We start from the raw sequence: 112,000 nt of genomic DNA, 5'->3' as shown, positions 1-112,000 counted from the left end.
ATCGGCCAGGGCGATTTCGTCCTGCACATACAGCGCCTTGTGCAGAGCGCTGTCGGAGCCGCCGCTCAGACCGGCATTTTCCAGAAACTCTTCGCGACGCTCGGCACCCAGCGTCAGGCTGTGGCTGTCGCCCAGGGCAAACGCCAGGTTGCCGTCCCACACCCGGTCTTCCAGGCGCTGCGGGCGAGTGGGCGCGATGTTGTTGCTGCGCTTGTTGTTCACCTCGAACTCCGCCTCGCTGTAGCGCAGCTCGCTACGCAGTAGCGACCAGTCGGCCTGCCAGGTCAGCGCATCCTGGCGCCGCTGCAGATCGTAGGTATCCAGGTAGTAGGGACGAGCCGGCAGCCGGGTATTCTGCTCGTGACGCCGACGGGTTTCCTCGCTGCGCAGCATGTCCAGCTGCAGGCGCTGGCCTTCGCTGGGGGTAAAGCCCAGGCGCAGGTTGCCGCTCTGTCGGTCCTGCCCCTCGATATCGCTGGTCGCCTTGTTTTCCGGACGCGGCGTGGGCGCACGACGTCGATCTTCCACGCCCAGCGCCAGATCGAACCACTCGCCCAGCGGGCCACTGGCGCTGGCCGACATCTGATGGCCGTCGCCGGCCGGCCCCTCGCCCAGCTCACCTCGCACGCTGGCGCCGCCATGCCACTGCTGGCCACCCTTGCGCGTGATGATATTGATCACCCCACCCACTGCCTCGGAACCGTAGAGCGCTGACATCGGCCCGCGCACCACCTCGATACGCTCGATCTGCTCCATGGCGACCCAGCCGTACTGGTAGTCGGAATGACCAATGGTGTCGTCGGTGGAGGAAATACGCCGGCCATCGATCAGCACCAGGGTGTGCCGGTCTTCCGCACCACGGATGCTCAGGGTCTTGCGCCCGCCCACCTGGCGCCCGTTGAGGCTCAACCCAGGCACGCCACGCAGGGCTTCCAGCAGGTTGCCGGCACCACGCGCCTTGATCTGCTCGGCGGTGATCACACTCACCGAGGCCGGGGCATCGGCCAGGCTGTGCTCGCTGCGCGAAGCCGTGACGACCAGGGGATTGAGTTCAGTAACGGGGGCGGCCTGGGCCATGGACGCCATCAGACAAGCAAGGGTTAACGCCGGCTTACGCATATCCAACCTCGGGAGAACTGATTCGCGGCTGGCTTGGGCAACAGACCCTGGCTGGCTGGGGGAAAGCACCTGGATGCGGTTATCGCTTCAGGATCAATAACGGATGGCGAGATTAAATATAATTATTCTCATTTGCAATGCATTCGAATGCGACGCCCTGTCACAGGTTGAATTCGCCGCACAGGCCACTACGCTGAAAAGACCCTTGCCTGGAGTGCCCCGCATGTCCGACCATCGCACCTACAAGAAGATCGAGCTGGTTGGCAGCTCAAAGCTCAGCATCGAGGACGCCATCGGCAATGCCCTCGCCGAGTGTGCCAAGAGCGTGCGGCACATGGACTGGTTCGAGGTGGTGGAAACCCGCGGTCATATCGTTGACGGCAAGGTTGGCCATTATCAGGTTGCCCTCAAGGTCGGCTTCCGACTGGCCGACAGCTGATTACCTACCCAAGGAGCACCCCGATGCGCGCACTGATCATTGCCAGCAGCCTGTGCCTGCTCGCTGGCCAGGCCCTCGCCGCCGGCAAGGACTGCGAAGAACTCAAGGCGGAAATCGCCGCCAAGCTGGATGCCAAGGGCGTCACCGGCTACAGCCTGGAAATCGTTGCACAGGGCACGGTGATCGGCGCGCAGGTGGTCGGCCGCTGCGAAATGGGCAGCAAGGAAATCCTCTACGTCCGCCAGCCCTTCTAACCGACCAGGCTTGCGCGCACGCGGCGCCCCGGCTCAGAAGTTCCCGCAGCGCAGCACGCGGGCCTTCGCCAGCACCCGGCCCTCGGCATCGCGTAGCTGGCCGGCTACGCGATAGCCGCCATGCTGCCAGGCCTGCACCTGGTAGCGCTGGTCGGCGGCAAAGTCGGCATAGCGCAACTGCAATTCACAGGTTCGCCACTGTGGCTCACGCAGCTCGCCGCCACCGTGCTGCTCGAACTGAAAGCGCAGCAGCAGGCTGTGCGCTCCCGGAGACAGTTGGAAAAAGCGTCCATCCGCCACCCGCTGGCCGTCCAGGCGTTGCGCCATCAGCACTTCGCCAGGACGTGCCGCTACGCTGACCCAGGCCATGCCGGGCAGCGCCGGCGGCAGCGGGGCGGCACAGGCCTGCAGCAGCAGGGCGGGTACAACCAGCCGGGCAAGACGCCGCATGCGTATCAGCTCCCTTAGCGCCCCAGGTCTTCCAGCAGGTACTGGTCCTTGAGACGTACATAATTGTTGGCGCTGTAGCGGAAAAAGCCACGCTCCTGCTCGGTCAGCGCACGGGCCTGGCGTACCGGGTTACCCAGGTACAAAAAGCCACTGACCAGGCGCTTGCCTGGCGGCACCAGGCTGCCGGCGGCGATGATCACCTCGTCCTCGACCTGCGCACCGTCCATGATGATCGCGCCCATGCCCACCAGCACCCGGTCGCCCAGGGTGCAGCCGTGCAGGGTGACATTGTGGCCGACCGTGACGTCCTCGCCGACCTGCAGCGGCCAGCCCTGCGGATTGAATGGCCCAGCGTGGGTGATGTGCAGCACGCTGCCATCCTGCACGCTGCTGCGCGCGCCAATGCGGATTGGCTGCATGTCGCCACGAATCACCGCCTGTGGCCAGACCGAGCAGTCATCGCCCAATACCACGTCGCCCAGCACCACCGCGCTGGGGTCGACGAACACCCGCTCGCCCAGCTGCGGGGTCATGTCCTGAAATGTTCTGATGGCCACGATAGTGATCTCCAAAGTCAGTCGACCCAGGGTTTGTAATAAGATGCTGGCATTCCCAGGGCCGGTTGTCGCCGCCTGTCGGCAACTCCCGGTGATTCCGGCGTCCCTGCGCCGATACGATTCAAGGTGCCATCGTGACTGCGACCAACCCGCTGCTGCAAGACTTCGACCTGCCGCCCTATTCCCAGATCAAGCCCGAGCACGTCGAGCCGGCCATCGAGCAGATCCTCGCCGACAACCGTGCGGCCATCACCCGCCTGCTGCAAACCCAGCAGGCCCAGCCGAGCTGGGACGGCCTGGTGCTGGCGCTGGACGAGCTGCATGCGCGCCTGGGCCGCGCCTGGAGCCCGGTCAGCCACCTCAATGCCGTGTGCAACAGTGCCGAGCTGCGCGCCGCCTACGAGGCCTGCCTGCCCAAGCTGTCCGAGTACTGGACCGAGCTGGGCCAGAACCAGGCGCTCTGCCAAGCCTACAAGGCACTGGCGGGCAGCCCCGCGGCAGCCGGCTTCGAGGTGGCGCAGAAGACCATCCTCGAACATACGCTGCGCGACTTCCGCCTGTCCGGCATCGACCTGCCGCCGGCCGAGCAGCAGCGCTACGGCGAGATCCAGATGAAGCTCTCCGAGCTGACCAGCCGCTTCTCCAACCAGCTGCTCGACGCTACCCAGGCCTGGACCAAGGCGATCGCTGACGAGGCACAACTGGCCGGCCTGCCGGACTCGGCCAAGGCGCAGATGGCCCAGGCGGCCAAGGCCAAGGGCCTGGACGGCTGGCTGATCAGCCTGGAATTCCCCAGTTACTACGCGGTGATGACCTACGCCGACGACCGTGCTCTGCGCGAAGAGGTCTACACCGCCTACTGCACCCGCGCCTCCGACCAGGGGCCGAATGCCGGCCAGTTCGACAACGGCCCGCTGATGGAGCAGATTCTCGACCTGCGCCAGGAGCTGGCGCGCCTGCTCGGCTTCGCCCACTACGGCGAGCTGTCCCTGGCCAGCAAGATGGCCGACTCCACCGAGCAGGTGCTGCACTTCCTGCGTGACCTGGCGGTGCGCAGCAAGCCCTTCGCCCAGCGCGACCTCGATGAGCTGCGCGCCTTCGCCGCCGAACAGGGCTGCGCGGACCTTGCCAGCTGGGACACCGGCTACTACGCCGAGAAGTTGCGCCAGAGCCGCTACAGCCTTTCCCAGGAGCAGGTGCGCGCCTGGTTCCCGATCGACAAGGTACTCTCCGGCCTGTTCGCCATCGTGCAGCAGCTCTATGGCATCGAGATCCATGAACTTAAGGATTTCGACACCTGGCACCCGGATGTACGGCTGTTCGAGATCCGCGAGAACGGTGCGCACGTCGGACGCTTCTTCTTCGACCTCTACGCCCGCGCCAACAAGCGCGGCGGCGCCTGGATGGATGGCGCGCGCGACAAGCGCCGCTCGGCGCAGGGTGAACTGATCAGCCCGGTGGCCAACCTGGTGTGCAACTTCACCCCCGCAGTGCAAGGCCAGCCGGCGCTGCTGACCCACGACGAGGTCACCACGCTGTTCCATGAGTTCGGCCACGGCCTGCACCACCTGCTGACCCGTATCGAACATGCCGGCGTGTCCGGCATCAACGGCGTGGCCTGGGATGCCGTCGAGTTGCCCAGTCAGTTCATGGAAAACTGGTGCTGGGAGCCCGAGGGCCTGGCGCTGATCTCCGGCCACTTCGAAACGGGCGAGCCGCTGCCCAAGGACCTGCTGGACAAGATGCTGGCGGCGAAGAACTTCCAGTCCGGGCTGATGATGGTGCGCCAGCTGGAGTTCTCGCTGTTCGACTTCGAGTTGCATGCCACGCACGGCGATGGCCGCAGCGTACTGCAGGTGCTGGAGAGCGTACGTGATCAGGTAGCGGTGATGCGCCCGCCGGCCTTCAACCGCTTCGCCAACAGCTTCGCGCACATCTTCGCCGGCGGTTACGCGGCGGGTTACTACAGCTACAAATGGGCCGAGGTACTGTCGGCCGACGCCTTCTCGCTGTTCGAGGAACAGGGCGTGCTCAACCCCGAGACCGGCCGCGCCTTCCGTGAGGCGATCCTGGCGCGTGGCGGCTCCCGGGAATCCATGCAGCTGTTCGTCGACTTCCGCGGCCGCGAGCCGAGCATCGACGCGTTGCTGCGCCACAGTGGGCTGGAGGAGCAAGCCGCATGAACGAGGCGCAGATCAAGAAACAGTTCATCGCCGGGGCGGTATGCCCGGCCTGTAGCGCCATGGACACCATCAAGATGTGGACGCTGGACGACACACCGCACCGTGAATGCGTGGCCTGTGGCTTCAGCGACACCCTGGATGCCCAGGGCAATTCGGTACCCAACGAGCTGCCCACCCGGGTCAGTCGTCCGGCACCCAGCAAACCCTTGAGCCAGGGGCAGACCCTGCAGTTCTTCCCCAATCCCAAGCTGAACAAGCCTGGCTGATCGCTCAGGCGGCAGCCAGCTGCATATCCAGCCCCAGCTGCTGGAGCAAACAGGGCCACTGCCGCCAGACCGACTCCACCTGTGCCGTGCCCGGCTCACTGGCGGCGCTGAAGGCACCAGCCAACACGCCTGGCAAGACTTCGTCGAGCAAGGCATCCAGCTGGTTGGCGAAGGACTCGCCGATCAACTGGTGGGCCAGCAGGTTGGCGCGGGTGGTATCGAGGGTCAGCAACGGCTCAGCAAAGCAGGCGATGTAACGGTCATTCAGCTCTTCGACCAGCCGATGGGCCAGGTAGGCTTCGTCGAGCAGTTCGGCGAGCAACGACTGGCCTTGCATCAAGGCGGGCGGGCGCACAAAGAACTGGCTGGCCGCACACAACAGCGGCGCCAGCGCGGCGCGGCGCCCCGTCCGCCGGGCCATCTCGGCGACGCTGTCGAGCAGCTCGGGTACTGCGCGTACGTAACCTTCGACAAAGCCCTGCAGGGCCTGAACGGTGCCGCCCGTGCAGCGCAGGCTGCGGTGCAGGCCGGGCAAGGCCTGCAGGTGAGCGGCCAACAGGCCATCCCGCTGCTCCAGCAGCAGGGCCTGTTCAATCAGCGAACGCAAGGCAGCGGTATTCATCATGTCTCCCAACCATAGGCAGTCGCCCTAAACCTTAGCCGGTTTTTCCTGCCGACAAAGACAGCTTTGTCATAATTGCCCGCTATCCTGGCGTGCGCTGGCTATAACCTGCTCGCGCCATCAGGCCAGTGACAGCAGGCCACAGGCACAAAGCCCGGTCGGCTGGTAAAGTGCCGCTTTCCCTGTTCATTACGCAGCCAGACCATGACCCGCACCCATAAGATCGCCCTCGTGATTGCCGCCACGCTGACCCTGCTGGTCGGTTTGGCCCTGTTTCAGGCCGCCCGCCAGGCCGCCAGTCACCCTGACAAGGGCGCACTGAATGCGGCGGGGATCATCCTGCTGCCGCAAAGTCGCGCCTGGCCGAACCTGCCGCTGCTCGACCAGCACGGCGAAGTGCTACCGGTCAGCCGCCTGCAGGGCAAATGGACCCTGGTGTTCTTTGGCTACACCTTCTGCCCGGATATCTGCCCGACCACCCTGGCCGAGTTGCGCCAGCTGCTCGGCAGCCTGCCCGCCGAGCAGCGCCAGCAGGTTCAGGTGCTGATGGTCAGCGTCGATCCGCAGCGTGATACCCCCCAGCAGCTGCGCGACTACCTGGCCTATTTCGATCCCGACTATATCGGCCTGACCGGCCAGCTCGACGATATCCAGCAACTGGCCAACGCCTTGAGCATCCCCTTCATTCCCGGCGACAGCAGCCAGGAAAACTACACCGTGGACCACAGCGGCAACCTGGCCTTGCTCGGCCCGGACGGCCGCCAGCAGGGCTTCATCCGGGCGCCGCTAAACCTCGCCCAGCTGCAGCAGCAACTGCCCAAATTGCTGCAGCGCCAGCCCTGAAGTTTGCAATTTATTGCACAGAAGTCCCCCTGAGCAGGCCACCCCCACGAACCAGGCGCCCCGTTATGCGGGGCGCACGAGCGCAACAACCTCTCGCATTGTTTGACATTTTTTACATCACTGGCAGACTGGCCACAGGGCAGTGTCATGGCCAGAGGGGCTGGCACGCCCGTTACAGGCACGGCATCGCTACCCTGCGGTCGGCCTGCACAAGCAACGGCAGCTACCCGCTGCCCCAAGGTGATGTATGTCCAATAACAAGATCGCAAACAGCTCCACCAGCGCCCGCAAGCCGGTGGTGCTGATGTCCATGGGCGCTCAGGAGCGCAAAGGCCACGCCTACCAGGTGATGACCCACAAATACATCATGCCGCTGGTGGAAATCGCCGGCTGCATCCCCCTGCTGACGCCGACCTGTTGCGGCAGCGATGACATCGAGCAGTACCTGGACATGGTCGACGGCGTCTACCTGACCGGTGCCGGCTCAAACATCGACCCCAGCCTGTATGGGCAAGACAACCTAACCCCGGAAAAGCCGCAAGACCGCGACCGCGACCTGTTCGACCTGCCGCTGATCCATGCGGCCCTGCGCCGTGGCCTGCCGCTGTTCGCCATCTGCCGTGGCATGCAGGAGCTCAATGTGGCGCTCGGCGGCGATATCCACCAGAAGCTCTACAGCGTGCCGGGCTGCAACGATCATCGGGAAAACCCGGAAGACCCGGTGGCCGTGCAATACGCTGCCAGCCACGCCATCCACTGCGTGCCGGGGAGCTGGCTGGCCGAACTGCTGGGCGAGGAGGAGATTGCCGTCAACTCCCTGCATGGCCAGGGCATCCGTACCCTGGGGCGCGGCGTCGCGCCGCTGGCCCATGCCCCGGACGGCGTGATCGAGGCCATTCACCTGCCGGAGCAGGCGCAGTTCACCCTGGGCGTGCAATGGCACCCGGAATGGCAGGCTGCCAGCAACCCGCAATCCGTGGCCATCTTCCAGGCGTTTGGCCAGGCCTGCCGGCAGTTCAGCGCGCAGCGCTAACAGGGCGTTGAAAAGCTACCGGCGTTTTGCAACGGCCGGTAACGCTCAGCCCTCGAACCACTGGTGACCGCTGCGCTCGAGCAGGCTGTCGGCCTGCTCCGGGCCGTTGCGACCAGCCGGATAGGGACGCGGGCTCTGGTAGTACTGCTGCCAGCCATCCAGGATCGGATCGACCCAGGCCCAGGCCGCTTCAACCTCGTCACGGCGCATGAACAGCGTCGAGTCACCTTCGATGACGTCCAGCAGCAGGCGCTCATAGGCATCCCAGCGACGCTTCTGCGGAAATACCTGGGCCAGGTTGAGATCCAGCTCCATGGCCGTCAGGCGCATGCCCTTGCCGGGGCTCTTGCCCATCAGCTGCAGGCTGATGCGCTCCTCCGGTTGCAGGCGGATGACCAGGCAGTTGGCCTGGTCATTGTCGAACAGGCGCTGCGGCACCGGCTTGAACTGGATGACGATCTGCGAGCACTTTCTGGCCATGCGCTTGCCGGTGCGCAAGTAGAAGGGCACGCCCGCCCAGCGCCAGTTGTCGATCTCCGCGCGCAGCGCGACGAACGTCTCGGTGTCGCTGTCGTTGTCCACCTGCTTCTCGAAGTAATAGGCCGGCACGTCCTGGCCGGCGATCTGCCCGGCGACATACTGGCCACGCACCGTACGATCCTGCACATCCAGACCGCTGATCGGCCGTAATGCCTGGAGGATACGTACCTTCTCGTTGCGCACCGATTCCGCGTCAAAGCGCATCGGCGCTTCCATGGCCACCAGGCACAGCAACTGCAGCAAATGATTCTGCAGCATGTCGCGCATGGCTCCGGCGCGGTCGTAATAGGCACCACGATTTTCCACACCGAGGGTTTCGTTGACGCTGATCTGCACGTGCTCGATGTGCCCGCTGCGCCACACCGGCTCGAACAGCGCATTGGCAAAACGCAGCGCCATCAGGTTCTGCACGGTTTCCTTGCCCAGGTAATGGTCGATACGAAATACCTGTGCTTCGCTGAACACCCGGCCGATGGTCGCGTTGATGGCCTGAGCCGAAGCCAGCGAATGGCCGATGGGTTTTTCCAGCACGATGCGGCTCCGCGCGTCGGCCAGCCCGGCCGTGGCCAGGTACTCGGCGATCGCCGCAAACAGCGCCGGGGCGGTAGCCAGGTAGAAGATGCGCAGACGTCCCGCCGGGTTGCCGAGTAGACGCGCCAGGCGGCCGTACTCGGCACTTTGCGCGGCATCCATGGCCAGGTAGTCGAGACGCTCGGCAAAGCCTTGCCAGCTGTCACTGGTGAAATCGGCCCGCGCCACCTGCGCCCGGCAATGCCGTTCGGCCAGTGCCTGGTACTGGCTACGCTGCAGCGGGCTGCGCGCCACCGCGATGATGCGCATGTCGGCGGCCAGACGGCCATCACGATGCAGGTGGTACAGCGCCGGCAGCAACTTGTGCAGGGCCAGGTCACCACTACCGCCAAATACCAGCATGTCGCAGGAAAGGGTCAAGGCCGATCTCCACAAGAAATTACGCAATCACGACATAAAAGGTGGCCAGCGCACACCCTGGGAGCAGCGGCCGGTGCGCTGGCAGCTGCTATGTAGTATAACTACATGAACACTACATTCCTGCCCCTCCTTTAGCCGAGCCGCCGCCTGTGAACCTGTTGCAACACATCGCCCAATCCCGCCATCTGCTGCGCAAGTCGGAGCTCAAGGTGGCCGATCATGTGCTGGCCGATCCGGCCGCGGTGATGCACAGCTCCATGGCCGACCTGGCCGGCGCGGTGGGCATCAGCGAGCCGACCATCGTACGCTTCTGCCGGGCCATCGGCTGCAGCGGTTTCCAGGACCTCAAGCTCAAGCTGGCCCAGAGCCTGGCTGCCGGGGCCAGTTTTGGCCAGTTCGCGATCAGCGAAGAAGATTCGGTGGCCGACTTCAGCCTGAAGATCTTCGACACCACCCTGCACACCCTGATGGAGGTCCGCGAGCGCCTGGACAGCGCCGCACTGAGCCGGGCCATCAATGCCGTGGCGGCGGCCAAGCGGGTGGAGTTCTACGGCTTCGGCGCGTCCGGGGCAGTGGCTGCCGATGCGCAGCACAAGTTCTTCCGCCTGCTGCTCAGCGCCGCCGCCTATTCCGACCCGCACATGCAGGCGATGTCCGCGGTCACCCTGCAACCGGGCGACGTCGCCATCTGCATCTCCCAGTCGGGGCGCTCCAAGGACCTGCTGATCACCGCCAATCTGGTACGCGATTCCGGCGCCACACTGATCACCCTGTGTCCAGGGCAAACCCCGCTGGCTGACCTGGCCGACATCAACCTGGCCATCGACGTGCAGGAAGACACCGAGATCTACACACCGCTGACCTCGCGGATTGCCCATCTGGTGGTGATCGACGTGCTGGCCATGGGCGTCGCCATGGCGCGCGGCCCGGACCTGGTCAACCACCTCAAGAGCGTCAAGCGCAGCCTGCGCAGCCTGCGCCTGTCACCCAAGGCGCACAAGCACAACGAGGATTGAAACAACCCGCTTCACGGCAAATTCATCAGCGCGTTGCCAAACTGTCATGGCCAATGCGACAGGCTACAGGCTCCTGCCACGCGCTATGGAGCCGCATGATGAACGATCCGCAGGCAAACCCGCCGCTCGACAGCAAGACCCGCCGCAAACTGGAAGACCAGCGCCGCATGGCTTTTCGCAGAGCCATCGAGGAACGTTCGGAAAGTCGCCGACTGGCCGCCGAGTACAGCCTCGACGCGGAGCAGCTGGCCAGCCACTACCTGGACAACAGCCGTCGCCGCGCCTGAGTCAGGCGCCCGGGACGAAATGCTTTTGTGCAGTGCCGCGGGCAATCAGGCGTGACAGGTAGTCGAGCTTCTGCGGATCGCGGTCGACGAAGCGAAAGACCAGCACCAACCACTCGCTGTCCGGCTTGGCCTCCATGGCTGCGATCGAATGCAGGTAGCCATTGAGGCGAGCCACTTCGCCGCCCTCGCCCTGCTCCAGATCGAGCACGGCGCTTTCCAGCACCTGCGGCAACAGCTCGGCACGACGCACCACCAGCTGTGCATCCTTGAGGCTGAGCGCCTTGATCACACAGCCCATGCTGCCATTGGCCAGGCGCAGCTGGCCCTGGCCACGTCCGCCAGGCGCCTGCGCAGCGGCGCGTGGCGCGGCTGCTGGGCGACTCGCCGGCGCCGGCGCAGGCGCTGCTGCTGGCGCCGACTTGACCACCTCGGCCTTGCCGCCGGTCAGTGCATTCAATGAGTCATTGGCAAAGGCACCGGCGCTGTTGATGCGCTGTGGCGTCGGCGCACTGAGCTGGGCGAGCTTGCCGGTACGGCTCAACGCCTTCTTGACCTTGGTCACCAACTGGTCGTTGGAAAAGGGCTTGCCGATATAGTCAGAGACCCCAGCCTGGATGGCCTGCACCACGTTTTCCTTGTCGCCGCGGCTGGTCACCATGATGAAGGGCGTGCCCTTGTGAGCCTCCTCGCCACGGCACCAGCTAAGCAGCTCGAGGCCGGACATCTCCGGCATTTCCCAGTCACAAAGGATCAAGTCGACCGCCTGGCGATTGAGCAGCTGCTGGGCCTTGCGCCCGTTCACCGCCTCCTCCAGCTGGATGCCAGGGAAGTGATCACGCAGACCTTTCTTCACCAGGTCGCGGATAAAGGTGGCATCGTCTACCACCAGCACACTGACTTTGCTCATCGATCACTCCTTGCAGAATGCCTCTAAGCATAGCCGGCCCACGCCCCGCTTGGGCAAATTGTCGTGCGCCCAGTCTGCCGGGCGCACCGATTACTCAGCCGCGTCGCTGCCGCGGCGTGCCAGGCCGCTGTGCCGCACATCGGTGCCGCGTACCAGGTAGATCACCAGCTCGGCGATATTGCGCGCATGGTCGCCGATACGCTCCAGCGAACGCAGCGCCCAGATCACACTGAGCACACGGGAGATCGAGCGCGGGTCTTCCATCATGTAGGTGACCAGCTCACGCAGCGCACTCTTGTACTCGCGGTCGATCTGCTTGTCGTATTGCGCCACCGACAGGGCCAGGTCGGCATCGAAGCGGGCAAAGGCATCCAGTGCCTCACGAACCATCTTGCGCACCTGGTCACCGATATGCCGCACTTCGACATAGCCTTTGGGGGCCTCGCCTTCCTCGCACAACTGGATGGCGCGCTTGGCGATCTTGGTGGCTTCATCACCGATGCGCTCGATATCGATCACCGACTTGGAGATGCTGATGATCAGCCGCAGGTCGGAGGCGGCCGGCTGGCGACGGGCCAGAATGCGCACGCATTCCTCGTCAATCGACGATTCCATCTGGTTAATCTGCTGGTCGATTTCGCGCACCTGCTGGGCCAGGCCGGAGTCAGCCTCGATCAGCGAGGTCACCGCGTCATTCACCTGTTTTTCCACCAGCCCGCCCATGGCCAGCAGGTGGCTGCGTACCTCTTCCAGCTCGGCGTTGAACTGGGCGGAGATGTGTTGCGTGAGGTTGTCTTTGTTGATCATGTAAAAGCTCCGAAAAACCGCTGAAGGCTGAAGGCTGGACGAAAAGGCCGCTCGTTCAGCCTTCAGCCTCCAGCACTGTCAATCGTCTTTTCCGCTGTTTAGCCGTAACGACCGGTAATGTAGTCCTCGGTCTGCTTCTTCGCCGGGTTGGTGAACAACGTGTCGGTGTCGCCAAATTCGATCAGTTTGCCCATGTACATGAAGGCGGTGTAGTCGGAAACCCGCGCGGCCTGCTGCATGTTGTGGGTAACGATGACGATGGTGTACTTGCTCTTCAGCTCGTAGATCAGCTCTTCCACCTTGAGGGTGGAGATCGGGTCCAGCGCCGAGCAGGGTTCGTCGAGCAGCAACACTTCCGGCTGCACCGCCACGGTACGCGCGATCACCAGACGCTGCTGCTGGCCACCGGACAGGCCGAGGGCCGAGTCATGCAGGCGGTCCTTCACTTCGTCCCACAGCGCCGCGCTCTTCAGTGCCCACTCCACCGCCTCGTCGAGCACGCGCTTCTGCTTGATGCCCTGGATACGCAGGCCATAGACCACGTTCTCGTAGATGCTCTTGGGGAACGGATTGGGCTTCTGGAACACCATGCCCACGCGGCGGCGCAGCTCGGCGACGTCCTCGCCCTTGCGGTAGATATCCCGACCATCGATGTTGATCGCACCTTCCACGCGGCAACCATCGACCAGGTCGTTCATGCGGTTGAAGGTACGCAGCAGGGTCGACTTGCCGCAGCCGGACGGGCCGATGAAAGCGGTCACCCGCTGCTTGGGAATATTCAGCTGGACATCGAACAGCGCCTGCTTGTCGCCGTAGTACAGGTTAAGGCCCGGCACTTCGATCGCCGTGGTCTCGTCCGCCAGGCTCAGGCCCTGCTTGCTGCGACCGAGGGCCGCCATGTCGATGCCGTGGGTATGGGTGTCATGTTGCATAAAATTCTCCGTGATCCGCTGGAGGCTTCAGGCCAGAGGCTGGACAAAATCGTCCAGCATGCAGCCTCAAGCGCTTTTATCGGGTGTTAATGATCCAGCGCCTTGTATTTCTCGCGCAGGTGATTGCGGATATACACCGCAGCAAAGTTGAGCAGGGCGATCACCAGCACCAGCAGCAGTGCGGTGGCGTAGACCAGTGGCCGCGCCGCTTCGACATTGGGACTCTGGAAGCCGACATCATAGATATGGAAGCCCAGGTGCATGATCTTCTGGTCAAGGTGCAGGTACGGGTAGTTGCCATTCAGCGGTAGATTGGGCGCCAGCTTGACCACACCCACCAGCATCAGCGGCGCCACTTCGCCGGCGGCTCGCGCCACGGCGAGGATCAGACCGGTCATCATCGCCGGGCTGGCCATGGGGATCACCACCTTCCACAGTGTCTCGGCCTTGGTCGCGCCGAGGGCCAGCGAGCCTTCGCGCACCGCACGCGGAATACGCGCCAGACCTTCCTCGGTGGCCACGATGACCACCGGCAGGGTGAGGATGGCCAGGGTCAGCGAAGCCCACATCAGGCCCGGCGTACCAAAGGTCGGTGCTGGGGCCGACTCGGGGAAGAACAGCTGGTCGATGGAGCCGCCCAGCACGTAGACGAAGAAGCCCAGGCCGAATACGCCGTAGACGATCGACGGCACGCCGGCCAGGTTGTTCACCGCGATGCGGATCACCCGGGTCAACGGCCCCTGCTTGGCGTATTCGCGCAGGTAGACCGCGGCGATCACGCCGAACGGGGTAACGATCACCGCCATGATCATCACCATCAGCACGGTACCGAAAATGGCCGGGAAGATACCGCCCTCGGTGTTGGCCTCGCGCGGCTCGTCACTGACGAACTCCCACAGCTTGAGGCCATAGAAGCCCAGCTTGTCCAGCGGTCCCATGGCATTGGGTCGGTAGGCACGCACCACCTTGCCCAGCTCAATGCGGGTTTCCCGGCCATCACTGACCCGCACCACCATGCTGTCACGGTTGAACTGCTGGTACAGCTCGACGATCTGCCCTTCCAGCACCTTGTACTCGGCGTCCAGTTCGGCACGCCGGGCATCCAGTGCGGCCTGGGCGGCGGCATCCAGCTGACCCTGCAGCTCCAGCTTGCGGGCTTCCAGGCGCAGGCGCTCCAGGCCGTGGTTGATCCGCCCGACTTCCTTCTTCTCCAGGCGCGCCAGCTGTCCGTGTAGCTGTTCGACCCGCGCGATACGCTGCTGCAACACCGGCCAGGCATCGGCGCCCTCGGCCACCAGGCGACCCTGCTCCTCGACACGCAACAGGTAGCCGTACAGGTTGCCCCACTCGCGACGCTCGACCACCATCATGTCTTCCGGGGTGCGCGGGTTACTCAACCATTCGCCGACGATCCAACTGAAGTCGGCACCGAGTAGTTCACGGTTACCTACCTTGAACAGCTCGCGGGTCATGAATTCGCCACCCTCGGCGGCCACCGGCAGGCCTGCCGCGGCCAGCCGTGCACGCGGCACTTCTTCGACCTGTACCACTTCGCCAGCCAGTACCCGGGGCGCTTCGCCCGGCACCTGGTAGTCAGCCTCCAGCACATCGGCCGGCCAAAAATGGCCCAGGCCACGGGTGGCGATCACCGCCAGCAGGCCGAGGGTCATGATGATGGCAATCGCCACGGCGCCGCCGCTCATCCACACGCCCGGCGCGCCGCTCTTGTACCAGGATTTCAGGTTGTTCTGTTTCACGGACATATACCTTCCAAAACCTTAGAGCGACGAATACTTGGTGCGCAGGCGCTGGCGGATCAGCTCGGCCAGGGTGTTCATCACGAAGGTGAACAGCAGCAGCACCAGCGCCGCGAGGAACAGCACCCGGTAGTGGGTTCCACCGACCTCCGACTCGGGCATTTCCACCGCCACGTTGGCCGCCAGGGTGCGCATGCCCTCGAAGATGTTGATATCCATGATCGGCGTATTGCCGGTAGCCATCAGCACGATCATGGTTTCGCCCACCGCGCGCCCCATACCGATCATCAGCGCGGAGAAAATGCCCGGGCTGGCGGTGAGGATCACCACGCGGGTCAGGGTCTGCCAGGGCGTGGCGCCCAGGGCCAGGGAGCCGAAGGTCAGGCTTTTCGGCACACTGAACACTGCGTCCTCGGCGATCGAATAGATGTTCGGAATCACCGCGAAGCCCATGGCCAGGCCAACCACCAGGGCGTTGCGCTGATCGAAGGGAATGCCTAGGTCATTGGTCAGCCACTGGCGCATGTTGCCGTCGAACAGCAGGTTTTCCAGGTGCCCGCTCAGGCCCAGCGACAACCAGCCCACCAGCAGGATGACCGGGATCAACAGGGCGGCTTCCCAACCCTCCGGCACACGATGGCGCAAGCTGGCCGGCAGCTTGGTCCAGGCAAAGCCGAACAGCAGGATGCCGATCGGCGTCAACAGCAGCAGGCTGAAGATGCCCGGCAGGTGGTTCTCCAAAAACGGCGCGAGGAACAGGCCAGCGAAGAAACCGAGGATCACCGTGGGCAGCGCCTCCATCAGCTCGATCACCGGCTTGACCTTGGTACGCATGCGCGGCGCCATGAAGTAGGCGGTATAGATGGCTGCGGCAATCGCCAGTGGCGCCGCCAGGAGCATGGCGTAGAAAGCCGCCTTGAGGGTGCCGAACGCCAGCGGCGAGAGGCTCAGCTTGGGCTCGAAGTCGGTATTCGCCGAGGTGGACTGCCAGACATAATCAGGCTCCTGGTAGCTTTCGTACCAGACCTTGCCCCACAGCGCGCTCCACGACACTTCCGGATGCGGGTTGTCGATGAGGAAACTCTGCAAGCCGCCGGCATGCTCCAGCAGGACCCGGCTGGCGCGCGGCGACAGCGCAGCCAGCGTGGCACTGTCGGCTACCGACTGCTTGAGCAGGGTGCGCTGTGCGGTACTGTGGAAGATACCCAGCGTGCCTGCGGCATCCACCGCAATAAAGCCCTTGCGGCGCTCTTCCGGGAGAATCTGCAGCACCGGCGCGTTGTCCAGTTGGAAGCTGCGCACCTTCTGGAAGCTCGGGCTACCTTCATTACCACGCACCATGAACCACTGCTGGATGCCACCCTTGGCATCACCAAACAGGATGGAAATGCCACCCAACAGGCTGGTGGCCGTGGTGATGCGGTTGTCGGCATCCTTGAGCAGCTCATAGCGACCGTTCAGGTTGGCCTTGCGCAGATCGAAGACATCCACCATGGCCCGCCCGTTGCGGGCGTACAGCCACAGCTGACGCGGATCCAGCAACAGCCCGTGGACTTCCTCGGATACCGCCGGCAACTCGATACGCTGCTGCTCCAGGCTGACTTCGCCGGTGAACAGGTTCTCTTCGCGGGAGGAACTCAGCACGTGCAATTCGCGCCCGGTGGCGCCGGCCAGCAGCAGGGTGCCACTGTTCAGGTTGATCGCCAGGTGCTCGATCGGCCGGCCTTGCGGGTCCAGGCTGATCGGCGTGTCACCGAAGGGGTATTCGATGATCGGCGCAATGGTTCGCACATTGTCCGGGTAGCTGACCTTGTAGTTGTGCTGCAGTACCAGCACCTGACCATTGTCCAGGCCGAGCGCCACGCGGCGGCTACCCGGCTGGTCCTCGGCCAGCGTACGAATGGCCACACCCTGCGGCAACGGCAGGTCAAGGGCCTGCAGCGCTTCGCCGGTCTTCACCTGGAAAAACTGCACCCGACCATCCGCGGCCAGACGCATGGCCACCTGGTTTTGCTCCTCCATGGCCAGCAACAGTGGCTTGTCTGCCTCCGCCAGCCAGGCCGGCTGCTGCGCATCGCGCGCCTGCAACTCGGCGCCCTGGAACAGCGGCAACACCACATGCGCCAGGTAGAAGAAGATCAGGGTGATGGCGGCCAACACCGCCAGGCCACCGATGGACACGTACCAGCGTGCCAGGCGGTCCTTGAGCGCACGCAGGCGGCGCTTGCGCTGCAGCGCCGGCGTATTGAAGTCCAGTCCCAGGGGGTTGCCCGGGCTGGGCAGGCGATCTTTTGCCAGGTCATTCATGCGGAAGGTCTCTGCGCTACCTACAGATGCAGCGCACACGGCTGCTCAGGATTGCCAATCTAGCGAGCTTGTATGACAGAAACGTGACAGCTCGCTGACACAACAAAGCCCACCCGCAAGCGGATGGGCTTTGTCGCCAATCGGAAGGGCTGCCCGACAAAAGTCGGGCCAGCCCGACGCGGCCTCCGTGCCGCCTGCGCCCTTACAGGCCCAGTTCTTTCAGGGTTTTCTCAGCCACTTTGGAAGGCAGCGGAATGTAACCGTCCTTCATCACCACTTCCTGGCCCTGCTTGGACAGCATCAGCTTGATGAACTCGGCATCCAGCGGGCTCAGCGGCTTGTTCGGCGCCTTGTTGACATACACATAGAAGAAACGCGACAGCGGGAACTTGCCGGCCAGAGCATTTTGCTCGTTGGCCTCAAAGGCCTCGCCACCTTTCTTGGACAGCGGCACGGCACGCACGCTGGAGGTCCGGTAACCGATGCCCGAGTAGCCGATGGCATTCAGGGTGCTGGAAATCGACTGCACCACCGAGGCCGAACCCGGCTGCTCGTTGACGTTGGCCTTGAAGTCACCCTTGCACAGGGCTTCTTCCTTGAAGTAACCGTAGGTGCCGGATACCGAGTTACGGCCGAACAGCTGCAACGGCTTGGCCGCCCACTCACCGGTCAGGCCAACATCGCCCCAGGTCGTGATGTCCTTCTCGCCACCGCACAGGCGGGTGCTGGAGAAGATCGCATCGACCTGCTCGATCGACAGGCTCTGGATCGGGTTGTCCTTGTGCACGAACACCGCCAGGGCATCGATAGCCACCGGCACGGCGGTCGGCTTGTAGCCATACTTCTCTTCGAAGGCCTGGATCTCGCTATCTTTCATCGGGCGGCTCATCGGCCCCATGTTGGCAGTGCCTTCGGTCATCGCGGGCGGCGCAGTGGAGGAACCGGCGGCCTGGATCTGGATATTGACGTTGGGGTAGTTCTTCTTGAACTCTTCAGCCCACAGGGTCATCAGGTTGGCCAGCGAGTCGGAACCGACGCTGGACAGGTTGCCGGACACACCAGAGACCTTGCTGTAGCTCGGCAGGGCCGGATCGACAGCAGCTACCGCACTTACGGCGCTAACGCCAGCGGCGACAAAGGTCATGGCCGCCATCAAACGCTTGAGTTTCATGCCTTACTCCTGGAACGGATCGGGGTTGGTTGGTTCGTTGGCCAGTATCGGCAGCCGGTGTGAACACTCTATGAAGCGATTATGACAATTGCGTGACGCGCTCAGCCCGTACACGCCCACTGACGAGGAACGCCAGCATGCGTCAATTGCTGCTGATCACCTGCTGCACCCTGTTACTCACTGGCTGCCTGGGCATGCCGGCGGGCATGCAGCCGGTGCAGCCCTTCGAGCTGCCACGCTACCTCGGCCAGTGGTACGAAGTGGCGCGGCTCGACCACTCGTTCGAGCGCGGCCTGAGCCGGGTCAGTGCCGACTACAGCCTGCAGGCCAACGGCCAGGTGCAGGTGGTCAACCGCGGCTATGACGCGGCCAGCGGCCGCTGGCGCGAGGCCGTGGGTAAGGCGTACTTCGTCGCAAGCAGCGACCAGGGTTACCTCAAGGTTTCGTTCTTCGGGCCCTTCTACGGCAGCTACGTGATCTTCGAGTTGGACCAGCAGGACTACCGATACGCCTTCGTCGCCGGGCCAAACCGCGACTACCTGTGGCTGCTGGCACGCACCCCGCAGGTATCCCCAGCCCTGCGCGAGCGTTTTGTCGCGGTGGCCCGCGCGCACGGCTTCGCCACCGAACAGCTGATCTGGGTCGAACAACCCTGAAGCGCACGCACGGTCGCCGTGCGACCCACGGGTCGCGTATACTCGCCACGCGCCGCCGGCAGGCGGTGGTAGCGCCCATAACAACAACGCGCCGTGAGCATGCCGTACTGATGAACGACTTCGAACAGGAAGACCCCACACCCCAGGGTGACCTGGCCCTGCAACTGACCGCCCTGCCCCGTGAAAGCAATGGTTTCGGTGATATCTACGGCGGCTGGCTGGTTTCGCAAATGGACCTCGCCGGCACCGCCATGGCCAGTCGCATTGCCGGCGGCCGGGTGGCTACCGTGGCCATCGACCGCATGGCCTTCCTGGTACCGGTAGCGGTGGGCGCCCAGCTGTCGTTCTATACCCAGACCCTGGAGATCGGCCGCAGCTCGATCAAGATGCGCGTCGAAGTGTGGAGCGATGAACTGCACTCCAGCGAATGGCGCAAGGTCACCGAGGCCATGCTGGTATTCGTCGCCATCGACAGCAGCGGCCGTACCCGCCCGCTGCCGCCACGGCGCTGAAATGACTCGCCTGCAGGCCTGGCGCTTCGGCGACCTGCCCGGCTGGCGCCTGCAGCATGCCGGCGCCGAACTGGACATCCTCGCCCAGGGTGCGCAAATCCTCCGCTACCAGCGTGCTGGCGAGCCACCACTGCTGTGGTGCAGCCCGCAGGCCAGCTACCAGGCCGGGCAGAGTGTGCGCGGTGGTGTGCCGGTGTGCTGGCCCTGGTTCGGCGACCTGGGCCGCAACCCGCCAGACGTACAGGCCATGGTCGAAGGCAGTGCGCCCTTTCACGGCCTGGCGCGTAGCCGTGACTGGCAACTGCTCGACAGCGCTTGCGATGAGCGCGGCGTTAGCCTGAGCTTGCAGCTGAGCGGGCCGTTGCCGGGCTGGGCGCATACCGCCAGCCTGAGCCTGCACCTGCAGCTCGACGACGCCCTGACCCTGCGCCTGCACAACCACAACCATGGCGCACAGCCACTGGCCATCAGCCAGGCCCTGCACAGCTACTTTGCGGTCAGCGACATCCAGCAGGTACAGGTCAGCGGCCTGCACGACTGCCACTACCTGGAAACCCTCGACGACTGGCAACTGCGCCAGCAGCAGGGTGCGCTGCGCTTCAGCGGGGAAACCGACCGTATCTACCTGGGCCTGCCGGACTGCCTGTACCTCGACGACCCGCTCTGGCAGCGCCGCCTGTGCCTGGAAAGCCAGGGCTCACGCTCGGCGATCCTCTGGAACCCCTGGCAGGACAAGGCCCAGCGACTCAGCCAGTTCCCCGCGCAGGCCTGGCAGCAGATGCTCTGCATCGAAACCGCGAATGTCTGGGACGACTGCCTGCACCTCGCCCCCGGCGCGCAACACAGCCTGCAGCTGCGCCTGAGCAGCCAAGCGCTGCCCGCCCGCTGAGTCAATGGGCGATTGCCCGACCAGCCTGGCGTTGGGCACACTGCAGGAATAGCGCCCAGCCGCCCCCTGCCCGCCCGGGAGTCTCCGCGTGACCGACCAGACCAGCACCGAACACCACCTGGCCATTGCCCTGCTGCAATCGTTGGCCCAGGCCGACAGCGACGACTGCCTGCCCGCCCTGCAACAGCTGATGGCCTGGCTGCGTCCCAACCGCAGCCGCTTCAGCACGGCCCAGCGCATGGACAGCCTGATCGCCGTGCTGCCCGCGCAGGCCGCGCTGATCGCCCCATTTGCCGAACGCCTGCACGCCTGGCTGTGCCGCCTGCAGTTGTATCCGGCGCTGGTCGAGTTGGGCCTGTTCTCCCGGCGCGGCTTTGCCCGCGAGTGCATCGAACGCTGTTACGAGCGCCTCAATCCTGCCCCCCTCAACCTGCAGGATGCCCGCGACGTGCTACGCCTGTTGCTGCCCAGAGCCAGCGATCTGGACTGGCTGGAAGCTCTCGGCGGCAGCCGCTGGGCTGCGCTGTTCCAGGCACTGTGCCGCGCCCTCAGCCCGGAGTCGCTGGCCAGCCTGCGCCGCCATGCGCGTGCCGAATGCCTGTACGCCCTGGAAATGCTGGCCATCTGGGTGGCTGCCGAGGAGCTGGACCGCGACCTCATGCGCCTGGAGCCCAGCCTGGTAGAGCGCGACTCGGCATTCGTCGCCCTGCAGCGGGAAATCGCCCAGTGCATAGCCCAGCAGATGCAGGCATTGCACGAGCCCAGCCCGCCACCCTGCGACCTGGCACATATCGAGGTATTGCTGACCCAGTGCGCCGAGCAAATCCAGCGCCTGCGCCGACGCATGGTCAGCCGCGGCAGCAGCATTGCCCTGACACACCTGCTCGAGCGCCTGGAGCAGACCCTGGCGCGCCTGCAGCAGTTGCTCGACATCCTCTTCGCCGAACACCGCGAGCAGGCCGCCGGACAGGCCGCGCAACTGTTCCTCGAACTGGTCCAGGCTGGCCATGAACGGCGCGGCATTCGCGCGCTGTGGCGGCGCAATACACGCCTGCTGGCACGCAGCATCACGGAAAACACCAGTGATCATGGCGAGCACTACATCACCCGCGACCGCAGCGGCTACCTGGCCCTGCTGCGCTCGGCCGGCGGCGCCGGGATCATCATTGCCCTGCTCGCCCTGATCAAGATCCAGATCGGCAACCTGGGCCTGACACCGCTGAGCAGCGCCGTGCTGGTCAGCCTCAACTACGGGCTGGGTTTTGTCCTGGTGCACCTGCTGCACTTCACCATTGCCACCAAGCAGCCGGCGATGACCGCCGCGCGCCTGGCCCAGGACATCGAGCGTGGCGAGCGCGGCAAGGCCAACCAGAAACGCCTGGCCATGATGCTGGTGGACCTGACGCGCTCGCAGCTGGCCGCCGTACTGGGCAACGTGCTGGTGGCGGTCAGCCTGGCCTTTGCCCTGGCCTGGCTGTATGCCCTGTGGCAGGGCCAGGCCCTGCTGTCCAGCGCACAGGTCGCCTACCAGCTCAAGGCCGTGGCGCCCATCGACGGCCTGGCCCTGTGGTATGCCGCGATTGCCGGGGTCTGGCTGTTCTGTTCCGGACTGCTGGCGGGCTATTTCGACAACCGCGCGGCCTGCCTGGACCTGCGCGCCCGCCTGCTGCAGCATCCCCTGCTGAAGCGCCTGCTACCTTCCGCGACGCTGCGCGGCCGGCTTGCCGACTACCTGCATGACAACTACGGCGCGCTGATGGGCAATTTCCTGTTTGGCGTGATGCTTGGCATGACCGGCTATATAGGTCATAGCACGGGGCTACCGCTGGATATTCGCCACGTGGCGTTTTCCTCGGCGAACATCGGCTATAGCGCCGCCAGCGGTTCACTCAGCGTGGCGCTGTGCGCGCAGGCGCTGGGCATGGTCCTGCTGATCGGCCTGGTCAACCTGCTGGTGAGCTTCACCCTGGCCTTGCGCGTAGCGCTCAAGGCGCGCCAGGTACAGGTCGGCAGCCTGGGTACGCTGCTCACCAGCTTCATCCAGCAGGTCCGCAGCGCCCCGCGCCTGTTGCTGCTGCCACCACCTCCGCTGCCCGCTACCGACCAGGAAACGGACTCAGCGCCGCATTAGCCACAGCGCGCCGGCGGCTCCTCGCCGCGGGCATCCAGCGGCTCCTCGCAACCCTGCCCCGCATCCGGGCGCGGGCCGAGGAAGACCGGGCCAAGGTAGGCCAGCGCCAGGCCGAAGGCCGCCAGCCAGGCCAGGCCGCTGAGCAGCTGCAGCGCCGCCAGCGGCATTCCCGGCCAACCGGCCAGGGCACGCAGCAGCGCAGAAAGCACCAGCAGGCCGGCAGCCAGCGGCACCCAGGGACGTTCATCGAGGGCATGACCACTGTGCGTGCGCCCGGCAATGCACAGCACGGCAAGGATCGACAACCCTATGCCGCCAATGGTCAGCAGGTGCCGACCGCTGCTCGCTGGCAGCGCTATGCCCAGTCCGTGCAGACCCAGCAGCAGGTAACCCAGCGCCATCAGCCAGTACACCGTGTACAGCAGCAACGCCCAGCGCGTGAACAGCGCCCGCCCGACATGCCAGTCATTGAGCAGGTTGCACAGGCTGGCGGCCGTCGCCAGCGCCAGCCAGCCACTGACCGCGCTGTGCGGCAGGTAGAACTCGACCAGGCTGTACAGGGCGATGCAGAACAGCGCCAGGTTGCGACGTGGCGGCAGGCTGCGATAGACGCGCCGCTCGCCATCCTCGGCCAGTGGCAGGGCTTCCAGCGCATCGTTGACGATGCGCATGGAGATCCGGCTCATGGCCACCACCACCAGCGCCATCAGTGCGCCGATGGCCGCATACAGCCAGCGCATCGGGTACAGCCCGCGCAACAGGTCGCTGTAGAAACCCACACCGAGCAAGGCCATGGCCAGCAGGCCGAAGAAGAAGGGCCACTGGCGCCGCGGCGCATCGCCGAGCAGGCGGCGCGTCAGCAGGCCGAGCAGGAGCAGGCCGAAACCGGCATTGCTCAAAGCGCTGGGCCACACGCCCAGCCAGCCGCTGGCCCAGAAGCACAGACGACCGAGCAGCCAGAGCAGGCCCAGGGCCACGAACAGCCGGCGCGGCACCGGCGCACTGCGGGTGAACTCCGGCACCGCGGTAAGCACAAAACCGGCCACCGCCGCCATGGCAAAGCCGAACAGCAGTTCGTGGGCATGCCAGACCAGCGCGCCACCCGGCACCGCCGGCAGCCAGCCCCAGCCGGCGAGAAACGCCAGCCACGGCAGCAGCGCCAGCAGCGCGCAGAGCAGGCTGAGCAGGAAGAATGGGCGGAACGCGCAGAGCAGCAACGGCGGCGCCAGCAAACGCGAGCTCAGCATCGGCCAGCCCTCGGCAGTCCCGGCGAGCTGGGCAGCGCCTGCACCTGCAGACCGCCGGCCAGGCCGTCGGCCGGCGGCCGGGCAGGGTGCTCCGGCAGGCCGAAGCTGGCGCGTACCGCCGGCTGCTGGAGCAGCTCGGCGGTGTGCTGGTAGACCCAGGCATCGTCACGCTGCAGGGCCGGCAAGGCCAGCTGGTAGCGGGCGACGATACGCCCCGGCTCGGCGGCCATCAGCAGGATGCTGTCGCACAGGCGCACCGCTTCCATAAGGTCGTGGGTAATCATCAGTACCGCCATGCCGCGCTCGGCCTGTTCGTTGAGCAGCAACTGGTACAGCTCCGCCTTGAGGCCGATGTCCAGCGCCGAGAAGGGTTCGTCGAGCAGCAACAGCTGCGGTTGCAGGAGCAGCGCGCGGGCCAGCGCCACGCGGCTCTGCATGCCGCCGGACAGCTGGCGCGGAAACTTGTCCATGTCACTGGCCGCCAGGCCCAGGCGCAGGGCCAAGGCACGCGCCCGCTGCTGCCGCTCGCGGCGCGCGACACCAGCGGCCTTGAGGCCCAGGGCAATGTTGTCCAGGGTGCTCTGCCAGGGTAGCAGGCGCGGCTGCTGGAACATGCTGGCCTGGCTGCTGAAGTCGTTGTCGATCACCCCGTCCTGCACGTCCAGCAGGCCGTTGCACAGGTGCAGCAGGGTGGTCTTGCCGCACCCCGAGGGGCCGACCAGCGCGCACAGCTCACCGGCCGCCAGTTCAAAGTGGATGTCATCGAGCACCCGGGTACGCACGAATTCGTGGCCCAAGCCGCGCACCCGCAGGCGCGCCGCAGACGAAGGGTTATTCATGCGCCACTCTCCCGCCAGCGTTCCACTTCGCGCTTGAGCGGTTCGAGGAACAGGTACTCCAGGCCCAGCAGCAACACCACCACGGCACAGATCCAGGCCATGCTGGCGGCGCTGTCGAGGTGTGCACGGCTCACCGCCAGGGCGGCGCCCACGCCATCCTGGGTGGCCAGCAGCTCGGCCATCACGACAATCTTCCAGGACATGCCCAGTGCGGCGATCCACGCCGGGAACAGATAGGAAAACACGTGCGGCAGGTACAGATCGAACAGCTTGAGGCGCGCCGGCAGGCGCATGGCCAGGGCCATCTCGCGCAGCTGGTTGTCCAGCGTGCGGGTGCCCTGCAGCGCACCGACGAACACCACCGGAAACGCCGCGACGAACACGGTGAACACCGGCGTACCGTCGCTGGCACCGAACCACAGCATGGCCAGCACCAGCCAGGCGATCGGCGGCATGCCCATCAGCACGGTGACCAGCGGCCGCGACATCATCGAAGCGGTCATCGACACCCCGGCCGCCAGGCCCAGCAGGCTGCCGGCCAGCAGCGCCAGGGCCAGGCCACTGAGGGCGCGGCGCCCGGTGACCAGCAGCTCCTGCCAGAGACTGCCGTCCTCGGCGAAACGACCCAGTGCGGCAAAGGCCTCCAGCGGCTGCGCCAGCACCAGCGAACCATAGTGCTCGCTGGCCAGCTGCCAGGCGGCCAGCAACAACAACAGGCTGCACAACGCGCCCCAGCCACTCCACAGGTAGGCCGGCAGTTCGCCGAGCACGCTGCGCAACAGCCTCATGGCTGGGCGTCTCCATCCAGGTAGAAGGCCGCATCCGGCAGGCGTCCGCCGATCAGCGCCGGGTTGCGCTGCAGCAGTTGCTCGAGGAGAAACTCCACCTCCTCACGGGCCTCGCGGGCCGGCACCGCCTGCATCTGGCTGACCGCCATGGCATCGGCCACCGCCTCGGCACTGAGCGCCGGCACGCGCGCGGCCACCAGTTCGCCACAGGCCTGGGCGTTGACCTGGCACCAGTTCAGCGACTCGGCATAGGCGCTGGCGATGCGCGCGGCCAGCTGCGGGTTGTCACGCTGCGCGCCGACCAAGGCGATGCCGGCCTGGGCGATGCGTGGCTGACGGGCAAAGCTCAATCCCCAGGCCTGCTGGATATCCAGGCTGCGATAGAGTTCCGGGGCGATCAGCCCGAGGGGAAACGAGCCGCTCTTGCGCAGCGCCATGGATACCGCCGGCTCGGCCAGCAGGGCATGGTCGACCCGGCGCATCAGCAGCAGCTGCATGGCGTCCAGCGGATTGGCCACGTAGCGCAGGCGCACGTCCTCGCGCAGGTTGAGCCCGGCACGCTCGGCAAGCAGGCCGAACAGCACGTCGGGCATGTCGCCACGGAACGGCATGGCCACTTCGCGGCCCTTGAAGTCTTCGATACGGGTCAGCCCCGGCTCACGCGAGACCATCCACAACAGGCCCCAGGTCGACACGTTGAGCAAGCGCAGCGACGCCCCGCGGTTGTACAGGTTGGCCGCCACGTTGACCGGCATGGCCAGCACATAGGCCTGCCCGTCCAGTGCCATCAGGCGCAGCTGATCAGGGTCGCGCCAGCTGACGAACTCGACCTGCTCGGCCAGGTCGGCCAGCGCACCGGAGTCGACCATATGCACCAGCGGATTGGACACCGCCGAGTAGGGGCCGGCCAGCACCAGGCGCGGCAGCTTGTCGGCAGCCGGCAGCAGGCTGGAAAACAGCGCCAGAATCAATCCGGCGAGAAGCGCGTGTCGCGGCATGAGGGAAGCTCCCATGGACAAGGACCACGTCGCCTCGCGCAGGCCAGGCGGCGTTTGTGTACATGGTAACGCTTCTCAAATTCGCTGCAGCGACTCAAATCAAGATCGGCGTTTTTTGTCGACCCACTCAGGCGCTCTGGTAGCGTTCCAGCCAGTGCGCATAGGGCGCCGGCAATACCCAGGTGGGCCGTTCGATACCCAGTGCGCGGGCCGCCTGCAACGGCCAGTGGGGATTGGCCAGCAGGGCGCGGCCGATCATCACCAGGTCCATCTGCCCGCTGGCGATCACCCGTTCAGCGTCATGCGGATTGTCGAGCATCCAGGAAGAGGCCACCGGCATGTCGGCCTCGCGCCGTACCCGTTCGGCTAGCGGGGCAAGGAAAGCCGGCGCCCAGGGAATGTCCGCCTGCGGGGTGGAGAAGCCGATGCTTACGCTGAGCAGATCCAGCCCGCCCTGACGCAGCGCCTTGGCCAGCGCGATGGATTCGTTGAGGGTGCGCTCATCATCACCGTCATATTCGATCACCCCGAAGCGGGCCGTCAGCGGCAGGTGCTGCGGCCAGACCTCACGCACCGCCGCGAGGGTTTCCAGGAGAAAGCGGCTGCGCTTCTCCAGGCTGCCACCGTACTGATCGGTACGCTGGTTGGCATGCCGCGAGAAGAAGCTCTGTGCCAGGTAGCCATGCGCAAAATGCAGCTCCAGCCACTCGAAACCCGCCGCCAGGGCACGCTGCGCGGCTGCCACGAAATCTGCCTGGACGCGGGCGATATCTTCCAGCTGCATGGCCTGTGGCTGGCGCGACAGATGACCACCAAACGCCAGCGGCGAAGGCGACAGGGTCGGCCAGCCGCGCGGATCATCTTCAGCGATATGGTCATCGCCTTCCCATGGGCGGTTGGCGCTGGCCTTGCGTCCGGCATGGGCGATCTGGATGCCCGCCACGGCACCACCCGCCTTGATGGCTCGAGCCACACCGGCCAGGGCCTGCGCCTGCTGGTCGTTCCACAGGCCGAGACAGGCCGGACTGATACGCCCCTCCGCCGCCACCGCCGTAGCCTCGACCACTACCAGGCCGGCCCCTCCGCGGGCCAGACCGGCGTAATGATGCAGGTGCCAGTCATTAGCCAGGCCTTCGCTGGCCGAGTACTGGCACATGGGGGCCACGGCAATACGGTTACGCAGGGTGAGACTTTTTACCTGCAACGGGCTGAACAGGGCAGACATGCGGATTCCTCGCGGGCAAGCACAGAGCAGGTTCGCCACCACACCGGGCAGCGAACGACGAGGCGGCATGTTAGCCAGCCGGGCCTGCGAGGGTAATTCGAATGCCGTGATGGCAACTATCGATGCCGTGCATACCGCCCCGGGCTGCCTGCACAGCCAGGCCCGGGGCGGTCGGGCACTCAGAAGCTGCCGCTGAAGGCCAGCGTCGCGCCACGCCCGGGAGCCGCCAGCTCCTGGCCGCTGACACCGTCGGTGAGGTGCTCGTGGTACTGCTTGTTGGCCAGGTTGCTCAGGCGCAGGTCGAGGTTGGCGGTCTTCAGCACGCCCAGCGCGCCGAAGCCGTAGCCCAGGCTGGCGTCGGCCGTGACGAAGCCGTCAGTCTTGTTCTCCGTGCCATTGCTGAAGCGCGTGGCGACGCGGTTCTGCGCCGCCACCGCACGCAATCCGGCGTGCCAGTACAGGCCCTGCTCGGCAGGCTGGCCGATGCCCAGGCGCAACTCGCTGGCCGGCATCTGGTAGAGCGGCTCGTCATCCTGCTGGTTGTTGCCGCGCAGCCAGGTAAAGCCGGCATCCACGGTGAAGGCGCCCAGCGGCAGCTGCAGGCCGCCCTCCAGGCCGTAGATCACCACCTGGTCGAGGTTCTCGGTGCGCTTGACCGGCCCCTGCGGGGTAACCTGCCCGGTCACCCGGCCGGCGATGTAATCGTCGATGCGCGTATGGAACGCCGCCAGCTGGTAGCTCAGCCCGGCGTCACGGCCCTTCAGGCCCAGCTCGAAGCTGCTGGAACGCTCGGCCTCCAGCTGCGGGTTGCCGACATGGTAGTAGCCATCACCGCGCGCCGAGTCCTCGAAGCGTTCACGCATGTCCGGGGTGCGGTAGGCCTGGCCGAGGTTGGCATACAGGTTGAGCGTGGCGCTCAGCGGCTGCACCACGCCCAGCGACCAGGACAGGTTGTGGTCGGTGTTGTCCAGCCCGCTGGTCTGCGTGCCGCCCTTGACCCTGGCATCGCCGCGGTTGCGGTCATAGCGCAGGCCGGCGGTGAACTGGCTCTGCCCCAGGCTGAACTCATCCTGCAGGAACAGCCCGCTGGAGCGCAGCTCGCCGTCCTCGAAGGGGTTGTTGAGAATCCGCACGCCACTCGGCAGCGGCGACATGAAGCGCTGCGGGTCACCGGTCATCTTCCAGGTTTCCGCGCCCAGGGTCAGCCGGTGGTTGTCGCCCAGCGGGGTCGTCCAGGCACTGCGCAGGCCATGGGTAATGAAGCTGACGTCGTTCTCCACGTAGTTGCGCTGCAGACGGCTGGAATAGGCACGAATCTGCCGGAACACTTCCTGGCGGTACACCTCGCTGGACAGGGTTCCCTCGCCCAGCGGCGCATCCAGGCCCAGGCTGTACAGTTCGCGCTCCTGGCGGGGCGAGTGGATGGTGGCGATGCCCACCGTCGGCGGCATCGCCACCGGACGGGTGGAGCCGGGATACCAGACATCCTCGTCGACATGCCGCTGCAGGTTGAGCCGCGCCACATAGTCCTCGGCGATTTTCTGCTGATACTTGAGCAGCAGGCTGTCCGACTGGTAACCGGTGTTCTTTTCCCGATCCTGCGGGCTTTTGTAGTCGCCGACGTCACGCCCGGCCAGGCCCAGCAACACGGCATGCTCGCTGCTGCTGTCATGCACGGTCAGTGCGCCGCTGAAGCCCTTGTCGACACTGCTGGCCGCCACGCCGAAGCGCCCGCCCTGTTCACGCTGCGCGGAGAACTCGGCTTGCGGGGTCAGCAGGTTGACCACCCCGCCCATCGCACCGCTGCCATACAGCACCGAACCCGGCCCCTTGACCACCTCCATGCGCTCGAGCAGGCCGAGATCGAGGAAGGAGGCCAGCGCCCCCTGCGGCTGTGCCGAGTTGACGCGAATGCCGTCGACCATCACCACCACGCTTTCCTTCTTCAGGCCGCGCAGCACCGGGTTTTGCCCCCAGGCGCCATCGCTCTGCACCGCCAGGCCCGGCTGGCCACGTAGCAGGCTGCCGGCCGGCGCGCTGCTGCCAGGTGCCGGCTGCAGTACTTCGATGGCCTGCGGCGTGTCGAAACTGTCGCTGGCATAGCCGCGTGCGGTCACTACGGTGCTGTCGAGGCTCAGCGTATTGGCCTGCGCCGCCAGGCTGGCGGCACTCAGGCAGGCAAGGGCAAGCGGGTGGAGAAGAAAGCGCATGAGACACCTGAGGACGTGCGATGTGTGAACTGATACTAATCTAAATAACAATCTTTATCATTTGATTAGAATCAAGATTCACCGCCGCACAGCACAGAGCCCGCACTGGGCGGGCTCTGTGGGACAACTCAGGGGTCGGCTGGGCTCAGAAAGCCGGAACCACGGCGCCCTGGTACTTCTCCTGAATGAAGCTACGCACTGCCTCGCTGTGCAGGTGTTCGACCAGCTTGTGCATGGCCGCACTGTGCTGGTTGTCGGCACGCGCCACCAGGATGTTCACGTAGGGCGAGTCGCTGCCTTCGATCAGCAGCGCGTCCTGGGTCGGCTTGAGGCCGGCTTCCAGCGCGTAGTTGGTGTTGATCAGCGCCAGGTCGACCTGGTTGAGCACGCGCGGCAGGGTCGCCGCTTCCAGCTCACGCACCTTGAGGCGCTTGGGGTTGTCGAGAATGTCACGCGCCGACGCGGTGATGCCGGCTTCCGGCTTGAGGCTGAGCACCCCGGCCTTGGCCAGCAGCAGCAGCGCGCGGCCACCGTTGGTGGCGTCGTTGGGGATCACCACGCTGGCGCCCTCGGGCAGCGCATCGAGGCTCTTCAGGCGCGCCGAGTAAACACCGAACGGCTCGATGTGCACGCCGGCCACGCTGACCAGTTCGGTGCCCTTGGTCTTGTTGAACTCATCCAGATACGGCTGGTGCTGGAAGAAGTTGGCATCCAGACGCTTCTCCGCCACCTGGATGTTCGGCTGCACATAGTCGGTGAACACCTTGACCTGCAGCTCGATGCCTTCGGCAGCCAGCTTGGGCTTGATGAACTCGAGGATTTCCGCGTGCGGCACCGGCGTGGCGGCCACTTGCAGGGTTTCTGCCTGCACCGCGAAGGTGGCAACGGCGGCAAGGCTGAGCAGCAGTTTTTTCATGACAAGGCTTCCTTTTGGGACAGTCGGTAAAAGGGCGGGTAGCCCCGGATCATTTGCGCGAGTAGTGCTGCACCAGGCGATCACCCAGGCTCTGCAGCAGCTGCACGAGGAGCAGCATGAGCACCACGGTAACCAGCATCACGTCGGTCTGGAAACGCTGGTAGCCGAAACGGATGGCCAGGTCGCCGAGGCCGCCCGCCCCCACCACGCCGGCCATCGCCGTGTAGGACACCAGGGTGATGGCGGTAACCGTGATGGCCGCGATGATGCCCGGACGCGCCTCCGGGAGTAGCGCGCGGAAGATGATCTGCCGGGTGCTGGCGCCCATCGCCTGGGTGGCCTCGATGATGCCGCGATCGACTTCGCGCAGCGCGGTTTCCACCAGCCGTGCGAAGAACGGCGTGGCACCGGCCACCAGCGGCGGAATGGCCCCGGCCACGCCCAGCGAGGTGCCGGTCAGCAGCAGGGTCAGCGGAATCATCACGATCAGCAGGATGATGAATGGCAGCGAGCGCAGCACGTTGACCAACAGCGAGAGCAGCGCATACAGGCCGCGGTTATCGAACAGCTGACGCGGCCCGCAGAGGAACAGCAGCACGCCCAGCGGCAGGCCGAGCAGCACGGTGAACAGCAGCGAACCGCCGAGCATGAGCAGGGTGTCCAGACTGGCCAGACCAATCTCGTACCAGTCGATATGGCTGAAGAAGGCGTCCATCAGCGCAGCACCTCCAGATGCACGTCGGCGGCCTGGAAGCAGGCCAGCGCGGCGTCGATGTCGCCGCCGGTCAGGGCCAGGGTCAACTGGCCGTAGGGCACGTCTTTGATGCGGTCGATGCGCCCGGCCAGGATGCTGTAATCGACGCCGCTGCGGCGCGCCACCTGACCAAGCAGCGGTGCGTAGGTCGCCTCGCCCTGGAAGGTCAGACGCAGGATGCGTCCCGGCACATGGGCGAAGTCGGCGTGCTGCGCGTCGGCGTCCACCGCCTCATCTTCCTGGACGAAGCGCTGCGTGGTGGGATGCTGCGGGTGCAGGAATACCTGGGCCACCGCGCCCTGCTCGACGATGCGCCCGGCGTCCATGACCGCCACGCGGTCACAGACCCGGCGGATCACGTCCATCTCGTGGGTGATCAGCACGATGGTCAGGCCCAGCTCGCGGTTGAGCTCGGCCAGCAGCTGCAGGACCTGCCCGGTAGTCTGCGGATCGAGCGCACTGGTCGCCTCGTCGCACAGCAGGATCTTCGGTGCCGTCGCCAGGGCGCGGGCAATGCCGACCCGCTGCTTCTGCCCGCCGGACAGCTGTGCCGGATACTTGTGCGCCTGCTCGGCCAGGCCGACGCGCTGCAGCAGCTCATCGACACGCTGGGCGATGGCCCGGCGCGACAATTCGCCGGCCAGCTGCAATGGCATGCCGACGTTTTCCGCCACGGTCTTCGAGGACAGCAGGTTGAAGTGCTGGAAGATCATGCCCAGGCGCTGGCGGAAACGCCGCAGGCCCTGGCTGTCCAGTGCGGTGACGTCCTCGCCATCGATGACGATGCGCCCGCCACTGGGCTGCTCCAGGCGATTGAGCAGGCGCAGCAGGGTGCTCTTGCCGGCGCCGGAGTGGCCAATCAGGCCGAACACCTCGCCCCGGCCAATGTGCAGGTCGCAGGGGTGCAGCGCGGGAATGTCTCGGCCATTGACCTGGTAGGCCTTGTGCACCTGGTGCAGTTCGATCACGGATAAACCTTTTGGGCTTGCAGGCAGACACAGCGCGGATGGCGACGTGACAGCCGGATAGACGGATGCAGGCGGGGAAGTCTACCCGCAGCGGCATAGGTCGCAAAAATCTTTATAGACCTATGCTTATAGCCTTTTGTCGGAAAACTGTCTGCCCGATCAACCCTGTCGACAGTGATCCAGCAGCAGCTGCGGGGCCTGCTCGGGCACCAGCAACTGCCGGGGCTGCAGCTCATAGTGGCTGTCCAGCCTCTTCACCCGCGCCGCCAGCAGGGCCGCCACCCAGGCGTAGTCACGCACCTGGCGCACCTGGATCTGCAAGCGGCAGTCGAACTGCACCAGATCGGCGGCCACGCCATCGAGCAGCTCACGCAGCGCCTGGTTGTCCTGCTGATCCAGCATGGGCAGGGCAATCTGGTTAAGCGGCTTGCTCAGGTCAATATGTTGCGGTTCACGACGCGCCGCTTCGGCCGCAGCCGCTGCGGCTGCACGGGCCTGTTCGGCAGCCAGTGCCTGCGCCTGTGCGGCGCGGGCCTGCTCGGCCTGGCGCAAGGCCTGTAGACGCTGCGCCTCGGCCTGTTGCGCGGCCAGCGCCTGGGCTTGCGCACGCGCCTCGGCAGCTGCTCGGGCAGCGCCGATATCGCGCTCCAGGGCAGCATCCTCATCGGCGTTGGGCAGGTGACGACGCGCCTGCTGCAAGGCTTGCCCGGCAGCCGCCAGATCCCCCGAGGCCAGGTGGCGGCGGCCCTGCGCCAGATAGGCGGCGGCCAGCAGGCGGCGCGCACCCTGCAAGCGGGTATCCCCGGGAATGCGCTGCTGCAGGCCCTGCAGCTGACGCTCGGCATCGGCCAGGCGACCGGCCCCCAGCTGCTGCTCCAGCACACGCAGGGCCTGCACGTTTTCATCCACCGGCGGCAGGTTGTCCGCCTGCAACGACGGGCAGATCAGCAAAGACACAAGCAGCAGGCGGGACAGGTTCATGACAGGCAGACCGGGCAGCGCAGTGGGGGAAATGATCACGCGCCCGGCGGACCGTTCGTCAAAAGCTGACTCATGGGGTCGCACCCGCATGGCGCGGCAAATTCTACACTGCGCGCCGACGCAGCAGAAAGCTGAGCAAAAACAGTGCTGCGGCACAGACCACAATCGATGGGCCGGCCGGGGTGTCCTGGAACCACGACAGACTGAGCCCGCCACACACCGCGAGCAGGCCGAGCAGGCTGGCGCCCAGCGCCATCTGTTCCGGGGTGCGCGCATGGCGCTGCGCGGCGGCGGCCGGAATGATCAGCAGCGAGGTGATCAGCAGCACCCCGACGATCTTCATGGCCACCGCGATAACCAGGGCAATCAGCAGCATCAGCGCCAGACGAATGGCCGCCACCGGCAGCCCTTCGACCCGCGCCAGCTCCTCATGCACGGTAATCGCCAGCAGCGGTCGCCACAGCGGCACGAGTATCAGCAGCACCAGCGCACTGCCCGCGACTATCCAGTACAGGTCCTCGCGGCTCACCGCCAACAGGTCACCGAACAGGTAGCTCATCAGGTCGATACGCACTTCGGGCATGAAACTCAGGGTCACCAGGCCCAGCGACAGGGTGCTGTGCGCGAGGATGCCCAGCAGCGTGTCGGAAGCCAGTGGCTGGCGCTGCTGCAGGGTCACCAACAACAGCGCCAACAGCAGGCAACCGACGGTGACCGCCAGGGTCGGGCTGATATCCAGCAGCAGGCCGATGGCCACGCCAAACAGCGCCGCGTGCGACAGGGTGTCACCAAAATAGGCCATGCGCCGCCAGACCACGAAGGAGCCCAGCGGGCCAGCCACCAGCGCCAGCGCCAGGCCGGCGAGCAGGGCATGCAGGAGAAAGTCGGGCATGGTCATCAGTGCTTGCAGTGGGGGCCGTGAACATGGGGGGTGAGCACCACGCCGCCATGCAGGTCGTGCTGGTGGTCATGGTGATGCTGGTAGACCGCCAGGCTGCGCGCATCCTGGCCAAACAGCGCGTGAAAGGCCGGGTCGGCGCCAACCTGCTCGGGATGCCCGGAGCAGCAGACATGCCGGTTCAGGCAGATCACCTGGTCAGTGGCACTCATCACCAGATGCAGGTCATGCGAGACCATCAATACGCCGCAGCCGTAGCGTTCGCGCAGGCGGCCGATCAGCCGGTACAGCTCGGCCTGGCCTGCCACATCGACGCCCTGCACCGGCTCGTCGAGCACCAGCAGCTGCGGCTTGCGCAGCAGTGCGCGGGCCAGCAGCACGCGCTGCAGCTCCCCGCCGGAGATGGCCTGCAGCGGGCTGTTGAGTACCTGCTCGGCACCTACCTCGGCCAGCGCCGCCTCGGCCTCGGCACGACCGACCCCGGCCACCAGGCGCAGGAAGCGCAGCACGCTGAGCGGCAGGGTCGCCTCCACCGAGAGTTTTTGCGGCATATAGCCAATACGCAGGCGCGACTGGCGCCAGACGCTGCCCTGGCTGGGCCGCAACAGCCCCAGCACGACGCGCACCAGGGTGGTCTTGCCGGCACCGTTGGGGCCGATCAGGGTGACGATCTCCCCGGCCTGCAGATCCAGGTTGACGCCCTCCAGCACCGCCTGGCCGGCAAACTGCACGGTGACATCATGCAAACGAATCAGGCTGTCGGACATGGCGACTCCTGACAGGCCCGACAACGCCCCAGCACCTCGACGGTCTGCCCCTCCACGGCAAAGCCCAGGGCCGCCGCACTGCTGACGATCGCCTGGCTGATCGCGGGTTGCTGCAGCTCGATGGCGGCATGGCACTGCCGGCAAATGAGGAACTGCCCCTGATGCACATGCCCGGGATGGCTGCAGCCGACAAAGGCATTCAGCGAAGCAATGCGGTGCACCAGGCCGTGTTCCAGCAGAAAGTCCAGCGCCCGGTAGACGGTCGGCGGTGCAGCACGCCGGCCGTCCACTTCACTGAGCACGCCGAGGATGTCATAGGCGCCCAACGGCCGGTGGCTTTGCCAGACCAGCTCCAGCACACGCTTGCGCAGGGTAGTCAGGCGCACCCCCTGCTGCAGGCAGAGCTGCTCGGCCTGCTCAAGCGCGTGGCTGACACAATGGCTATGGTCATGCGGCTGGCAAGCCAGCTCGGGATGGGCAGAAGCAGTCATGGGCGATGGGGGCGACGGCAATGGCGAAGAGACGTTATTCTATTACGCTTTACAGCCCAGGTGTTGCCATCGTGCGTTGCTTCCTTGCCCTTGCCGCCCTCCTTTTCGCCAGCAGCCAGGCACTGGCTGACGTGCGCGTACTGACCAGCATCAAGCCACTGCAGCTGATTGCCGCCGCCGTACAGGACGGCCTCGGGCAGCCCGAGGTGCTGCTGCCGCCGGGCGCCTCGCCGCACCACTTTGCCCTGCGCCCCTCGGACATGCGCAAGCTGCAGCAGGCCGAGCTGTTCTACTGGATCGGCCCGGACCTGGAAGGCTTCCTCGCCAAGCCGCTGGCCAGTCGCACGGCCACGACACTGGCCGTACAACAGCTCGATGGCCTGCAGCTGCGCCACTTTGGCGAGCCTGCCCGTCCCGCTGACCATGACCATGACCATGACCATGACCATGACCATGACCATGACCATGACCAGCATGAGTCTGCCCACGACGAACATGATCACCAGCATCAGCCCGGCACCCTGGACGCCCACCTCTGGCTGTTGCCGGCCAATGCCCAGCGCATCGCCCAGCGCATGGCCAGCGACCTAGCCGCGCTGGACCCGCAACAGGCCGCACGCTACCAGGCGAATGCCGACGCCTTCGCGCAACGCCTGAGCACACTCGACCAGCACCTGCAGGCACGCCTGGCGCCGCTGCAGGGCAAGCCGTTCTTCGTCTTCCACCAGGCGTTCGACTACTTCGAACAGGCCTATGGCCTGCAACATCGCGGGGTATTCAACCTGCTCGGCGAAGTGCAGCCCGGCGCCCGGCATGTCGCACTGATCCGCCAGCAACTGCAGAGCACCGGCCCCAGCTGCCTGTTCAGCGAACCGCCGCTGCGCCCGCGCCTGCTACAAACCCTCGGCGACGGCCTGCCGGTACGCATGGCCGAACTGGACGCCCTGGGCTATGCGCTGGCCGCCGATGCCGAGGGCTATCCGCGCCTGCTGGAAAACCTCGCCGACAACCTGGCCGGCTGCCTGGAGCAACTGTAAGCCGACGCCGCCAGCAGCACGCACCGGCTAACCCGCCGCCGGCACCCGTCCCGCATAGTCCGCGACCAGCCCCAGGAGAATCGCCAGTCCGGCCCAGTGGTTGTGCAGAAACGCCTGAAAACAGGCCTGCGGTTCGCGCGAGCGGGTCTGCCAGAACTCCCAGGCAAAACACAACGCCGCCACCAGCAAGCCGCCATGAAAAGCCAGGCCGAGCTTGAACTGTGCCCCGGCCAGCAACAGGCAGAACAGCGCCAACCCCTGCAGGGTAAGGATGATCGCGCGGTCGGCATCGCCGAACAGGATGGCCGTGGACTTCACGCCAATCTGCAGGTCGTCCTCGCGGTCGGTCATCGCATAGTAGGTGTCGTAGGCCACCGTCCACAGCAGGTTGGCGAAGTACAACAGCCAGGCCGCCAGCGGCACCTCGCCGGTTTCGGCCATGAACGCCATGGGAATGCCCCAGGAATAGGCCGCCCCCAGCACCACCTGCGGGTAGTAGGTATGGCGTTTCATGAAGGGGTAGCAGGCCGCCAGGGCCAGCGCGCCAAACGACAGGTAGAGGGTCGCCAGGTTGGTGCACAGCACCAGCAGCAGGCTGAGCAGCAACAGCCCGGCGAACAGGCCCAGCGCCTCGCGCTCGCTGACCCGCCCACGCACCAGCGGGCGCTGGTGAGTACGCGTGACATGCCCGTCGAAGTGCCGGTCGGCATAGTCGTTGATCACGCAACCCGCCGAGCGCATCAATACCACGCCGCTGACGAAAATCAGCAGATTGCCCCAGCTGGGCACACCCTCGGCCGCCACCCACAGCGCCCAGAGGGTCGGCCAGAGCAGCAGGTAGATGCCAATCGGGCGATCCAGGCGCATCAACTGGATAAAGTCGAAAGCCCGCGGGTGCAGGCGATTGAGCGATTGCAGCAGCTTCAGATACATGCGCGTTCTCCGGGCGAGGCGGCGATTATAGGCCGGCATCCTGCCAGAAGCGCGGCAGGAACACCTCGGCCACCAGCACCTGCAAGGCTCCGCGGCTGAAGCAGGAGCGCCGCGCCCACAGCCCATCGGCCTGCATGGCCGGCGGCAACCAGGCCGACGGATAGCGACAGGCTTCGATGGCACCGCGCTGGAAGGCCTGATCGCTGAACAGCAACTCGCCCAGCGAGCGACAGCCCAGTTGGGCCAGGTCGAGCCCTTCGCCCTGGCTGTGCGCGGCCACACTGCGGGCAAACACCCAGGCCTGGCCCGCCCCACGCAGGTACACCTCACGCACCCAGCCGCGTGCCGCAGGTGGCAAGCCCAACGCCCGGCACTCATCGGCGCGCAGGCTCTGCCAACCTTCCTGGAGCGGCTGCACGCTGAACTGACCGCCCGCCAATGCGCTCAACCGACGGGTCAGCGAATCACAGGAAAACAGCCAGTCGCGCCAGCTGGCCGGCAGCTCGGCAGGCATGTGCGCCACACTCAGCCAGGCCGGCGTGGCAATCGGCGTATCGGACACGGCAACTCATTCCGCAGCTAAAAGCGCGGCAAGCTTACCATCGCGCCCGCCCCCCTGTGCGTGCCGGCTATTGCCGGCAGGCGACACACGCAGTACAAACGACAGCACCTCCCCCCGATGAGACTGCCCGGCATGAAACAATGGCAATGCATAGTGTGTGGCCTGATCTACGACGAACGCCTGGGCTGGCCGGATGACGGCATCGCCCCGGGTACCCGCTGGGAAGATGTCCCGGCAGACTGGCTGTGCCCCGACTGCGGCGTGAGCAAGGATGACTTTGAGATGGTCCTGCTGTCATGACGGCAACAGGGCCCGCGCATGCCCCGCTGGTGATTGTCGGCAGCGGCCTGGCGGGCTACCAGCTGGCCCGCGAATGGCGCAAGCTGGACAGCCAGACACCCTTGCTGATCATCAGCCAGGATGACGCCCGCGCCTACGCCAAGCCCATGCTGTCCACCGGACTGGCCAAGGACAAAAGCGCCGAACAACTGGTGCAGGCCGAGGCCGGCGCGATGGCCGAGCAACTCAAGGCACAAATTCGCAGCCATACACAGGTCACGGCCATCGACCCGGCCCAGCGCCAGTTGTGGCTGGGCAACGAGTGCCTGACCTACCGTGACCTGGTGCTGGCCTGTGGCGCCGAGGCACTCCGGCCCGACCTGCCGGGCGATGCCGCCGATTGCCTGTTCACGGTCAACGACCTGCAGGACTACGCACGCTTTCGCCAGGCCCTGCACGGCAAGCAGCGGGTGCTGATCCTCGGCGCCGGACTGATCGGCTGCGAATTTGCCAACGACCTGCTGCTCGGCGGCTACCAGCCCTGCCTGGTGGCGCCCGCCCCGCAGGTCATGCCCGGCCTGCTGCCCGCGCCCAGCGCCAGCTGCGTGCAGGAGGCCCTGGCGGCAGCCGGCGCCGAGTTCCACCTAGGACGTCAACTGGTACGCCTGGAGCACGCCCGCAGCGGCCTGTGCGCCAGCCTGGATGATGGCCGGCAACTGCATGCCGACCTGCTCCTCGCAGCCATCGGCCTGCGCCCACGTACCCGACTGGCCAGCCAGGCAGGCCTGGCCGTGGGCCGCGGCATTCAGGTCGACCGCCTGCTGCATAGTTCGCAGCCACATATCTACGCCCTCGGCGACTGTGCCGAGGTGGCCGGCCACAGCCTGCTCTACGTCATGCCACTGATGGCCGCGGCACGCGCCCTGGCGCGCACCCTGGCCGGCGAGCCGACACAGGTCAGCTACGGAGCCATGCCGATCACCGTGAAGACACCGGCGTGCCCCCTGCTGGTCGCCCCGCCGTCCGGCGAACAGCCCGGCCAATGGCAGTTCACCGGCCAGGCGCCTGACCTGCGCGGCGAATACCGCAGCCGTGATGGGCGCCTGCTCGGCTATGCACTGTGCGGCAGCGCGGTGCAGGACAAACTGGCGCTGAATCGAGAACTACCCGCGCTTTTGGCGTGAACAGCGTGGCTTATGGCCAATATGCCCGGCTAAGCTGCCGACAAACTGTCTGACAAGACTGGCGCAGCCTAGGCCAGCATGCCATTCTCCCGTCGGTCTACCGCCGCGCAGAGCGGTTGCCGCGGGATCGGGGTCAGCCCCGGTCAGCACGGACACAACAACAACAAACCGTCAAAGAGGCATTTATGCGTAAACCCGAACTTGCCGCCGCTATCGCGGAAAAAGCCGACCTCACCAAGGACCAGGCCAATCGCGTACTCAACGCCCTGCTCGAAGAAATCAGCAACGCCCTGAACCGCAAGGACAGCGTGACCCTGGTTGGCTTCGGCACTTTCGTTCAGCGCCATCGCGGCGCACGCACCGGGAAAAACCCGCAAACCGGCCAGCCGGTTACCATCAAGGCCAGTAATACCGTCGCCTTCAAGCCGGGCAAGGCCCTCAAGGACGCGGTCAACTGAGTCCTGCGGGGACAAGGATGTCCCCAGAGCCTGACCGGCGTCACAGGGTGGCGCCGGCAACCGGCAAAGCAGCTGTAGTCTGCGGCGAAAAACACTACAATGCGCGGCCATTTGTATCCAACCGCCGAGGCCTCGCGCATGAAATTCCGTTTTCTCCTGTGGATGATGGGCCGCCTGATGGCCAAAGCCAGCCGCAGCAATCCCGACTTCCAGAAGCAACTCGACGGCAAGGAACTGGTCTTCCAGCTGCACACCCTGGACGGCAAGGTCGCCCGTCACTTCATCGTCAGCCAGCAGCGCATCACCAGCAAGTCCGGTCGTGTCGAGGCGCCCGCCTTTGCCCTGGGTTTCAAGGACAGTGCCTACGGCTTCGCCACCATGACCGCCAAGAACAAGCAACTGGCCTTCATGCAGGGCATCCAGAACAAGGACATCCAGATCCAGGGCAACCCGGCCCTGGTCATGTGGTTCCAGGGCCTGACCAAGTACCTCGCCCCGAAAAAGTCCAAGCCGGCCAGCAAGGCCGCCTGAGCCTTGCGGCACAAGGATGCCTGTCATGCGCCTGATCAGCCTTTTCGCCCTGCTGTTGTGCAGCCTGGCCAGCCAGGCCGCCACGCCCCTGCAGGACAGCCTGGAGCTGATCGGCATCCAGCAGTTGTGCCTGCAAACTGGCGCACTGGCCCAGCAGGGCATGCCCGCTGAACAGCAAGCAGGCCTGGCCAAGGCCTTTGACGGCGAGCGGTTGTGCCATGACCTGCAGCAGCGCCTCGCCAAGCGGCTGAGTCGCGAGCAACAGGAGCAGGCTCAGGTGCTGCTGGGTGGCGAGCTGGCGCGCTTTTTCAGCGAAGCCGAACGCAGCGCGGCCAGCGATCCGCAACTGGCCGCCTACCGCCAGCGCCTGGCCGAGCAACCGCCGCTCGGCGCGCGGGTCGAACTGATCCAGCAACTCGATGCAACAGCGCACACCAGCGCGCTGGCCAGCCTGCTGCGCTATGAAATCGGCAAGAGCCAGGCCTGGCTGACCGTGCACAGCCGTGGCGAAAGCATCGACGAGCAACAACTGGCCAGCGCCACCGTCGAACAACAGCAACGCCTGCAACAGGCCAGCCAACAGGCGGTGCAGGGCTTCATGCTGTATGCCTACCGGCGCATGCCCAGCGAGCAGCTACAGAGCTATCTGGACCTGTATCGCCAACCGCCGCTGCAAGCGCTGCTGCAGGCCAGCCAGGAAGAGCTGCTGCAGCTGTTTCGCGAGCGACGCAGCGAACTGCTGCACTGAACTGCCCGCCCGGGTGCCCAGGCGCCGCTCAGTGCCCCTGGAACTGAGCGGCCAGCTCACGCAGCGCGGCCTCGGCTTCCAACACCTTGTCCAACGCTTCTTCGGCCTTGTCGCGACTGATCTGCAGGCGCGCCAGCAGGCTGTCGGGAATCTCCTGACTGGGGCCGCTGCCGATCTGCCGCTGGCGCAGCAGGCGCAGGGTCAGGCACAGCAGGTTGGCATACACCGCCAGCGGGCCGTCGTAGTCCGGGTCTTCCTGGAAGCGCAGGGCAACCGCCAGCTCCTCCGGCATATCCCAGAAACGCATCAGCCAGCTGCCGATCTGCTCACGGGTAATCCCCAGCAGGTGCTGCTCGATATGGCTGTGTCCAAGGTGCGGATTGACCTCCTGGTGCCGGCAGATCAGCGAAAAATGCGGCGGGAAGATGTGCGCCAGCACCAGGTAGCCGAAGTTGTGCAGCAGCCCCGCCAGGTAGGCCAGGCCCGCCTCAGGCCGCTCGGCCCGGGGCATGGCGCGGGTCAGCCCCTCGATGACCGCGGCGGTATAGATCGCCTGCTGCCAGTAGGGTGTACTGTGCTGGGCACGGTCGCGGGGCAGGCTGAGGGTCTTGCCCAAGGCCAGGCCCAGCGCCAGGTTGATCACCAGATCGAAGCCCAGCACCCGGACAATGGCATCTTCCACGGAGCGGATCTTGCCCGGCGCCGCGTAGTAGGGTGACGCCGCCCAGCTGACTACCTGCGCAGCCAGTGCCGGATCGGTTTCCACCACACCGGTAATGTCATCCACCGTGGCATTCGGGTCGACACGCAGCTTGATGATCTTCTGCGCGGTTTCCGGTAGCGGGGGGATCTCGATGGTTTCCTCCAGCCGCTGCTGGATGCGCCGCGCGGTGAAGGTGTGTACCGCCAGGGTGATCTCCGCGCGGTCATCCTCGGGACGCCGCAGGTTCGGCTGGATCGCCGCCAGCGGCTCTGCGAAGTGCGCCGCGCTGGCCTTGCCCAGCAGGCTGCGGAAATCGCTGCTGGCAATCCCCAGGAGCACCTGCGGATCGCCCGAATCCAGCCAGAGCATGGGCTGCTGGAGAATGCGTTCATCGTACAGACAGGGCGAGCTGGTCAGCGGCGGCAGCGCCGGCAGGGTATGCAGCTGATGCTTGCCGAGCATGCGTTCCAGGCGTTCCGGCTTGACCGCCTGCAACTGCCGGCCGGTGAGCTCGGCCAGGCGCTTGAGGTCCAGCAACTGGTCCTGGCTGAACAGCACCAGCAAGGCCCCCACCGCATCATCCAGCAAGACCGCCTGCAGGCGGCTCACCGCCGGCAGCACGCACGTGCTGTCGGCCAGCTGGAAAGGTACGCCCAGTTTGCCGAGCAACTGTTCAATGAGCAGCGGCGCACGCGGGGTAGGGTGTTCTGCGGGTTCGGTCATCGCCCAAAGTCCTGCCAGGTGGAAATGCCTGCAGTATAACCAGCACGGCGCAGGCTGCTATGCACGGCTGCGCATCCGTTCACACCTGGCCATATTGCTGACCATGCCGCAGCCAACGCTCAAGCAGCGGCGCGACATGCTGCGGCCAGCGCTGCAACAGCTCCTGCGCGGCGTCACGCACCGCCGGCAACAGGTCGGCATCGCGCATCAGGTCGGCCACCTTGAACTGCAGCAGGCCGGTCTGCCGGGTACCGAGCATTTCGCCGGGACCGCGCAGTTCGAGGTCTTTCTCGGCGATGATGAAGCCGTCGCACGTCTCGCGCATGATCGCCAGACGTTCGCGGCCGAGCTGCGACAGCGGCGCATGGTAGAGCAGTACGCAGTGGCTGGCGGCACTCCCTCGACCAACCCGTCCGCGCAGCTGATGTAGCTGAGCCAGGCCCAGGCGCTCGGGGTTCTCGATGATCATCAGGCTGGCGTTGGGCACGTCGACGCCGACCTCGATCACCGTGGTGGCCACCAGCAGCTGCAGCTCGCCGCGCTTGAACTGGTCCATCACCGCGGCCTTCTCGGCCGGCTTCATGCGCCCGTGGATCAGCCCGACGCGCAGCTCGCCGAGCGCCGCGGAGAGCTCCTCGTAGCTGGTCTCGGCGGCCTGGCAGGTGAGTTCCTCGGATTCCTCGATCAGCGTGCACACCCAGTAGGCCTGGCGGCCCTCGCGGCAGGCGGCGCGCACCCGTTCGATCACCTCGGCACGCCGGCTATCGGCGATCACCAGGGTATTGACCGGCGTGCGTCCCGGCGGCAGCTCGTCGAGAATCGACGTATCCAGGTCGGCGTAGGCGCTCATCGCCAGGGTTCGCGGGATCGGCGTGGCCGTCATGATCAGCTGGTGCGGGCACAGCCGACCGTCGACACCCTTCTGGCGCAGGGCCAGGCGCTGCTGCACGCCGAAGCGGTGCTGCTCGTCGATGATCACCAGGGCCAGGCGGGCGAAGCGCACTTCCTCCTGAAACAACGCATGGGTGCCCACCACCATCGGGCAACCGGCGGCAATCTGTTCCAGCGCGGCCGCACGGGCCTTGCCCTTGAGCTTGCCGGCCAGCCAGGCCACCTCGATGCCGAGTGGCTGCAGCCACTGCGTGAAGTTGCGAAAGTGCTGCTCGGCGAGGATTTCCGTAGGTGCCATCAAAGCCACCTGGTAACCGGCTTCCAGTGCCTGCAAGGCGGCCAGGGCCGCCACCACGGTCTTTCCCGCGCCCACATCGCCCTGCACCAGACGCAGCATCGGCTCGCTCTGGCTGAGGTCATAGGCGATTTCCGCCGCCACACGGCGCTGCGCCCCGGTAGGCGTAAAGCCGAGGTTGCCGAGAAACTGCTGCGGCAGGCGCTGCGCCTTGGCCAGGGCCGGCGCCTGCTGGGCACGCACCTGCTGGCGCAGGCGTTGCAGGGACAGCTGATGGGTGAGCAGCTCCTCGAAGGCCAGACGCTGCTGCGCCCAGTGCTGCCCCTCGGCCAGCTCCGCCAGGTCGGCATCCGGCGGCGGCCGGTGCAGATAGCGCAAGGCCTCGGCCAGTGGCCCGAGTCGATACTGTTCAGCCAGCTGCGCCGGCAGCCAGTCCGGCAGGCTGTGCGGGCCCAGGCGTGCCAGGGCCTGCTGGCTGAGCTGGCGCAGGCGCTGCTGGGTCAGCCCCTCGGTCGTCGGATAGATGGGCGTCAGGCTCTGCTCTACCGGAGCCGGCTCATCGCCGCTCTGCGCACGGTATTCCGGGTGGTAGATTTCCAGGCCGGTGGCGCCGGGACGCACCTCGCCATAGCAGCGCAGCGCAGTCCCGCGCTTGAGGGCATCCTTCTGCGCCTGGCTGAAATGGAAGAAACGCAGGCTGAGCGTACCGCTGCCATCCTGCAGGCGTACCAGCAGGCTGCGCCGCCGCCCCATGACCACGTCGGCACCCGCCACCACGCCTTCGACGACCGCATCCTGCCCCGGCCGCAACGCACCGATCGGGGTAATGCGCGTACGATCCTGATAGCGCAACGGCAGGTGGAACAGCACGTCCTGCAGGGTTTCCAGGCCGACCTTGGCGAGCTTTTCCGCCAGTGCCGCACCCACCCCCTTGAGCGCCGTAACGCTGACCTGGGCCAGCTCGCTCACGGCTTGGCGACAGCCTGCGGTGGACGCCCCACCGAGCACAGACGAATCGAATCAGCCAGTACTTCAATGGCGTTGGGCCGCGGGAAGCTGGCACGCCAGGCAATCGCCACGGTGCGGAACGGCACCGGCGGGGTCAGCGGGCGAATATCGATGACGCCCGGCGCATAGTGGTGGCTATCCACGGCGGACAGCGGCAGCACGGAAATACCCAGGCCGGACGCCACCATGTGGCGGATGGTTTCCAGCGAACTCGACTCGATGGTGGTGTGGCGCTGCTCATCGGCCTTGCGTGTGGTCGGGCACGCCTCAAGGACCTGATCACGGAAGCAGTGTCCCTCGCCGAGCAACAGCAGACTCTTGTCATTGAGCAGGCCGGCATCGATCGACTGCAGCTCGCTCCACGGATGGCCAGCCGGCATCAGCACATAGAACGGCTCGTCATACAACGGCTTGGTCAGCACATCCGCCTCGTGGAACGGCAGGGCAATGATGATCGCATCGAGCTCCCCGGTGCGCAGCTTGTCACGCAGCACATGGGTGAAATTCTCCTCGATATACAGCGGCATATCAGGCGCCACTTTGTGCAGCTGCGGGATCAGGTGCGGGAACAGGTAGGGCCCCACGGTGTAGATAGCCCCCACCTTGAGCGGCGCGGCCAGCTGGTTCTTACCCGCCTGGGCCAGCTCGCGGATGCCCTGGGCCTGTTCGAGCACCTTCTGTGCCTGGGCGACGATGCCTTCACCAACGGGCGTCAGGCGCACCGCGCTTTTGCTGCGCTCGAAGATCAGCACGCCGAGCTCGTCCTCCAGCTTCTTCACCCCCACCGACAGGGTCGGCTGGCTGACATGGCAGCGCTCGGCGGCACGACCAAAATGCTGTTCCTGGGCGAGGGTAACGATGTAGCGCAGTTCTGTGAGGGTCATAGTCTGTGTCCATTGAGATGCGGCCAAGCATAGCCGCTGTCTTCAAGGGAACCAACCAGTACGCCGCGCTAAACTCAGCGGCGCCGATCCAGGGAAAACACGAAGGGCGCGACGATCTCCAGGCGGCCATCCTTGAGCATATCCTGCGGCGGCTTGGGTAGCGGCTGGGCACGGCGAATCATCTGCAAGGTCGCACGATCCAGCGAGGCATTGCCGGAGCGGCCCACCAGTTCGAAGTCCAGCACGCGCCCCTGCGCATCGACCACGAAGCGCAGCTTGTTGACGCCCTCGATGCCCCGGCGCCGGGCATCTTCCGGGTAACGCTTGTAGCGTCCCAGGTGACTAAGCAAGCGCGCCTGCCAATTGATCTGCGCGCGGCTCGGCGCTCCGCCGGCAGCCTGCTGCGAACGACTCGGGACAGCTGCCGGCTCACCCTGGCTAGGCACGCTGCTAACGGTTTCACTAACCTGCCGACTGGGCGGCTGCACGGGCTTGGGCTCGGGCGGGCGTGGCTTGGCCTTGGGCGGACGCGGCTTGGGTTTTGGCTTGGGCGGGGCCAGCGCCAACTTCGGCTTGGGGGCCTCGACCAGGCGCGGCTGCGGTTCTGGCACCACTTCGGGCTCGACCTGCGGCTCCGGCTCAGGCGGCGGTGCCGCTTGCGCTGGCGCAGGTGCTGGCGCAACCTCCGGCAAGGGCGCCAGCTCCACCAGCATGGCCGGTGGTGCCAGCAGCGCGGGCATGGCCTGCGGCTTCCAGTACAACGACCAGAGCAACAGCCCGAGGTGCAGTGCCAGCACCAGCAAGAGCGCCAGCCCCCAGCGCGCCAGTGAACTCACGCGCATGGTCATTGCGCGCCAACCGTTTCCAGGCCGACCAATCCAACCTTGAGGTAACCCGCGGCACGCAGACCATCCATGACCTGCATCAGCTCGGCGTATTCAACGCTCTTGTCACCGCGCACGAAGATGGTCTTGTCCTTGTCGCGGCCACTGGCCTGGTCCAACGCCTGGCCCAGCGCAGCCAGCTGTATGGCTTCGTCACCCAGAAAGAGACTGCCGTCTTCCTTGATGCTCAGGTAGATCGGTTTGTCAGGACGCGGCGTAGGCTGCGCACTGGAGGCCGGCAGGTCGATCTTCACGTCTACCGTGGCCAGGGGCGCGGCCACCATGAAGATGATCAACAGCACCAGCATCACATCGATGAAGGGCGTGACGTTGATCTCGTGGTTTTCCTGCAGCTCGTCGCCGCCTTCGTTGAGGTGCATGCCCATCGGCGCTCAACCTACCTTGACCATCTTGCGCTCGGCCTGGGCCGGGCTGGCTTGCGGGTCGAGATCACGACTGACCAGCAGCAACACCTGGGCCGAGGCATCCGCCACCTGCGCCTTGTAGCCGGCAATGGAACGGGCAAATACGTTGTAGATGACCACCGCAGGAATCGCTGCCACCAGACCCAGGGCCGTGGCCAGCAGGGCCTCGGCAATGCCGGGAGCGACCACTGCGAGGTTGGTGGTTTGCGATTTGGCGATGCCGATGAAGCTGTTCATGATGCCCCATACCGTGCCGAACAGCCCGACGAACGGCGCCGTCGAACCAATGGTGGCCAGTACGCCGGTGCCCTGACTCATCTTGCGACCACTGGCTGCCACCAGGCGCTCGAGGCGGAAGCTGACACGCTCCTTGATGGCTTCGCGATCCAGGCTGTTGGCCGAAAGCTGCAGCTCTTCGCGGGCGTCATCGATCAACAAGCTGCTAAAGCTGTGCTGGGCACGCGCCTGCTCGGCAGCCTGCAGCAGGGTCCGCGCGCCCTTGAGCTGGCGCAACTCGCGGTGCAGACGGCGCTTGGCCAGCAGCAGCTCGATACCTTTGCCGATCCAGATGGTCCAGGTGATGATCGAGGCGATGATCAGCCCGATCATTACCCCCTTCACCACCACATCGGCCTGGTTGTACATGCCCATGGGCGACAGGTCGTGGACTACCGGTTGCCCGGCCAACGCAGCCTCTTCGGCGGCCAGGGCTGCCTGCTCACGGGCCTCGAGCTCGGCACGCCCTTCGGCGGTGAGATTCTGCTCGGCATAGAAGGCTTCGCGAGCCGCCAGGCGCTGGCTCTCATCGGCCTCCGCCGGCAACGCCTGCAGGCGCTCGCGCAGCGCTTGCAGCTGCGCATCGACGGGTGCTGCTACAACGCCGTCGCCCGGCGTCGGCGCCGCGCTAGTAGCTGCCGGGACGGCTTCCTGCAGGACGGGCGCACCCGGCAACGGCGTGGCCAGTGGTTCGGCCTGCAACACGCCGCCCAGGCTCAGCCCCAGCAGCAGGGTAACCCGCGCAGCCAGGCGCAGCAGGGCATTGGGCGTGACACGAAGGGAAGAGCAAGACATAGCACCGAACCTAAAGAGTAGGGTAAACCGCATGCGAGCCCGCAGCTCGACACAAATTGCCGGCATTATTGCAAACAATTCTTGTTTGATAAAGCTGCCATGTAACATTGTTGCACAGCCCCGGGGTAAGCCGGACAATCCGCCGAAGTGCACGCCATACTGCGGCATCCCACCTCAGGAGCCCCCGCCATGCAGCATCCCAGCCTGCTGATCGCCGGTTGCGGCGATGTCGGCAACCGCCTCGCCAGCCAGCTGCACGCCTGCCAGTGGATAGTCCACGGCCTGCGCCGCGATGTCTCGCGACTATCTGTCGCAGCCCTGCCAGTGCCAGGCGACCTTGCCCAGCACGACTGTCCCGCCGCCTGGCCGGAACAGCTCGATTACCTGGTGTTCTGCGCCGCGCCAAGTCGCGGCGACGAGGCCGGCTATCGGGCTACCTATGTGGATGGCCTGCAACAGGTGCTCGCCTGGCTGGCCAGCCGCGGCCAACGGCCACGCCGCCTGCTGTTCGTATCCAGCACCGGGGTGTACGGGCAAAGCGACGGTGAGTGGGTCGACGAGCAGAGTCCGGCGCTCGCCGACAGCTTCAGCGGGCAAATCCTCCGCGAAGCCGAACAGCTGGCCTGGCGCAGCGGCTTGCCGGCCACCTGCGTACGCCTTGCCGGCATCTATGGGCCGGGACGCCACTGGCTGCTCAATCAGGTTCGCCAGGGCTATCGTGCGCCTAGCCAGCCGGCGCTGTATGGCAATCGCATCCATGCCGACGACGCGGCCGGCCTGCTGGCTTTCCTGCTGCAGGCGGACTGGCGCGGGCTGCCTTTGGCGGACTGCTACCTCGGCGTCGACGACCAGCCGGCGCCGCTACACGAGGTCGTCGACTGGCTACGCGCGCAGCTGCAGGTCAGCACGCAGCTACCCGCCGGCCTGATGCGCCGTGCCGGCAACAAACGCTGCAGCAATCAGCGCTTGCGCGCGCTCGGCTGGCAGCCGCGCTACCCCAGCTATCGCGAGGGCTATACCGCCCTCCTGCAAGACGCCTGACTCAGTCGCGCTGCAAGCGCCAAACCTCGGCGCCCGGCTGGTAGCTGGGCATTTCATCGGCGGCCGACTGGTTGATCGCCTGGAAGATCCGCAATTGCTCGCCTTCGCGGCGAAACAACCAGGTTTGCCCCTGCGCCCCCTGCTGCAGCCACAGGCTATCGTGTTCACCGGCCATGGCCGCGCAGTCACCCGCCAGGCACAAGGCATAGCGTTCGGCACCCGGCAGGCCCTCGACGCGGCCATCGGCATGGAACAGCACTAGCCCTCGCTCACCCAGCCCCTGGGTAATGAGCCAGCTACCCCCCAGGTAGGCACGGTACAGCGCAGCCTCGAAATGGCTGCCCAGCGGGCTTTCATCAACGCTGGCCGCGTATCGACGGAAGCGCTGCGCTGGCCACGACGGCCCCTCGCCCTGCAGCAACTCAGCCCCTGAACGACGCAGCTGCTCATGCTCATCGAGGCCAAAGTCGACCTGCCAGCCCCCCTCGGCCAGCGCCTGCAGGCACCCTTCGCCCTGTTCGAAGCCATTGCTGAAGCGGGCCAGGCCACGCGCTGCCTGCACGCGCCACTCCAGATTGGGGCCATAGGCCAGCAGCGCCTCGCGCAGCGAATCGTCGGCCACCGCGGCATCAATCGCCGCCTGGTTGATCCAGATACCGTCCACGCTGCGTCCACTGCAGCCAGCCAGCAGCAGGCTGCTCAGCGCCAGCCCAGCCAAGGCCAGGCGCAGCGGCTCAGGAAAGAACCAGGATGCCATCCATTTCCACCTGTGCACCACGCGGCAGGGCAGCCACGCCAATCGCCGCACGGGCCGGGTAGGGCTGCTGGAAGTAGCGCCCCATGATTTCATTGACCTTGGCAAAGTGCGCCAGGTCAGTGAGGAAGATGTTCAGCTTGACCACATCTTGGAAGCCGCCACCAGCGGCCTCGATCACCGCCTTGAGGTTCTCGAAGACCTGCACGGTCTGTGCCTCGAAATCATCGGAGACCAGATTCATGGTCTGCGGGTCGAGAGGGATCTGCCCGGACAGGTAGACGGTGTTGCCGGCCTTGATGGCTTGCGAATAGGTACCAATGGCGGCGGGGGCCTTGTCGCTGCTGATGACGGTCTTGCTCATGGGTCGCTCCTTGGAAAGACGCAGCTTCACGCGGTGCGCTGCAAGCTGCAAGTAAAAGCGGGGGACAGGCTACAGGCCGGCTCAAGAAGCCGGCTTGGCCTTTGACCTGCGCCGTTAGGTTGGCGGCGTTACGCCTTGGCCCGGGTAATACGAATCACCCCCTTGAGGGCGCGCAGTTTCTTGATGACCCGCGCCAAATGCACGCGGTCATGCACACTGATGATCAACTGGACCACGCTGGTCCGCCCATCGCGCTCGTCCATGCCGATCTTCTCGATATTGCCGTCGGCCATTGCCACGGTGCCGGCTAGCATGGCGATCAACCCACGCTGGTGCTCCAGCTCGACACGCAGCTCGACATTGAACTCGCCCTGCACATCCTTGGCCCAGGTCAACGGCAGGCACTTCTCCGGGTTATGGCGGATATCGCTGATGTTGCGACAACTATCCAGGTGCACCACCATGCCCTTGCCGGCGGACAGGTGACCGATGATCGGATCACCCGGGATCGGCGTGCAGCACTTGGCATAGCTGAGCACCAGCCCCTCGGTACCGCGAATGGCCAGCGGGCCCTCGCTGGTCGGCAGCTCGCCCCCTTCGCCGGACTCGGTCAGCAGGCGCCGCGCCACCACATAGGCCATGCGATTACCCAGGCCGATATCTTCCAGCAGGTCGTCCAGGCTGGCGAAACGATACTCGCCCAGCACCTGCTCGATACGCTCGGCCGGCACACGCTCCAGTTGGCTGTCGAAGCTGGCCAGTACCTTGTTGAGCAGGCGCTCGCCCAGACTCACCGACTCGGAGCGGCGCTGCTGCTTGAGGGCGTGGCGAATATGCGTACGTGCCTTGCCACTGACCACGAAATTCAACCAGGCCGGATTCGGGCGGGTCCCCGGCGCCGTGACGATCTCGACCGTACAGCCGCTCTGCAACGGCTGCGACAGCGGCGCGAGGCGGCGGTTGATACGGCAGGCGATACAGCTGTTGCCGACGTCGGTGTGCACCGCGTAGGCAAAATCGACCGCCGTGGAGCCTTTCGGCAACTCCATGATGCGGCCCTTGGGCGTGAACACGTAGACCTCGTCCGGGAACAGGTCGATCTTCACGCTCTCGATGAATTCCAGCGAGTTGCCGGCACGCTGCTGCAGCTCGAGAATGCCCTTCACCCACTGCCGGGCGCGCGCATGGTTGCCACGCGGCGCATCCTCTTCACTGGACTTGTACAGCCAATGGGCGGCGATACCGTGCTTGGCCAGCTCTTCCATCTCATGGGTACGGATCTGGATCTCGATAGGTACACCATGCATGCCGAACAGCGTGGTATGCAGCGACTGGTAGCCATTGGCCTTGGGAATCGCGATGTAGTCCTTGAAACGCCCCGGCAAGGGCTTGTAGAGGTTGTGCACCGCACCCAGCACGCGATAGCAGGTATCCACCTTGTCGACCACGATGCGGAAGGCATAGACATCCATGATCTCGTTGAATGCCTTACGCTTGCCACGCATCTTCTGGTAGATGCTGTACAGGTGTTTCTCGCGACCACTCACCTCGCCCTGCAGGCCTTCACGCTCCAGGCAATGGCGAATCGATTCCTCGATCTTGGCGACAATTTCCTTGCGATTGCCGCGCGCGCGCTTGACCGCCTGGCGGATGTGCGCCGAGCGCATCGGGTACATGGCCTTGAAACCCAGGTCCTCGAACTCGGCATACATGCTGTGCATGCCCAAGCGATTGGCGATGGGCGCGTAGATCTCCAGGGTTTCCTTGGCGATACGCCGGCTCTTGTCATGCGGCATGGCATCCAGGGTGCGCATGTTGTGCAGACGGTCGGCCAGCTTGACCAGGATTACCCGGATATCGCGGGCCATGGCCATGGCCATTTTCTGGAAGTTTTCAGCCTGCGCCTCGGCCTTGCTCTGGAAGTCCATCTGGGTCAGCTTGCTGACCCCGTCGACCAGCTCGGCGACGGTTTCGCCAAACTGTGCCTGCAAGGCTTCCTTGGGCACGCCGGTGTCTTCGATGACATCGTGCAGCATGGCGGCCATCAGGCTCTGATGATCCATGTGCATGTCGGCGAGAATGCTGGCAACCGCCAGCGGATGAGTCACGTAGGCTTCGCCACTGCGGCGGCGCTGCCCATCATGTGCTTGTTCGGCGTAGAAATAAGCGCGACGGACCAGATTGACCTGATCCGTGCCCAGATAGCTGGAAAGTCGTGTGGCGAGACCGTCTATGCCGGACATGGGGCTACCCCCGACCAGCCAGGTCGTCCTCGCGGCACATGACCTTCAGCCGGCATGAATCAGAGTGCCTCGCTGGACTCGTCCTCGAAGCTGACGAACAGCGGTTCTTCTTCGATCAGCTCTTCCTGGGCAACATACTCGGCATCTACCAGGCCACCGGCAATTTCGCGCAGCGCGACCACGGTGGGCTTGTCGTTTTCCCAGGCTACTTTCGGCTCTTTGCCGCCGGTTGCCAGCTGGCGGGCACGCTTGGTGGCCAGCATCACCAACTCGAAGCGGTTGTCGACATTGTCCAGGCAATCTTCAACGGTAACGCGGGCCATGGTGTTCCTCTGCATCTAAAACGGGGACGCCCGGGTGGGCGATCGGACTGAATAGTCTAAAGCAGCTTTGCGCCACAGGCTACAGGCGGCCGTGGCGAGCCTTCCGCTTCAGGCCAGCAGCTCGCCGAGCAGGCCGGCATGCCGCTGCTGTTGCGGCTGCTGGAGCAACTGATTGGCGCGCAGGATGGCCTTGAGATCATCCAGGGCATGAGCAAAGTCGTCGTTGATCACCAGGTAATCGTACTCGACATAGTGAGCCATCTCGCTGACCGCATCGCGCATGCGCCGCTCAATGATCTCGCCGCTGTCCTGGCCACGATGGGTCAGGCGATGGCGCAAGGCCTCCTGGGTCGGCGGCAGGATAAAGATCGACTTGGCCTGCGGCATCAGACGACGCACCTGTTCCGCGCCCTGCCAGTCAATTTCCAGAATCAGATCGAAGCCTTCGGCGAGGGTCTGCTCGACCCATACCTGGGAGGTTCCGTAGAGGTTGTCGAATACCTGGGCATGTTCGAGGAACTCGTTGCGCTCGAGCATCGCCGTGAAAGCTTCGCGGCTGACGAAGTGATAGTTGACCCCATCGACCTCGCCGGGGCGCATGGCCCGCGTGGTGTGCGATACCGACACGCGCAGGTTGGCCTGGCTGTCGAGCAGCGCCTTGACCAGACTGGTCTTGCCGGCGCCGGACGGTGCGGAAACGATGTACAGGGTGCCTGTGCTGGCCATGCAAATACTCCGGAATCAGTCTGGGCGGTGCGCAGCCACCGCTTATTCGATGTTCTGAACCTGCTCGCGCATCTGTTCGATCAGCACCTTGAGGTTGACCGCGCATTGCGTGGAGCGCGGGTCGAACGCCTTGGAACCCAGGGTATTGGCTTCGCGGTTGAGCTCCTGCATGAGGAAATCCAGACGCCGACCGGCGGCGCCACCCGCCTTGAGCACCCGCCGCACTTCGCCGATGTGCGTGATCAGACGATCCAGCTCCTCGGCCACATCGCTCTTCTGCGCCAGCAACACCAGTTCCTGTTCGAGGCGCTGCGCATCCAGCTCGACCTGCAGCTCGGCGCAGCGATCAAGAATCTTCTGCCGCTGGTTGGCGAGCATGTGCGGCACCTGCTCGCGCAGGGCGGCGACCTCATCCTGCATGGCATCCAGGCGCTCGCCAAGCAGCCGCGCCAGCTCGCCACCTTCGCGCTGCCGGCCTTCGCGCAGCTGCTGCAAAGCCTCCTGGAACAACGCCAGCGCCGCGGCATTGAGCGCCTGCGGATCAGCCACATCGGCAACCAGCACGCCAGGCCAGGCCAGCACATCCAGGGGGTTGAGCGGCGCCGGTTGGGCAATCAGTGCAGCCACCTGGCGCGCCGCTGCCAGCAACTGACGGGTGCGCGCTTCATCCACTTGCAGACGTTGCCCGGCGCCTTCCTCGACAAAACGCAGGGTGCACTCCACCTTACCCCGTGACAGCCCCTGGCGCAGGGCTTCGCGCACCGCGCCCTCCAGCTCGCGGAAGCTCTCCGGCAGGCGCAGATGCGGCTCCAGATAGCGATGATTGACCGAACGCAGCTCCCAGCACAGGGTGCCAAAGGGGCCGGCCTGCTCGCAGCGGGCGAAGGCGGTCATGCTGTGCACCATGGGGCAAACCTCGGCAGGCAATCAATGAACGGGCGATTGTAGCGCACCCGTCGCATGCCGCCCAATCGGACATGCCGCGCCGCCCGCCAGGCCCTATAATGACCGGCAGTTAATCCCCCAAGACAAGGTATTCCCATGAAGCGTCCCAGTGGCCGCGCCGCCGATCAGCTGCGCCCGATCCGTATCACCCGTGGCTACACCAAGCACGCCGAGGGCTCAGTGCTGGTGGAGTTTGGCGACACCCAGGTGATCTGCACGGTCAGCGTGGAAAGCGGTGTACCGCGCTTCCTCAAGGGCAAAGGTCAAGGCTGGCTGACCGCCGAGTACGGCATGCTGCCGCGCGCCACCGGCGAGCGCACCCAGCGCGAAGCCAGCCGCGGCAAGCAGGGCGGCCGCACCCTGGAAATCCAGCGCCTGATCGGCCGTTCGCTACGCGCCGCACTGGATATGAGCAAACTGGGCGAGAACACTCTGTACGTCGACTGCGACGTGATTCAGGCCGATGGCGGCACCCGCACCGCGTCGATCACCGGCGCCATGGTTGCCCTGGTGGACGCGCTGGCCGTGATGAAGAAGCGCGGCGCGCTCAAGGGCGAACCGCTCAAGCAGATGATCGCTGCCGTTTCCGTGGGCATGTACCAGGGCGAGGCCGTGCTCGACCTCGACTACCCGGAAGACTCTGCCGCAGAAACCGACCTCAATGTGGTAATGACCAGCCAGGGAGGCTTCATCGAGGTGCAAGGCACTGCCGAAGGCGAGCCCTTCCAGCCCGAGCAGCTCAATGCCATGCTGCTGCTCGCCCGCCAGGGCCTGCAGCAGCTATTCGAGGCCCAGCAGGCTGCCCTGCATAACGACTGAGCCACCCCCAACGGAGAAGCCGCCATGCAAGACCTGCAAACACCGCCCAGCGCCGAAGCCCGGCAATGGGCCATGCTGTGTCACTTCGCGGCCTTCTTCGGCCTGGTCTTCCCCTTCGGCAATCTGCTCGGCCCGCTGGTGGTCTGGCAGATCAAGCGCGACCTCGACCCCTTCGTCGACGCGCAGGGCAAGGAAGCGGTGAACTTCCAGATCAGCGTAACCCTGGCCGGCCTGGCCTGCGTGCCGCTGATGCTGATCCTCATCGGTTTCCCCTTGCTGGCGCTGGTTACCGTCGGCGCCCTGGTGCTGACGATCATCGCCGGCATCAAGGCCAATGAAGGCCAGGCCTACCGCTATCCGTTCTGCTGGCGGCCGATTCTCTGATCACAGCCAGCCGAGCTCGGCCAGGGATTGCGGCTCACCCTCACCCACCACGAAGTGATCGAGCACGCGCACCTCGATCAGCCCCAAGGCCTCCTTGAGGCGCTCGGTCAGCAGGCGATCAGCCTGGCTGGGCTCGGCCACTCCGGACGGATGGTTATGCACCAGGATCAGCGCTGCGGCATTGTGTGCCAGTGCGCGTTTGACGACCTGCCGCGGGTAAACGCTGGCACCGTCGATGCTGCCCTGGAACAGCGCCTCGAAAGCCAGCACACGGTGGCGGGTATCCAGAAACAGGCAGCCAAACACTTCATGTGGCTCGTGGCGCAGCTGCGCTTTCAGGTAATCCCGCACCGCCTGCGGGCTTTCCAGCGCCGAGTCACGACGCAGACGCTCGGCCAGGTGGCGGCGGGCCATCTCCAGCACCGCCTGCAGTTGCGCGAACTTCGCCGGGCCCAGACCCAGGTGCGCGGAAAAGGCCGGCAAGTCGGCCTCGAGCAACGCGCGCAGGCTGCCAAAGTCGGCCAGCAGACGCCGCGCCAGCTCCACCGCGCTACAACCGGCCACCCCGGTGCGCAGGAAAATCGCCAGCAATTCGGCATCGGTAAGCGCCGCCGGGCCGCGTTGCAGCAAACGCTCACGCGGCCGTTCGGCGGCCGGCCAGTCGCGGATACTCATGAGTTGACTCCCTGTCCAGTGTCCCGCCAGTCCGTGGCGGCCCGCCGGCGCTGCTCCGCGCCAGGCCCTGTGCTATCGTAGCGCAGATTTTTTGCAGGGCCAGCGACCGGGGAGGTACGCCGGCCCTGCAGCTTCCCGCAGATTCAGACAAGGCAGGCCTATGCAGCGGCTGTTCCGGAAACGCATCGTCCTTGGCGTGGGCGGCGGCATTGCCGCCTACAAGAGCGCCGAACTAGTTCGGCGCCTGCGCGATCAGGGCGCGGAAGTCCGCGTGGTAATGACCCGCGCCGGCTGTGAATTCATTACCCCGCTGACCCTGCAGGCGCTGTCCGGGCATCCGGTCGGCCTGGATCTGCTCGACCCGGCGGCAGAAGCCGCCATGGGGCATATCGAACTGGCCCGCTGGGCCGATCTGGTCCTGATCGCCCCAGCCACCGCCGACCTCATGGCGCGCCTCGCCCAGGGCGTGGCCAACGACCTGCTGACTACCCTGGTGCTGGCCACCGATGCGCCGGTAGCCCTGGCCCCGGCGATGAATCAGGCCATGTGGCGCGACCCCGCCACCCAGGCCAACGCCCAACTGCTGGAGCAGCGCGGTATGCGCCTGTTCGGACCAGGGGTAGGTAGCCAGGCCTGCGGCGACACAGGCGCCGGGCGCATGCTGGAAGCCGAAGAGCTCGCCCAGCGCGCCGCCGACTGCTTCCAGGCGGGCCTGCTGGACGGCGTGCGCGTGCTGATCACCGCCGGCCCGACCCGCGAAGCGATCGACCCGGTGCGCTACATCACCAACCACAGCTCCGGCAAGATGGGCTTTGCCCTCGCCGAGGCTGCCGCCGAAGCCGGCGCACAAGTCACCCTGGTCTGCGGCCCGGTCCACCTGCCCACACCGCAGCGGGTGCAGCGCATCGACGTCAGCAGCGCCCGCGACATGCTGGCGGCCTGTGAAGCGGCCATGCCCTGCGAGCTGCTCATCGCCGCGGCGGCCGTGGCCGACTACCGACCGCAAGTGGTGGCTTCGCACAAATTGAAGAAAGACCCCACCCGCGAGGACGGGCTGCTGTTGCAACTGGTGCGCAACCCGGACATCCTCGCCACCCTGGCGGGCCGCAGCGACAGGCCGTTCAGCGTCGGCTTCGCCGCAGAAACCGAGAACCTGCTGGACTACGCCTCACGCAAGCTGCGCGACAAGAACCTCGACCTGATCGTCGCCAATGACGTCGCCAACCCGAACATCGGCTTCAACAGCGAAGACAACGCCATCACCGTGATTGATCGCCAGTTGCAGCCCACCGCTTTCGCACAGACCAGCAAGGGCAAGATCGCCCGCCAGCTGATTGCCTTCATCGCCGACCGACTCCAGCGAGCCTGACATGCACAGCCTGCAAGCCAAGATTCTCGACCCCCGCCTGGGTAGCCAGTTTCCCCTGCCCAGCTACGCCACACCGGGCTCGGCCGGGCTCGACCTGCGCGCCATGCTGCAAGAAGATCTGACCTTGCAACCTGGGGAAACCGTGCTGATTCCTACCGGCCTGGCCATCCACATTGCCGATCCCGGCCTGGCGGCGCTGATCCTGCCGCGCTCCGGACTGGGTCATAAGCATGGCATCGTGCTGGGCAATCTGGTCGGTCTGATCGACTCCGACTACCAGGGTGAACTGATGGTGTCCTGCTGGAACCGCGGTCAAGCCGCCTTCACCCTGGCTGTCGGCGAACGCCTGGCCCAGCTGGTGCTGGTGCCCGTGGTACAGGCACATTTCGAACTGGTCGAACAGTTCGACGACAGCCAGCGCGGTGCCGGTGGCTTTGGCCACTCGGGCAGCCATTGAACTCGCTCCATTTCCATCTCGCCGCGTAACAAGGAGAGCCGCAGTGAAAGGCCTGATTGGCAAAAAGAAAAAAGATAGCCAGGAAACCCCTGTCGGCCTTCCCGAGCAGCCCGCCCAGGAGCAACGCCCGCCCCTGCAGGCCCTGCTGCCCGGCCTCGCCGTGGCAGCCTGCGGCTTGCTGCTCGGCCTGGCCCTGCTCTGGCTGGTCAACCTCAACAGCTCTGCCGAACAGCACCAGCAACAGCTGGCCCAACTGCACGCCGAGCAGCTGACGCAGAGTATCGACGCTGGTCTGCGCCAACTGCAGGCCGATACCCAGGCCGCCGCCAGCAATCCGCAATGGCTTGAAGCCCTGCTCGCTGGCGATACGCCACGCATCCAGGCCCTGCAGGCGCAGTACCAGCACTGGGCACAGGTGGTCAGCGTTACCGTCAACCTGCCCGGACAGGCCGAGCTGAATGCCCAGGCAGCGGCTCCCATCAGCTTTGCCGCGCTGGACCTGATTCGTCGCGCGGAAAGCGGGCAGAACCCCTCCCCGGAAGCCTTCCGCGTCGGCGAGCGCTGGCTGGTCTACAGCGCCACCAGCATTCGCGGCAAGAGCGGCCTGGTGCAGGGCTCACTGCTTCTGGTAGTCGACCTACAGCGCCTACTCGACCTGTGGCCACGCCTGGACGGCCAGGTCGGCCAGCTGCAGCTGCTCCAGCAATTCAGCAACACCCCCGAACAACTGCTCGCCAGCCAAGGACAGGACAGCGGCCAGCCTGCGCTGCTGCTGACCACCAGCAACCCGCACTGGCGCCTGCGCTTTAGCCCGGCACGCTATGCGCAGGCCGGCGGCAACCCATTGCCCATGCTGGGCCTGGCCCTGCTGCTGGGCCTGGCAGGTGCCTTCGCCGGGCTGCTGCTGCTGCAACGCAGCTGGAACAAGCGCCTGCAGGAAGACAGCGCGCAGCTCAGCCAGCTGCTCCAGGAAGTTGCCGCCGGGAAAAGCCCCAAGGGCTTCTCGCTCAGCCTTGCCGAACTCGACAGCCTGGCCCGCCAGCTGGTGCGCCTGCCGCGCCGCAGCGAGGCACCCAGCGTCGCCGTCAAGCCGGCAAGCAGTGCATCCGCACCCGGCCCACTGGAGAAAAGCATCCTCGACGAAGAACTGGTCAACCCCTTGTTCCAGGACACCGACATCCTCGACATCGACATCCTCGATGAAGACCAGGATCTGCTCGGCCTCGACCAGCCATCCGCCAGCTCTCGCCCGGCGAGCAGCCTGCCAGCCAAGCTGCCCGCCAGCATCTTCCGCGCCTACGACATCCGCGGCGTGGTCGGCAGCAGCCTGACCCGTGAGAATGCCTACTGGATCGGCCGCGCCATCGGCTCGGAAAGCCTGGCCTGTGGCGAGCCCGGCGTAGTGGTCGGCCGTGACGGCCGGCTGTCCGGTCCAGAGCTGGTACAAGGACTGATCCAGGGGTTGATCGACTGCGGCTGCCAGGTCATCGATATCGGCATGGTGCCCACCCCGGTGCTCTACTACGCCGCCAACGTATTGCAGGCCCGTTCCGGCGTCATGCTCACCGGCAGCCATAACCCACCGGACTACAACGGCTTCAAGATCGTCATCGCCGGCGAGACGCTGGCCAACGAGCGCATCACCGCCCTGCATCAGCGCCTGCAAAATAACGACCTGGCCAGCGGCGTGGGCAGTGTCGAGGCGGTGGAAATCCTCGATCGCTACTTCCGCGAAATCCGCGACGACATCGCCATGGCCAAACCCATGCGCGTGGTGGTCGACTGTGGCAATGGCGTAGCCGGGGTGATTGCCCCGCAACTGCTCGAGGCGCTCGGCTGCAGCGTGATTCCGCTGTACTGTGAGGTCGATGGCAACTTCCCCAACCATCACCCGGACCCCGGCAAGCCGGAGAACCTCAAGGATCTGATCGCCCGGGTCAAGGCCGAAGAAGCCGACCTCGGCCTGGCTTTCGACGGCGACGGTGATCGCGTCGGCGTAGTGACCAATACCGGCACCATCGTCTACCCGGATCGTCTGCTCATGCTGTTCGCCAAGGATGTGGTCACACGCAATCCGGGTGCCGACGTGATCTTCGATGTCAAGTGCACCCGCCGCCTGACCGCCCTGATCAGCGGCTACGGCGGCCGGCCGGTGATGTGGAAGACCGGCCACTCGCTGATCAAGAAGAAAATGAAGGAAACCGGCGCCCTGCTGGCCGGCGAGATGAGCGGGCATATCTTCTTCAAGGAGCGCTGGTACGGCTTCGACGATGGCATCTACAGCGCCGCGCGCCTGCTGGAAATCCTCAGCCAGGAGCGACGCAGTGCCGAGCAAGTGTTCAGCGCCTTCCCCAACGACCTGTGCACCCCGGAGCTGAACATCGAGGTCACCGACGACAACAAGTTCCGCCTGATCGAACGCCTGCAGCGCGACGGCAGCTGGGGCGAGGGCAGCCTGACCACCCTCGACGGCGTGCGCGTCGACTACGCCAAGGGCTGGGGCCTGGTACGCGCCTCCAACACCACGCCGGTGCTGGTGCTGCGCTTCGAAGCCGAGACGGCCGAAGAGCTCTCGCGCATTCAGGAGCTGTTCCGCGCCCAGCTGTACAGCATTGCCCCGGACCTGCAACTACCGTTCTGAACCACCTGCCGGGGCCATCCGCCCCGGTGCCTTACCGCTTAACCGGAGTTATCCATGACCCTCAGCCGCGCCGCTGCCACCGAAGTTGCCCAGGTTCTCTCCGAGGCACTGCCCTATATCCGCCGTTTTGTCGGCAAGACCCTGGTCATCAAGTACGGCGGCAACGCCATGGAAAGCGAAGAGCTGAAGACCGGCTTCGCCCGTGACATCGTGCTGATGAAGGCAGTGGGTATCAACCCGGTGGTGGTGCACGGTGGCGGCCCGCAGATTGGCGATCTGCTCAAGCGTCTGGCCATTGAAAGTCACTTCATCGACGGCATGCGCGTGACCGATGCACAAACCATGGACGTGGTGGAAATGGTTCTGGGCGGCCAGGTCAACAAGAGTATCGTCAACCTGATCAACAGCCATGGCGGCAAGGCGATTGGCCTGACCGGCAAGGATGCCCAGCTGATCCGCGCCAAGAAGCTCAAGGTCAGCCGGCAAACTCCGGAAATGACCCAGCCGGAAATCATCGATATCGGCCATGTCGGCGAAGTCATCGGCGTCAACGTCGAACTGATCAACATGCTGGTCTCCGGCGACTTCATCCCGGTCATCGCGCCCATCGGGGTCGGCGAGCAGGGCGAGTCCTACAACATCAACGCCGACCTGGTGGCCGGCAAGGTGGCCGAGGCACTCAAGGCGGAAAAACTGATGCTGCTGACCAATATCGCCGGCCTGCTCGACAAGCAGGGTCAGGTGCTCACCGGGCTGAGCACCGAACAGGTGGATGCGCTGATTGCCGACGGCACCATCTATGGCGGCATGCTGCCGAAAATCCGCTGCGCGCTGGAGGCCGTGCAGGCCGGCGTGACCAGCTCGCACATCATCGACGGCCGCGTACCGCATGCCGTGCTACTGGAAATCTTCACCGACAGCGGTGTCGGCACCCTGATCAGCAACCAGCGCGCCTGAGCGCGCGCCGGGTTCAGCGCGACCAGAGCTCGACCAGACGAGCCTTGTCGCGCAGGAACTCGGCGTCTACCTGGCGGCGATTGTCGCTGAAGCGCTGGATGTCGCTGCGCACACGACGCTGTTCTGCCTTGAGGTTGTCGATCTGCGCCAGCAAGTGCTCCGGCACAGCACGGCCCGCCCGCTCATGATCAGCGGCCTGGCTCTGCAGGTTGGCCTGCTGGGTGCGCAGCGACTGCAAGTTGGCGCGCGCCACGCTGATCACCCCATCCAGTTCCTGCAGCTTGCGCGCACGCGCGCGCTCGATGTCCTCCGGCGTACCGTACAGCCGCAATAACTGGGCGTCGCTCTTGGCGCGGTTCTTTTCCTCCAGCAGGCGCTGGCGCTCCTCCAGCGGCGGTGCCGCTGGCACCACGCGGGTTACCCGACCCTGCTCGTTGAGCACTTCGTAGCCACGGTGAATGTGTTCAGGCGGCACGCCCTGACGATCGATGACCACCACCCCCTTGTCGTTGACGTAGCGATACAGCTCGGTCGCCATCGCCAACGAAGGTAACCAGGCCGCCAGGCACAACAGAGGCATCACGCGCAGCTTCGACATAGGCATTCCCTGTCGGGACAGGCCGCACCCGGCTGTCCCTTGTTGTTATTCAGATTCCAAATTGCCCGCGATAGGCCTCCACCGCCGGCAGGTGACGCTTCAGTTCAGCATCCCCGGCCAGATATTCCAATACCTGATCAAGGGCGACAATGCTCACCACGGGAATCTGGAAATCGCGTTCCACTTCCTGGATGGCCGACAGCTCACCCTGGCCGCGCTCCTGACGGTTCAGGGCGATCAGTACGCCGGCCGCCTGGGCGGCTTGCCCATGGATGATCTGCATCACTTCGCGGATCGCCGTACCCGCGGTAATCACATCATCAACGATCAGCACCCGGCCAGCCAGCGGCGCGCCAACCAGCGTACCGCCCTCACCATGATCCTTGGCCTCCTTGCGGTTGAAACACCAGGGCAGGTCCTGGCCATGCTGTTCGGCCAGCGCCACCGCGGTAGCGGCCGCCAGGGGAATACCCTTATAGGCCGGACCAAACAGCACGTCGAAGGGAATCCCGCTGTCGACCAGCGCCGCCGCATAGAAACGCCCCAGGCGGGCCAGCGCCAGCCCCGAGTTGAACAACCCGGCATTGAAGAAGTAGGGACTGGTGCGTCCGGACTTGAGGGTGAACTCGCCAAAGCGCAGAACCCCGCGCTCAATGGCAAACTGAATGAATTCGCGCTGGTAGGCCTGCATGGATAATCCTGTCGAAAACGGCTCCGGGCCACGGATTTGGCCAAGAAGCGCTGAGCTCGGGTATCATACACAGACGAGTTTTTAGGGGCCATTTATGCGGATCATCAGTGTGAACGTGAATGGTATTCAGGCTGCCGCCGAACGAGGTCTCCTCAGCTGGCTGCAAGCCCAGAATGCCGACGTGATCTGCCTGCAGGACACCCGGGCCAGCCTGGACGAGATGGATGACCAGGCCTTCCAGCTGGATGGTTATTACCTGTATGCCAGCGCGGCCGAAGTAGCCGAGCAGGGCGGCGTGGCACTGTACTCGCGCCTGCAGCCCAAGGCGGTGATCAGCGGCCTGGGCTTCGAGCTGGCCGATCGCTATGGACGCTACCTGCAGGCCGACTTCGACAAGGTGAGTATCGCCAGCCTGCTGCTGCCTTCCGGGCAGCGCGGCGACGAGGACCTGAACCAGAAGTTCAAGTTCATCGACGACTTTACCCACTACCTGAACAAGCAGCGCCGCAAACGCCGTGAATACATCTATTGCGGTTCGCTGTATGCGGCACAGAACAAGCTGGACGTGAAGAACTGGCGCGACTGCCAGCAACTGCCGGGCTTTCTCGCCCCCGAGCGCGCCTGGCTCGATGAAGTGTTCGGCAACCTCGGCTATGTCGATGCCCTGCGTGAAGTCAGCCGCGAAGGCGAGCAGTACAGCTGGTGGCCGGATAGCGAGCAGGCCCAGACGCTGAACCTCGGCTGGCGTTTCGACTACCAGATTCTCACGCCCGGCATGCGCCGTTCGGTACGCAGCGCACGCCTGCCACGCCAGCCGCGCTTCTCCCAGCATGCGCCGTTGATCATTGACTACGACTGGACCCTGAGCCTCTGAGCCGTCCGTCGCCAGACGCCCGCAACATGCGTTGCGCCTTGCTTTGCCAGGGCTGCTCTGATATAAAGCAGCGCTCTTTTCGAGGGGCCCTGCGCACGACCTGTCGTGACAAGCAGGTAAGACCCTGATGAAACGGGCGTTAGCGCCTATGAGTGAAAGTTCAAGCGGCCAACCCATGCCGGGTTGGGCATGTGGTTTAGAGGGCTGAGGTATGTCGAGAGTCTGTCAAGTGACCGGTAAGGGTCCGGCCGTTGGGAACAACATTTCCCACGCAAACAACAAAACCCGTCGTCGTTTTCTGCCGAACCTGCAGCACCATCGCTTCTGGGTCGAGTCGGAAAAGCGTTTCGTGCGTCTGCGCGTTTCGGCCAAGGGCATGCGTGTCATCGACAAGCGTGGTATCGACGTAGTGCTGGCTGAGCTGCGCGCTCGCGGCGAAAAGGTTTAAGGAGACTGTCATGCGTGATCTGATCCGTCTGGTGTCCAGCGCCGGTACCGGCCACTTCTACACCACCGACAAAAACAAGCGCACCACGCCCGACAAGATCGAAATCAAGAAGTACGATCCGGTCGTTCGTAAGCACGTGATCTACAAGGAAGCCAAGATCAAGTAATTGATCCGGCCGCCTGTGAAAGAACCCGCCCTGTGGCGGGTTTTTTCGTTTTGCCCGCGTGCTGCGTCCTGCTCGCTGTCACAAGCCTGCAATAATTCCGTTATCTAATGCCCTGCATCTGAACCGCAAACGGACAAGGCTTAACCATGGCAGGCAAGACCATTCTCATCGTTGACGACGAAGCGCCCATCCGCGAGATGATCGCCGTGGCCCTGGAAATGGCCGGCTATGACTGTCTCGAAGCAGAGAATACCCAGCAGGCGCACGCCTGTATCGTCGACCGCAAACCAGACCTGATCCTCCTCGACTGGATGCTCCCCGGCACCAGTGGCATCGAGCTGGCACGCCGCCTCAAGCGCGACGAACTGACCGGCGACATCCCCATCATCATGCTCACCGCCAAGGGCGAGGAAGACAACAAGATCCAGGGCCTGGAAGTCGGTGCCGACGACTACATCACCAAGCCGTTCTCGCCACGCGAACTGGTTGCCCGCCTCAAGGCCGTGCTGCGCCGCGCCGGCCCCGCGGACAGCGAAGCGCCCATCGAAGTCGGCGGCCTGCTGCTCGACCCGGTCAGCCATCGTGTCACCATCGATGGCCAACCGGCCGAGATGGGGCCCACCGAATACCGCCTGCTGCAGTTCTTCATGACCCATCAGGAGCGCGCCTACACCCGCAGCCAGCTGCTTGACCAGGTCTGGGGGGGCAACGTGTATGTCGAGGAGCGTACCGTCGACGTACATATCCGCCGCCTACGCAAGGCACTGGGCGAGGCTTACGAAAACCTCGTGCAAACCGTGCGCGGCACCGGCTATCGTTTCTCCACCAAGGGTTGAACGGCTGTCTGGCCCAGGCCTGCCCGTGTTGAGCGCCTGCAGAAGGGACGCATTGTGTTGAACCATAACTGGCGCGGCGCCCTGATACGCCGCCTGCTGCTGTTGCTGGCTGGCTGCCTGCTGCTGGGCCTGATCAGCGGCGAATACGCCTGGGCACTGGCATTCGGCCTGGCCGGCTACCTGGGCTGGCATCTCAGCCAGCTGCTACGCCTGCACAAGTGGCTGCGCGAGCGCCAGGAGGACGAGCCTCCGCCCGACGGCTACGGCCTGTGGGGTGAGGTCTTCGACAGCATCTACCACCTGCAGCGCCGTGACCTGCGCGTTCGTGGGCGCCTACAGGCGGTGATCGACCGTGTTCAGGAATCCACTGCAGCGCTCAAGGATGCGGTGATCATGCTCGACAGCCAGGGCAACCTGGAATGGTGGAACCGCGCCGCCGAGACCCTGCTGGGCCTGAAGAGCCCGCAGGACAGCGGCCAGGCGATCAGCAACCTGGTGCGTCATCCACGCTTCAAGGAGTATTTCGAGCAGGGTAACTTCCACGACAACCTGGAGCTGCCCTCACCGATCAATGACCGTCTGCGCCTGCAGTTCCACATCACCCGCTATGGCAACCGCGAACACCTGATGCTGGTGCGCGATGTCACCCGCCTTCACCAGCTGGAACAGATGCGCAAGGACTTCGTCGCCAATGTCTCCCATGAGCTGCGCACACCGCTGACGGTGATCACCGGCTACCTGGAAACCCTGTTGGACAATGTCGAGCAGATCAATCCGCGCTGGCTACGCCCCATGCAGCAGATGCAGCAACAGGCCGGACGCATGCAGAACCTGCTCAACGACCTACTCCTGTTGGCCAAGCTCGAAGCTACCGACTACCCCTCGGACAGCCAGCCGGTGGCGGTCGACCTGCTGTTGCTGTCGATCACGAGCGACGCCCAGGCACTGTCCGGGGCACGCCGGCATCGTCTGCAGCTACAGGCCGACCCGCACCTCAAGCTCAAGGGCAGCGAAGCGGAGCTGCGCAGTGCCTTCTCCAACCTGATCTTCAATGCGGTCAAGTACAGCCCGGATGAAAGCGAGATCAGCATTCGCTGGTGGAGCGACGAGCAGGGCGCGCATCTCGCCGTGCAGGACAGCGGCATCGGTATCGAGGCCAAGCACCTGCCACGCCTCACCGAACGCTTTTACCGGGTCGATTCCAGCCGGGCCAGCCACACCGGCGGTACCGGCTTGGGGCTGGCCATCGTCAAGCATGTGCTGCTGCGCCATCGTGGCCGCCTGGACATCAGCAGCACGCCGGGCAAGGGCAGCACCTTCACCTGCCACTTCCCGGCCAGCCAGGCGGTGCGCCGCCACTGATCACTCAGTGGCGGGGACGCCGCCGCCATTGCAGCCACACCAGCAGCCCCAGCAAGGCCAGTCCTGGCAGCCACATCCACTCCTTGGCCCAGCGGTCAGTCGGTGCGCGAACCGCCAGGATCTGCTGGTCGAATTCCAGCCCAAGCTGCGCGGCCAGGCTGCCGAAGGCAACATTGTCGACCAGTAGCCGGCCATCCTCCTCGATCAACTGCAGACCCAGCGCCTGCAGGCGCTCCTCGCCTGACGCCCCCTCCGGCACCGGCAAGAGCAGGGTAAAGCGGCGTGGATCGCCTACTTCGTTTTCACCCAGCACCTGCAGACGCAACTGACTATCCGCTGCCACGTCACCCAGCGCCTGGACCAGCGCCGTGGGCGCGATGTCCTGGTAGGGATCATGCAGGCGATCCATCCAGAACCCAGGACGGAACAGGGTAAAGGCGACCACAAGCAACAGCAGGCTCTCATACCAGCGACTACGCACGATGAAGTAACCCTGGGTGGCCGCAGCAAAGATCAGCATGGCCAGGGTAGCCACCAGGAAGATCAGCACGCCATGCCAGAAGTCCACATCAATCAGCAGCAGGTCGGTATTGAAGATGAACAGGAAAGGCAACGCCGCCGTACGCAGGCTGTAGTAGAAAGCCACCAGGCCAGTCTTGATCGGGTCGCCCTTGGATACCGCCGCCGCCGCAAACGACGCCAGGCCCACCGGTGGGGTGACGTCGGCCATGATGCCGAAGTAGAAGACAAACAGATGCACGGCAATCAGCGGCACGATCAGACCATTCTGCTGCCCCAGGCCGACAATGACCGGCACCAGCAGACTGGATACCACGATGTAGTTGGCGGTGGTCGGTAGCCCCATACCAAGGATCAGACTGAACAGCGCGGTGAGCAGCAGCATCAGCAGCAGATTGCCCATCGACAGCAACTCCACCACATCGGCCAGCACCAGGCCAACCCCGGTCTGCGAGACCGCCCCGACGATGATGCCCGCCGCCGCCGTGGCAATACCGATGCCGATCATGTTGCGCGCCCCGGCGATCAGCCCCTCGCGCAAGTCGACCAGTCCGTCGCACCAGCCACCATGGGTAGCCCCGCCATCCCCGCGCAGCCAGCTAAGCAACGGACGCTGGGTCAGCAGGATGATGATCAGCATCACACTGCCCCAGAACGCCGAGAGACCGGGTGACAAGCGCTCAACCATCAGACACCAGACCAGCACCACCACCGGCAACAGGAAATGCAGGCCGGACAACAGCACCGCACGCGTCTCCGGCAGGCGCTCCAGCGGTGCCTCCGGGTCATCCAGCTGCAGGGGCGGATGACTCGCCGCCACTTTCAGTAAAGCCAGGTAGGTCAACGCCAGCAGGCTGCCAATCCCCCAGCTAGCCGCCTCGCCGAGCGCCGGCTTGAGCCAGCCCAACCCGTAGTAGACGAGCAGTGAGAGGCCGCTGAGCAGCGCCGCACCAAACGCCACGCCAGCCAGACGACGCAACCAGGTTTGCTGCGGAGCACTGCGCGGCAAGGCCTGCAGGCCCAGCTTGAGCGCTTCCAGATGGACGATATAGATCAACGCAATGTAGGAAATCAGCGCCGGCAAGAACGCATGCTTGACCACCTCAACATAGGGAATGCCGACATATTCGACCATCAGGAACGCCGCCGCGCCCATCACCGGCGGCATGATCTGCCCGTTGACCGAAGATGCCACCTCGACAGCTCCGGCCTTCTCGGCGGAAAAGCCGGTGCGTTTCATCATAGGAATGGTGAAGGTGCCGGTGGTCACGGTGTTGGCGATCGACGAACCGGAAATCAGCCCGGTCAATCCGGAGGCCACCACCGCGGCCTTGGCCGGGCCACCGCGCAAATGACCAAGCAGGCTGAAGGCCAGCTGGATGAAATAGTTGCCGGCACCCGCTCGCTCCAGCAACGCACCAAACAGGACGAAGAGAAATACGAAGCTGGTGGAAACCCCCAGGGCAATCCCAAAGACCCCTTCGGTGGTGATCCACTGATGGTTGGCCAATGCTGTCAGGCTCACCCCGCGATGCGCGAGAATGCCCGGCATGTAGGGTCCCAGCAGGCTGTAGAGCAGAAACAGCGCGGCAATGACCGTCAGCGCTGGGCCCAGGGCCCGGCGGGTAGCCTCAAGTAGCAACGGCAGGCCCAGACAGGCTACCCAGAGATCCAGGTCGGTGAGATTACCCGGACGCTGCGCCAGCTCGGCATAGGCGATGAACAGGTAGGCAGCCGTCGCGCAGGCCAGCAGCCCCAACGCGATATCCGCCAGCGGCACACGATCACGCGGCGAGCGCTTGAATGCCGGGAACACCAAAAAGGCCAGCAACAAGGCAAAGGCCAGGTGAATGGCGCGGGTTTCCGTATCGTTGAACACGGCAAAGCCCAGGCTGAAGGGCAACGGTGAGGCGATCCACAACTGGAACAGCGACCAGAGCAACGCCAGCAGGGCAATCAGGCGTCCCATGCTACCTTGCGGCAAGCGGGCACCGACATCCTGGGCAATCAGCTCTTCGGTGGAAAGATGTTTGTCTTGCATGTAAGGGCAACCTCTAGAAGCCGCCAGCGCGGCAACGGAAAAACCCGCGAAGCCTCAGCTTGCGGGTTTTTCCAGAGCGGGGTGACGGCAGCGCAAAACCGCTGCCGCCTGGCGATCACAGCCAGCCGCGTTCGCGGTAGTAGCGCGCAGCACCTTCGTGCAGCGGCGCCGACAGGCCTACCTTGATCATGTCCTCGGCCTTCAGCTCGGCAAAGGCCGGGTGCAGACGCTTGAAGCGCTCAAGGTTGTCGAAGACCGACTTGACCAGTTGGTAGACCACTTCCGCATCGGTCTTCGCGCTGGTGGACAGCACGGCCTTGCCACCGATCGAAGCGGTCGGCTGACCGTTACCCTTGTACAGGCCACCAGCGATTTCCGCCTTGCTGAAGTAGGGGGCCTTGGCCAGGAGCTGCTCGACGGCTTCGCCGGTAATCGGCACCAGTACCGCATCCACCGTGGTGGTAGCCTCCTGGATTGCGCCGTTGGGATGGCCGACAAAATAGGTCATGGCATCGATATTGTTGTCACCCAGTGCGCTGGCCTGCTCGGCCGGCTTGAGCTCAGCGGCCAGGGCAAAGACGGACTTGTCCCAGCCCTTTTCACGCATGATTTCTTCCAGGGTGTCACGTTGCCCGGAGCCCGGATTGCCGATATTCACGCGCTTACCCTTGAGGTCATCCAGGCCATGGATATGCGCATCACGCCGGGCCAACACGGTGAAGACCTCGCTCTGCAGCGAAAAGACTGCGCGAATGTCTTCCATCGCACCTTCGGCGGCAAACGGCGCCAACCCCTGCATGGCCTTGTACTGATGGTCCGACTGCATGATGCCGAAATTGAATTCACCACTGCGGATGCCATTCACGTTGGCCACGCCACCGCCGCTGGCCGGTGCGTTGCAGCGCAAGCCGTGCTCGCTGTTGCCGCGATTGAGGAAGCGGCAGATCGATTGGCCGGCAACGTAATACACGCCGGTTTGCCCACCGGTGCCGATGGTGACGAATTTTTCATTGGCCTGTACCGCGCCGCCCAGGGTGGTTGCCGCCAGGGCTGCGGACAGTACCCATGCCAGGGGAGTGCCTTTCATGGGGATTGCTCCTTTTGTTCTGCGGATAGAGTTGTACCGGGCCTTGTGGGCCTGGCGGGCCAGAGTAAAACAGCCACAGCACCTGACTGGCAAGTCTGTAACGGGCAGGCTCCGGCAACCATAGTCCAGTTTCGCCGCATCAACCACGCCGTGATCAAGGCGGCGGATGACTTGCAAATCTGGGCGAGCAACGCCACTGTTCTGACTGGTCGACCACACAGCCATCGTCATGGATCCTGCACCCAGCCCACTCATCCCACTCGCCCTGCTGTTGTTGTACAGCCTGCTGCTACTGGCCTTGCAGGGCTGCTGCAACCTGTCGCGCTACTGCCTGCAGTACTACCCGGAACAACCCGAGAACAGCCAGGGCCGCCTGGCCACACTGCTGGCCCAGCGCGAGCGTTACCTGTGGGCCGGACGTCTCGGCAATGCCGCGCTGAGCATCGCCCTGGGTTGGCTGTTGGGTAGCCGCCTGTCCACCACCCTCGGCAGCTACCTGGCCAGCCAGGGTCCGGCTGCCAGCAGCTGGCAGGGCGTACTCGTGGGCCTGCTGCTGGCAGGCCTGCTCTACCTGTACGCACTCGGCGTACTGTACTGGCCGCGCCACTGGGCGCGCCGCCAGGCCACACACCTGTTGCCACGCCTGGGCTGGCTGCTGCAAGGCTGTTACCTGTTGAGCTGGCCCCTGTTGCGCCTGGCCGAGCACAGCGCCACAGCCCTGCAACAACTGGCCGGCATCGTCCCGGGTTACCGCACAGCACGGGCGCAGACCGAAGAACAGGCCAGCCTGGCCAGCCAACGGGTCATGGCCTCGGCGGCCGAACTGGGCGAACTGGAAGTGCTGGACTGGGCCAATTCGCGGGAAGACCTGGTTTACCTGGATAGCCACGCGGCCTTGCATGAAGTCTTCGAGCTGTTCCGCCGGCACACTTACAGCCGCTACCCGGTCTGGGATGAAGCCAGCGGGCGCTTCATCGGCCTGCTGCATATCAAGGACCTGTTGTTGCAGCTCTCCCTGCTGGAAATGCTCCCAGGCAAGTTCGACCTGGCCAGCCTATTGCGCCCGCTGGAGCGTGTGCATCGTCACCTGCCCCTGGCCAGTCTGCTGGAACAATTTCGCCAGGGCGGTACGCATTTCGCGCTGGTGGAAGAGGCCGACGGCAAGGCCATCGGCTTCCTGACCATGGAAGATGTGCTGGAGGTGCTGGTTGGCGATATTCAGGATGAGCACCGCAAGGTAGAACGCGGCGTACTCAGCTACCAGCCGGGCAAGTTGCTGGTTCGCGGCGATACGCCGTTATTCAAGCTGGAACGCCTGCTTGGCGTAGACCTCGACGCCATCCAGGCCGACACCCTGGCCGGCCTGCTGTACGCCAGCCTGGAGCGCATGCCGGAGGAAGGTGAACAATTCGAGCTGGCCGGCCTGCGTATCAGTATCAAGAAGATGAAGGGCCCGAAAATCGTCCTGGCCAAAGTCACCCTGGCCGCTTAGGCCACTTATTCGCCACCCACGGCAAAGTTGGGCAGGCGATCAATGGGCTGGGCAAAGTCGAAAGGAATCGACTCCAGGGCCAGGCCGACATTGCGCTGCACCACAAAATGCAAGTGCGGGCCGGTGCTGTTGCCGGTATTCCCGGAGCGCCCGATCTGCTCGCCGACGGCGACCCGCTGGCCCTCGCGCACGCTGACCGAGCCGCGCATCAGGTGCAGGTAGACCCCCATGGTGCCGTCATCGTGGAGGATCCGCACGAAATTGCCCGACGGGTTGTTGCCCCGACCACTCTGCCGGTTCTCGGTCTTCACCACCATGCCAGCCCGTGCCGCGACGATCGGCGTCCCCTCGGGCATGGCGATATCCACGGCGTAACGCCCCTTGGGACCGGTGTGGCTGTAGCTACCGCCCGGTCCCTGGGTCAGGCGGAACGGTCCGCCACGCCAGGGCAGGGGGTAGCGATAATGCTGCTGGACCAACCGAGGATCACCCATGGCATAACGCAGCCGCGGTGTATAAGCCATCGGCTGCCCGGCCTTGCGCGGGGCAAGGGTGGCCAGGCGGATCTGGCTGCGCGGTGCCAGCACCCAGCGAATAGGCTCTTCCGGGGCACCGCTGACATTGCGCAATTGCTCGAGGCGCAGTTCGACCTCCACGGGAGCAAACAGGTCGTTGCGCACCAGCAGGGTTTCGCCGCCGGCATGCTTGCGGGTTTCCAGCTTCACCTGATTGTCCAGCCGTTCGACCATGCGATCACGGAACACGAAGACCTGCGCCCCCGGCACGGCCTGGTCGCTATAGGTCACCACGCCCTGTTGGTCGACATATTTGTAGATGGTCAGCGCCTGCACCGGCAGGCACAGCAATAACGCGGACAAGGCAAGCAGACGCGAAAGCATGGGCGTAAGCACGAAAAATGACGGGATAAGCAAGACTAGCAGGCACTCTGCCAGACGGCGACCGTCAGCCTGACAGGCTGTGCGCCAGCGCACGACGCCTGCGGGGCTGCAGGCACGCGCCGGCACAGGCACAATAGGCTTCCACCCAGCCGTGAAGCGCCCGCCATGCCCCAGCTGACCACCGACCTTGATCTTGCCTGCGCCCGCCTGCGAGCCGGCGAGCTGCTCGCCCTGCCCACCGAAACCGTCTACGGCCTGGCCGCCGATGCACGCAACGAGGCAGCGGTAACCAAGGTCTACGCGCTCAAGGGGCGGCCACCGAGCAATCCGCTAATCGTCCACCTGGCTGATGCCAGCCAGGCCACGCAGTGGGCACAAGACATCAGTGCGCAGGCGCAGCGCCTGATGGAGGCGTTCTGGCCCGGCCCGCTAACCCTGGTGCTGCCGGCCCGCCCGGAGGTTTCCCGACTGGTGACTGCCGGACAGGACAGCGTGGCCCTGCGCGTGCCCGCCCATCCCCTGGCGCAGCGCCTGTTGCAGCAATTCGGCGACGGCCTGGTGGCCCCCTCGGCCAACCGCTACATGTCGATCAGCCCCAGCTGTGCCGAACACGTGGCCCAGCAGTTTGCCGACAGCGACCTGCTGATCCTCGATGGCGGCCCCTGCCAGGTTGGCCTGGAATCAACCATCGTCAGCCTGTTGCCCGATCAGCCCGCCTGCCTGCTGCGCGCCGGCATGCTCGGCCCCAGCACCTTGCAGGCCGTCCTGGAAAGCCCGCTGCAACTGGGCGCAGCCGGCGAACTACGCGTACCCGGCCAGCACCATCGGCACTACGCACCCGCCACACCCAGCCTGAGGTTCAGCCAGCCCCCCGCGCAGGCACTCACCGACCCGGCCTGCGCCTGGCTATGGTGCGGCCAGGCACAGCCCAGTGCCGGGCCGGCCATCGATCTCGGCAATGAGCCGCAAGCCTACGCCCGGCAGCTCTACGCTGCCCTCTACCGCCTGGATCGCCTCGGTGCGCAGCGCCTGCTGATCCAGCTGCCACCGGCCGGCGAAGCCTGGCAAGCCGTGCATGACCGCCTGGCACGCGCCGCGCAACCACTGCCGGACAACGACTAGCGTTACGCTTCCAGCGCCTCATAACGCTGCTGCAGTTCACGCCGGATATGCCGGCGCTGCTCGGCCTGGCGCCAGCGCCGGCGCTCTTCCGCGTTCTGCGGCTGCAGCGCGGGCACGGCCTGTGGCCGACCTTCGCCATCCACGGCCACCATGGTGAAAAAGCAGCTGTTGGTATGCCGTACGGAGCGCTGGTGGATGTTCTCGGTGATGACCTTGATGCCGATCTCCATGGAGCTGTGCCCGGTAAAGTTCACTGAAGCGAGAAAGGTCACCAGCTCGCCGACATGAATGGGCTGGCGAAAGATCACCTGATCCACCGACAAGGTCACCACGTAGCCCCCGGCGTAGCGGCTGGCGCAGGCATAGGCCACTTCGTCGAGGTACTTGAGCAGGGTACCGCCGTGCACGTTGCCGGAAAAATTGGCTTTGTCCGGTGTCATCAGCACGGTCATAGTCAGCTGGTTGTTGGCAAATTCCATGGATTCCCTCGGATGGCTGGATAGGCGCAAGACTAGGCCAGCCACCGAAAACGGCCAGCGACTCGGCTGCATGCAAGTTTGCGGCCGTATTCCACGGGATACGTCAAACCGTTACCTACCGCAGGCACGGCTGGCCACACGAGTCAGCCCATGCACCATCGCAGCGCAGGCGTGCGCCAATCCGGCAAGCTACGCGCTGCCGAGAGTAAAGACGCGGAGCGCGCTCACTGCCTGGCAAGTCCGTCAGGCGTGGACCAGATACCAGCGCCAATCCTGCTCGCCGACCTCGCTGACGAACTGGCGGAACTCTTCCCACTTGATCGCCAGGTAGATCCTCAGGAAGTCCTCGCCCAGCGCTTCCTTGGCCCAAGCCGACTGCTCCAGGGTGCGCAGCGCGGTCAGCCAGTCGGTCGGCAAGGTTTCGCGGGCCTGCTCGTAGCCGTTGCCGACGATGGCCTCGCCCGGATCGATCTGGTTTTTGATGCCGTGATGGATGCCGGCGAGGATCGCTGCGGCGGCCAGGTAGGGGTTGGCATCGGCGCCGCAGATGCGGTGCTCCACATGGCGGCTCTTGGCCGGGCCGCCGGGCACGCGGAACGACACGGTGCGGTTGTTCACCCCCCAGCTCTTGGCCAGCGGCGCGTAGCTGTTGGCCTGGAAGCGCCGGTAGGAGTTGGCATTGGGGCAGAAGATCGCCAGCGCATCGTTGAGCGTGGCCATCATGCCGCCGATGGCGTGCCTCAAGAGCGTGCCGGGCCCGCCTTCAAGGTCGGAAAGCTCCGAGGCCATCAGGTTGTTGCCTTCGGCGTCCGCCAGGCTGACGTGCATGTGCAGGCCGCTGCCGGCCAGGTCGCTGAACGGCTTGGCCATAAAGCAGGCGATCAGTCCGTGCTGGTTGGCCACGCCCTTGACCAGGCGCTTGTAGCGGATGCCCTCATCGACCGCCTGCAGGGCGTCGAAGCGGTGCTCCAGGGTCAGCTCCAGCTGGCCGGGGGCGTACTCGGAGATCGCCGTGCGCACCGGCAGGCCCTGGGCCTCGCAGGCGCGGTACAGGTCATCAAGGAAGGCCTGCTGCTGTTCCAGTTCCAGCACGCCATACACCTGCGGCGCCTGCGGGCGTACGCCGTTGGCCTGCACGGCCGGTTGCGGGCGGCCGTTGGCGTCGCGGTTCTTGTCCAGCAGGTAGAACTCCAGCTCCACCGCCATCACCGGGTGGTAGCCGTCGGCCTTGAGGCGCTCAATGGCGCGCGCCAGCACATGCCGCGGGTCGCCGGCGGCGGCCGGCGCGCCCTGGGTCGGGTGCATGCTCACCTGCACCTGGCCGGTGGGGTTGGCACGCCAGGTCTGCAGGGTCAGGCTGCCGGCGAGCGGGTAGGTCCAGCAGTCGGCATCGGCGACTTCCCAGACCAGGCCGCTTTCCTCGACGTCCTCGCCCTGGATGGTCAGCGAGAGGATGGAGCTGGGCAGCGGGCGGCCGTTTTCGTAGATCGCCAGCAGCTCGTCGCGGTGCAGCAGCTTGCCGCGCGGGATGCCGTTGGCGTCGATCAGCATCAGCTCGATCAGGCGCACCTCGGGGTGCTGGGCGAGGAAGTCGCGGGCTTCCTGGGGGTTGGCGAAGTGCATGCGATGATCCTTTGCGGCGGGGTTACAGGCGAGCGCCGGGTATGCCCAGCAGCTCGCCCAGAGCCTGTTCCAGGGTGTGCAGCAAACAGTCGACATCCGCCGCCGTGGTCTGCGGGCAGCACAGGGTCATGTTGTGGAACGGGGTGATGAGGATGCCCCGGTTGATCAGATAGAGATGCAGGGCCATCTGCAACTCGTCGTGGAAGGCCGCCTCGGCCTCAGCGCCGTTGCGCGGCGGCCGCGCGCAGAACTGGAACTCGCAGCGGGCGCCCAGTTCGGTCACCGACCAGGCCAGCGCATACTTGCGAATGACCTGACGCAAGCCCTCGGCCAGGCGCTGAGCCAACGGCAGCATGTGCTGGTAGGCCTCGACCGTCATCACCTGCTCAAGGTTGGCGCGCATGCAGTGCATGGCCAGGGCGTTGGCCGACAGGGTGGTGCCCATGCCGCTATGGCCGTGCCCCTGGCTGCCGGCACTGGCCCGCTGACGGGCCGCCTGCATGGCGCTGGCCATCTCCGCACTACAGCCATAGACCCCGCAGGGCACGCCACCGGCGATCGGCTTGCCGAGCACGAAAAAGTCCGGTTCAAGGTTCCACAAGCGAGTACAGCCACCGATATCGGTGGAGATGGTGTGGGTTTCGTCGATGATCAGCAATGCGCCATATTTACGCGTGAGTTCGCGGCACTTTTCCAGGAAGCCCGGATCGGGCAGGACCATGCCGATGTTGGTCATCGCCGGCTCGCAGAGCAGGGCGCACACGTCACCCTGGGCCAGTGCCGCCTCTAGTGCCGGAATATCGTTGAAGGGAATGGCCCGGCTGTACTCGGTCAGGTCATAGGCCTGGCCGATCAGCCCGCTGCGATGCTGGGTGCGCCCATCACGCTGGCGCACCATCACGTCATCGAGGGTGCCGTGATAACAGCCATCGAAGACCAGCAGGGTATTGCGCTGAGTAATCGCCCGCGCCCAGCGCAATACATAGCGGTTGGCGTCGGTGGCAGTGGCCGTGACCTGCCAGTAGGGCAGGCCAAAGCGCGCGGCGAGCAGCTCGCCACACACCAGGGCATCTTCGCCGGGCAGCATGGTGGTCAGGCCGTTGCCAGCCTGCTCGGCAAGGGCCTTGGCGACCGGCTCCGGCGAGTGGCCGAACATGCTGCCGGTGTCGCCCAGGCAGAAGTCGATGTACTCGTGGCCGTCGACATCATGGAAACGCGCCCCCTTGGCGCGCTCGACGAACAGCGGACAGGGCGTCGACCAGTCGGCCATCCAGTGCATCGGCACGCCGCCGAACAGCGATTGGCGAGCGCGCTCGGCCAACGCCTGCGAGCGCGGGTTGCGTTGCAGGAAGCGCGCCTGCTCGGCAGCGAAGAACTGCGCCACGGCCTGGCTGCTGATGCCACTGGAAGTCATGCCTGAACACCTCGTTCGTTTTTTCACACATCCTGATTTGTGATCACATAACTGTCAATCACGGCAAAAAAACTCTTTCAAGGTTATGATCCAGGCTTGCTTGTGATCACAGGGTCAATTCACATGTGCACTTTTTTATTGATCGCCAGCCCTGCGTCTGTGCCTTGGCAAGGCTGTTGACGAGCATGTCCGGCAACCTCCAGGAACAGCTCTACCAGCGACTGCGCGCGGATCTGTTGGCCGGCCGCTACCTACCCGGCCAGCGCCTGAAAATCCGCGACCTGGCCGCCGCCTGGGGCACCAGCCCCATGCCGGTGCGCGCCGCCCTGCAGCGGCTGGCGGCCGAAGGTGCGCTGGAGGGCGAGGCGCAGCGTTCACTGCATGTGCCGCAGATGGATGCCGAACGCTATCGGCACTTGCTGCAAGTACGCCTGAGTCTGGAAGGCCTGGCCGCCGAGGAGGGCGCCCGGCGCATGGATGCCGACACCCTGCAACAGCTGCAGCAGGCCAGCCAGGCCATGCAGGCAGCTCTCGACCAGCGCGACGTCCAGGCTTACCTGCAACACAACAGCCAGTTTCACCTGGGCCTCTACCGGGCTGCCGGCAACCCGCTGCTGCTGCGCCTGATCGAGTCGCTGTGGCTCCAGGTCGGACCGTTCTTCAACCAGCTGTTCACTGCCGCCGACCTATCGCTGCGCCTCAACGAGTTTCACCAGCAGTGCCTGCAGGCCATCCTCGCCGGGGATGCCCTGGCTGCCCGTGCCAGCATCGAACGCGACCTGAGCTTCTGCGGCCAGGCGCTGCTCAACCTGCTGGCGCTGGACAGTCAGCCCGCGAGCTGAATCACAGGCGGCTCAGTAGCCGCTCTCCAGCCAGACATCCCGGCACCAGTGCCACACGGTTTCCCAGGTTTCCTCAGCCAGCTCGCCGCTGGCCGCCTGCCACAGAAACACCTCACCCTCGGCATCCACCGCATAGTAGTCATCGCCGTCCTGGCACAGCGGCACCAGGTCGCGTGGCAGGCCGCGATCCCAGGCGACCGAGGCCACTTCCGGCAGGTAGGTATGGGCGTGCGGGTCGCTGGCGGTCACCGGCTCCAGGCGGCCATAGACCACATCACTGACCGTTAGCAGGTACTCGCGCAGGGCAAAGGGCAGGTGGATGAGGATCTGCTCCTGGACATCCACCAGCATCTCTTCATCCGGCAGTTCCAACGGCACCGGCACCGGTTCGTTGCGCTCTCGCAGTTCCTCGATGATCTCTTCCACGCTTCAGGCTCCTGGGCTAATGACGGAACAGGGGCGCTAGTGTGCGGTGGCGCCCGCCTTGCTTCAAACCTTATCCGCTGGCGCAATAATGGCATTCTGCTAGGGTCACAGACAGGCATGGCCTGAGCATGGGGGATGGGCGCATGAGTAGCAGCGACGACAGCGACGCGGAACAACAGCGCATCGACCTGCTGGAACAGGCCGCACGTCGTAACCGCCTGTTCCTGCTCGGGCTGAGCGCGCTGCTGGGCAGCCTGATGCTGGGCTCCGTGCTGTTCAACCTGATCCATCTACTCGGCGACAACAGCCAGGCCACGCTGCAGGCCCAGGCCCGACAGATCGCCAGTCTGGAAAAGCAGGTGCAGAGCCAGGCACAGCGCCTCGATGAGCAACAAACACTACTCGCCAGCCTGCAGGAAGCCCGCCTGCAACAGGTGTTCAGCCTGGCCGAGCACCCCGACAGCATTGCCCAGGTAGCGCAGGTGCTGCAGGCCCAGGAACGCGACTACCGACAAGCGCTGCAGGCCCTGAAGCGCGGCATGCGCGACCTGGCCAACATGCTGCCTGGCTCGCGCAGCTGGTTGAGCGACTACGAAGAAACCCTGCAGCAGACCCTGGAACACAGCCAGCAACGCAGCGAAAACCTCCTGCTGTGGGCCGAGCAGGCACGCCAGGCAGCCCTGTCGAAAAAATGAACAAGGCGCGCCAGGCCGCTCTGACCGTGGGCCAGCGGCAGGCACTGACAGCTTATCCACAGGGCTGTCCAGTCCCCCTGTGGACTACTCCATGCCGTAGGGGGCCTGGCTGTGCAGGGGCAACCCAGCCATCAACCGTGCGTCCAGCAAGGCATGATGGGGAATGGCTTGCGGATCGACACCCGCCAGCAACTGGGCGTCCTCGCGGCAGCCACGCACCGTGGCCGGCAAGCCGTCACGGCCCAGCAACTCGAGGAGCAGCGGCCAGTCCCAGGCCAACGCATCACTGACGATCTCTACCTCGCCCTGGCTTTGCAGAAAATCCACCAGCACCCCTCGCGCCTGCTCCAGGCTGTGCCCATTGCGCGCCAGATCCAGTTGCGGGAGCACGACCTGCTGGACGAATTCGCTGCAACCCTCAACTGTCCAGCCCTCGTTCAGCTCGATGTAGCACTCGTCACCCTGCGCACCCACCAGAGCCAGGCTGATCAGCCGGCGATCGAGACTGAGACAGGTGAACTCGGTATCCAGAAACAGGCTACGCATGGCACGACACCTCCGCATGATGGGCCTTTCTGCAACTGTAGCAGCGCACAATGCACAAGGCCCCGAACCAGTCGGGGCCTTGTCGGTAAGCCGGAGCGGGCGCGGATCAGCCGTTCTGGCGAATACCGGCGACCAGCCAGGGCTGGTTTTCACCCTGCAGACGCTCCAGGCGCCAGCTTTCGCTGAAGGCTTCGCCCTGGTCGAAACGCGAGGTCTTGGCCAGACCACTGAAGGTCAGGGTGGCAATGGTCTTGTCGGCCTGGTCATCCAGCCCATCGAACTGCACCTCCAGGTTGTCGATGTAGGTGGACTGGAAACCGTCGCCCAGGCTGGCACGCTCCTGCTGCAGGAAGCTGGTCATCTGCGGAGTGAAGAACTCGGCGATCTTCTCCATCTCGTTGGCATCCCAGTGCTGCTGCAGGGCCAGGAAATGCTCACGCCCCTGCTCGACGAAACGCTGCTGGTCGAACCAGGCCGGCAGGTTCTGCTGAACCGCGGGGCGGCTGCCGGTCGAGCCAAACAGCGGGGCGGCGCTCTCGCGGGCATAAGGCACGCCACCGGCCATGGCTGGTTGGGCCTGGCGACGGCGCGCAGCAATCAGCTTGAAGATGACAAAGGCAATCAGGCCGAAGATCAGGATGTCGAACAGCTGCATGCCCTCGAAGCCATCGCCCATGAACATGGAGGCCAGCAGACCGCCGGCGGCAATGCCGGCCAGCGGGCCGAGCCAGCGCGAAGCGCCACTGGCCGCCGCCGGGCGGGCCGCATTGGCGCTGTTGGCAGCGGCAGGCTGTTGTTGACGTTGCAGCGGCTGGGACTGGTGGCTGGGCGCCGAGCCGAAGCTCTTGCCGCCGCCGAGGCGCTTGGCATGGACATCCAGGCTCATGGTCAGGCCGATGCACAGGGCCAGGGCAAAACTGAAGAAGCGTTGCATGGTGGTCGCTCTTGGTGGGTGATTCTCGCGCGCTATCTTGCCGGGCATAGCAGCGCGGGGATAGCAGCAGACTGTTTCGGGATTTTATACCGGTCCGCGCCTATTCCCCAGGCTGTAACAGAGCGCCAGCAGCCCCGCATGTAAAGACCCCCATCGACAGGCGGCAGGCTTGGCATACCGGTCATCTATCGCTATGTTCTGCAAGATATAGCGCAGGCGCTTCGTCAAACAGCCGCCTCACCATCCATGCGTGGCGGCCCGTCAGCCAACCTTGCGGGTATCACTACCCATTAAGAGGTATACGGGCGTACGCCGGCTGCTGCAGCCGTTAGGCTGCGCACCTGTCCTGCCGAGGAGCATCGCGTATGCGCAGACCCGTCCGCCCTGTCTTGCTGGTCTTTGCCCTGAGCAGCAGCCTGCCCAGCTGGGCAGGCTCCCTGCAGGTGGCGGTAGCGGCGAACTTCACCGCACCGTTCCAGGCCTTGGCGCCGCTGTTCGAGCAGGCCACCGGCCACCAGGCGGTCGGCGCCTTTGCCGCTACCGGCCAGTTGTATGCGCAGATTCGCCACGGTGCCCCCTTCGAGGTGTTGCTGTCGGCAGACAGCAGCACGCCGCGCAGGCTGATCGAGGAAGGCGAGGGCGTGGCCGCTTCGCGTTTCACCTATGCCACCGGCAAGCTGGTGCTGTGGTCGGCCCAGCCGGACTACCTGGACGGCACGCCGGCCGCCCTGCACGCCGGGAAATTCCGTCATCTGGCCATCGCCAACCCGCAGACGGCGCCCTACGGCCTGGCGGCGCTGCAGACCCTGGAGCAGCTGGGCCTGCGTGAGCACCTGGCTGAACGCCTGGTGGAAGGCCAGAGCATCAGCCAGACCCAGCAGTTCATCGCCAGCGGCAATGCCGAGCTGGGTTTCATCGCCCTGGCGCAGGTCTACCGGGACGGGCGTATCAGCAGCGGTTCGGCCTGGCAGGTACCGGCCAACCTGCATACACCGCTCCACCAGGATGCCCTGCTGCTCAACAGGGGCCGTGACAATCCCGCCGCCCAGGCCTGGCTGGACTTCCTGCAAAGCCCGCAAGCCGCCGAGGTGATTCGCGCCTTCGGCTACGACCTGGCGGATTGAAGCCCGCATGCCGCTGACCCAGAACGACTTCGCGGCGATTGGCCTGAGCCTGCAACTGGCCAGCCTGACCACTCTGCTGCTCCTGCTACTAGGCACCCCGCTGGCCTGGTGGCTGGCACACAGCCGTCGACGCTGGAGCAAGCGCCTGGTCAGTGCCCTGGTAGCCTTGCCGCTGGTGCTGCCGCCTACCGTGCTGGGTTTCTACCTGCTGGTGCTGCTCGGCCCGCACGGCTGGATTGGCCAGCTCACGCAAAGCCTCGGCCTGGGCACGCTGACCTTCAGTTTCAGCGGCCTGCTGATCGGTGCGGCGCTCTGCTCGCTGCCGTTTGTCGTGCAGCCGCTGCAAAACGCCTTCGAGGCGATCGGCCGCGCCCCGCTGGAAGCCGCCGCCACCCTGCGCGCCTCGCCACTGGACAGCTTCTTCACAGTGGTCGTGCCGCTGGCCCGGCCAGGCTTCCTGACCGCCGCCACGCTGAGTTTTGCGCATACCCTGGGCGAGTTTGGCGTGGTGCTGATGATCGGCGGCAACATCCCCGGCAAGACCCAGGTGGTGGCCATCCAGATCTACAACCACGTGGAAGGCATGCACTACGCCCAGGCGCACTGGCTGGCCGGCGGCATGCTGCTGTTTTCCTTCCTGATCCTGCTGTTGCTGTATGCCGGGCGACAGAACCGCCAGGGCTGGAGCTGATGAGCATGCACGACCCGGCGCAGATCCAGGCGCGTTTCGTCCTGCAACATCCGGGCTTTTGCCTGGATATCGACCTGCAACTGCCCGGACGCGGTATCACCGCACTGTTCGGCCACTCCGGCTCGGGCAAGACCAGTTGCCTGCGCTGCGTCGCCGGGCTGGAACAGGCCGGCACCGGCTACCTGGCGGTCAACGGCGACTGCTGGCAGGACAGCGCGCGTGGCCTGTTCGTGCCCACCTACCGCCGGCCGATCGGCTATGTGTTCCAGGAAGCCAACCTGTTTGCCCACCTCGACGTGCGCGACAACCTGCTCTACGGCAGCCGGCGCATTCCCCGTGCGGCGCGTCAGGTCGCCCTGCAGCAGGCCGTCGACCTACTCGGTATCGGCCACCTGCTGCAGCGCCTGCCGGGACGTCTGTCCGGCGGCGAACGACAGCGCGTCGGTATCGCCCGCGCCCTGCTGACCAGTCCGCGCCTGCTGCTGATGGACGAACCACTGGCCTCGCTGGACCTGCAGCGCCGCCAGGAAGTCATGCCCTACCTGGAGCGCCTGCAGCGCGAGCTGGACATCCCGCTACTGTATGTCAGCCACGCCCCGGACGAGGTGGCGCGCCTGGCCGATCACCTGGTCGTGCTGGAGGAGGGCCGCGTACGCGCCTGCGGGCCGTTGCAGGAAACCCTGCTGCGCCATGACCTGCCGATGTTCCAAGAGGAGGATGCACAGGCCGTGCTGCACGGCCTGGCCGGCGCATTCGATGAGCACTACGGCCTGCAGGCGGTGCAGCTGGATGAACAGAGCCGGCTGCTGCAGCCGGCGCGTCAGGCGGTCGCGCCCGGCACCCCGCTACGCCTCAAGGTGCGCGCCCGCGATGTCGGCCTGAGCCTGGCCCAGGTGCAGCACAGCAGCCTGCTCAACCACCTGGCGGTGCGCGTCTGCGACTGGCAGGAGGTGCCGCAACTGAGCTACGTGCAGGTGCGCCTGCAACTGCCGGGCGGCCAGCAGTTGCTGGCACGCATCACCCGCTATTCCTTCGACCAGCTGGGCATCCACAGCGGCCAGGCGCTGTGGGCACAGCTCAAGTCGGTGTCACTACTCAACGGTTGACGGCCGGCGCTTCCCGCCAGTTGTACAGCTGCTGCTCGCTGAGTGCGTGCATGACCGCCGCCTGGCGCTGGAAGTCCTGCATCGACTGCCAGATACGCCCGTGCAGTTCATCCTGCCCGGCCAGCTCGCCGAGCAGGGCCATGGACTGCTCGCGCAGCGCTACCAGTACCTCGTCGGGGAAGCGCCGCAGCTGCACACCAGCCGCCTGCAGTTCGCCGAGGGCGCGCGCGTTGTTGTACACATAGTCGCTCTGCATGTGCTGGTTGGCGGCCGCCGCGGCTTCCTCGACGATGGCCCGCAGGTCCTCCGGCAAGCCGGCCAGGGCCTGTTCGTTGACCAGCAGCTCGATGGTCGCCTGCGGCTCCTGCCAGCCCGGGTAGTAGTAATAGCGCGCCGCCTTGTGCAGGCCGAAGGCCAGGTCGTTGTACGGGCTGACCCAGTCGCTGGCATCGATGGCCCCGGTCTGCAGGGCGGTAAATACCTCGCCACCGGGCAGGTTGACCGGGGTCGCGCCCAGTCGACCGAGGACTTCGCCACCCAGCCCGGGCATGCGGATCTTCAGGCCCTTGAGGTCATCCAGCTGGTTGATTTCCTTGTTGAACCAGCCACCCATCTGCATGGTCGAGTTGCCCACCAGCAAAGGCCGTACACCATAGGGCGCATAGGCTTCCTGCCAGAGTGCCAGACCGCCGCCATGGGTAACCCAAGCGTTCATTTCCAGGGTCGACAGGCCGAATGGCACGGCGGTGAAGAACTGCGCGGCCGGCACCTTGCCTTTCCAGTAGTAGGCAGCGCCATGGCCCAGTTCGGCAGTGCCGCGGGACACCGCATCGAACACTTCCAGTGCCGGCACCAGCTCACCGGCGGCATACACCTTGATCTTCAGGCGGCCACCGCTCATCGCCTCGACCCGCTGGGCAAAGCGCTCAGCGGCGGTACCCAGGCCGGGATAGTTCTTCGGCCAGGCGGTAACCATCTTCCAGGTTTGCGGCGCGGGCGCGGGGCTGGCTTGCGCCGCTGCGCTGTCTTGTGGCTCCTGGCAGCCAAACAGGGCCAGGCTGCCGGCCAGCAGGGCGGCGGTGAACAGGGAGCGTCGTTGCATGGGCGGACTCCAGGTGAAGGGTGGGCGGCGGGCGATGATAACGGCCGCCACGTCTGATGACCTAGCGGCAAACGGGGAGACAGGCTACAGGGGCTGCAGCTTGGCGTAGCTGAGCATCAGCCACTTGCTGCCTTCATGGTCGAAGTTGACCTGCACCCGAGCCTGCGCGCCACTGCCCTCGAAGTTGAGGATCACCCCCTCGCCGAACAGCGCATGCTGCACACGCTGGCCCAGGCTGAAACCGGTTTGCGGCACCTCGGCGCCGGCAAAAAGACTGTTGCCGAAACCACTCTGGCTGCTGCCGCTGAACGGCCGGCTGACACTGCCGGACAGGCGCACCTCGCGCAGCAACTGGGCGGGCACCTCACGTACGAAACGCGAGACCTTGTTGTAGGTTTCACTGCCGTACAGGCGGCGGGTTTCCGCGTAGGTCATTACCAGGCGCTGCATGGCGCGGGTAATGCCGACATAGGCCAGGCGCCGTTCCTCTTCCAGGCGCCCCGGCTCCTCCAGGCTCATCTTGTGCGGGAACAGTCCTTCTTCCATGCCGACCAGGAAGACCAGGGGAAACTCCAGGCCTTTGGCACTGTGCAGGGTCATCAGCTGCACGCTGTCCTCGAACTCCTCGGCCTGGGTATCGCCGGCTTCCAGCGCCGCATGGTCGAGGAAAGCGGCCAGCGGCGACAGCTCGTCCTCGGCAGTCTCGAAGGTGCGCGCGGCACTCACCAGCTCCTGCAGGTTCTCCACGCGGGCCTGGCCTTTCTCGCCCTTTTCCGCCTTGTGGTAGTCGATCAGCCCGCTGCGCTCGATCACCGTCTGCGCCAGCAGGTGCAGGGGCAGGTCAGTGACCCGCTCCTGCAGCTCGTCGATCAATGCACAGAAGCCGGCCAGCGCGCTGGCCGCACGCCCCGGCAGGGCCTTGGCGGCCAGTTGCTGCTGGATACTGCGCCACAGCGAGGTGCCCTGCTGGCGGGCCACTTCGCGCAGGCCTTCGACGGTTTTCTCGCCAATCCCGCGGGCCGGCAGGTTGATCACCCGCTCCAGCGCGGCATCGTCATCGCGCAGACGGATCAGCCGCAGGTAGGCCAGGGCATTCTTGATCTCGGCGCGCTCGAAAAAGCGCTGGCCGCCATAGATACGGTAGGGAATGCGTTCGCGCAGCAGCGCTTCCTCAAGCACCCGCGACTGCGCGTTGGAGCGGTAGAGGATGGCCATGTCGCTGCGCCTGAGGCCGTCCTTGCGCAAGGCCTCCTCGATGCACTCGACCACGTAGCGCGCTTCGTCATACTCGTTGAAGCCAGCAAACAGGCTGATCGGCTCGCCGTCCTGGCCCTCCGTCCACAGCTCCTTGCCCAAACGCCCCTGGTTATTGGCAATCAGTGCGTTGGCGGCCTGCAGGATGGTGCCGGTGGAGCGGTAGTTCTGCTCCAGGCGGATACTCTGCGCATCGGCGAAGTCATCGGCGAACTGCTGGATATTCTCGATACGCGCACCACGCCAGCCATAGATCGACTGGTCATCGTCGCCGACCACCATGAGGCTCGCGCCCCCCTGGGCCAGCAGACGCAGCCAGGCATACTGCACCGCGTTGGTATCCTGGAACTCGTCCACCAGGATGTGCCGGAAACGCTGCTGGTAGTGCTGCAGCAGGCCGGGATGGTTGCGCCACAGTTCCAGCGCACGCAGCAGCAGCTCGGCGAAGTCCACTGCCCCGGCGCGCGCGCAGGCGGCTTCGTAGGCTTCATAGATGTTGCGCAGGGTGGCGAGGAAATGATCACCACTGGCCTGGATATTCTGCGGGCGCAGGCCTTCGTCCTTCTGCCCGTTGATGAACCATTGTGCCTGGCGGGCCGGCCAGCGCTGCTCGTCCAGGCCCAGCTCGCGGATCACCCGCTTGACCAGGCGCTGCTGGTCATCGCTGTCGAGGATCTGGAAATTCTCCGCCAACCCCGCCTCACGCCAGTGCGCGCGCAACAGCCGATGGGCCAGGCCATGGAAGGTCCCTACCCACATGCCCTGCGGGCTGATGCCCAGCAGTTGCTCGATGCGCTGGCGCATTTCCGCCGCCGCCTTGTTGGTAAAGGTGACCGACAGGATGCTGTGCGGCGAAGCGCCTTCGACCTGGATCAGCCAGGCGATACGGTGCACCAGCACGCGGGTCTTGCCGGAACCGGCGCCGGCCAGTACGCGCTGGCGTCCCAGTGGAGCGGCGACCGCCTGGCGTTGGGCCTCGTTGAGGGCGTTGAGCAGATGGGAGATGTCGTCATGCATGGCCGGCATTCTATCGGGTTGCCCGGCACTTGTCGTTTCGCTGCTGTTTGGCGCCCGGGCAAATTCCTGTATACAGTCGCTCACAACGCTTGCCGCCGCAGGCCAGAGCACTTTTCTTGTACATGACCCTTGGGTCAGCGCAGGTGCTTGGGTATGCTCGGTTGCATCTGGCGAACAACTATAAAAAGAGCGCCCATGACTGCAGTGCCACCTTCCGCGTCTTCCACGCCGGCTGCCCGTCCGCCGACGCAGGACATTGCCCTCGAACGCACCCGCTTGCTCTACCAGGGTTCGCAAACCCCCACCTTGCTCATGCTGCTGGTTGGCCTGGCCTGCACCGGCCTGCTGTGGAGCCCCGGCAACAGTCCATGGCTGGCCAGCTGGCTGGTCAGCCTGGTGGTTATCGCCCTGCTACGTCTGCAACAGGTGTACGCCTTCAACCGCGCCAGCCCGCCGCTACAGGCCCAGCCGCGCTGGCGGCAACGCTTCCTGCTCGGTGCCGCCGCCAGCGGCCTGAGCCTGGCCTGCGCGGTGGTGTTCTTCCTGCCGGTGGACAACCCCCTGCAACAGGCCCTGCTGTTCGGCCTGATTGCCACCGCCATCCTCAGCTCGTGCACGGCCTACGCGGTCAGCAAGACCGCCTTCCTGGCCTTCACCCTGCCGTGCATGCTGCCCAGCACCACCTTCCTGTTGCTCAGCGACAACCCGGCCCTGCGCAGCTGGGGCCTGCTGTGCCTGATCTTTGGTCTGGGCCTGCTGGTCACCGGCCTGCAGGTCAACCGCCTGCTCACTGGCAACCTGCTGCGCCGCCTGCACAACCTGGCGCTGATCGACAACCTCGGCCAGGCCAAGCTGCAGGCCGACCAGTTGAACAGCGAGCTGGCCCGCGAAGTGGAACAACGCCGGCATGCCGAACGCGAGTTGCGTGCCGCGCAGGCCGAGCTGGAAATGCGCGTTGCCCAGCGCACCCTGGAACTGGACGAAACTACCCATGCGCTGAGCAAGAGCGAGACCCGCCTGGCCCTGGCCCTGGAGGCCAGCCAGCTGGGCCTGTGGGACTGGGATCTGGTCAGCGACCAGGTGCACCACTCGCAGTTGCGCGAACTGTTCGGCCTGGACAGCCAGTCGGTCGCGGTACTGGCCGACCTCAAGCCGCGCCTGCACCCGGATGACCTGCCGACCTTGCGCCGCGCCCTGGTCGAGCACATGAAGGGGCGCAGCGACGGCTACGCCGTGGAATACCGTATCCGTCATGAAGATGGCCGCTGGCTGTGGATCGAAGACCGCGGCCGGGCCGTGGAGCGCGCCGCCGACGGTACGGTATTGCGGATGATCGGCACGCGCCGCGATATCACCGCACGCAAGCTGCGCGAGGAAGAGCAGCGCCTGGCGTCCACGGTGTTCGAAGCGGCCAGCGAAGGGATCATCATCCTCTCCGAGCAATACCGCATTCTGGCCATCAACCAGGCGTTCACCCAGGTCACCGGGCATCGTCGCGAAGAAGTGCTGGGCAGTAACGTGCTGCGCCTGATCGGCAGTGAAGAAGCCCGCCAGCAATACCAGCGCATTCGCCTGGAGCTGGAGCAGCAGGGCAGTTGGCAGGGTGAGCTGCTCGAACGACGCAAGAACGGTGAGCTGTACCCCCAGTGGCTACAGCTCAACGTGGTGCGCGACAACCGTGGCAAGGTCAGCCATATCGTCGGCTTTTTTGCCGACCTGACCACCCGACGCGAAGCCGAGGAACGCCTGCGCTTCCTCTCCCATTACGACGAACTGACCGGCCTGGCCAACCGCACCCTATTCAAGGAGCGCCTGGCCGAAGCCGCCGCCCAGAGCCGCGGCAGCAGTGACAGCCTGGCCCTGCTGCACATCGACCTGGACCGCTTCAAGCTGCTCAACGACACCCTCGGCCATGAGGTGGCCGACCAGTTGCTGCGCCAGATCAGCCGACGTATCAACCAGTGCATCCCCCAGGCGCTGTGCATTGCCCGCCTGTCCGGCGACGAATTCGCCGTACTGCTCGACCAGCACGGCGGACTGGCCAGCCTGGCCCGCCTGGCCAGTCGTCTACTCAGCAAGCTGCGCCTGCCCATGGAAATCGGCGGACACGAACTGATCATCAGCGCCTCGCTGGGCATCAGCCTGCTGCCGGACAACGCACCGGAGGTGCCGGCCCTGCTGGCCCAGGCCAACATGGCCATGCAGCATGCCAAGCACCTGGGCGGCAATACCTTCCAGTTCTACAACGACAGCCTGCAGGCCTGCACGGTCGAACGCCTGCAGCTGGAGAACCAGCTGCGCAAGGCCGTCGACGAAGGCCAGCTGGAGGTCTACTACCAACCCAAGCTGGACTTGCGCGACGGACAGATCCGCGCCGCCGAGGCGCTGGTGCGCTGGAACCACCCGCAACGCGGCCTGGTCCCGCCGGTAGAGTTCATCGGCCTGGCTGAGGAAAACGGACTGATCGTGCCGATCGGCGAATTTGTCCTGCAGCAGGCCTGCCAGCAGGCCCAGGCCTGGCGGCAGAGCGGACTGGCCGACATTCGCGTCTCGGTGAACCTCTCGGTCCATCAGCTGCGCCAGGGCAACCTGACCAGCCTGGTACGCCTGGCACTGGAGGAAAGCGGCCTGCCGCCGGCCTCACTGGAGCTGGAGCTGACCGAAAGCCAGCTGCTCGACAACGTGGAAAACGTCATTGCCATCTTCCACCAGTTGCGTGAACTGGGCGTCAAGCTGTCGATCGACGACTTCGGCACCGGCTATTCATCGCTGAGCTACCTCAAGCGCTTCCCGGCCGACTACGTGAAGATCGACCAGACCTTCATCCGCGACCTGTCCAGCGGTGGCGAAGATGCCGCCATCACCCGGGCGATCATCGCCATGGCGCATAGCATGGAGCTCAAGGTCGTCGCCGAAGGAGTGGAAACCCGCGAGCAGCTGGACTTCCTGCGCCAGCACAAGTGCGACGAAATCCAGGGCTACCTGATCAGCCGGCCGGTGCCGGCCGGCCAGTTCATCGAGACCCTGCACGCCCACCAGGCCAGCAGCGGCCACGCCTGAGCCGCTCAGTCACGCCAGCAGGGCTTGTCCAGTTCAGCCTGGCGCTCGGCAAAGCCGATACCGGCATCACCGAGCAGGCGTGGATCGAGCTGGGCCAGCTGACGCCGCGTGCGGGCATTCTGTCGCCAGCGCTGGCAGAGCGCCTGCAGGCGCAACAGGCCGGCCAACAACTGATCGCTGTGCCCGCGTGCAGGCGACACGGGCCATGAGGGTAGGCGGGCAAGGTATCTGGGCAGGTGCATGTGGCTCATCCTTGGCCGCTCGCGGCGGCCTCTCAGCGGTGCCTACAGCATCGCCGCCGCACGCCCTGCGCACCAGAGACAGACAACCTGCGTTGTATGGGTACAGCTGCGCCGCGCGGCGAACTGTACTGCCCGGCCGCGCCACAACTGTGCTGAGCGTTTAGTCGCGCAGGTGGCGCATCAACAGCGCATAGCTCAGGTCGATGTCCTGCGGTAGCGGCAGGTACAGGGTATGACCATCACCCGGGGCCACCTCGCTGGCTTCACCCGTGGCCTTCTGCAAGTGCTCCAGGGTGAAATGGATATTGCCCTGCGGGGTCATCAGTTCCAGGCGGTCGCCAACCGCGAAACGGTTCTTCACCTTGACCTCGGCCAGCTCGCCACGGCGCTCGCCGGTCAACTCGCCGACAAACTGCTGGCGATCGGATACTGAATTGCCGCGCTCGTAGTTCTGGTACTCGTCATGCACATGGCGACGCAGGAAACCTTCGGTATAGCCACGGTGGGCCAGCGATTCGAGGCTGTCCATCAGGCTCATGTCGAACGGCCGTCCGGCCACCGCATCGTCGATCGCCTTGCGGTACACCTGCGCGGTGCGTGCACAGTAGTAGTGGCTCTTGGTGCGCCCCTCGATCTTCAGCGAGTGCACGCCCATCTGTACCAGGCGCTCGACGTGCTGCACGGCACGCAGGTCCTTGGAGTTCATGATGTAAGTGCCGTGCTCGTCCTCGTAGGCAGACATGTACTCGCCCGGGCGACTGCTGTCTTCGAGGAGGAACACTTCCTTGGTCGGTGCTCCCACGCCCAGAGTTGGCTCGGCTGCCTGCACGGCAATCGGCTCGTAGACATGCACGATGTCGCCGACTTCGTTTTCCTTGGCCTCGTGGGTCTTGTATTCCCAACGGCAGGCGTTGGTACAGGTGCCCTGGTTGGGGTCGCGCTTGTTGATGTAGCCGGACAGCAGGCAGCGCCCGGAATAGGCCATGCACAGCGCACCGTGGACGAACACCTCCAGCTCCATGCCCGGCACTTTTTCGCGGATCTCGCCGATTTCCTCCAGCGACAGTTCGCGCGACAGGATGGCCCGGCTCAGCCCCTGGCGATGCCAGAACTCCACGCTGGCCCAGTTCACCGCGTTGGCCTGCACCGACAGGTGGATGGGCATGTGCGGGAAGTGCTCGCGTACCAGCATGATCAGCCCCGGGTCGGACATGATCAGCGCATCCGGGCCCATCGCCACCACTGGCTCAAGATCCTTGATGAAGGTCTTCAGCTTGGCGTTGTGCGGGGCGATGTTGACTACCACGTAGAACTGCTTGCCCTGCGCATGCGCCTCGCTGATCCCCAGCGCCAGGTTGGCATGGTCGAACTCGTTGTTGCGCACCCGCAGGCTATAGCGTGGCTGACCGGCATACACCGCGTCAGCGCCATAGGCGAAGGCATAGCGCATGTTTTTCAGGGTACCGGCAGGCGACAACAGCTCGGGCTTGAAGGAAGCAGGCATGGCAACACACTCGGGGGTATTTCGCAGGGCTGGCGATTCTACGGGAAAAACCCGAGTAAATCAGTCAGCAAGCGACCGACGCAACAGCCCCCCGGGCCATTGCGTCGCGCCAGCGGATTACAGGCGGAAACGCCCGACCATCTGGTTGAGCTGGGTGGCCAAGCGCGCCAGCTGGTCGCTGGCCGCCGAGGTCTGCTGCGCACCGCTGCTGCTCTGCTCGGAAATATCACGAATGGCCACCAGGTTGCGATCCACCTCGCGGGCCACCTGCGCCTGTTGCTCGGCGGCACTGGCAATCACCAGGTTCATTTCATTGATCTGGCTGATGCGCTGGGCGATCAGCGCCAGGGCTTCGTCCGCCTCGCTGGCCAGTTGCTGGCTGCGCCCGGCAAACTCACTGCTCTGTTGCATGGCACTGACCGACTCCTGGCTGGCGCTCTGGATAGCGCTGATCATGCGCTCGATTTCCTGGGTGGAGCTTTGTGTACGCTGGGCCAGCGCACGCACCTCGTCAGCCACCACGGCAAACCCACGCCCCTGGTCACCCGCGCGCGCTGCCTCGATGGCGGCATTCAGCGCCAGCAGGTTGGTCTGCTCGGCAATGGTGCGGATCACTTCGAGCACCTTGCCGATACCGATGGCTTCTTCAGCCAGGCGGCTGATGGTGGTCGAGGTGTTGTCCAGCTTGCCGGTGAGCTGCTCGATGGTGTCGCGGGTCACGCTGACCTGGCGACGCCCGGTGAGGGCGGTCTGCTCAGCCTCGCGGGACGAGTCGGACGTGTGGTTGGCATTGCGTGCCACTTCATCGACCGCCGCCGACATCTCGGTGACCGCGGTAGCGGCCATCTGGATCTCATCGTTCTGCCGGTGAATCCCCTGCGAGGTCTGCTCGGTAATCGCGTGCATCTCGTCAGCCGCCGAGGCCAGCTGGGTAGCCGAGCCCTGAATGCCAAGCAGGGTGTCGCGCAAGGCGACCTGCATCTGCTGCAGCGATTGCTGGACTTCGGTGATTTCGTCGGCGCCATGCACTCGCACATCCTGGCTCAGGTCACCTCCGGCAATCCGTGCAGCCACGGCCTTGAGCTGGTTGAGCGGCGCCGTCACGCTCTGGCTGAGCAACCAGGCGGTCAGCAGGGTGAGGATCAGCCCCACCAGCAACAGCACAGCAAAGGTCCACTGTGCCTGGTTGGCGCTGTCTTCGGCTTCCTCGCCGGCCCGTTGCGCGCCCTGGCGGTTATGCACGATGAGTTCGTCGAGCCCGGCGATCATGCTGTTGTAGGCCTGCAAGCTGGCCCCGACGCTGGCCAGGTCGGGGCTGCCCGAACGCAGGCTGACCACAACGGCCTGCAGGGCCTGCTCATAGGCACGGCTGAACTCCTGATAGCGGTTGAACAGCCGGCGATCCTCTACTTCTTCGGCGGTAATGGTCGCCTCGTACTGGCGATCAACCTGCTGGACCAGTCCCTTGAAGCGCTCGATCTCCTCGGCAAACAGATCCAGTTGATCAGGCATGGTCAGCGCCAGGCTTTCCTGCAGGCGCATGTTCAGGCGCGCGGCCTTGATCTGCCCCATGGCGTCCAGCCCCTCCATCCAGCCATCGCGGATATCTAGTACATCCTGACGCAGGACATTGATCTGTTTCAGTGCCACCAGGCCGGTGGTCAACAGGATCAGGCCAAGCAGGCCAAAACCCAGCAGGTTGCGGGCACGCACGCTAATGGCTCGTAGGGACATCTTGAGCTCCAGAAAAAACGCTAGGGGGTAAGTGGTTTAACGACTGCCGCCGGTAAATATTTAGGATTTATTTACAGACTAGCGTGCGCCGGCCGGATCAGCCGAAAAACCAGTAACACACTGTAATCGCCGCCAGGATGCCGGCCAGGTCGGCAAACAGCGCACAGCCCACCGCATGGCGTACTCGCTGGATACCCACCGCGCCGAAATACACCGCCAGCACGTAGAAGGTCGTCTCCGTACTGCCCTGCACCGTGGCAGCGAGCAGGGCAGGGAAGCTATCGACGCCGAAGGTCTGCATGGTCTCGATGAGCATGGCGCGTGCGCCACTGCCGGAGAACGGCTTGATTAGCGCGGTGGGCAAGGCCTCGATGAAACGCGTATCCCAACCAGCCCCTTCAACCAGCCAGCGGATACCCTGCAGACCGAGATCGAGTGCGCCCGAGGCACGCAAAACACCCACGGCACAGAGCATGGCAACCAGGTAGGGGAGCAGATCACGGGCGACATTGAAGCCTTCCTGCGCCCCTTCGATGAAGCTTTCGTAAACCGCCACCTTGCGCCACCAGCCCACCAGCAAAAACAGCAGGATCAAACCGAACAGGCTGAGATTGCCGAGCAGCGAGGACAGCTGGGCCAGCGCTGTAGCACTGAGGCTGGCCAGTAAAGCCATGAAAGCACCGAGCAGCAGCGCCGAGGGCAGCAGATAGGCCAGCACCACCGGGTCCCACAAGCGCAGGCGCTGCATCAGCGCCACCGCCAGCAGGCCGGCCAGTGTCGAGGCACTGGTAGCCAGGAGAATCGGCAGAAACACCAGCGTCGGGTCAGCCGCGCCTTGCTGTACGCGGTACATGAAGATCGACACCGGCAGCAGCGTCAATGACGAGCTGTTGAGCACCAGAAAGAGAATCTGCGCATTGCTGGCCGTGTGCGGCAACGGGTTGATCGCCTGCAGGGCTTTCATCGCCTTGAGGCCGATGGGCGTGGCCGCGTTGTCCAGGCCCAGACCATTGGCGGCGAAGTTCATGCTGATCAAGCCAAGCGCCGGATGGCCACGCGGCACCTCGGGCATCAGGCGCGCGAACAGAGGGCCGAGCAGGCGTGCCAGCAGATCGATCAGCCCGGCTTTCTCGGCAATGCGCAACAAGCCCAGCCACAGGGTCAGGGTGCCAAATAGCAGGACCATCACCTCGACCGACAACTTGGCCATGGCGAACAGACTTTCCACCATGGCGGCCCATACCCCCGGGTCACCGCCGATCCAGCGCATCACGGCAGCCAGCGTGGCTACCAGGAAAAAACTCAGCCACAGGCCGTTGAGCATGCCCTGTCCCCCTGTTCAGTGCGGCGATGATAGCGAGCAGCGCCCCCTGCTGCACGACTACCGGCGCGTTCATATACAGATACAAGTAGGCCTTTGAACTTGTTACACGCCGGGCGACTCTTAGCGCCACCTATTTCCCAGTTGGATTGTCGGATATGTGGCTACAAGCACTCGCCCCTGCCTCCCTGCCTAGCAGCCCACTGACCTGGCAGGCAGCCTTGTCTCGCCTGCTGCTGTTGAGCAGCCTGAGTGCCGGCCTGCTGATGGCCGATGACTTCATCCAGCAACTGTTTACCCCAGCCAACCAGGCCGAGCTGGAGCTGCGTTTCGTGGTCGTAGTCTGGCTGTTCGCCCTGGGCCTCTGGCTATGCGCCATGCCACGCCTGATCGTGGCGCTGCTGGTGGGCCTGGCCGGCATGCAGCTGATTCAGCTAAGCCACGTATCCTTCTTCGGCGAACCGCTGGCGGCGCCCGATCTGGTCAGCCTGGTCGACGACTTTGCCGAAGTCCGTGAAACCGGCTGGGCCAGCTTCGCCGACCATTGGCACGTGCTACCCAGCGTTCTGCTGCCTTATGCCCTGTTGATTGCTCTGCACCTTTGGCTGCCACGCTATGTACGCTTGCCACGCAGTCGCTGGGCGCTACTGATCCTCTTCCTGGTCCTGGCTGCAAAGCCCTGGCGCGCCACCTACCGCGACTACAGCTCATTCCTTCCGGGGCCGACCCGCAGCGGCCTGCACAACAGTTTCAACGCCTTCGCCTTCTATGGCGTGCGCCTGGCTTTTCGTCCCGTGGAAACCTTGCCCGCCGCACCTTTTGCGCCCTACCGGATCACCCCACAAGCCAGCAGTGCCAGGCATGTCTGGGTGGTGGTAGCCGACTCGTTGCGCACCGATCGCCTGGGGCTGTTCGGCCATCACCGCGATACCACACCCAACCTGAGCCGCCTGCACAGCCAGGGCGAATTGCTGGCCCGGCCAGGCATCGCTTCCGGCGTAGCGACAGCCGTCAGCCTGCCCATGCTGCTTAACCTGATTCGCGAACCCGGCCAGCCTGAACTGCTGCGCCAGCAATCACACAACCTGTTCGCCCTGGCCCGCACCAGCGGTTTTCGCAGCCACTGGCTTTCAGCCCAGGAATCGAAACTGCTCAGCCACCTGGGCAGCCGTCACCTGGACGTCAGCATCACCCGCGAGGACCACCCACTGCTGTTCCTGCAGCGTCACGATCATGCCCTGGTCGACCTGCTCGGCAAGCAGTCCTGGGGGGAGCGCAACTTCGTCGTGATCAACCTGCGTACCGCGCACCTGCCCTACGAGGAGAACTACGACCAGCACAACGAGCCGTTGCCGAGCTGGCCGGTCGATCCGAGCCTGCCGCGCGAAGAACGCCAGCGCAATGCCTACGACAACGCCATTGGCTACCTCGACGACGTGCTCGCCGAAGTGATTGCCCGTTTCGATCAGCTCGACGGTGAACGCTACCTACTGATCACCGGCGACCATGGTCAGTTGCTCGGTGAAAATGGACGCTGGGGCCACAACGACCTGCTTCCGCAGGTAGCCGAAGTACCGGTGATGGTGCTCGCCCGCGAAGCCCCCGAAGAGGCCCTGAGCAGCCTGCGCCAGCAACGCTGGATCAGCCATCATGAGGCCGGCCTATGGCTGGCCGAGCGTCTGGGGCATCGCGTAGACAACCCCAACCTGCGCCCCGGCGAACACTTCGTGCAAGGCAAGCAGCTATTTGGCGACAACATGATCCAGCGCGTCAGGGAGGGTGCCAGTGGCCTGATCTATGACCGCCCGATATTGCTCAGCCGCTGGCTGGAAGCGCTACAAAGGGAAACCTCGCTTCCCTGACGAGTGGCCTGCAAGGCCACTCACGTGGTTAACCATGGCAACGTACGAACGCGTGGAACGCGCTGGCATCCAGTGGGCGGGAGAACAGGAAGCCCTGGCCCACCTGCGCACCGAGCTGCTGCAGGGTGTCGGCCTGGGTCGCCGACTCGATACCCTCGGCGATCACCTTGAGGCCCAGGTCACGGGCCATGTCGATGATATGCGGGGCCACCGAGCTGCTGGCAGCCTGCATGCCCAGGCTGTCGACGAAGGATTTGTCGATCTTCAGCACATCCACCGGCAGGCGTTGCAGGTAGGACAGGCTGGAGCAACCGGTCCCGAAGTCATCGATGGCAATTCGATGCCCGGCCTGACGAAGCTGCCCCAGCAGCTGGCAGGCTTGCTCGACATCCACCAGGCCTCGTTCGCTCACTTCCCAGACCAGTTGTCGTGCAGCCACGCCCTGGCTGGCCAGTTGCTGCCTGGCAACCTCGACAAAACGCCCTTGTACAATATCCGCTGCCGCCAGGTTGACCGAGATGTACAGCGTGGGGTGCGCGCGCAGCAACTCCGCCATTTGCTGCATGACCAGCTCGATGACGCGCTGGGTAATCGCACAAATCTGCCCACTGGCTTCGGCCTGGGGAATGAACAGGTCCGGACGAACCCGCTGACCGTCGACACGCCGCCAGCGCACCAGCGCTTCGGCACCCACGCAACGCCGCGTCGCCAGGTCGACCAGTGGCTGGTAGTCCACTTCCAGTTCGCCGCGCCGCAAGGCCTGTTGCAAGGCTTTTTCCAGAGACAGCTCGCGGCGCATCAGCAGGCCAGCCAGGGCGCCACCCAGCACGGCCAGCACGCCGGCCAGCAGCACATAGCCAAGGCGCAGGCCGGCCAGACTGGCCTGTAGCGCCGTGGCATCGGCAATCAGCAGCAACTGGATACCCTGGGCATCGCCAGCGCTGGCCAGGTAGAGCCGCCCATCGAGCGCCTGCAACTGCTGCGGGTGATGCAATACAGCCCACTCCGCGGCATCCAGGGTATTGCGCTGCGCGGCAAAATCCAGCACACGCCGCGTATCTCGATCAGCCAGTAGCGCCTGGTAACCCGGCGCCAGGTCGATCTTCTCCTGCACGAAGTACAGACTGCTGGCCACCCGGTGACGAGGGCTCTGCAACAACAGCGAAGGCTGCAGCGGGTCATTCAGCCAGTCCAGCTGCCAGAGCAGCTCTACTTCGCCGAACCGCCAGTGCTGGTAGTCCGTTGTCTGCACGGGTAACGGCAGGCTTTCGCACCAGCGATCATCCGCCAGACGTACAGCCACGGCCTTGGCATACAGCAGGCTGCGCCGCAGCAAACGCAACTGCTGGCGGGCAGGGGCATCACAACGGCTCAGTTGCAGACTGGCCAGCTCCTGCAAATGGCCATGCAACTGCTCGAAAAATAACGTGTTGCGTCGCACCAGCTCGCCCTGCAATACCTGCAGACGCTAGGTTTCCTGACGATAAGCCTGCTGCTCGGCCCAGTGCCAGGCCAGGCTGGCCAAGAGGCCAAACAACAGCACACTGCTGGCCACGGCAACGGGTCAGGGCCGCAACACCCTGCGCCACACCGACAGGCTATTTCCCATAGCGCTCCTCCTGAGCCTTGCCCTGCCAACTTAGTGGCTGTTAAGTACCTGTAACAAGGCGGCGGTTTGTGCATCAGCCAGGCCATCATGACGTGCCGGCCGGTACTTCATCTGGAATGCGGCCAGTACATTGCGTGATTGCTCATCGTGCTCGCCACTCAGGGCAATCGCATAGCCTAGCGCGGCCAGCTGCTGCTGGAACCACAGCGGCTCGGGCAACCTCTCAGTGAAATCGCCTTGCACGCGGGCCACTGCCTGCGCATCCGGCCAGCGAATCAGCCCGGCCGCGGCCAGGCGTGCCCAGGGAAACAGCGGCCCGGGATCAACCTTACGCTGCGGCGCGATATCGCTATGGCCAATGATGCTGTCCGGGGCTAGCCCGTGGCGCCGCACGATATCCTGCAGCAGGGCCAGCAAGACCTCGATCTGCGCCTCGCTGTAGGGTGCCCATACACGCCCTGCGGGCGTTTCCCGATAGCCCGGATTGACCAGTTCGATACCAATGCTGCTGCCATTCAGCCAGGTTCGTCCCTGCCAGCTGCTATCGCCGGCATGCCAGGCACGGCGGTTCTCGTCGACCAATTGGTAAAGCGTCGGCGGCTCCTCGCCAATCAGGTAATGACTGCTGACCGGGCCTTCGGTGAGCAGTTGCAGCGAGTGCTCAAGGTCCGTCGAGGTGTAATGCAACACCACGTACTGCACCCGGCTGGCATGGTTGGCGGAGCTGTAGTCACGCTGGATCGACAGGCCGCTTGAGCAGCCGGCGAGGAGCAGGACGAGGCAAGGCAGCAGGTATCTCATGGCTGGATATGCAGGACGCTTTGCAGGTTGTCGAGCAGCATGTCCACGCTGAGCATGATCAACAGCATGCCGGTCAGGCGTTCGATAGCCCCCAGCCCGCGCGGGCCGAACAGACGCTGCAGAAAGGCCGCCTGGGAAAGGATCAGCGCCGCGGCAGCCCAAGCCAGCAGCAAGCCGGCATACAACTCCCAAAGCGGCCCCTGGTGGGTATTGCGCAGGGTCATGATCACCGCCAGGGCCGAGGGCCCGGCCACGGCAGGGGTGGCCAGGGGCACCAGCAACGGCTCGCCTCCCGGCAAATCCCCCAACACCCCTTGCGGCCCAGGAAAAATCAGGCGCAGTGCAATGATGAACAGGATGATGCCGCCGGCAATCGAGATGGCTTCGCGCGACAGGTTGAGCGCACTGAGAATCTTCTCGCCAAACGTCAGGAACAGCAGGAGCAGGCCAAGCGCCAGCAACAGCTCACGCAACACGATACGCAAACGACGGTGTGGCTCGACGTGCTTGAGTACGGCGAGAAAGATGGCAATGTTGCCGAAAGGATCGGTTACCAGAAAAATCAGAACGGCAATGCCGAGGATATCCATACTGCGCTCCACACAATGAGCGGGCTAGTGTAGCGCGCGGCACTGCACACCGGCAGCGCCAGGAAAACTGTGATGCAGCAGCGATTTTGCGCAACCTGATGACCGTTTGGTCAGCTCATTCGACCAACTGCCGTGCAGGCAGGGCACCACAGGCCTAGCGTGAAGTCATAGTCATAGCGCCCACCCGCCGCGTACGAGGAACCTGTCATGCACCGTACCCTGCTGTGGTTCAAGAACGACCTGCGCCTGGATGACCATCCGGCCCTGCAAGCTGCCCTGCAGGCTGATCGCCTGCTGCCTCTGTATATCCTCGACAGCCAGTGGCTGGAGAGCGAACAACTCGGCTGCCGGCGTCTGGGCAGCCACCGGGCACGTTTCCTCCTGGAAAGCCTGCATGCCCTGGATAGCCAATTGCGCAACCATGGCTCGCGTCTGCTGCTGCTACAAGGCCAGCCAGAAAATCTCCTGCCGCACCTGGTCGAGCAACTGGATATCCGTGAAGTCCTGACCCTCGACGAAATAGCCCCTGAGGAAATCGCCCAGCTGCAACGCGTAGCCCGTGCCCTGGGCAGCGTGCCGTTGCGCCGCCTGCCCGGCAACAGCCTGCTGCAGGAAAGCCAGTTGCCGATGCCACTGCAACAGTTGCCCACGGTATACAGCCGTTTCCGCGAATGGGTAGAACAACGCCTGCCGGTATTCCAGCCATCCAGCATTCCCCACCAGTTGCCGGCCATGCCGGAGGCGGCGCTGGAATGGCTGCAGCCACTGCCCACCCTTTCACAACTGGGCTACGGTGAAGCGCAGCCGGTTCAACATAGCGCCTTCCCCTTTTCCGGAGGCGAGGTGGCTGGCCAGGCCAGGTTGCGTGACTACCTGTGGCAAAGCGGCAACGTGCGCCAGTACAAGGACACCCGCAACGGCATGATCGGTACCGAGTACTCTTCCAAGTTCTCGCCCTGGCTGGCCAATGGCAGCCTGTCACCACGCCGGGTAGCCGCCGAGCTGCGCCGTCATGAAGCCCAGTTCGGCGGCAATGACTCCACCCAATGGCTATGGCGTGAACTACTCTGGCGCGAATTCTTCCGCTGGACCCTGAAACGTCATGGCGCAGCGCTCTTCAAGCCCCACGGCATCAAGCAGGAAGCCGTGGCACAACGCGCACTCGACGCGCGTTTCCAGCAATGGTGCCAGGGGCGTACCGGCATGCCGCTGGTGGATGCCTGCATGCGCGAGCTGGCCAGCAGCGGTTTTCTGTCCAATCGTGGTCGGCAGATCGCCGCCAGCTACCTGATCCATGACCTACAGCAGGACTGGCGACACGGTGCCGCCTGGTTCGAGGAACATCTGCTCGACTACGATCCGGCCAGCAACTGGTGCAACTGGGCCTACCTGGCCGGTGTTGGTAACGACCCACGCCACGCACGGGTCTTCAATACCCTGCGCCAGGCACGCGAGTATGACCCGGAGGCGGCCTATGTCAGTCTCTGGTTACCAGAGCTGGCCCATCTGCCGCAACAGCTGCGCCATACCCCGTTCCTGCTGGCCCATGGTCACCTGCGGGTACTCGGCTATCCCTGCCTGGAGCAGATACCGGAGAGCTGGAAACCCTACTTTCCCCATGCAGCCTGAGCCACAGGCCTGACCAGTCAGGCCACGATCAGTCGATCGCGCCCTTCGCGCTTGGCCTGGTAGAGCGCCTGGTCAGCACGTTCGAAAACCTGATCGCTGCGCTCGTTATCGGCAAAGGCGGTCAGTCCGGCCGAACAGGTGATGGTCAGCGGTTCGCCCTTGAAGTGGAAAGGGCAGGCGGCCACGGCGGCACGCAGGGTTTCCAGCAGTTGCTGGCCACCACTGAGCGGCGTGCCCGGCATCAGCAGGACAAACTCCTCCCCCCCAAAACGTGCCAGGAAATCCGTCTTGCGGGTCCGCTTGCGCAACTCCTGGGCAATGATCTTCAGGACCTTGTCGCCGGCCAGGTGGCCATAGCCATCATTGATGCGCTTGAAATGGTCGACATCCAGCACGGCGAGCAACAGCTCGCCGCCGTAACGCTGGCGGCGGGCAACCTCCAGCTCCAGACGTTCGTTCCAGCCGGCCCGGTTGGGCAGGCCGGTCAACGGATCGGTCAGCGCCTTTTGCCGTTGCTCTTCGATGTGCTCGCGAAAATGTGCGGCTTGCTCCTCCATTTCCGCGACCTTGCCCATCAACCCCTGCAGGCGCTCGGCCACCCGCGCCTCCTGCTCGTCACGCTTGCGCTGGTGCTGGCTGACCGTCTGTAACAAGCCATCCAATCGGGTTTCCAGGGCACGCTTGAGACTGTCCAGGTCGCTGGCCTGTTGCACACTGTTTTGCAGGCCACTGACCTGCTCGCGCAGCTCCTGGTTGAAACTGCGCGTCTGCAACAGCGACTCGCTGTAGCCTTCCTGGGCCTGGTTGAGGGTATCGAGAAAACTGGCCAGGCGTTCGTTGAGCTGACTGAGGTAGACGGCAAACTCGCGCTGGCCACTGTCACTGACTGCCAGGACCAATACGGCCAGGTCATCCAGGGCAGGAACCAGTTCATACCAGTTGAGTGTGCCGCCCAAACGCTGGCGCAGGTCGGCAGCCAACGCCTGGTGATGGCTAGGCAACTGCAACTCGTCAAGCAGCTTGCCAAGACTGGCGGCGATATGCGGCGCCACGGCGCTGTAGCCCGGCTCACTGGCCGGGAGTGCGTAGTCATCGCCTTCGCCAGACAGCAGACTGGCTGCCAGGGGCAGGCTGTCCAGGGTATTGGCGGAAAGTGCCGCTTGCGGGCGCTGCTCGTCAGGTTGTTGCAGCGGCGCTGTCTGTTCTGCCCGCGAGGCTACCGGCAAGCTCGTCGGCTCGGCCGTCGCCAACGGCTCGGCAGCACCACCCGCATTTTCACGCGGGCCAAACAGACGCTGTAAAAAACCCGGGCGCTGTTGTTCGACATCCCCCAGCAGGCTGAACGTCTGCTGCTGCAGGCTGCCCAGTTCGCCCAGCAGGGCAGGCAGCTCGGCGATATTGCCAGCCTGTCGCTCGACTTCCTTGGCAAAACGCTTGAGCGCCTTGCGAATGTCGCGGGGCGGTTGCAGATCGAGCAATTGCCTGGCCAGGGTAGCCAGCGCGGAAAAATTTGCCTGGCTACGTTGCTGACGACGGTGTTCGGAGTCGAGTACGGCTTTTTCCAGGCGAGGGATCAGCCCGGCAAGACCGGCATCGAGATTGTCGCCACGGATGATCTCGCGCAGTTCCTGCATGCACTGGTCAACCATCTTGTCGCTGCCTTCGGCAGCCAGCGAAGTGCGCACCAGGCCACGACGCAACAGGTCCAGGCGGTTTTCCCAGCGTTTCTCCTGGCGCTCCTGCTGCTCCAGGCTTTCCAGGTACTTGGCTTTCCAGCGTTGGCTATCGTCACTCATGACTACGGTCCATGCCGCTGCCACGCAGCCGGCGCAAGAGGGGGCTCAAGAGACAAGGGAACCGGCAGGCGGATATCCACGGCAACCGGCAAATGATCGGAAATCGGTTCACCCAGCACGGCATAGCGCTGCAACTGCAAACTGGAACTGAGCAGGATATGGTCCAGACAGCGTAGCGGTTTCCAACTCGGAAAGGTGGCCTGCAACTGGGGGGCACGCAAATCCAGATCGCGTAGCGGCGAACGCTGCAGCAGGTCCTCGGCCTGGGTGTTCATGTCGCCCATGAGGATGCAATGCCGGTAGTCCTGGAGCAACTCGCGGATATAGGCCAATTGCCGGGTACGGGTACGAGCACCCAGCGCCAGATGCATCATGACCACCAGCAGCGCATCCTGTCCTTGCCCCAAGCGCAACACGATAGCGCCACGACCGGGAGGGCCAGGTAGTGGGTGATCTTCCAGCAAGCTGGGACGCACGCGCGACAGCAAGCCGTTGCTGTGCTGGGCAAGATGCCCCATGTTGCGATTGAGCTGCTGATACCAATAGGGGAAGTCGGCCAACTGCGCCAGGTGCTCGACCTGATTGATATAGCCGGAACGCAGGCTGCCGCCATCGACCTCCTGCAAGGCCACCAGATCAAAATCCGCGAGCATGCGGGCAATTCGCTGCAGATTGAGTTGCCGCTCGGGATGCGGCAGCACATGCTGCCAACTGCGCGTCAGGTAATGCCGATAACGCGCGGTACTGTTGCCAACCTGGATGTTGAAACTGAGCAAACGCAGGCAATCACCCTGCGTCAGGCGGCCAGGCTGCGCCCGCGGATTGCACTGCGCTTCAGGCAGGGCAACCGGACGCGAAGTAAGCCAGCGGCGCAGCATGGCCCGAAACGCCTTAGGGCTGGGTACGCTCGAGATCGATCAGGTGGTCGGCCACCTTGAGGGTCTGCGCCATACCACCCGAGCTACCGATATCGAAACGGTACTTGCCACCGACAACCAGCACCGGCACACCGGTAATCTGGTAGGCCTTGGCGAGTTTCTTGGCCTTCTCGACCTGGCTCTTCACGGCGAAGGAGTTGAAGGTCTTGAGAAAGGTGGCCCGATCCACACCCTGGGTCGCGACGAAATCAGCAAACTCTTCCAGTGTGGTGAGTTTCTTGCCCTGCTTGTGCATGGCATCGAAAACGGCACTGTGCACGCGATGTTCAACCTTCATGCTTTCCAGGGTCAGGAATGCCTGGCCATGCAGATTCCACAGACCGCCAAACATGGCCGGAATGCGTACGAAATTGACATCTTCGGGCAGCTGCTCGGCCCATGGGTTGATGGTCGATTCGAATTGGTAGCAGTGCGGGCAGCCATACCAGAACAGTTCCACTACCTCGACCTTGCCCGGCACGGCGACGGGCACAGCCGAATTCAGCTCGACATACTGCTTGCCGGCCTGAATCGGCTCGGCCTGTGCCTGCAAGGCAAACAGGCCAGTGCTGGCGATGAGTGCGGACAGGATCAGATTACGCATGCTTGACTCCTAGAAAAATGGGCCGGTTGGCAACGGCAGTTGGACTGCCTGGCCTGGCCAGGGGTTCCTTCATTGTAGCGACAGCGACAACGAAAAAGGGTGGCCATGGCCACCCTTTTTCATTCCAGCGTAACCCGCCATCAGGCGGGCCGGCAGGCCTTAGTGCAGGCCCTGGATATAGCTGGACAGTGCTTCGATGTCCTTGTTGCTCAGCTTGGCGGCAATCGAACGCATGATCATGGTTTCACCGTCGTTGGTACGGTTGCCTTCGCGGAAGTCGGTCAGCTGCTTGGCGATATAGGCCGCATGCTGGCCACTCAGGCGCGGATACGCGGCGGTCGCAATACCGGCACCATCAGGGGCATGGCAACCGGTACAGGCCGGCATACCGTCTTCCAGCTTGCCACCACGGTAGAGTGCCTGGCCGCGCTCCACATGCTGGGCATCAGCCATACCTACGGAAGCCTTCTGGCTGGCGAAGTACGCAGCGATATCCGCCAGATCCTGCTCGTTGAGCGCATCCAGCATGCCCGTCATTTCTACCACAGGGCGGGCACCGGACTTGATGTCGAGCATCTGCTTGAGCAGGTAGCGCTCGCCCTGGCCAGCCAGTTTGGGGAAGTTGGGCATCATGCTGTTGCCATCTGCACCATGGCAGGCGCCGCACATGGCTACCTTGTTCTGGCCAGCTGCGGCATCGCCGGCGGCCTGAACGGCAGTGGTCACACCCAGTGTCAAAAGCAGGCTCATCAGAAGTTTGTTCATCAGCTAATCCAACCAACGGCTAAGGGATAAAGTCAGAACCGGGATGCCCACGGCACCAGCCCGGTAAAATGGGTACTGCTGGATGCCCGGCTCGGCAGCAGCCTGACATCACGGATGAAGCAGCTGGGCTGCAAATGGCGGCACCGCTTTCTTGCGTGCGGTTGTTCGCGCCTCCCGGCTGGCACTCGACCCTGGATTATAGAGCGCACAGTAAATCGCCAACATTATATACTTGCGCGAACCAAACGGAAACGTAACTGCCTCTCCTGCGACGCTGTGTTGCACGCTCTGGATCCCACCCCATGTCCGTCAAGAATCCGCTTCTCGGCTTGTGCCAACAAGCCCGCTTTCTCATCAGCGCCGCCAAGGTCGATCAGTGTCCCGCCGACGAAGGCCTGGAAATCGCTTTCGCCGGACGCTCCAATGCTGGCAAATCCAGTGCACTGAATACCCTGACGCATGCCAATCTGGCACGTACCTCGAAGACCCCAGGGCGCACCCAGTTGCTCAATTTCTTCAGCCTGGACGAACAACGCCGGCTGGTCGATCTGCCCGGCTATGGCTACGCCAAAGTTCCCATCCCGCTCAAGCAGCACTGGCAAAAGCACCTGGAAGCCTACCTGAGTAGCCGCAATAGCCTGGTAGGACTGGTCTTGCTGATGGATATCCGTCATCCGCTGACTGACTTCGATCGCATGATGCTGGATTGGTCCAGGGCTGCCGGCATGCCGTTGCATATCCTGCTGACCAAGGCTGACAAGCTTGCCTATGGCGCAGCCAAGAATGCCCTGCTCAAGGTCAGCCAGGAGATCCGCCAGCACTGGGGTGAACACGCCAGCATCCAATTATTTTCCGCCCCAAAACGCCAGGGCATCGAAGAAGCCTTGCAGGTACTGGCGCACTGGCTGCAACTGTCAGGTGAGGCAGTCACCCCAGGCGAATGATCGAGGATCCCGCATGAATCATGTACAACCCGGCATTCTTGCTACACCCGTGCCTGCCCAGGCCATTCACCTGTTCTTCAGCATCACCCAGGCCGAGTCTTTACAGGCCGCCCTCGATCGCCTGCTGCCGCTGGTTGATGGCGAGCAGCTGGTCGTCGGCCTGGGCGCCTCGCTGACTCGGCAACTGGGTTTGGAAGTACCTGGCTTGCGCAGCTTCCCGAACCTCCAGGGTAGTAGCGTTGATATCCCCAGTACCCCTCATGCGTTGTGGCTATGGCTGCGCGGAGAAGACCGCGGAGAGCTGTTGCATCGCAAGCTACACCTTCAGCAACTGCTGGCGCCTGCGCTGCAATTGATGTGCAGCACCGAGTCCTTCCGCTATCGCAGCGGCCACGACCTGAGCGGTTACGAAGACGGCACGGAAAATCCGCAGGATGAAGATGCGCTTGCAGCGGCCGTAGTCAGTGGACAAGGCAATATGGATGGCAGCAGCTTCGCTGTTGTCCAGCACTGGCTGCATGACCTCCAGTACTTTGCCCGGTTGCCAGCAACCGAGCAGGATCACATTTTCGGTCGCCGGCAGAGTGACAACGAGGAACTGGAGGACGCGCCCGACTCCGCGCACGTCAAACGCACCGCCCAGGAAAGCTTTACTCCGCAAGCCTTCATTCTGCGACGCTCCATGCCGTGGGCTGCAGGCGAGCAGGCCGGTCTGGTATTCCTGGCCTTTGGCCATAGCTTTGCTGCCTTTGAAGCACAGATGCAGCGCATGGTCGGTCTTGAAGACGGGATAGTCGACGGCCTGTTTCGTTTCAGCCGCCCTATATCCGGCAGTTATTACTGGTGCCCACCGCTGACGGATGGACGGCTATGCCTGGATATCCACCAGAGCAAATGAGCCTGGCAAGCTTTTGCTAGAGCATAAAAAACCCGGCGGTAGCCGGGTTTTTTATGGCTATAAACCTGTCGACGGGCAACAAACCTGGCATTCAGCACCACAGGAAATCCCAATTAAATTAATGGCTTACGAAAAATAATGGGCACCATTATTGGCATGATTGAGCCACATAAACTGGCATTTTCCGCCGGAATTACCGCAATAAATGGCATTTTCTGTGAGCCGCCGCCGCAGGGCACTACAAATAGAGATAATCATTCCTTGGGGCGGGACGGCCTAGATTGACACCCTGTCAATGAAACCCAGATTAGTGAGGATGACAACCTGAGGGAATCCCCACTCGTCGCAAGGTGAGATGCTCGCTTGTCCTACTTCAGCTGCACAGATTTCCCCCGGATCGACTGCGATACCAAATCATCGTGGGGCCACCATCGGCTTGGCTTTGCTTACGAATTTCAAACTGCTGCGACTCATGGATTACATGCCGCCAACTCCCACAGCCATATCGCTTCGGCGTCTGCTCAGGATATGTCTTGGCAATCCAACGGATAGCCTCGAATAGGGGTGCCCAACCTACCTCCGCGAACTGGTTTTCCGCTTCACGCAAGCAAGCGGTTATCTCACTGCTGGGCCAATGTACCGTGCTGTCAGGGCTAACACCCCAGAGAAAAGCATCTTCAAACTCCTTCGTCTGCATGTACTCGGCCATCCTGGTGCGAGCCTCCTCCATCGATTTGGCCCACTCCCGCAGTGCCAAGTAGTGACCATCAATGGTTTCGTAACTCTCATCGAGGTACGTTTCAGCGGCTACACATCCATCGGCGTCCCAAAGATCAAAGCGCTGAAGGAAGTGGTGTACCAACTCATTACGGAGGTCGACTAACTCCTTGAGAGCAGCCTTGGTCTCGGCATAGCGATCCTCAGGCAACTCCATCTGAAATCGGATACTGACCCATTCCCTATCAGCGGGCTCATCTTGTTCTGGCTCTTCCGTCGGCTCAGGCAGCTTCAGATAGCTCTCAGTCAGCATCCCCGCCAAGGTACCCAGAGTCTTCTTGTGGGCACAGGCGACTTTCTCGTCACGAATCGCCAGTAGGCGTTCAGGGGGGCCGCTCAACTCGCTATGGGCCACCATAGCCTTGAGTAATCGCTCGTACTGCTGCAACTGCAACATGCAACGACCGAGCTTACGCTGCACCGTGCGCTGAAGGTCAGGTACGGGATCTTCTGTAGCGCTGGGGTGGGTTTCATCCATCTAGAGCGGCTCTGAACTAACCAATTGAGGGATCAATGGTTTCTAAGTGTCGTGCATGCCTCATGGCTTTGGAAGTCACTAGGTAGCAAGCCCCCACACCAAGGACACAAAAGGCCGGAAGCGATGCCTCCTTCCATTCGGGAAGGAAAATTCCAAAACAAATGGAATATTCCATTGACAATGGAATTTTTTGAGTTCAATCTGCTTACATTCCAAACGGAGTGGAACATATGCGACTCGAAGACCTGTTTTGTAACCATGCCCAGCCACAGACCAAGATCCTCCGTCATCAGCTAGCCAATGAGGTCAATGATGCCTATTTGGGGCACCTCAATGCTGAGGCTGAGAAGTATCGGTGCGACCCGAAAGCTCTAGACAAGATTCTTGGTGGGGCTTCGCATTTCAATGCCATTGCCGAGAGCTGCTACGACTACGCAGTTGAAGGCCAACTCAAGACAACCGGTGTCGGCCCCCAAGATGAAAATTGGTTGGACTTTGCATCCTTCATTAACCAAGCCCGCTGGGACAACGAGTTTCACAGCGCGAACTCCCGGGCACCAAGTCTTGAACACCTATTCAAGCTGGGGGCAATTCGCGCGCGCTTGGACAGCGACACGCTTGGTCATGTCGCTACCGACGCCTTACCTACAGTGCTCAAAGATACCGAGTGCGGATATCTCACCCTGAACGAAGTCGCCTTTCTCGCACAGATGACGGAGAAGGCCGTGCGTAATGCCACTCAACCCACCGCGCCAGATCGTCTTCACACTCGAAAAGAAGGGACTCGCACCGTGGTCGACTCGAATGAGGCGCTGCGCTGGCTGAAAGGGCGCCGCCACTTCAAACCAACTGCTCTGGTTTGAGGTGCACTCATGCTCATGACCCGACACGCCGAACTGCGTTGCCAGGAGCGCCGTATCAGCGAACAGCAATTGGAATGGCTGCTGTGCTACGGAGAGGAAAGTCATAACCGGGGCGTCTGCTTGTGCTTTTTCGACCGAGCAGGTTTCTCGCAGTTACTTAGCGATGTAGACCTCAAAAGCCAAGAAATGGCCTTACGCAGCAGAGACATCTACGCGGTGCTGGCAGAGAGCAAAGTCATCACCGTGGGTTATCGGGACGAAAGGCTAAAGCCGCAAAAACCTCACAAGCGAGTTCGACGAGGCACGCCCAGTAACCCAGGTGCCCGTCGCACTCACCGTCGTACGCGTTAACTCAAGGAATGAACCATGAGCCACTTTGAACAATTCAGCCCAATCCTCCTCGACTCAACTATCAACCTGAGCGGCGCCGATTTGCCCAAGGAGTTGTTGCTGTCATCGGAGGGTAGTGTTCAGACCTTCTACGCCCCCTTCGACTACATCAACACTAAAGCCCGGATCACTATCTGCGGCATCACGCCAGGTCACCAGCAAGCGGTGAACGCACTGAGCGAGGCACGCAGACAGCTAAAAGCTGGAGCATCCATTGAAGAGGCCAGAAGGAAATCTAAGGAAACCGCGAGCTTTTCTGGGCCAATGCGCAACAACCTGATTGCTATGCTCGATCACATTGGCATTGCGAAACTGCTCGGGATTGATAGCTGTGCCCGGCTATTCGATACCCACACACACTTGGTGCATTACACCTCCGCACTTCGCTATCCAGTTTTCGTCAATGGCGCGAACTACAGCGGCAGTCCATCAATGCTCAAGCAGAAATCCATGCGAGAGCAGGTCGAGACGCATCTTGCCGAGGAGGTAAAAGCACTGGGCAATAACTGCCTCTACGTTCCCCTTGGGCCCAAAGTGGCCGAAGCCCTTGAGCATCTACAAGGCCAAGGCCTGCTCAAGCCTGAGCAGGTTCTCGCAGGTCTTCCCCATCCGTCAGGCGCTAACGCCGAACGGATCAGTTACTTTCTGGGCAACAAAGCTCGTGAACACCTATCTGCAAAAACCAATGCGCAGGTACTGGACGCTGCACGAACTCAGCTGTGCGCCAAAGTATCCAGCATTGCAGCTCAAGGGTGGCGCTGATGCGAACACTCATAAATTTGCCAATGTGGGCACTGTTGTCCATCAAGCTCTGGGGCTTCCGAAAACTGCTCACGATGGCCGAGGAACAAACTCAGGACGCTCTGAACCTGTTTTGCAGTAGCTGCTCGACTGACAGCAGCATCTGTGAGCGCCCTCAGCATTGCCGGCTGAAAAGGCTCAGGGATCGAGAAGCTCTCCTTAACAACGTGATACTCGAAACAGAAGACCGAATAGCTCGGCTAGTCGAACTCTGACGATAGGAAACCCATTTTTGGATCCAGGCACAGCACTATGAGCAACCTCTTCAGCGGGCCGTATTTTGATCATGTGATGGCACAAGAGCCTCTCCGATCAGCCGAATACTTTACCCACGGCTCCTCAGCAATGCTATTTCAGCGTGACGGCCAGCTCTATCGGCTAACCACTGACGGAAGAGGCCACTGCTTTCTATCCGAGCAGGCAGCTAAGGGCAATCCACACGTGGTCAGGGTTATCCAAGACTTCGGGCCAGTAGCACCTACCGATGATGCATATTGGGATGATGAGTTTTACTGGTTAGCACAGGTTGAATGGCTTCAGCCTGTAGACCCCACGAGTATCGATGGGGCTCGGCTGACGGAGCTATTCACACAGCTGACAGATGGCGAACTTGTAGAGCATGAGCATCGGGCTCAGTACCTCGAAAAATGCAGACAGGCTGCCAGCAGCCAATTCGAGTTCACTCCTCTGCTCAACACCCTGATTCTGGCTGATCAGTATCTACCTGAACGTGATGGAGCTATGGACTGCAACATCACAAATGTCATGCGACGCCCCTCAACAGGCATGATCGTTTGGAGCGACCCCATTCACTTCACGCCGGGATACCTCACAGAATCCCAGCAGTCAGAGATGAATAGGATCCGCGAGCAAGTTGCCCAGAGCCAAAACATTTCCACGCCTCATTGAAATGCTCTGTGAATCGCCCCGGCTTTTGTGGAGGCCTCAACTCTTGAGAAGATGAGGCCATGAGAAAGACTACGACCTACTCCCCCGAAGTCG

Annotated in this window: 108 protein-coding genes and 2 pseudogenes (1 of these 110 cut by a window edge); 46 read left to right on the top strand and 64 right to left on the bottom strand. The window is 64.4% G+C overall.

What is annotated here, in order from left to right:
• Positions 1–1,077: the 5' portion of a TonB-dependent receptor plug domain-containing protein gene (locus CFY91_RS11685; RefSeq protein WP_229727143.1), read on the bottom strand. Its footprint begins 792 nt before the window's first position; only the first 1,077 of its 1,869 coding nucleotides appear in the window; the start codon lies at positions 1,075–1,077; the stop codon falls past the left edge of the window.
• Between the two features lie 265 nt (positions 1,078–1,342).
• On the opposite strand from CFY91_RS11685, the gene CFY91_RS11680 reads away from it, so the two are divergent.
• Together CFY91_RS11680 and CFY91_RS11675 are read left to right on the top strand one after the other, a co-directional pair.
• Complete coding sequence (locus tag CFY91_RS11680) at positions 1,343–1,558, top strand: dodecin (RefSeq protein WP_093986543.1); 216 nt, start codon at positions 1,343–1,345, stop codon at positions 1,556–1,558.
• 23 nt (positions 1,559–1,581) lie between these two features.
• Positions 1,582–1,812, top strand: coding sequence for a DUF1161 domain-containing protein (locus CFY91_RS11675; protein ID WP_093986542.1), 231 nt, complete (start codon positions 1,582–1,584; stop codon positions 1,810–1,812).
• Between the two features lie 33 nt (positions 1,813–1,845).
• Here the strand turns inward: CFY91_RS11675 and CFY91_RS11670 are convergent, their stop codons facing one another.
• Positions 1,846–2,262 carry a PA0061/PA0062 family lipoprotein gene (locus CFY91_RS11670; protein WP_093986541.1) on the bottom strand — a complete coding sequence of 139 codons (417 nt, stop codon included), beginning with the start codon at positions 2,260–2,262 and terminating at the stop codon, positions 1,846–1,848.
• Positions 2,263–2,276: 14 nt separating this feature from the next.
• Complete coding sequence (locus CFY91_RS11665; protein WP_093986540.1) at positions 2,277–2,819, bottom strand: gamma carbonic anhydrase family protein; 543 nt, start codon at positions 2,817–2,819, stop codon at positions 2,277–2,279.
• Between the two features lie 134 nt (positions 2,820–2,953).
• On the opposite strand from CFY91_RS11665, the gene prlC reads away from it, so the two are divergent.
• On the top strand, positions 2,954–5,002 hold the full coding sequence (gene prlC / locus CFY91_RS11660; RefSeq protein WP_093986539.1) for an oligopeptidase A: 2,049 nt from the start codon (positions 2,954–2,956) through the stop codon (positions 5,000–5,002).
• Positions 4,999–5,268 (top strand): YheV family putative zinc ribbon protein, encoded by a 270-nt coding sequence (locus CFY91_RS11655; RefSeq protein WP_093986538.1) that lies wholly within the window; start codon positions 4,999–5,001, stop codon positions 5,266–5,268. The genes prlC and CFY91_RS11655 overlap by 4 nt, the downstream gene beginning before the upstream one ends.
• Before the next feature lie 4 nt (positions 5,269–5,272).
• On the opposite strand, the gene CFY91_RS11650 is transcribed toward CFY91_RS11655, so the two are convergent.
• A complete protein-coding gene (locus tag CFY91_RS11650; RefSeq protein WP_093986559.1) occupies positions 5,273–5,890 on the bottom strand; it encodes a hypothetical protein in 618 nt (205 codons plus the stop codon).
• A 204-nt stretch (positions 5,891–6,094) separates the two neighbouring features.
• On the opposite strand from CFY91_RS11650, the gene CFY91_RS11645 reads away from it, so the two are divergent.
• Positions 6,095–6,733, top strand: coding sequence for an SCO family protein (locus tag CFY91_RS11645; protein ID WP_093986537.1), 639 nt, complete (start codon positions 6,095–6,097; stop codon positions 6,731–6,733).
• Between the two features lie 247 nt (positions 6,734–6,980).
• Positions 6,981–7,766: a gamma-glutamyl-gamma-aminobutyrate hydrolase family protein gene (locus CFY91_RS11640; RefSeq protein WP_093986536.1), complete on the top strand. Its 786-nt coding sequence runs from the start codon at positions 6,981–6,983 to the stop codon at positions 7,764–7,766.
• 45 nt (positions 7,767–7,811) lie between these two features.
• Here CFY91_RS11640 and zwf read toward each other — a convergent pair whose 3' ends face one another.
• Positions 7,812–9,239, bottom strand: a complete 1,428-nt coding sequence (zwf, locus tag CFY91_RS11635; RefSeq protein ID WP_229727155.1) for a glucose-6-phosphate dehydrogenase — start codon at positions 9,237–9,239, stop codon at positions 7,812–7,814.
• Positions 9,240–9,406: 167 nt separating this feature from the next.
• Between zwf and hexR the strand changes: the two genes are divergently transcribed.
• On the top strand, positions 9,407–10,273 hold the full coding sequence (hexR, locus tag CFY91_RS11630; RefSeq protein WP_093986534.1) for a transcriptional regulator HexR: 867 nt from the start codon (positions 9,407–9,409) through the stop codon (positions 10,271–10,273).
• A gap of 95 nt (positions 10,274–10,368) precedes the next feature.
• Positions 10,369–10,560, top strand: coding sequence for a PA3496 family putative envelope integrity protein (locus CFY91_RS11625; RefSeq protein WP_093986533.1), 192 nt, complete (start codon positions 10,369–10,371; stop codon positions 10,558–10,560).
• Between the two features lies 1 nt (position 10,561).
• On the opposite strand, the gene CFY91_RS11620 is transcribed toward CFY91_RS11625, so the two are convergent.
• The 6 genes from CFY91_RS11620 to CFY91_RS11595 all read right to left on the bottom strand — a co-directional run bounded on the left by CFY91_RS11620 (position 10,562) and on the right by CFY91_RS11595 (position 18,441).
• A complete protein-coding gene (locus CFY91_RS11620; RefSeq protein WP_093986532.1) occupies positions 10,562–11,467 on the bottom strand; it encodes a response regulator in 906 nt (301 codons plus the stop codon).
• A 90-nt stretch (positions 11,468–11,557) separates the two neighbouring features.
• Entirely contained in the window at positions 11,558–12,274 is a 717-nt protein-coding gene (gene phoU / locus CFY91_RS11615) for a phosphate signaling complex protein PhoU (protein ID WP_093986531.1), read from the bottom strand.
• A 98-nt stretch (positions 12,275–12,372) separates the two neighbouring features.
• On the bottom strand, positions 12,373–13,206 hold the full coding sequence (gene pstB / locus CFY91_RS11610; protein ID WP_093986530.1) for a phosphate ABC transporter ATP-binding protein PstB: 834 nt from the start codon (positions 13,204–13,206) through the stop codon (positions 12,373–12,375).
• An 86-nt stretch (positions 13,207–13,292) separates the two neighbouring features.
• Positions 13,293–14,969: a phosphate ABC transporter permease PstA gene (gene pstA, locus CFY91_RS11605; protein WP_165765325.1), complete on the bottom strand. Its 1,677-nt coding sequence runs from the start codon at positions 14,967–14,969 to the stop codon at positions 13,293–13,295.
• 15 nt (positions 14,970–14,984) lie between these two features.
• A complete protein-coding gene (locus CFY91_RS11600) occupies positions 14,985–17,270 on the bottom strand; it encodes an ABC transporter permease subunit (RefSeq protein WP_093986529.1) in 2,286 nt (761 codons plus the stop codon).
• A gap of 202 nt (positions 17,271–17,472) precedes the next feature.
• Positions 17,473–18,441, bottom strand: a complete 969-nt coding sequence (locus CFY91_RS11595; protein ID WP_093986528.1) for a PstS family phosphate ABC transporter substrate-binding protein — start codon at positions 18,439–18,441, stop codon at positions 17,473–17,475.
• A gap of 137 nt (positions 18,442–18,578) precedes the next feature.
• Between CFY91_RS11595 and CFY91_RS11590 the strand changes: the two genes are divergently transcribed.
• From CFY91_RS11590 to CFY91_RS11575, 4 genes are all read left to right on the top strand, one after another.
• Positions 18,579–19,097: a lipocalin family protein gene (locus tag CFY91_RS11590; RefSeq protein WP_093986527.1), complete on the top strand. Its 519-nt coding sequence runs from the start codon at positions 18,579–18,581 to the stop codon at positions 19,095–19,097.
• Between the two features lie 110 nt (positions 19,098–19,207).
• The gene (locus tag CFY91_RS11585; RefSeq protein WP_093986526.1) at positions 19,208–19,609 is read left to right on the top strand and encodes an acyl-CoA thioesterase; all 402 of its coding nucleotides are present in this window, start codon (positions 19,208–19,210) and stop codon (positions 19,607–19,609) included.
• A gap of 1 nt (position 19,610) precedes the next feature.
• Complete coding sequence (locus CFY91_RS11580) at positions 19,611–20,498, top strand: D-hexose-6-phosphate mutarotase (protein ID WP_093986525.1); 888 nt, start codon at positions 19,611–19,613, stop codon at positions 20,496–20,498.
• An 88-nt stretch (positions 20,499–20,586) separates the two neighbouring features.
• A complete protein-coding gene (locus CFY91_RS11575; protein ID WP_093986524.1) occupies positions 20,587–22,629 on the top strand; it encodes a site-specific recombinase in 2,043 nt (680 codons plus the stop codon).
• Here CFY91_RS11575 and CFY91_RS11570 read toward each other — a convergent pair.
• From CFY91_RS11570 to CFY91_RS11510, 13 genes are all read right to left on the bottom strand, one after another.
• The gene (locus tag CFY91_RS11570) at positions 22,626–23,876 is read right to left on the bottom strand and encodes an NnrS family protein (protein ID WP_093986523.1); all 1,251 of its coding nucleotides are present in this window, start codon (positions 23,874–23,876) and stop codon (positions 22,626–22,628) included. The two genes, CFY91_RS11575 and CFY91_RS11570, sit on opposite strands and share 4 nt — an antisense overlap.
• On the bottom strand, positions 23,870–24,715 hold the full coding sequence (locus CFY91_RS11565) for an ABC transporter ATP-binding protein (protein ID WP_093986522.1): 846 nt from the start codon (positions 24,713–24,715) through the stop codon (positions 23,870–23,872). The genes CFY91_RS11570 and CFY91_RS11565 overlap by 7 nt, the downstream gene beginning before the upstream one ends.
• Positions 24,712–25,503 carry an ABC transporter permease gene (locus CFY91_RS11560; protein WP_093986521.1) on the bottom strand — a complete coding sequence of 264 codons (792 nt, stop codon included), beginning with the start codon at positions 25,501–25,503 and terminating at the stop codon, positions 24,712–24,714. Before CFY91_RS11560 ends, CFY91_RS11565 begins: the two co-directional genes overlap by 4 nt.
• Positions 25,500–26,501, bottom strand: coding sequence for an ABC transporter substrate-binding protein (locus tag CFY91_RS11555; protein WP_093986520.1), 1,002 nt, complete (start codon positions 26,499–26,501; stop codon positions 25,500–25,502). Before CFY91_RS11555 ends, CFY91_RS11560 begins: the two co-directional genes overlap by 4 nt.
• A 127-nt stretch (positions 26,502–26,628) precedes the next feature.
• The gene (locus CFY91_RS11550) at positions 26,629–27,726 is read right to left on the bottom strand and encodes an NADH:flavin oxidoreductase/NADH oxidase (RefSeq protein ID WP_093986519.1); all 1,098 of its coding nucleotides are present in this window, start codon (positions 27,724–27,726) and stop codon (positions 26,629–26,631) included.
• Between the two features lie 179 nt (positions 27,727–27,905).
• Positions 27,906–29,936, bottom strand: a complete 2,031-nt coding sequence (locus tag CFY91_RS11545; RefSeq protein ID WP_093986518.1) for a TonB-dependent receptor plug domain-containing protein — start codon at positions 29,934–29,936, stop codon at positions 27,906–27,908.
• A 145-nt stretch (positions 29,937–30,081) separates the two neighbouring features.
• Positions 30,082–30,852: a MetQ/NlpA family ABC transporter substrate-binding protein gene (locus CFY91_RS11540; protein WP_093986517.1), complete on the bottom strand. Its 771-nt coding sequence runs from the start codon at positions 30,850–30,852 to the stop codon at positions 30,082–30,084.
• Between the two features lie 49 nt (positions 30,853–30,901).
• Positions 30,902–31,567 (bottom strand): methionine ABC transporter permease, encoded by a 666-nt coding sequence (locus tag CFY91_RS11535; protein ID WP_093986516.1) that lies wholly within the window; start codon positions 31,565–31,567, stop codon positions 30,902–30,904.
• Complete coding sequence (locus tag CFY91_RS11530) at positions 31,567–32,574, bottom strand: methionine ABC transporter ATP-binding protein (RefSeq protein ID WP_093986515.1); 1,008 nt, start codon at positions 32,572–32,574, stop codon at positions 31,567–31,569. The genes CFY91_RS11535 and CFY91_RS11530 overlap by 1 nt, the downstream gene beginning before the upstream one ends.
• A 159-nt stretch (positions 32,575–32,733) precedes the next feature.
• A complete protein-coding gene (locus CFY91_RS11525; RefSeq protein WP_133063686.1) occupies positions 32,734–33,555 on the bottom strand; it encodes a hypothetical protein in 822 nt (273 codons plus the stop codon).
• Positions 33,556–33,658: 103 nt separating this feature from the next.
• The gene (gene znuB, locus CFY91_RS11520) at positions 33,659–34,447 is read right to left on the bottom strand and encodes a zinc ABC transporter permease subunit ZnuB (protein WP_093986557.1); all 789 of its coding nucleotides are present in this window, start codon (positions 34,445–34,447) and stop codon (positions 33,659–33,661) included.
• A gap of 5 nt (positions 34,448–34,452) precedes the next feature.
• Positions 34,453–35,220 carry a zinc ABC transporter ATP-binding protein ZnuC gene (znuC, locus tag CFY91_RS11515; RefSeq protein ID WP_093986513.1) on the bottom strand — a complete coding sequence of 256 codons (768 nt, stop codon included), beginning with the start codon at positions 35,218–35,220 and terminating at the stop codon, positions 34,453–34,455.
• A complete protein-coding gene (locus tag CFY91_RS11510; RefSeq protein WP_093986512.1) occupies positions 35,205–35,711 on the bottom strand; it encodes a Fur family transcriptional regulator in 507 nt (168 codons plus the stop codon). Before CFY91_RS11510 ends, znuC begins: the two co-directional genes overlap by 16 nt.
• A gap of 68 nt (positions 35,712–35,779) precedes the next feature.
• Here CFY91_RS11510 and znuA point away from each other — a divergent pair, with 68 nt between their 5' ends.
• On the top strand, positions 35,780–36,748 hold the full coding sequence (gene znuA / locus CFY91_RS11505; protein ID WP_371870515.1) for a zinc ABC transporter substrate-binding protein ZnuA: 969 nt from the start codon (positions 35,780–35,782) through the stop codon (positions 36,746–36,748).
• 27 nt (positions 36,749–36,775) lie between these two features.
• On the opposite strand, the gene ubiA is transcribed toward znuA, so the two are convergent.
• Both ubiA and CFY91_RS11495 read right to left on the bottom strand, forming a co-directional pair.
• The gene (ubiA, locus tag CFY91_RS11500) at positions 36,776–37,681 is read right to left on the bottom strand and encodes a 4-hydroxybenzoate octaprenyltransferase (protein ID WP_093986510.1); all 906 of its coding nucleotides are present in this window, start codon (positions 37,679–37,681) and stop codon (positions 36,776–36,778) included.
• A gap of 25 nt (positions 37,682–37,706) precedes the next feature.
• Entirely contained in the window at positions 37,707–38,228 is a 522-nt protein-coding gene (locus tag CFY91_RS11495; protein WP_371870516.1) for a chorismate--pyruvate lyase family protein, read from the bottom strand.
• A gap of 147 nt (positions 38,229–38,375) precedes the next feature.
• Here CFY91_RS11495 and CFY91_RS11490 point away from each other — a divergent pair, with 147 nt between their 5' ends.
• The 5 genes from CFY91_RS11490 (at position 38,376) to CFY91_RS11470 (ending at position 41,443) form a co-directional block, all read left to right on the top strand.
• Positions 38,376–38,543: a rubredoxin gene (locus CFY91_RS11490; protein WP_093986509.1), complete on the top strand. Its 168-nt coding sequence runs from the start codon at positions 38,376–38,378 to the stop codon at positions 38,541–38,543.
• On the top strand, positions 38,540–39,706 hold the full coding sequence (locus tag CFY91_RS11485; protein ID WP_093986508.1) for an NAD(P)/FAD-dependent oxidoreductase: 1,167 nt from the start codon (positions 38,540–38,542) through the stop codon (positions 39,704–39,706). Before CFY91_RS11490 ends, CFY91_RS11485 begins: the two co-directional genes overlap by 4 nt.
• Before the next feature lie 185 nt (positions 39,707–39,891).
• Entirely contained in the window at positions 39,892–40,164 is a 273-nt protein-coding gene (locus CFY91_RS11480) for an HU family DNA-binding protein (protein ID WP_093986507.1), read from the top strand.
• A gap of 138 nt (positions 40,165–40,302) precedes the next feature.
• Positions 40,303–40,695: an SCP2 sterol-binding domain-containing protein gene (locus CFY91_RS11475; RefSeq protein ID WP_093986555.1), complete on the top strand. Its 393-nt coding sequence runs from the start codon at positions 40,303–40,305 to the stop codon at positions 40,693–40,695.
• A gap of 25 nt (positions 40,696–40,720) precedes the next feature.
• A complete protein-coding gene (locus CFY91_RS11470) occupies positions 40,721–41,443 on the top strand; it encodes a hypothetical protein (protein WP_093986506.1) in 723 nt (240 codons plus the stop codon).
• Between the two features lie 28 nt (positions 41,444–41,471).
• Here the strand turns inward: CFY91_RS11470 and CFY91_RS11465 are convergent, their stop codons facing one another.
• The 6 genes from CFY91_RS11465 to exbB form a co-directional block, all read right to left on the bottom strand.
• Complete coding sequence (locus CFY91_RS11465; RefSeq protein ID WP_093986505.1) at positions 41,472–42,869, bottom strand: aminoacyl-tRNA deacylase and HDOD domain-containing protein; 1,398 nt, start codon at positions 42,867–42,869, stop codon at positions 41,472–41,474.
• Between the two features lie 79 nt (positions 42,870–42,948).
• Complete coding sequence (recG, locus tag CFY91_RS11460) at positions 42,949–45,024, bottom strand: ATP-dependent DNA helicase RecG (RefSeq protein WP_093986504.1); 2,076 nt, start codon at positions 45,022–45,024, stop codon at positions 42,949–42,951.
• On the bottom strand, positions 45,021–45,947 hold the full coding sequence (locus CFY91_RS11455; RefSeq protein ID WP_093986503.1) for a hydrogen peroxide-inducible genes activator: 927 nt from the start codon (positions 45,945–45,947) through the stop codon (positions 45,021–45,023). The genes recG and CFY91_RS11455 overlap by 4 nt, the downstream gene beginning before the upstream one ends.
• A 74-nt stretch (positions 45,948–46,021) precedes the next feature.
• Positions 46,022–46,795: an energy transducer TonB gene (locus CFY91_RS11450; protein WP_093986502.1), complete on the bottom strand. Its 774-nt coding sequence runs from the start codon at positions 46,793–46,795 to the stop codon at positions 46,022–46,024.
• Positions 46,792–47,217: a TonB system transport protein ExbD gene (exbD, locus tag CFY91_RS11445; RefSeq protein WP_093986501.1), complete on the bottom strand. Its 426-nt coding sequence runs from the start codon at positions 47,215–47,217 to the stop codon at positions 46,792–46,794. Before exbD ends, CFY91_RS11450 begins: the two co-directional genes overlap by 4 nt.
• Positions 47,218–47,223: 6 nt before the next feature.
• Positions 47,224–48,327, bottom strand: coding sequence for a tonB-system energizer ExbB (gene exbB, locus CFY91_RS11440; protein WP_229727145.1), 1,104 nt, complete (start codon positions 48,325–48,327; stop codon positions 47,224–47,226).
• A gap of 189 nt (positions 48,328–48,516) precedes the next feature.
• On the opposite strand from exbB, the gene CFY91_RS11435 reads away from it, so the two are divergent.
• Positions 48,517–49,368: an NAD-dependent epimerase/dehydratase family protein gene (locus tag CFY91_RS11435; protein ID WP_093986500.1), complete on the top strand. Its 852-nt coding sequence runs from the start codon at positions 48,517–48,519 to the stop codon at positions 49,366–49,368.
• Between the two features lies 1 nt (position 49,369).
• Here the strand turns inward: CFY91_RS11435 and CFY91_RS11430 are convergent, their stop codons facing one another.
• The 6 genes from CFY91_RS11430 to CFY91_RS11405 all read right to left on the bottom strand — a co-directional run bounded on the left by CFY91_RS11430 (position 49,370) and on the right by CFY91_RS11405 (position 54,684).
• Positions 49,370–50,125: a hypothetical protein gene (locus tag CFY91_RS11430; protein ID WP_229727146.1), complete on the bottom strand. Its 756-nt coding sequence runs from the start codon at positions 50,123–50,125 to the stop codon at positions 49,370–49,372.
• Entirely contained in the window at positions 50,103–50,486 is a 384-nt protein-coding gene (locus CFY91_RS11425) for a RidA family protein (protein WP_093986499.1), read from the bottom strand. The genes CFY91_RS11430 and CFY91_RS11425 overlap by 23 nt, the downstream gene beginning before the upstream one ends.
• Before the next feature lie 128 nt (positions 50,487–50,614).
• Entirely contained in the window at positions 50,615–52,729 is a 2,115-nt protein-coding gene (gene spoT, locus CFY91_RS11420) for a bifunctional GTP diphosphokinase/guanosine-3',5'-bis pyrophosphate 3'-pyrophosphohydrolase (RefSeq protein ID WP_093986498.1), read from the bottom strand.
• 59 nt (positions 52,730–52,788) lie between these two features.
• Positions 52,789–53,052 (bottom strand): DNA-directed RNA polymerase subunit omega, encoded by a 264-nt coding sequence (rpoZ, locus tag CFY91_RS11415; protein ID WP_093986497.1) that lies wholly within the window; start codon positions 53,050–53,052, stop codon positions 52,789–52,791.
• Positions 53,053–53,160: 108 nt separating this feature from the next.
• Positions 53,161–53,778, bottom strand: a complete 618-nt coding sequence (gmk, locus tag CFY91_RS11410) for a guanylate kinase (RefSeq protein ID WP_093986496.1) — start codon at positions 53,776–53,778, stop codon at positions 53,161–53,163.
• A gap of 42 nt (positions 53,779–53,820) precedes the next feature.
• A complete protein-coding gene (locus CFY91_RS11405; RefSeq protein WP_093986495.1) occupies positions 53,821–54,684 on the bottom strand; it encodes a YicC/YloC family endoribonuclease in 864 nt (287 codons plus the stop codon).
• 135 nt (positions 54,685–54,819) lie between these two features.
• Between CFY91_RS11405 and rph the strand changes: the two genes are divergently transcribed.
• Positions 54,820–55,542, top strand: coding sequence for a ribonuclease PH (gene rph / locus CFY91_RS11400; protein ID WP_093986494.1), 723 nt, complete (start codon positions 54,820–54,822; stop codon positions 55,540–55,542).
• A 24-nt stretch (positions 55,543–55,566) separates the two neighbouring features.
• Complete coding sequence (locus CFY91_RS11395) at positions 55,567–55,926, top strand: DUF4870 domain-containing protein (RefSeq protein ID WP_093986493.1); 360 nt, start codon at positions 55,567–55,569, stop codon at positions 55,924–55,926.
• On the opposite strand, the gene radC is transcribed toward CFY91_RS11395, so the two are convergent.
• The gene (gene radC, locus CFY91_RS11390; protein WP_093986492.1) at positions 55,927–56,601 is read right to left on the bottom strand and encodes a RadC family protein; all 675 of its coding nucleotides are present in this window, start codon (positions 56,599–56,601) and stop codon (positions 55,927–55,929) included.
• 160 nt (positions 56,602–56,761) lie between these two features.
• Between radC and coaBC the strand changes: the two genes are divergently transcribed.
• The 4 genes from coaBC (at position 56,762) to argB (ending at position 62,025) form a co-directional block, all read left to right on the top strand.
• A complete protein-coding gene (coaBC, locus tag CFY91_RS11385) occupies positions 56,762–57,970 on the top strand; it encodes a bifunctional phosphopantothenoylcysteine decarboxylase/phosphopantothenate--cysteine ligase CoaBC (RefSeq protein ID WP_093986491.1) in 1,209 nt (402 codons plus the stop codon).
• 1 nt (position 57,971) lies between these two features.
• Positions 57,972–58,427 carry a dUTP diphosphatase gene (gene dut, locus CFY91_RS11380; protein ID WP_093986490.1) on the top strand — a complete coding sequence of 152 codons (456 nt, stop codon included), beginning with the start codon at positions 57,972–57,974 and terminating at the stop codon, positions 58,425–58,427.
• Positions 58,428–59,688: 1,261 nt separating this feature from the next.
• Positions 59,689–61,068: a phosphomannomutase/phosphoglucomutase gene (algC, locus tag CFY91_RS16110; protein ID WP_195807305.1), complete on the top strand. Its 1,380-nt coding sequence runs from the start codon at positions 59,689–59,691 to the stop codon at positions 61,066–61,068.
• Positions 61,069–61,122: 54 nt separating this feature from the next.
• Positions 61,123–62,025, top strand: a complete 903-nt coding sequence (gene argB / locus CFY91_RS11370; protein ID WP_093986489.1) for an acetylglutamate kinase — start codon at positions 61,123–61,125, stop codon at positions 62,023–62,025.
• A gap of 13 nt (positions 62,026–62,038) precedes the next feature.
• Here argB and CFY91_RS11365 read toward each other — a convergent pair whose 3' ends face one another.
• Together CFY91_RS11365 and pyrE are read right to left on the bottom strand one after the other, a co-directional pair.
• The gene (locus CFY91_RS11365; protein ID WP_093986488.1) at positions 62,039–62,629 is read right to left on the bottom strand and encodes a DUF4124 domain-containing protein; all 591 of its coding nucleotides are present in this window, start codon (positions 62,627–62,629) and stop codon (positions 62,039–62,041) included.
• Between the two features lie 43 nt (positions 62,630–62,672).
• Positions 62,673–63,314 (bottom strand): orotate phosphoribosyltransferase, encoded by a 642-nt coding sequence (gene pyrE / locus CFY91_RS11360; protein WP_093986487.1) that lies wholly within the window; start codon positions 63,312–63,314, stop codon positions 62,673–62,675.
• Between the two features lie 94 nt (positions 63,315–63,408).
• Here pyrE and CFY91_RS11355 point away from each other — a divergent pair, with 94 nt between their 5' ends.
• The 5 genes from CFY91_RS11355 (at position 63,409) to phoR (ending at position 67,000) form a co-directional block, all read left to right on the top strand.
• Entirely contained in the window at positions 63,409–64,188 is a 780-nt protein-coding gene (locus tag CFY91_RS11355) for an exodeoxyribonuclease III (RefSeq protein WP_093986486.1), read from the top strand.
• A 211-nt stretch (positions 64,189–64,399) separates the two neighbouring features.
• Complete coding sequence (gene rpmB, locus CFY91_RS11350) at positions 64,400–64,636, top strand: 50S ribosomal protein L28 (RefSeq protein WP_093986485.1); 237 nt, start codon at positions 64,400–64,402, stop codon at positions 64,634–64,636.
• Positions 64,637–64,646: 10 nt separating this feature from the next.
• Positions 64,647–64,802 carry a 50S ribosomal protein L33 gene (gene rpmG, locus CFY91_RS11345; RefSeq protein WP_014854577.1) on the top strand — a complete coding sequence of 52 codons (156 nt, stop codon included), beginning with the start codon at positions 64,647–64,649 and terminating at the stop codon, positions 64,800–64,802.
• Positions 64,803–64,948: 146 nt separating this feature from the next.
• Complete coding sequence (gene phoB, locus CFY91_RS11340; protein WP_093986484.1) at positions 64,949–65,638, top strand: phosphate regulon transcriptional regulator PhoB; 690 nt, start codon at positions 64,949–64,951, stop codon at positions 65,636–65,638.
• A gap of 51 nt (positions 65,639–65,689) precedes the next feature.
• On the top strand, positions 65,690–67,000 hold the full coding sequence (gene phoR / locus CFY91_RS11335) for a phosphate regulon sensor histidine kinase PhoR (RefSeq protein ID WP_371870518.1): 1,311 nt from the start codon (positions 65,690–65,692) through the stop codon (positions 66,998–67,000).
• Positions 67,001–67,004: 4 nt separating this feature from the next.
• On the opposite strand, the gene CFY91_RS11330 is transcribed toward phoR, so the two are convergent.
• Positions 67,005–69,560, bottom strand: a complete 2,556-nt coding sequence (locus tag CFY91_RS11330) for a TRAP transporter permease (protein WP_093986483.1) — start codon at positions 69,558–69,560, stop codon at positions 67,005–67,007.
• A gap of 115 nt (positions 69,561–69,675) precedes the next feature.
• Entirely contained in the window at positions 69,676–70,647 is a 972-nt protein-coding gene (locus tag CFY91_RS11325; RefSeq protein ID WP_093986482.1) for a TAXI family TRAP transporter solute-binding subunit, read from the bottom strand.
• Between the two features lie 229 nt (positions 70,648–70,876).
• Between CFY91_RS11325 and CFY91_RS16445 the strand changes: the two are divergent.
• Positions 70,877–71,431 (top strand): annotated as a pseudogene (locus CFY91_RS16445) (CNNM domain-containing protein); the annotation flags it as partial.
• 15 nt (positions 71,432–71,446) lie between these two features.
• Positions 71,447–72,139, top strand: a pseudogene (locus CFY91_RS16440) (transporter associated domain-containing protein); the annotation flags it as partial.
• A gap of 5 nt (positions 72,140–72,144) precedes the next feature.
• Here the strand turns inward: CFY91_RS16440 and CFY91_RS11315 are convergent.
• Positions 72,145–73,038 carry a peptidoglycan DD-metalloendopeptidase family protein gene (locus CFY91_RS11315; protein ID WP_093986480.1) on the bottom strand — a complete coding sequence of 298 codons (894 nt, stop codon included), beginning with the start codon at positions 73,036–73,038 and terminating at the stop codon, positions 72,145–72,147.
• A 165-nt stretch (positions 73,039–73,203) separates the two neighbouring features.
• Here CFY91_RS11315 and CFY91_RS11310 point away from each other — a divergent pair, with 165 nt between their 5' ends.
• Positions 73,204–74,160, top strand: a complete 957-nt coding sequence (locus CFY91_RS11310; protein WP_093986479.1) for an L-threonylcarbamoyladenylate synthase — start codon at positions 73,204–73,206, stop codon at positions 74,158–74,160.
• 2 nt (positions 74,161–74,162) lie between these two features.
• Here CFY91_RS11310 and CFY91_RS11305 read toward each other — a convergent pair whose 3' ends face one another.
• The 3 genes from CFY91_RS11305 to CFY91_RS11295 form a co-directional block, all read right to left on the bottom strand.
• Positions 74,163–74,639, bottom strand: coding sequence for an acyl-CoA thioesterase (locus tag CFY91_RS11305; protein WP_093986478.1), 477 nt, complete (start codon positions 74,637–74,639; stop codon positions 74,163–74,165).
• Positions 74,640–74,882: 243 nt separating this feature from the next.
• Positions 74,883–76,262 carry a glutamine synthetase family protein gene (locus CFY91_RS11300; RefSeq protein ID WP_093986477.1) on the bottom strand — a complete coding sequence of 460 codons (1,380 nt, stop codon included), beginning with the start codon at positions 76,260–76,262 and terminating at the stop codon, positions 74,883–74,885.
• A 22-nt stretch (positions 76,263–76,284) separates the two neighbouring features.
• Entirely contained in the window at positions 76,285–77,676 is a 1,392-nt protein-coding gene (locus CFY91_RS11295; protein ID WP_093986476.1) for an aspartate aminotransferase family protein, read from the bottom strand.
• 185 nt (positions 77,677–77,861) lie between these two features.
• Between CFY91_RS11295 and CFY91_RS11290 the strand changes: the two genes are divergently transcribed.
• Complete coding sequence (locus tag CFY91_RS11290; RefSeq protein ID WP_093986475.1) at positions 77,862–78,518, top strand: GntR family transcriptional regulator; 657 nt, start codon at positions 77,862–77,864, stop codon at positions 78,516–78,518.
• A 12-nt stretch (positions 78,519–78,530) separates the two neighbouring features.
• Here CFY91_RS11290 and CFY91_RS11285 read toward each other — a convergent pair whose 3' ends face one another.
• Positions 78,531–78,944: an SMI1/KNR4 family protein gene (locus CFY91_RS11285; protein ID WP_093986474.1), complete on the bottom strand. Its 414-nt coding sequence runs from the start codon at positions 78,942–78,944 to the stop codon at positions 78,531–78,533.
• Positions 78,945–79,087: 143 nt separating this feature from the next.
• Between CFY91_RS11285 and CFY91_RS11280 the strand changes: the two genes are divergently transcribed.
• Positions 79,088–79,639 carry a hypothetical protein gene (locus tag CFY91_RS11280; RefSeq protein WP_093986473.1) on the top strand — a complete coding sequence of 184 codons (552 nt, stop codon included), beginning with the start codon at positions 79,088–79,090 and terminating at the stop codon, positions 79,637–79,639.
• A gap of 84 nt (positions 79,640–79,723) precedes the next feature.
• Here CFY91_RS11280 and CFY91_RS11275 read toward each other — a convergent pair whose 3' ends face one another.
• Positions 79,724–80,185: a hypothetical protein gene (locus CFY91_RS11275; protein ID WP_093986472.1), complete on the bottom strand. Its 462-nt coding sequence runs from the start codon at positions 80,183–80,185 to the stop codon at positions 79,724–79,726.
• Between the two features lie 106 nt (positions 80,186–80,291).
• Positions 80,292–81,119, bottom strand: coding sequence for a Tim44 domain-containing protein (locus CFY91_RS11270; protein WP_093986471.1), 828 nt, complete (start codon positions 81,117–81,119; stop codon positions 80,292–80,294).
• A 365-nt stretch (positions 81,120–81,484) separates the two neighbouring features.
• On the opposite strand from CFY91_RS11270, the gene modA reads away from it, so the two are divergent.
• The 3 genes from modA to modC are packed head-to-tail and all read left to right on the top strand — an operon-like array spanning position 81,485 to position 84,040.
• On the top strand, positions 81,485–82,243 hold the full coding sequence (modA, locus tag CFY91_RS11265; protein WP_093986470.1) for a molybdate ABC transporter substrate-binding protein: 759 nt from the start codon (positions 81,485–81,487) through the stop codon (positions 82,241–82,243).
• A gap of 7 nt (positions 82,244–82,250) precedes the next feature.
• The gene (gene modB / locus CFY91_RS11260) at positions 82,251–82,934 is read left to right on the top strand and encodes a molybdate ABC transporter permease subunit (protein ID WP_093986469.1); all 684 of its coding nucleotides are present in this window, start codon (positions 82,251–82,253) and stop codon (positions 82,932–82,934) included.
• Positions 82,934–84,040 carry a molybdenum ABC transporter ATP-binding protein gene (gene modC / locus CFY91_RS11255; protein WP_093986468.1) on the top strand — a complete coding sequence of 369 codons (1,107 nt, stop codon included), beginning with the start codon at positions 82,934–82,936 and terminating at the stop codon, positions 84,038–84,040. The genes modB and modC overlap by 1 nt, the downstream gene beginning before the upstream one ends.
• Here modC and CFY91_RS11250 read toward each other — a convergent pair.
• Positions 84,030–85,142, bottom strand: a complete 1,113-nt coding sequence (locus CFY91_RS11250) for a TRAP transporter substrate-binding protein (RefSeq protein ID WP_093986467.1) — start codon at positions 85,140–85,142, stop codon at positions 84,030–84,032. The two genes, modC and CFY91_RS11250, sit on opposite strands and share 11 nt — an antisense overlap.
• An 84-nt stretch (positions 85,143–85,226) precedes the next feature.
• Positions 85,227–87,413: a DNA helicase II gene (gene uvrD, locus CFY91_RS11245; protein WP_093986550.1), complete on the bottom strand. Its 2,187-nt coding sequence runs from the start codon at positions 87,411–87,413 to the stop codon at positions 85,227–85,229.
• Positions 87,414–87,608: 195 nt separating this feature from the next.
• On the opposite strand from uvrD, the gene CFY91_RS11240 reads away from it, so the two are divergent.
• Positions 87,609–90,473 (top strand): putative bifunctional diguanylate cyclase/phosphodiesterase, encoded by a 2,865-nt coding sequence (locus CFY91_RS11240; protein WP_093986466.1) that lies wholly within the window; start codon positions 87,609–87,611, stop codon positions 90,471–90,473.
• A gap of 5 nt (positions 90,474–90,478) precedes the next feature.
• On the opposite strand, the gene CFY91_RS11235 is transcribed toward CFY91_RS11240, so the two are convergent.
• From CFY91_RS11235 to CFY91_RS11220, 4 genes are all read right to left on the bottom strand, one after another.
• On the bottom strand, positions 90,479–90,715 hold the full coding sequence (locus CFY91_RS11235; protein WP_093986465.1) for a DUF1127 domain-containing protein: 237 nt from the start codon (positions 90,713–90,715) through the stop codon (positions 90,479–90,481).
• Positions 90,716–90,875: 160 nt separating this feature from the next.
• Positions 90,876–92,219 carry a prephenate-dependent tRNA uridine(34) hydroxylase TrhP gene (trhP, locus tag CFY91_RS11230; RefSeq protein WP_093986464.1) on the bottom strand — a complete coding sequence of 448 codons (1,344 nt, stop codon included), beginning with the start codon at positions 92,217–92,219 and terminating at the stop codon, positions 90,876–90,878.
• 117 nt (positions 92,220–92,336) lie between these two features.
• The gene (locus tag CFY91_RS16435) at positions 92,337–93,383 is read right to left on the bottom strand and encodes a methyl-accepting chemotaxis protein (RefSeq protein ID WP_371870519.1); all 1,047 of its coding nucleotides are present in this window, start codon (positions 93,381–93,383) and stop codon (positions 92,337–92,339) included.
• Positions 93,384–94,050: 667 nt separating this feature from the next.
• Positions 94,051–95,277 (bottom strand): nucleoside recognition domain-containing protein, encoded by a 1,227-nt coding sequence (locus CFY91_RS11220; protein WP_093986462.1) that lies wholly within the window; start codon positions 95,275–95,277, stop codon positions 94,051–94,053.
• A 218-nt stretch (positions 95,278–95,495) separates the two neighbouring features.
• On the opposite strand from CFY91_RS11220, the gene CFY91_RS11215 reads away from it, so the two are divergent.
• A complete protein-coding gene (locus CFY91_RS11215) occupies positions 95,496–97,136 on the top strand; it encodes a sulfatase-like hydrolase/transferase (RefSeq protein ID WP_229727148.1) in 1,641 nt (546 codons plus the stop codon).
• Between the two features lie 28 nt (positions 97,137–97,164).
• On the opposite strand, the gene CFY91_RS11210 is transcribed toward CFY91_RS11215, so the two are convergent.
• From CFY91_RS11210 to CFY91_RS11200, 3 genes are all read right to left on the bottom strand, one after another.
• The gene (locus CFY91_RS11210) at positions 97,165–98,577 is read right to left on the bottom strand and encodes an EAL domain-containing protein (protein WP_133063685.1); all 1,413 of its coding nucleotides are present in this window, start codon (positions 98,575–98,577) and stop codon (positions 97,165–97,167) included.
• A gap of 198 nt (positions 98,578–98,775) precedes the next feature.
• The gene (locus tag CFY91_RS11205) at positions 98,776–99,546 is read right to left on the bottom strand and encodes an N-acetylmuramoyl-L-alanine amidase (RefSeq protein WP_093986459.1); all 771 of its coding nucleotides are present in this window, start codon (positions 99,544–99,546) and stop codon (positions 98,776–98,778) included.
• Positions 99,543–100,136, bottom strand: coding sequence for a MarC family protein (locus CFY91_RS11200; protein ID WP_093986458.1), 594 nt, complete (start codon positions 100,134–100,136; stop codon positions 99,543–99,545). Before CFY91_RS11200 ends, CFY91_RS11205 begins: the two co-directional genes overlap by 4 nt.
• A 207-nt stretch (positions 100,137–100,343) precedes the next feature.
• On the opposite strand from CFY91_RS11200, the gene CFY91_RS11195 reads away from it, so the two are divergent.
• Positions 100,344–101,765 (top strand): DASH family cryptochrome, encoded by a 1,422-nt coding sequence (locus tag CFY91_RS11195; RefSeq protein WP_093986457.1) that lies wholly within the window; start codon positions 100,344–100,346, stop codon positions 101,763–101,765.
• Positions 101,766–101,782: 17 nt separating this feature from the next.
• Here the strand turns inward: CFY91_RS11195 and CFY91_RS11190 are convergent, their stop codons facing one another.
• From CFY91_RS11190 to CFY91_RS11175, 4 genes are all read right to left on the bottom strand, one after another.
• Positions 101,783–103,561 (bottom strand): GGDEF domain-containing protein, encoded by a 1,779-nt coding sequence (locus tag CFY91_RS11190; RefSeq protein ID WP_093986456.1) that lies wholly within the window; start codon positions 103,559–103,561, stop codon positions 101,783–101,785.
• 2 nt (positions 103,562–103,563) lie between these two features.
• Positions 103,564–104,439, bottom strand: a complete 876-nt coding sequence (locus CFY91_RS11185; RefSeq protein ID WP_093986455.1) for an endonuclease/exonuclease/phosphatase family protein — start codon at positions 104,437–104,439, stop codon at positions 103,564–103,566.
• A 13-nt stretch (positions 104,440–104,452) separates the two neighbouring features.
• Positions 104,453–105,082 carry a thiol:disulfide interchange protein DsbA/DsbL gene (locus tag CFY91_RS11180; RefSeq protein ID WP_093986454.1) on the bottom strand — a complete coding sequence of 210 codons (630 nt, stop codon included), beginning with the start codon at positions 105,080–105,082 and terminating at the stop codon, positions 104,453–104,455.
• 159 nt (positions 105,083–105,241) lie between these two features.
• A complete protein-coding gene (locus tag CFY91_RS11175; protein ID WP_093986453.1) occupies positions 105,242–105,847 on the bottom strand; it encodes a c-type cytochrome in 606 nt (201 codons plus the stop codon).
• Between the two features lie 302 nt (positions 105,848–106,149).
• Between CFY91_RS11175 and yihA the strand changes: the two genes are divergently transcribed.
• Together yihA and CFY91_RS11165 are read left to right on the top strand one after the other, a co-directional pair.
• A complete protein-coding gene (yihA, locus tag CFY91_RS11170) occupies positions 106,150–106,791 on the top strand; it encodes a ribosome biogenesis GTP-binding protein YihA/YsxC (protein ID WP_093986452.1) in 642 nt (213 codons plus the stop codon).
• 13 nt (positions 106,792–106,804) lie between these two features.
• The gene (locus CFY91_RS11165) at positions 106,805–107,689 is read left to right on the top strand and encodes a Dyp-type peroxidase (protein WP_093986451.1); all 885 of its coding nucleotides are present in this window, start codon (positions 106,805–106,807) and stop codon (positions 107,687–107,689) included.
• A 373-nt stretch (positions 107,690–108,062) separates the two neighbouring features.
• Here CFY91_RS11165 and CFY91_RS11160 read toward each other — a convergent pair whose 3' ends face one another.
• Positions 108,063–108,944, bottom strand: coding sequence for an OST-HTH/LOTUS domain-containing protein (locus CFY91_RS11160; protein WP_093986450.1), 882 nt, complete (start codon positions 108,942–108,944; stop codon positions 108,063–108,065).
• A 230-nt stretch (positions 108,945–109,174) separates the two neighbouring features.
• Between CFY91_RS11160 and CFY91_RS16105 the strand changes: the two genes are divergently transcribed.
• From CFY91_RS16105 to CFY91_RS11140, 3 genes are all read left to right on the top strand, one after another.
• Positions 109,175–109,807, top strand: a complete 633-nt coding sequence (locus CFY91_RS16105; RefSeq protein ID WP_188390261.1) for a hypothetical protein — start codon at positions 109,175–109,177, stop codon at positions 109,805–109,807.
• Between the two features lie 366 nt (positions 109,808–110,173).
• Positions 110,174–110,959, top strand: a complete 786-nt coding sequence (locus CFY91_RS16235) for a hypothetical protein (RefSeq protein WP_093986449.1) — start codon at positions 110,174–110,176, stop codon at positions 110,957–110,959.
• Between the two features lie 291 nt (positions 110,960–111,250).
• Positions 111,251–111,907, top strand: coding sequence for a hypothetical protein (locus CFY91_RS11140; protein ID WP_093986447.1), 657 nt, complete (start codon positions 111,251–111,253; stop codon positions 111,905–111,907).
• Positions 111,908–112,000 lie beyond the last annotated feature (93 nt).

This window comes from Pseudomonas fluvialis (assembly GCF_002234375.1).
Taxonomy (GTDB): Bacteria; Pseudomonadota; Gammaproteobacteria; order Pseudomonadales; family Pseudomonadaceae; genus Aquipseudomonas; species Aquipseudomonas fluvialis.
Note: the sequence above shows the minus strand (reverse complement) of the source record. Positions and strands in the feature narration are given on the sequence as shown.

Excerpts from the sequence above, each read along its gene's own strand:
- CFY91_RS11680 (WP_093986543.1), top strand. The coding sequence starts at position 1,343 with ATGTCCGACCATCGCACCTACAAGAAGATCGAGCTGGTTGGCAGCTCA.
- CFY91_RS11675 (WP_093986542.1), top strand. The coding sequence starts at position 1,582 with ATGCGCGCACTGATCATTGCCAGCAGCCTGTGCCTGCTCGCTGGCCAG.
- CFY91_RS11670 (WP_093986541.1), bottom strand. The coding sequence starts at position 2,262 with ATGCGGCGTCTTGCCCGGCTGGTTGTACCCGCCCTGCTGCTGCAGGCC.
- CFY91_RS11655 (WP_093986538.1), top strand. The coding sequence starts at position 4,999 with ATGAACGAGGCGCAGATCAAGAAACAGTTCATCGCCGGGGCGGTATGC.
- CFY91_RS11650 (WP_093986559.1), bottom strand. The coding sequence starts at position 5,890 with ATGAATACCGCTGCCTTGCGTTCGCTGATTGAACAGGCCCTGCTGCTG.
- CFY91_RS11645 (WP_093986537.1), top strand. The coding sequence starts at position 6,095 with ATGACCCGCACCCATAAGATCGCCCTCGTGATTGCCGCCACGCTGACC.
- CFY91_RS11640 (WP_093986536.1), top strand. The coding sequence starts at position 6,981 with ATGTCCAATAACAAGATCGCAAACAGCTCCACCAGCGCCCGCAAGCCG.
- zwf (WP_229727155.1), bottom strand. The coding sequence starts at position 9,239 with ATGCTGGTATTTGGCGGTAGTGGTGACCTGGCCCTGCACAAGTTGCTG.
- CFY91_RS11625 (WP_093986533.1), top strand. The coding sequence starts at position 10,369 with ATGATGAACGATCCGCAGGCAAACCCGCCGCTCGACAGCAAGACCCGC.
- CFY91_RS11620 (WP_093986532.1), bottom strand. The coding sequence starts at position 11,467 with ATGAGCAAAGTCAGTGTGCTGGTGGTAGACGATGCCACCTTTATCCGC.
- phoU (WP_093986531.1), bottom strand. The coding sequence starts at position 12,274 with ATGATCAACAAAGACAACCTCACGCAACACATCTCCGCCCAGTTCAAC.
- pstB (WP_093986530.1), bottom strand. The coding sequence starts at position 13,206 with ATGCAACATGACACCCATACCCACGGCATCGACATGGCGGCCCTCGGT.
- pstA (WP_165765325.1), bottom strand. The coding sequence starts at position 14,969 with ATGTCCGTGAAACAGAACAACCTGAAATCCTGGTACAAGAGCGGCGCG.
- CFY91_RS11600 (WP_093986529.1), bottom strand. The coding sequence starts at position 17,270 with ATGAATGACCTGGCAAAAGATCGCCTGCCCAGCCCGGGCAACCCCCTG.
- CFY91_RS11595 (WP_093986528.1), bottom strand. The coding sequence starts at position 18,441 with ATGAAACTCAAGCGTTTGATGGCGGCCATGACCTTTGTCGCCGCTGGC.
- CFY91_RS11590 (WP_093986527.1), top strand. The coding sequence starts at position 18,579 with ATGCGTCAATTGCTGCTGATCACCTGCTGCACCCTGTTACTCACTGGC.
- CFY91_RS11585 (WP_093986526.1), top strand. The coding sequence starts at position 19,208 with ATGAACGACTTCGAACAGGAAGACCCCACACCCCAGGGTGACCTGGCC.
- CFY91_RS11580 (WP_093986525.1), top strand. The coding sequence starts at position 19,611 with ATGACTCGCCTGCAGGCCTGGCGCTTCGGCGACCTGCCCGGCTGGCGC.
- CFY91_RS11570 (WP_093986523.1), bottom strand. The coding sequence starts at position 23,876 with ATGCTGAGCTCGCGTTTGCTGGCGCCGCCGTTGCTGCTCTGCGCGTTC.
- CFY91_RS11565 (WP_093986522.1), bottom strand. The coding sequence starts at position 24,715 with ATGAATAACCCTTCGTCTGCGGCGCGCCTGCGGGTGCGCGGCTTGGGC.
- CFY91_RS11560 (WP_093986521.1), bottom strand. The coding sequence starts at position 25,503 with ATGAGGCTGTTGCGCAGCGTGCTCGGCGAACTGCCGGCCTACCTGTGG.
- CFY91_RS11555 (WP_093986520.1), bottom strand. The coding sequence starts at position 26,501 with ATGCCGCGACACGCGCTTCTCGCCGGATTGATTCTGGCGCTGTTTTCC.
- CFY91_RS11550 (WP_093986519.1), bottom strand. The coding sequence starts at position 27,726 with ATGTCTGCCCTGTTCAGCCCGTTGCAGGTAAAAAGTCTCACCCTGCGT.
- CFY91_RS11545 (WP_093986518.1), bottom strand. The coding sequence starts at position 29,936 with ATGCGCTTTCTTCTCCACCCGCTTGCCCTTGCCTGCCTGAGTGCCGCC.
- CFY91_RS11540 (WP_093986517.1), bottom strand. The coding sequence starts at position 30,852 with ATGAAAAAACTGCTGCTCAGCCTTGCCGCCGTTGCCACCTTCGCGGTG.
- CFY91_RS11535 (WP_093986516.1), bottom strand. The coding sequence starts at position 31,567 with ATGGACGCCTTCTTCAGCCATATCGACTGGTACGAGATTGGTCTGGCC.
- CFY91_RS11525 (WP_133063686.1), bottom strand. The coding sequence starts at position 33,555 with ATGAACCTGTCCCGCCTGCTGCTTGTGTCTTTGCTGATCTGCCCGTCG.
- znuB (WP_093986557.1), bottom strand. The coding sequence starts at position 34,447 with ATGCCCGACTTTCTCCTGCATGCCCTGCTCGCCGGCCTGGCGCTGGCG.
- znuC (WP_093986513.1), bottom strand. The coding sequence starts at position 35,220 with ATGTCCGACAGCCTGATTCGTTTGCATGATGTCACCGTGCAGTTTGCC.
- CFY91_RS11510 (WP_093986512.1), bottom strand. The coding sequence starts at position 35,711 with ATGACTGCTTCTGCCCATCCCGAGCTGGCTTGCCAGCCGCATGACCAT.
- ubiA (WP_093986510.1), bottom strand. The coding sequence starts at position 37,681 with ATGTATCTGAAGCTGCTGCAATCGCTCAATCGCCTGCACCCGCGGGCT.
- CFY91_RS11490 (WP_093986509.1), top strand. The coding sequence starts at position 38,376 with ATGAAACAATGGCAATGCATAGTGTGTGGCCTGATCTACGACGAACGC.
- CFY91_RS11485 (WP_093986508.1), top strand. The coding sequence starts at position 38,540 with ATGACGGCAACAGGGCCCGCGCATGCCCCGCTGGTGATTGTCGGCAGC.
- CFY91_RS11480 (WP_093986507.1), top strand. The coding sequence starts at position 39,892 with ATGCGTAAACCCGAACTTGCCGCCGCTATCGCGGAAAAAGCCGACCTC.
- CFY91_RS11475 (WP_093986555.1), top strand. The coding sequence starts at position 40,303 with ATGAAATTCCGTTTTCTCCTGTGGATGATGGGCCGCCTGATGGCCAAA.
- CFY91_RS11470 (WP_093986506.1), top strand. The coding sequence starts at position 40,721 with ATGCGCCTGATCAGCCTTTTCGCCCTGCTGTTGTGCAGCCTGGCCAGC.
- CFY91_RS11465 (WP_093986505.1), bottom strand. The coding sequence starts at position 42,869 with ATGACCGAACCCGCAGAACACCCTACCCCGCGTGCGCCGCTGCTCATT.
- CFY91_RS11455 (WP_093986503.1), bottom strand. The coding sequence starts at position 45,947 with ATGACCCTCACAGAACTGCGCTACATCGTTACCCTCGCCCAGGAACAG.
- CFY91_RS11450 (WP_093986502.1), bottom strand. The coding sequence starts at position 46,795 with ATGACCATGCGCGTGAGTTCACTGGCGCGCTGGGGGCTGGCGCTCTTG.
- exbD (WP_093986501.1), bottom strand. The coding sequence starts at position 47,217 with ATGGGCATGCACCTCAACGAAGGCGGCGACGAGCTGCAGGAAAACCAC.
- exbB (WP_229727145.1), bottom strand. The coding sequence starts at position 48,327 with ATGTCTTGCTCTTCCCTTCGTGTCACGCCCAATGCCCTGCTGCGCCTG.
- CFY91_RS11435 (WP_093986500.1), top strand. The coding sequence starts at position 48,517 with ATGCAGCATCCCAGCCTGCTGATCGCCGGTTGCGGCGATGTCGGCAAC.
- CFY91_RS11430 (WP_229727146.1), bottom strand. The coding sequence starts at position 50,125 with ATGGCATCCTGGTTCTTTCCTGAGCCGCTGCGCCTGGCCTTGGCTGGG.
- CFY91_RS11425 (WP_093986499.1), bottom strand. The coding sequence starts at position 50,486 with ATGAGCAAGACCGTCATCAGCAGCGACAAGGCCCCCGCCGCCATTGGT.
- spoT (WP_093986498.1), bottom strand. The coding sequence starts at position 52,729 with ATGTCCGGCATAGACGGTCTCGCCACACGACTTTCCAGCTATCTGGGC.
- rpoZ (WP_093986497.1), bottom strand. The coding sequence starts at position 53,052 with ATGGCCCGCGTTACCGTTGAAGATTGCCTGGACAATGTCGACAACCGC.
- gmk (WP_093986496.1), bottom strand. The coding sequence starts at position 53,778 with ATGGCCAGCACAGGCACCCTGTACATCGTTTCCGCACCGTCCGGCGCC.
- CFY91_RS11405 (WP_093986495.1), bottom strand. The coding sequence starts at position 54,684 with ATGGTGCACAGCATGACCGCCTTCGCCCGCTGCGAGCAGGCCGGCCCC.
- rph (WP_093986494.1), top strand. The coding sequence starts at position 54,820 with ATGAAGCGTCCCAGTGGCCGCGCCGCCGATCAGCTGCGCCCGATCCGT.
- CFY91_RS11395 (WP_093986493.1), top strand. The coding sequence starts at position 55,567 with ATGCAAGACCTGCAAACACCGCCCAGCGCCGAAGCCCGGCAATGGGCC.
- radC (WP_093986492.1), bottom strand. The coding sequence starts at position 56,601 with ATGAGTATCCGCGACTGGCCGGCCGCCGAACGGCCGCGTGAGCGTTTG.
- coaBC (WP_093986491.1), top strand. The coding sequence starts at position 56,762 with ATGCAGCGGCTGTTCCGGAAACGCATCGTCCTTGGCGTGGGCGGCGGC.
- dut (WP_093986490.1), top strand. The coding sequence starts at position 57,972 with ATGCACAGCCTGCAAGCCAAGATTCTCGACCCCCGCCTGGGTAGCCAG.
- argB (WP_093986489.1), top strand. The coding sequence starts at position 61,123 with ATGACCCTCAGCCGCGCCGCTGCCACCGAAGTTGCCCAGGTTCTCTCC.
- CFY91_RS11365 (WP_093986488.1), bottom strand. The coding sequence starts at position 62,629 with ATGCCTATGTCGAAGCTGCGCGTGATGCCTCTGTTGTGCCTGGCGGCC.
- pyrE (WP_093986487.1), bottom strand. The coding sequence starts at position 63,314 with ATGCAGGCCTACCAGCGCGAATTCATTCAGTTTGCCATTGAGCGCGGG.
- CFY91_RS11355 (WP_093986486.1), top strand. The coding sequence starts at position 63,409 with ATGCGGATCATCAGTGTGAACGTGAATGGTATTCAGGCTGCCGCCGAA.
- rpmB (WP_093986485.1), top strand. The coding sequence starts at position 64,400 with ATGTCGAGAGTCTGTCAAGTGACCGGTAAGGGTCCGGCCGTTGGGAAC.
- rpmG (WP_014854577.1), top strand. The coding sequence starts at position 64,647 with ATGCGTGATCTGATCCGTCTGGTGTCCAGCGCCGGTACCGGCCACTTC.
- phoB (WP_093986484.1), top strand. The coding sequence starts at position 64,949 with ATGGCAGGCAAGACCATTCTCATCGTTGACGACGAAGCGCCCATCCGC.
- CFY91_RS11330 (WP_093986483.1), bottom strand. The coding sequence starts at position 69,560 with ATGCAAGACAAACATCTTTCCACCGAAGAGCTGATTGCCCAGGATGTC.
- CFY91_RS11325 (WP_093986482.1), bottom strand. The coding sequence starts at position 70,647 with ATGAAAGGCACTCCCCTGGCATGGGTACTGTCCGCAGCCCTGGCGGCA.
- CFY91_RS11315 (WP_093986480.1), bottom strand. The coding sequence starts at position 73,038 with ATGCTTTCGCGTCTGCTTGCCTTGTCCGCGTTATTGCTGTGCCTGCCG.
- CFY91_RS11310 (WP_093986479.1), top strand. The coding sequence starts at position 73,204 with ATGCCCCAGCTGACCACCGACCTTGATCTTGCCTGCGCCCGCCTGCGA.
- CFY91_RS11305 (WP_093986478.1), bottom strand. The coding sequence starts at position 74,639 with ATGGAATTTGCCAACAACCAGCTGACTATGACCGTGCTGATGACACCG.
- CFY91_RS11300 (WP_093986477.1), bottom strand. The coding sequence starts at position 76,262 with ATGCACTTCGCCAACCCCCAGGAAGCCCGCGACTTCCTCGCCCAGCAC.
- CFY91_RS11295 (WP_093986476.1), bottom strand. The coding sequence starts at position 77,676 with ATGACTTCCAGTGGCATCAGCAGCCAGGCCGTGGCGCAGTTCTTCGCT.
- CFY91_RS11290 (WP_093986475.1), top strand. The coding sequence starts at position 77,862 with ATGTCCGGCAACCTCCAGGAACAGCTCTACCAGCGACTGCGCGCGGAT.
- CFY91_RS11280 (WP_093986473.1), top strand. The coding sequence starts at position 79,088 with ATGAGTAGCAGCGACGACAGCGACGCGGAACAACAGCGCATCGACCTG.
- CFY91_RS11275 (WP_093986472.1), bottom strand. The coding sequence starts at position 80,185 with ATGCGTAGCCTGTTTCTGGATACCGAGTTCACCTGTCTCAGTCTCGAT.
- CFY91_RS11270 (WP_093986471.1), bottom strand. The coding sequence starts at position 81,119 with ATGCAACGCTTCTTCAGTTTTGCCCTGGCCCTGTGCATCGGCCTGACC.
- modA (WP_093986470.1), top strand. The coding sequence starts at position 81,485 with ATGCGCAGACCCGTCCGCCCTGTCTTGCTGGTCTTTGCCCTGAGCAGC.
- modB (WP_093986469.1), top strand. The coding sequence starts at position 82,251 with ATGCCGCTGACCCAGAACGACTTCGCGGCGATTGGCCTGAGCCTGCAA.
- modC (WP_093986468.1), top strand. The coding sequence starts at position 82,934 with ATGAGCATGCACGACCCGGCGCAGATCCAGGCGCGTTTCGTCCTGCAA.
- CFY91_RS11250 (WP_093986467.1), bottom strand. The coding sequence starts at position 85,142 with ATGCAACGACGCTCCCTGTTCACCGCCGCCCTGCTGGCCGGCAGCCTG.
- uvrD (WP_093986550.1), bottom strand. The coding sequence starts at position 87,413 with ATGCATGACGACATCTCCCATCTGCTCAACGCCCTCAACGAGGCCCAA.
- CFY91_RS11240 (WP_093986466.1), top strand. The coding sequence starts at position 87,609 with ATGACTGCAGTGCCACCTTCCGCGTCTTCCACGCCGGCTGCCCGTCCG.
- CFY91_RS11235 (WP_093986465.1), bottom strand. The coding sequence starts at position 90,715 with ATGCACCTGCCCAGATACCTTGCCCGCCTACCCTCATGGCCCGTGTCG.
- trhP (WP_093986464.1), bottom strand. The coding sequence starts at position 92,219 with ATGCCTGCTTCCTTCAAGCCCGAGCTGTTGTCGCCTGCCGGTACCCTG.
- CFY91_RS11220 (WP_093986462.1), bottom strand. The coding sequence starts at position 95,277 with ATGCTCAACGGCCTGTGGCTGAGTTTTTTCCTGGTAGCCACGCTGGCT.
- CFY91_RS11205 (WP_093986459.1), bottom strand. The coding sequence starts at position 99,546 with ATGAGATACCTGCTGCCTTGCCTCGTCCTGCTCCTCGCCGGCTGCTCA.
- CFY91_RS11200 (WP_093986458.1), bottom strand. The coding sequence starts at position 100,136 with ATGGATATCCTCGGCATTGCCGTTCTGATTTTTCTGGTAACCGATCCT.
- CFY91_RS11195 (WP_093986457.1), top strand. The coding sequence starts at position 100,344 with ATGCACCGTACCCTGCTGTGGTTCAAGAACGACCTGCGCCTGGATGAC.
- CFY91_RS11190 (WP_093986456.1), bottom strand. The coding sequence starts at position 103,561 with ATGAGTGACGATAGCCAACGCTGGAAAGCCAAGTACCTGGAAAGCCTG.
- CFY91_RS11185 (WP_093986455.1), bottom strand. The coding sequence starts at position 104,439 with ATGCTGCGCCGCTGGCTTACTTCGCGTCCGGTTGCCCTGCCTGAAGCG.
- CFY91_RS11180 (WP_093986454.1), bottom strand. The coding sequence starts at position 105,082 with ATGCGTAATCTGATCCTGTCCGCACTCATCGCCAGCACTGGCCTGTTT.
- CFY91_RS11175 (WP_093986453.1), bottom strand. The coding sequence starts at position 105,847 with ATGAACAAACTTCTGATGAGCCTGCTTTTGACACTGGGTGTGACCACT.
- yihA (WP_093986452.1), top strand. The coding sequence starts at position 106,150 with ATGTCCGTCAAGAATCCGCTTCTCGGCTTGTGCCAACAAGCCCGCTTT.
- CFY91_RS11165 (WP_093986451.1), top strand. The coding sequence starts at position 106,805 with ATGAATCATGTACAACCCGGCATTCTTGCTACACCCGTGCCTGCCCAG.
- CFY91_RS11160 (WP_093986450.1), bottom strand. The coding sequence starts at position 108,944 with ATGGATGAAACCCACCCCAGCGCTACAGAAGATCCCGTACCTGACCTT.
- CFY91_RS16105 (WP_188390261.1), top strand. The coding sequence starts at position 109,175 with ATGCGACTCGAAGACCTGTTTTGTAACCATGCCCAGCCACAGACCAAG.
- CFY91_RS16235 (WP_093986449.1), top strand. The coding sequence starts at position 110,174 with ATGAGCCACTTTGAACAATTCAGCCCAATCCTCCTCGACTCAACTATC.
- CFY91_RS11140 (WP_093986447.1), top strand. The coding sequence starts at position 111,251 with ATGAGCAACCTCTTCAGCGGGCCGTATTTTGATCATGTGATGGCACAA.